This is a genomic window from Microbacterium sp. Ag1, from assembly GCF_001005635.1.
GTDB classification, from domain to species: domain Bacteria; phylum Actinomycetota; class Actinomycetes; order Actinomycetales; family Microbacteriaceae; genus Microbacterium; species Microbacterium oxydans.
Window position 1 is genome coordinate 1 of record NZ_LBCR01000028.1, and the last position, 110,841, is coordinate 110,841.

A 110,841-nucleotide genomic window follows, 5' to 3' on the forward strand; every position below is an offset into this window, starting at 1 on the left:
GACCCGGCCCCTTCGTCTGCGTCGCGGTCAGGCGGTGGGAGCGGGCAGTTCGACGGAATCCAGCCATGTCGCGATGGCGGAGCGGGCCGCCCTCTCGAGTTCCGGCCCGTAGGCTCTCGCGTCCTCGCGGATGATGCGCGGGTCGATACCGTTGTGATGCAGCTCGTGCGCGTGGCCGATCAGCCAGCTCCCGATCGCGCGGTGGTCGGCCTCGAGGTGGAACTGCAGGGCGAGCACGGTGCCCGTGCTGAACGCCTGGTTCGGGAACCCGGGGGTGGACGCCAGTCGGCGAGATCCGGCCGGGATCGTGAATGCGTCTCCGTGCCAGTGCAGCACGGGCATGCCGTCGAGTGCGCGCAGCGGTGAATCGAGGCCGTCCTCGGTCAGGTCGAGCGGTGCGTAGCCGATCTCGACCTGACCGGTCGCGTGCACCTGCGCCCCCAGCGCCTCGGCGATCAGCTGTGCTCCGAGGCATACCCCCAGCAGCGGCCTGCCGGAGCGGAGCCGATGGGCGACGGCCTCCTTCGAGGCGTGCAGGAGCGGGTACGTATCGGCGTCGTGCACCCCGATCGGGCCGCCCAGCACGATCATGAGATCGGCATCGTCCACGCGTTCGATGTCGATGGCCTCGGTGCCGAGGTCGACGTACTCCACGCGAAAGCCGCGTTCGCGCAGGAGCGGTCCGAGGATGCCGAGGTCTTCGAAGTGCACGTGGCGGAACGCGAGCGCCGTGCGCTCGCGCGGCTCGGGAATCGTCATGCGGACAGCCTTTCTGCGACGTACTCGGTCAGCTCGGTGAGACGGTGCGAGTATCCCCACTCGTCGTCGTACCAGGCGGAGATCTTCACCTGCGAGCCGATCACGCGGATCAGACCGGCGTCGAGGATCGAGGAATGCGGATCGATCACGGTGCCGGCGACCGCGATCTCATCGTCGGCGCAGCGCAGGATCCCCTTGAGCGGGCCCTCCGCGGCCGTCTCGTATGCGGTCCTGACCTCGTCGGCGGTGACCGGTCGGGACGCCGTGACCGTGAGATGCGTGATCGAACCGCTGATGGCCGGCACCTGCAGGGTGTAGCTGTCGAGTCGGCCGTCGTCGAGCTCGGGCAGGACGCGACCGATCGCGGACGCGGCTCCTCCACTGCGCGGCGTGATCTTTCCGCCCTTCGCCTCCTTCCCCATCATGGACCGCGGGTCCGCGTGGGGGGCGTCGTGCACCTGGAGGTCGGATGACTCGGCACGGATGGTCGTCATCAGGCCGGAGTCGATGCCGAACGCCTCGTGGAAGACCTTGGCGACCGGGGCCAGGCAATTGGTCGTGCAGGACGCGCTGGAGATGACGTGGTGTCGGGTCGGATCGTAGGTGTCCTCGTTGACCCCGAGCATGATGGTGCCGTCGTCGTCCGGAGTCGGAACCGTCGTGACCACCTTCTTCGCGCCGGCCGTGAGGTGCGTGCGTGCGTCGTCGGCCCCCGCAACCGACGCCGTCGCCTCGATGACGATGTCGACTCCGAGCTCACGCCAGGGCAGCCGCAGCGGATCGCGCTCGGAGAGCATGCGGACCGCGTGTCCGTTGAGGAAGAGGTGGTCGTCGTCGTACCGCACGCCGCGCGTCGACGGCCCGCTGCTGCCGTCGCTGCGCAGGAGATCCGCGATGGCGCGTGGCCCCCGCGGGTCGTTCACGGCGACGAGGTCGAGCTCCGATCGACGCGCGAGCAGAAGTCGGAGCTGATTGCGGCCGATTCGGCCCAGTCCGTTGATGGCGATTCTCTTAGGCATTGGTGTCCCCTCCGCGGCGCGGTCCCCCCGTGCCGGTGCTAGCTTTGACCTATGCCAAAATTATCACACGTGCGCAGCGGGGATTCCTGGGAGTTCGGACCGGCCGGACTGCTGTTCGACTGCGATGGCGTCCTCGTGGACTCGGTCCTGGCCGCAGCGCCCGCCTGGGATGCCTGGGCCCGCCGGCATGCTCCCTCCTTCGACTTCCTGCGCGATGCGCCGCACGGCATGCGGCCGAGCGAGGTCGTGGCCGGCCTGGTGGGGCGGGAGGCCGCGGAAGAGGCCACGGCGGAACTGGTCGCGCTGGAGGTCGAGGCGGCCGTGCACACCCGGGAGGTCGGAGGAGCGTCGCGGCTGGTGGGTGCGCTTCCGCGCGACCGCTGGGCGGTGGTGACGAGCAGCAACCGCGCCGTGGCTCTGGCGCGGCTGCGCAGCGCCGGTATCGCGCTTCCACCGGCGTTGGTCGCGGCGGAAGACGTTCCCCGGGGGAAGCCGGAACCCGACCCCTATCTTCTCGGCGCCTACCTGCTGGCGCGCCGCGCTGAGGACTGCATCGTGTTCGAGGACTCCGTGCCGGGGATCCGCTCGGCGCGCGCGGCGGGTGCCGGGTTCGTCGTCGGGGTCGGAGCGGCGTCGTCGGGAGGCGACCCCGACCTGGTCGTGCCCGACCTCCACCGTGTGCGCTGGCGGGAGGGCGCACTCGTCATCGACGCGACGGGTGCACCCGGCTGAGTCGTCAGGCGAGTGTCGCCAGTGCTCGGTCGATCACATCCACCGCGACCTCGATCTGATCGTCGGTGGTCGTGAGAGTCGGCAGGAATCGGATGACGTTCGCGTCGCTGCCGGCCGTCAGCAGCAGGATGCCGTGCTGGGCCGCGTAGGCCGCGATCGCGGAGGCGGCTCCCGCGGCGGGGTGCGAGGTGGCGGGATCGGCGAGTTCGAAGGCGTACATGGCGCCGATCCCGCGCACATCTCCGATCACGGGGTGGCGCGAGGCGAGCGTGGTGAGGTGCTGCCGGAGGCTGCCTCCGATGCGCAGGGCTTCCGCGAAGAAGGGGCCGTGCTCGAGCTCATCGAACACGGCCAGGGCCGCGGCGATGGAGACGGGGTTGCCGCCGAAGGTTCCGCCGAGGCCGCCGGGGTCGGGGGCGTCCATGATGTCGGCGCGTCCGGTGACGCCAGCGAGCGGGAGTCCTGCCGCGATGCCCTTGGCCGTGAGGACGAGGTCGGGGACGACGTCGAAGTGCTCGCTCGCGAACCACGTCCCCGTGCGTCCGAGCCCGGTCTGGATCTCGTCCGCGATGAACACCACACCGTTGCGCGTGCACCAGTCCTGCAGTGCGGGCAGATAGCCGTCGGCGGGGACAACGAACCCGCCCTCGCCCTGGATCGGCTCTGCGATGACGGCGGCCAGGTCGGAGGTGCCGATGCGCTGCTCGAGGTGGGCGATCGTGCGCTCCGCCGCCTGCTCCCCGGAGAGGCCGTCCCGGTACGGGTAGGAGTTGGGTACGCGGTGGATGTCGGACGAGAAGGGGCCGAATCCGGTGCCGTATGCGGCCTTGTGGTTCATGGCGAGAGTGAGGTTGGTGCGTCCGTGGAAGGCATGGTCGAGGGCGGCGACCGCGCGCCTGCCGGTGTGCCTGCGAGCGATCTTGACCGCGTTCTCGACGGCCTCCGCGCCCGAGTTCACGAACACCGAGCGCTTCTCGTGATCGCCGGGGGTCTTCTCGGAGAGGCGCTCGGCCAGCCTGACGTACCCCTCGTAGGGCGTGACGGTGAAGAGCGTGTGCGTCACCTGCTCGAGCTGCGCGGCGGCGGCCGCGACGGCGGCGGGATTCCCGTGTCCGATCGTGGTGACGCCGATGCCGCTGCCGAGGTCGAGGAGGCGATTGCCGTCCACGTCGGTGACCCAGGGGCCGTCCGCGTGCGCGATGTACACCGGCAGCACGCTGCCGACTCCCCGGGCGACGGTCTGCCTGCGTCGCTCGTGGAGGGCTCGACTGCGCGGTCCCGGCACATCGGTCAGCAGCAACGGGGCGGAGGAGTGATCGGGAAGCACGCGGGGCGCGGACATGGGGGCTCCTTCTGTGAGCAGTGGTGAGCGGCGGACATCGCCGACGAAACGGCCTAAGACTATGTTAGTGTTTGACCTATGTCAAAGTTGGATGCACCGATCGGCGCCGACGAGCGCTACCCCACGGCGGTCACCGTCGACGACTTCCGGCATAACCTCGCGAGCGTCGAATCGCGCATCGCCGAGGCAGCGCGGCGGGCGGGGCGCGATCCGCGTGAGGTGACCCTGCTCCCGGTGAGCAAGACGGTCCCGACCGAGCGCGTCCGCGTCGCGATCCGCTCGGGCATGCGGCTGCTGGGCGAGAACAAGGTGCAGGAGGCGGTGCGCAAGAACAGGGAGACCGCCGACCTCGATGTGTCGTGGTCGATCATCGGGCACCTGCAGACCAACAAGGCCAGAGATGTGGCCGCGTTCGCCACCGAGTTCCAGGCTCTCGATCGGTTGCGGGTGGCCGAGGCGCTCGACCGACGTCTGCAGGCCGCCGGCCGCAGCCTCGACGTCTTCGTGCAGGTGAACACCTCGGCCGAGGATTCCAAGTTCGGGATGCCACCGGAGGAGCTTCCCGCGTTCCTGGAGGCACTGCCCTCCTATGGGACGCTCCGCGTGCGGGGACTGATGACCCTCGCCATCCTCACCCCGGACGACGCCAGGGTGCGCGAGTGCTTCTCGCTGCTGCGCACGCTGCGGGACCAGGCCAGAGAAGACGCGCCCGACCTCATCGGGGCGGGCGAGCTGTCGATGGGAATGTCCGGGGACTACGAGATCGCCGTCGAGGAGGGCGCCACGTGCGTGCGCGTCGGACAGGCGATCTTCGGTGCCCGCGCGCTGCCAGACAGTCACTACTGGCCGGAAGGCTGACGACACGTGCTGCGGACCGTTCGCGCCTACCTCGAACTGACCAAACCCCGCATCCTGGAACTCCTCCTCGTCACCACGATCCCCGTCATGGTGTTCGCCGCCGACGGACGGCCCGACATCGCTCTCCTGGGCGCGGTGCTCGTGGGCGGGGCACTGAGTGCCGGTTCCGCCGGGGCGTTCAACATGTACTTCGAGCGCGAGAGCGATGCGGTCATGGAGCGCACGGCCCGGCGCCCCCTGGTCACGGGCGTCGTGTCCGCGCGCGCCGGTCTGATCTTCGCGACCGTGCTCGGAATCTCCTCCGTGGGGTGGATGCTCACCTTCGTCGGCCCCCTGCCCGCCGCGTTGTCCACCGCCGGCCTCGTGCTGTACGTGGTCTTCTACACCCTGCTGCTGAAGCGTCGCACCGAGCAGAACATCGTCTGGGGCGGGGTCGCTGGGTGCATGCCCGTGCTCGTCGGCTGGACCGCGGTGCGCGGCGCTCTCGAATGGCCGGCGGTGATCCTGTTCCTGGTGGTGTTCTTCTGGACGCCTGCGCACTACTGGCCGCTCTCGATCCGTTACCGAGACGACTACCGCCGGGCCGGCGTCCCCATGCTCGGTGCCACGCGCCCGCCGTCGTTCGTCGCCATCAGGGTGATCGGCTTCGCAGTGGTGACGGTCGTGTGCTCGCTCATCCTGCCCTTCGTCGCGGAGGTGAGCCTGCTGTACTGGACGGTGGCTCTGGGGGCGGGCGCGGGGTTCGTGGTGTCCGCGTCGCTGATGCGGTCACGGGCTCGGCGGGGTGGCGAGCTGCGCCCGATGCTCGTCTTCCGCGCGTCGATCGTCTACCTCGCCGCACTGTTCCTCGCGGTGGGTGTCGATCCCCTGCTGACGCCCTGAGTGCGCGGCCCCTTCAGTCCTCGGTGCGGAAGCCTGCGGGCTTGTGTGTGCCGTCGCAGAAGGGCTTGAGGGTCGACAGTCCGCAGCGGCACAGCGCGACCGTGCGGCGGTGGGAGGGGATCGGCGTGCCGTCGGCGGCGTGCAGCTCGACGTCACCGCGGACGAGCAGCGGACCGTCCGGGTACGGAGTGATCGTCGCCGGTTCGTGGTCCGCGCTCATGATGACGCCCTCGTGCGCAGCGACGAGGAATCCGCCGACCAGGCCTCCAGGATGTGTGCGCCTCCCCATCCGTCCACCGTCAAGCAGGCGGCTGCACCGAACATGATGTCTGGCAGCAGCTCCGGGTGGTCCTCGGCGAGGCTGCCTGCGAGGTCTCGGGCGGCGATCTGCTCATGCACGGCGTCGGCCTCGACGTGCTCGTCGAAGTACGCCGTGACGTCGGTGGGGAAGTCCAGGCGGCGCAGACCGTCGGCATACAGGCGGCAGGGGATGGACGAGGTCATCTCGTAGGCGGCCAGATGACCGACGATCGATCCGACGAGCCGACGGTTGAGTCCGAACATCGACATCATGTTGAGCGACGCGAGGGTGACGGCGGGGAGATCGTCTACGTACGCGCCGTAGGTGTCATCCAGGCCGGCTGCGCGCATGGCGCGCGCGAAGAGGGCGGCGTGCACGCGGTGCGGTCGGCCGCCGCCGTACTCGTCGGACTGGATCTCGACCAGAGCCGCCTTGGCCCGTCCGTCGAGTCGGGGAATCGCCCAGGAGTGCGGGTCCGCCTCGCGGAGCGTGTACGCCGAGCGCTGGATGAGCATCTCCCGCGCCTGGGACTTCGTGGCCTTCTTCACGAAGTAACGAGAGAGGCTCGGGCCGGTGTCCGCTTCGGCGAGTGCGAAGAGCGCCCGCCCGACGGCGTCCACGGTCGGCTCCGGCAGCTCCGGCATCGGGATTCTCGCGCGCAGTTCCCGCTCGAACGCCGCCTCGAGCGTGCGGCGGGTCGCGAGGAGCGCCGGGTCCCACTCGAGCTCGGGATCGAGTGCCGACAGTGATCCGTAGGCGGATGCGTAGAGCACGAAGAGGGCGAGCTGGATGTCGTCGTCACGGGAGACGTCAGCGCAGGCCGCTGCGGCTTCTTCGGCGAGAGCGGCGTGGTCGGCGTGACGATCGACTCCGGTGAGATGCGAGATGACGGCGCGGCTCACCGGGCCGCGGTCGTGGAAGGGGAGTCTCGGTGCGGATGCCGGTGCGGGTGACGGTGCGGTCACCGTGGCGGAAGAGGTCATGTGTCGTGCTCCTGATCGATGCGGACCCTCGTATCCTGCGGGCTCGGATGAGATCGGGCCAGGGACTTGACGAGCGCGCATCGACCGGGCAAGCGGGGCAGGCATGGAAGCCCGCGCGGATGCACGGAGCCGGCTACCGGCAGGACTCGAATGCGTAGCCGTCGTCGTCGGGGGTGACGAGGTCGCGGTCCCGCAGCACCATCGATGCCGGCGAGGCGTCGTCCGCGCACATCTCGGCGAAGGGCCGCGGAAGCGCATCGGTGTACTCGATGTCGATCACGCGCTCGCCGTAGACATCGGTGTACGCCGCGCACTCCTCGTACGCCGCGCACTCCTCGGTCACCGCGAAGTCGAAGCCGGCGTGCTCCTGCAGCGCGGGGGCATCCTCGGCGGCGTTCTTCTGTCCCGCTGCCAGCCCCACATCGTGCGCCGCCTCGACGAGGAGTGCGGCCAGCGCGAGGTTGTCATCGAGCGAGAGGGCTCCCTTCGACCGTGAGTACGAGTCGAGGTTGTCGAACTCGACGGCATCGAACCCGTCATCCGCGCAGTGCTCGATCCAGGGGATCACGGTGTCGGCGATCTGCTCCCGGCGCTGCGCGGTCGACGTGTCGAGCAGAGCCTCGTCGGGCCAGTCCGGGTCGAAGACGACATGTCCGTCGCGCTGCAGCAGCAGATCATCGGGCCAGGTGTCGAGTTCTCCCGGTTGTGTCTGGAATCCGTTGACGTAGCAGACCGAGTACACACCGGCCGCGGGCTCCGCGGTGCGGTCGCGCCCGACCACGTCGACGCCGGAGGACGGATCGTAGGCCCCGCCGAGCTGATAGTCCGGCGTGGCGCCGGAGGGAGGAAGGGCGACGGAGGACGGCGGGTCCGCGGGCGCCGCGCACCCGCCGAGAGCGAGGAGGAGGGCGACGCCGGCCGCTGGCCAGGCACTCCGGAGCAGCCGACTCAGCGTGCCGCTCCGTACAGCTCCGCGATCTCCTTCGACCCCATGCCCTGCGCATAGGTCGGATGCTGGGGCCATCCCTCCGGAACGTCCTGCCATTGCTCCTGTCGACCGTAGGGGAGCAGATCGACAAGACCCTGCAGGTAGCTCAGCCGCTCCGTGCCGCGGCCGTCGGTGTGCCAGGTGCGGTACACGGTGTCGCCGCCGCGCAGGAACACGTTCACGCCGAACCCCGCGTTCGGCGGGGCGTCCACATCGGCCCCGAACGTGCTGTCGGCGCTCGAGTACCACTGCATGCGGTTGCCCACGCGTTCGCGGTAGGCCAGGGCTTCCTCGATCGGACCGTTCGTCACGATCACGAAGCGCGCGTCGTAGTAGCGCTCGAGCACGTCGAGCCGCGTGAACTGCGAGGTGAAGCCGGTGCAGCCGGGACACTGCCATTCGCTGCCGTCCGACCACATGTGGTTGTAGACGATCAGCTGGGATCGTCCGTCGAAGATGTCGGGCAGGCGTACCGGACCCTCGGCGCCGACCAGCGTGTAGTCGGGCAGCTCGACCATGGGCAGGCGTCGTCGTTGCGCGGCGATCGCGTCGAGCTCCCTGGTCGCGGCCTTCTCGCGCACGCGCAACTCGTCGAGCTCACGGCGCCAGGTCTCGGCGTCGACGACAGGGGGAAGGGGCTGTGCTGTGCTCACGGTGACCTCCGGATGCTGAGCGATGCGTCCAGTCTGCGCGCGGCCGGGGACACGGTCAATGCGGGAGCGGTCCCGTCGATGCGGTGTCGGCGGGGAGCGCCTCGCTCGGATTGCGGCGGATGCCGATCCACGACACCACGCCGCCGATCACGAGCAGGGTGGCCGTGACCCAGGCGGCGCTGTGGAACCCGTCGAGGTCGAGAGTGCCGCCGACGATGGTCGACAGCATCGCGACGACGAGCAGCCCGGCCACACGAGATACCGCGTTGTTGACGGCCGAGGCGATGCCCGAATGGTTCTCGTCGATGGCACCGAGGATCGCGGCCGTGAGCGGTGCGACCGTGAGCGAGAGGCCGAGACCCATCACGATCATCGCCGGCAGAACCTGCCACCAGTAGTCGAAGTCTGCGGACACGAGGAGCAGCATCAGAGCGCCGACGGCCATCAGCAACGGGCCGACCGTCATGAAGATGCGGGGTCCCCACCTGCCGGCCCACTGACCGGCACGCGAGCTGATCAGGATCATCAGGATCGTCATCGGCAGACTCGCCAGGCCCGCGGCGGTGGCGCTGAGTCCTGCGCCCTGCTGCAGGTAGACCCCGACCACGAAGCCGTTGAGCGACAGTGCTGCGTAGACGAAGAGCGTCGCGAGGTTGCCCCATCCGAAGTCGCGCACCCGGAACAGCCAGAGCGGCATGAGCGGCGACGCGGAGTGCTGCTGCCGCCACAGGAACAGCCCGAACAACGCGGCGCCGGCGATCGCGGGGATCCAGATCGCGGGCGACTGCCACCCCATGTTGGGCTGCTCGATGAGTGCGAAGACGACGGCCCCGAGCCCGATCGCGCACAGGGCCCCGCTCCACCAGTCGACCCTGACGCCGCGGGGGTGCTCCGGCAGATGCAACCGGGCGAGGAGCAGCAGGGTGATCCCGATCGGGATGACGTTGATGAGGAACACGAAGCGCCACGAGAGGTAGTCGACGAACAGTCCCCCGAGCAGCGGACCGACCAGCTGCGCCCCCGTGGTGAAGGCCGTCCAGACGCCGATGGCGCGCGATTGCACGTCGGCCCGCATGGTGGCCGTGATGAGGGCGAGCGAACTCGGCACGAGCAGGGCACCGGCGGCGCCCTGCGCGGCGCGGGCGACGATCAGCATGAGCGGATCGACGGCCGCCGCCACGGCGATCGAGGCGATCCCGAAGGCGATGAGTCCGATGCGCATGACGAGCACCCGGCCATAGGCGTCGGACACCGATCCGGCCAGCAGGATCAGGGCGCTCAACGTGATCAGGTAGGCGTCGACGACCCACTGCTGGGTGGTGATGCCGCCGCCGAGCTCGCGACTGATCGCCGGGAGTGCGACGTTCACGACCGTGCCGTCGAGGAAGGTCACGAACGACGCGAGCACCGCGATCGAGATGACGAGTCTTTGGAGCGGGGCGAAGGCGGGCACAGGCCGACACTACTCCCGGTGGCCGACCTCGGGGCCGGGCGCCTCATGGTGTGGGCGTGGAGACCGTGAGTCCAGCGGGATCCGCCGGGAGCGGTGACGGCGTCCCTGCGCGCAGGAGCTCGGCGAGCTTCGCCGGCCCGCCATCCGCGACGGCCCGGCGTTGGCGATCAGCGCCCGTGCCGGACGCACGCAGTCGGTCGAACCCGTCGCGGACCCTGTCCTCGTCGTCGAGCTCGCGGAGCGCGGGAGCGATCGCTGCCAGCAGCCGGTCGGCAAGCAGCCACGCGTCCTCCGCCTTCCCGGTCGCCGGATCGAGCAGACGGGCGGCCATGCCGTGCCGCGCGGCCGTCCACATCGAGGCGTCGATGCCGTCCACGCCGATGTCCGCGGGCGGCAGATCGTCGGTGAGCACGATCGCGCGGGAGAGGAGCGCTGCGAACACCGCGTCCTGGGCGGAGAGCTGCGCGTCGAAGACCCTGAGCTCGACCGTCGGATACCGCTCCGACAACCGCGCCGACCACGACAGCGAGGCCGCATCGGCGATGGCACCCACGTCGATGAGTCGCTGCACATCCGCGCGGTAGGCGTCGTAGTCGCGGAAGTGCGGGGGCGTCCACGACGAGGGCAGCCGACGGATCAGGATGCTGCGCCAGCTGGCGAAGCCGGAGTCGCGGCCGTGCACGAACGGGCTGTTGCCGGTGAGGGCCAGCAGCACGGGGAGCCACCCGCGCACGCGGTCGAGCGCACGCACCCTCTCCTCGTCGTCGGTGACCTCGACGTGCACATGGAGACCGTTGACCTCGTGGTCGCGCGTGAGGTGTCCGAGGTGCGCGGCGACCTTGTCGTAGTGCGGTGAGGGCGACACTGCCGAGGAGCGCGTCGTGGCGAACGGTGTGCCGGTGCCGGCGGCGATGGCGTGCCGGTCGCCGGCGTGCCACCCGATGAGTCCGCGCAGGTGCGACAGCTGCTCCGTGGCGGCCTCAGCCGTCGATACCGGTTCGGTGAGGCACTCGATCTGCGAGGTCAGGTACTCCTGCGTGACCTCGCCTCCGGTGCGAAGGCGGGTGATGCGCTCGCGTGTGCCGGCGGCGAGACTCACGGGCGCCAGCGAGTGCTCATCGAGGAAGAGGAACTCCTCCTCGATCCCGAAGCGGGGCATCCCCGTCCTCAGTGATTCCTGAGCGCGGAGATCAGCTCGGACTTCCGCTTGCCGCTGTAACCGGTCAGACCGAGCTCCTTCGCCCGCGCGCGCAGCTCCTTGACCGTCCAGTCCTCGTAGTCGCCGTGCTCCCCGCCGCGTCGGCCGACCGCGCTGCGACCTTCCTTCGCCGCGGCGTTCGAGATGCGCGCCGCCTTCTCCTTCGAGGCGCCGTCGTCCCTGAGCTCCTCATACAGCTCGGGATCCTTCAGCGAGTTGTTGCGTCGTCCTGGCATGAAATCTTCTCCTTCGCGCACTCGGGGGGCCGAAGTCAACCCCCTCTGACAGAAGTCCCTCCGCGGATAGCGTGAAGGCACCACAGTCGGGCGTCCGCGCCTGCCGAAAGAAGGGAAAGACCGATGAACATTCTCCTGATCATCGTCATCGTCGTCGCCGTGATCCTCGCGATCACCGGAGGACTGGTGCAGTCGCTCCAGTTCCTCCTGTGGGTCGGACTCGTCCTCCTCGCGATCGCGGTGATCGCCTGGTTGATCCGAGCGATCAGCGGCAGCCGCAAGGTCTGACAACGCAGTAGGTCTGACCCCATCGAGGTGAGGCCCGCCCATCGGCGGACCTCACCTCTTCGGTGTCCGGGGCCTGTTACTTCTCGAACGCGTCCCGGACGTTCTCGCCCGTCTTCTGGGCGGCGTCCTTCACGTTCTCCCCGGCCTGCTTCGCGGAGGCCTTGACCTGGTCGGCCTTGCCCTCCGCTTCGAGCTTCTCGTTGTCGGTGAGCTTTCCGACGCCTTCCTTGACCTTTCCGGCGGCCTTCTCGGCGGCGTTCTTGATGTCGTCTGCAGCACTCATGCGGTGCTCCTCTCCTCGTCGGATCGATTGACTCCGACGCTCTCATGTCCCGAGGGAAGCGGCCACGGGATTGACAATCCGCCGCGCACATGACAATGTTCCGATGCCATCGACGCACGGGCGTCGAAGGACTAGCCTGGCGCCAGGCGGGTGGTCCTGCCCGCGGACTCGACCAGGAAGCGGTGTGCGATGGACTCGATGATGATGGGCGCCATGTCGAAGAACATGGAGTCGATGCCCGACATGCAGATGATGGACATGGCGGTCATGCAGGCGTGCATGGATGCGTGCGCCGCCTGCGAGCAGGCCTGCACGGTGTGCTCGACGCAACTGATGGACTGCGCACCGGCCTGCATGAACTGCGCCGACATGTGCAACACCATGATGCGGTCGATGATGCGGATGCAGGGGATGACCCCTGCCTCGATGATGGCGATGCTGAACGCCTGCATCGCGATGTGCAAGGCGTGCATGGATGCCTGCGCTCGGCACGCGGACGACAGCGAGGTGTGCCGGATGTGTGCTCAGGCGTGCGAGGCGTGCATGGACGCCTGCTCCGCCATGAAGGACATGCTGATGGCGAGCGCCTGAGACGAGCCGGTCCGGCGGTGACGCCGTCGCAGGTGGGTGCGAGTGATCAGACGGTCGCGACGTTGAACTGCGTGCCGCCGACGGCCAGCACTCCATAGCGCTGGTGCAACGCGACCGGGGTTCCCGCGGCAGCTTCGAGTGCCGCACCTGCGCCGTTCCACAGCGTGTGCGTTTCGCCGTCGAGCGTGCGCACGACGAGGTCGCCGGAGACGGCGTCGGCCTGCTCGACCAGCGCATCGATCCATTCGGACGGCGTCGCCGAGGCGATCCGCGCCTGGATGAGGTGCAGGGCGTGGCCGGGGGCGAAGGACGAGCACCGGCCGCCGTGACTGCACATGCACGCTGCACGCTCGCGCACCGGGAGGGGCGAAAGGCGGTTCAGCGGCGTGGACACGGGGGACTCCTTCTCGTTCGTCGTTCCGGAAAGACTAGGTCGGTCGTCCTGCGACGCCCAGAGGAGCCGACACGGACGGAAACAAACGGGTGTAAGCTCGCCGGGTGCTGTCGTCGATGAGCGCCCTCGCGGCGCAGAGCGGAGCTGCAGGCGCCTTCCGCGCCGCAGACAGAGGCTGAGGACCCACCGGAGGCGGAATCCCCGTCCCCGGTGCCGTGTCGTACCCGGTGGTCACTGCCGGGGTTCCTTCCTCCTGTCGATTCGCCTTCGCGGCGACCTCTCTGAAAGCACTCACCCTCATGCGTCCCATCGACGAGCGCGCAATCCGCGCCTCCTTCCTCAACGCCTCCCGCAAAGAGGTGTCCGACCTGACCCTGCCGCCCGGTTTCGCCGAGATCGACTTCGACCATCTCGACTTCCTCGGCTGGGCAGACCCGAAGATGCCCCGCCGTGCCTACGTCGTCACCTGGATCGACGACGCACCCGTCGGCGTCTTCCTGCAGCGCGCTGAGCAGCGTGTGATCGCCAGGGCGCAGTGCTCCTGGTGCGAAGACGTGACGCTCCGCAATGATGTGCAGCTGTACGTGGCCCGGAAGGCGGGACCCGCCGGGCGCAAGGGCGACACCGTCGGCGTGCTCACCTGTGCCGAGTTCGGCTGCAACCGCAACGTGCGGATCCTGCCGCCGCTGGCCTATCAGGGGTTCGACCGCGAGTTCGCCCGCGACCTGCGCATCCTCCGGCTGCAGGAGCACGTGGCAGGCTTCCTCGCCGCAGTGGCGGGCTGAACGGGCTAGGACGCCCTCGATCGCACGTGCGCCCAGGCGGGTGCCGCCAGCTCCGCCGACCGACGCGCGAACTCGTCGAAGCTGCGACGGCCGGGCCAGCCGGGCGGCAGCATCGACGGGGGAAGCCCCGGGTCGGTGTATGGCAGCACCCGCCAGCGGTCGATCAGCTGCACGTACGCGGCGAACGGCTCGCGGGGCAGCGTCGTGAGGGAGTTCTGGAAGGCGAAGTGCTCCTCGCGCAGCGCCTCCAGATCCCACCACTGCGCTGCTGCGTCGACCAGGGTGCGGGCGGGCAGCGGAGTCGATGCGGGGAACAGCGTCGCCCACCGACGCGCGTCGAGGTCGTCGAGGATCTGCTCCACCTCGGCCTGAAGGTGGCCGGGGCAGATCCACAGGGCGGGGGACACGATGCCCGCTCCGATCCACTGCAGTCTTCGCCGCAGCTGGTGGCGCACGCTCCTGGCGCTCTCCGGGATCGAGAACGACACCAGGCACCAGGGGTCGGCGTCGGTCATCTCCTGCATCTCGAAGATGCGCCTGTCGCCGCGCTCCAGCATCGGGATCGCCGCCGGGTTGAGCCGGTAGCCGATCTGCCCCTCCCGTGCGCCGAGCAGCAGCCCCTTCTGCTTCAGGCGTGCGATACCCGTGCGCGCCGCGGCAGCGTCGATGCCGAGGTCACCGGCGAACGCGACCAGGTCGGCAGCGGAGATCCACCCGCCGAGCGGACGGAGGAAGACGCCGATGAAGGTCCGCAGCAACGAGGCGATGCTGCCGGGGCGTGCGTCGATGTCGTCGAGCACGGGGGCGGGAGCGATGTCAGAGGTCACCGGACTCCAGCGCATCGCGCACGGCGAGCACACCGGTGACGGTCTCGACATGCGAGGTGCTCAGGGGCGAGAGACCCAGGCGGATGCCGTCCGGGAACCGGAAGTCGGGGATGATGCCGTCGGACCACAGCCGCCGCGTGACCTCGCGGAAGTCCGGGTGACCGATCGTCACGTGGCCACCCCGCTGCTCGGCGTCGCGAGGGCTGAGCAGGCGGACGCCGAGAGGAGCGAGCACCTCGTCGTAGGCGCGGACCGCGAGATCGGTCAACGACTGCGACTTGGCCCGGACGCCCGCGATCGTGGACTGCTCGATGAGGTCGAGCATTCCCTGCATGGCCAGCATCGAGATGACGGGAGGGGTGCCGCTGAGCAGCTGGCGGATGTCGCCGGAAGGCACGTACTCCGGTCCCATCGCGAAGATGTCCGCCGCACTCCACCATCCCTGGATCGGCTGACGCAGCACGCCCTGGAGGCCGCGGCGCAGGTAGGCGAAGGCGGGCGAGCCCGGCCCGCCGTTCAGGTACTTGTAGGTGCAGCCCACGGCCATGTCGACACCCCACTCGTCGAGCTGCATCGGGATCACGCCGGCCGAGTGGCACAGGTCCCACATCATCAGGGCGCCGACGCCGTGCGCAGCCGCGGTGATGCCCGGCATGTCGGCCAGAGCCCCGGAGCGGTAGTCGACGTGGCTCAGCGACACCAGGGCGGTGCGCTCGGAGAGGACGGCCTCGACATCGGTGACCGACACCCCGTGCACGGGGTCGGGCTCGATCCAGCGCAGCGTCATCCCGGTCTCCGCCGCGACGCCTTCGGCGAGGAAGCGGTCGGTGGGGAAGTTGCCCGCCTCGATCACGAGCTCGGTGCGCGCGGGGTCGGCGGCAGCGGCGGCACGCATGAGCTTGTAGATCAGAACGCTCGTCGAGTCGGCCACCACGGTCTGGCCGGCCGCGGCGCCCAGCGCGACGTGTCCGATGCGGTCCCCCAGCTCCATCGGCAGCGCCATCCACTGCTCGTCCCAGGACCGGATCAACCGCGTGCCCCAGTCGTCGCGTACGAAGGTCGCGAGCTTCTCCGGCATGTCGCGCAGCGGGCGCCCGAGCGAGTTGCCGTCGAGATACGCGTCGACGCCCGGTGCCTCGGAGAAGGCGTCGAGGTGAGCTCGCAGCGGGTCGTTCGCGTCGAGAGCGCGAGCGTGCTCGAGCAGGGAGGCGTCGGGAGTCGTGGTCATGTCACACCTTCAGGTCGGCGGGGGTGAGGGGGCGGGCGTCGAGGGGGTCGAACGACGAGGAGCTGCTGACGGGGAGGAGCAGGAGCACCGATCCGGAGTCGAGCGGATCCACGGGGGCGAGCGCTCGCAGGAGGGCCGCGTCGTCGACTCCGGCCTCGCGAAGGGCACCGACCTCGTGCGGGTTCAGGTCGACAGGCATCGGTCCGTTGCCCAGGTCGGTGCCGTAGAACACGGTGCCGCCCGCGGCGTGGAACCGGCGCACGTTGTCGATCGCGGTCGCACGCTCGGGGTCGTCGTGGATCGCGAGCGTCGAGATCCATGAGGCGGAGGCCGCCTGACGCACGATCTCGTCATCGTCGAGGCGCTCCGTGAACGGCGCATGGGCGAGCCCGGCTGCGCCGAGAGCGACCACCCGCTGCGCTTCACCCGCACCTTCGGCGTGCGCGACGACGGGGAGGTCGTGGTCGGCCGCGACCCGGACGATCGCGCGGAACAGCTCGTCGGTGAAGACCGGCCCTGCGCCGCTGTTGCTGGTGACCTTGATGCAGGTGGCACCCGCATTCGCCATCCCGGAGACCGTGGCTGCGGCAGAGTCCGCGTCCGTGATCTCGCGGACCGATCCCTCCGGCGCCCAGTCCCGGTCGGAGGGATAGCCACCAGGAGCGGTCAGGAACGCCCCGGCGAAGTCGATCTCGACGTGGCGCCGGGCGGTGGGCGTGAGCTGACGCAGCACCTCGGGGTTTCCGCCGAGGTCGACCACGCGGCCGAGGCGAGACCCTGCCAGCAGAGTGTGGTCCACCAGCTGCAGGTGCACGTGGTGGTCGGTGAATCCGCCCGTGATGACACCTCCGATGCGGGGGAGTCCGGGGGCCGGGCGCTCATCACGCAGGCGCACACGCCCGTCGACGAGCTCGACGACGCCCTCGCGCCACGCGCTCCCGTCGAAGAACGTCGCAGCGTGCATCAGCTGCCGATCTCCGTGCGCACGGTGTAGAGCTCGGGGAAGAACGTCAGATCCAGTGCGCGCTGCAGGAAGCCGACGCCGCTGGAGCCGCCGGTGCCGACCTTCATACCGATCGTGCGAGCGACGGTCTTGAGGTGTCGGAACCGCCAGAACTGGAAGTTGTCCTCGAGGTCGACCAGGTCTTCGCAGGCCTCGTACAGATCCCAGTACCGGCTCGGGTTCTGGTAGATCTCGCGGATCGCCGGCACCAGTGCCGGTGTCTCCCGATAGGGCTCCCGCACGTCACGCTCGAGGATCTCCGTCGGAACCGGCAGCCCGCGGCGGGCGGCGAAGCGCAGGAACTCGTCGTACAGCGTCGGCTTCTCCCACTCGGCGGTGAGCAGCGCGAGGTTGGCCGGGTGGTCGGCGAACACACTCAACATCTTCGCGTTCTTGTTGCCGAGGGCGAACTCCACGGCGCGGTACTGCACGGACTGGAACCCGGAGGAGTTGCCGAGCGCCCCACGGAACTGCGCGTACTCGGTGGGCGTCAGCGTCGCGAGCACCGACCACTGCTGGGTCATCACGTCCTGGATGCGTTTCACTCGGGCGATGCACTTCAGGGCTTCGCGCAGGTCGTCCCTGGCCAGCAGCTGACGCGCGGACGACAGCTCGTGCAGCAGCTGCTTGAGCCACAGCTCCGTGGTCTGGTGCTGGATGATGAACAGCATCTCGTCGTGGTGTTCGGGTTCGCTCACCGGGTGCTGCGCCGTGAGCAGCTGGTCGAGTGCCAGGTACGAGCCGTACGTCATGCGCCCAGACAGATCGGTGACGATGCCGGATTCGAGGGCGCGTTCGTTCTCGGTGTGCATCTGCCGAACATATCACTTTCGTGGCGAGCGTCACAGGAGTGTTATGTCACGCATCCGGGATTCAGAGCGCGGGAGTGCGGGGCGGCGGCGTGCGCCGTGTGCCCGGTCGGCCGAGAGCCTCGAATGCCGCGGCGAAGCGCAGCAGCCTCGTGTCGTCGTAGGCCCGTCCCGCGAACGTCAGCCCGATCGGCATGCCGATATCGCCCATCAGCCCCATCGGCACCGTGACCGTCGGGATGCCGAGGTGCCGTATCGCGAGGTTGCCGTTCGCGATCCACACGCCGTTGCGCCACCCGAGGTCGGCCGATTCCGGGTTCACGTCCATGTCAGCCGGGCCCACATCCGCGACCGCGGGGAACACGACGGCATCGAGCCGCAGCACGTCCATCCAGACTTCGAGGTCGCGGCGACGCGTCTCCTCCAGGCCGCGCAGACCGCTTTCGAGCTCGGGCATGTCCGCGATCCCGACGCCGGGGTTGTCGCGCACCCAGCCGGGGTACTCGGCGATGTCGTCGTCGAAGCCCGTGTAGCGGTCGGGGAGTGCGCCGTCCGGATGCGGGAAGATCGTCGCCCCGTCGATCTCGGTGAGCGAGTGCAGGGCCGGATCGCCGTTCGCCCGGAGGAAGTCCTCCCACGCCCATGCCGAGAGGTCGACGATCTCGCGGTGCAGGTATTCGGGTGACACGAGGCTGCGGGTGGCGATGGTGTGTGCGCCCGGTCGGTCGCCCTCGTAATTCGAGACGACGGGGAAGTCCACCTCGACCACGGTCGCTCCCGCGGCGGTGAGATCGTGGCGCGCCGCCTCCCAGCGTTCGATGATGCTCGCCCGTGTCTCGATGCGCCGGCCCGTCGGGCCGCCGACTCCGGGATTCTCGGCACTGCCGGCATCCGGGTCGGCGTTGATGTACATCCGGGGGATGCCGATGCGGGCGCCGACGAGGGGGAGGGCGGATTCCGTCGCGAGCTCCGGATACGACTCCGGCCGGAGGGAGGATGCGGCGGGCAGCTGCACCCACGGCTGCGCGCGCCAGAAGTCGCCACGGACCTCCGCATCGTCGGCCACGATCACGTCGAGCACCTCGAGGAGGTCCGCCATGGTGCGGGTGTGCGGCACCACGACGTCCATGGTCGGCACGAGAGGCCAATTGCCGCGGGTCGAGATCACCCCGCGGGAGGGTGTGTAGGCGCACAGCGCATTGTTGGTGGCCGGCCCGCGTCCGCTCGACCAGGTCTCCTCGCCGAGTCCGAAGGCCGCGAAGCTCGCCGCCGTCGCCGTGCCTGATCCGTTCGACGACCCCGAGGCGAAGGGGGCCGTGAGGAAGGCGGCGTTGTAGGGGCTCTCGGCTCGGCCGTAGACACCGCGCTGCATGCCGCCGTTCGCCATCGGGGGCATGTTCGTCAGCCCGAGGCAGATCGCTCCCCCCGCGCGCAGTCGTTCGATCGTGAAGGCGTCGCGCTGAGCGACGAGCTGTGCGAATGCCGGGCTCCCTGCGGCGGCCGTGAGCCCGCGCACGAGGTAGCTGTCCTTCGCGGTGTACGGGATGCCGTCGAGGGGACCGCGAGCCTCGCCCCTGGCGCGGCGTGCGTCAGAGGCCGCGGCCTCGTCCCGTGCATCCGCGTTCGCGACGACGACCGCGTTCAGGGCGGTCTCGGTGTCGGGGGCGTCGTACGCGGCGATGCGTGCGAGATACGCGTCGACCAGCGCGACGGCCGTCGTCTCCCCTGTCTCGAGGGCGCGGCGCAGGTCGGCGATGGACGCCTCGACCACGTCGACCATCAGCGGAGTCCGTCGAGCGCCGGCTGCTGCTGGGTGATGCAGTGGATGCCACCGCCGCGGTCGAACAGCGGACGTGCATCCACCGTGACGACCCGGCGGCCGGGGTAGGCGTCGGCGAGGATCTCGCGTGCTGCGGCATCGGCCTTGTCATCGCCGAAGCCGCACGCCACCACGCCGTCGTTCGTGACGAGGTGGTTGACGTAGCTCCAGTCGACGGGACCCTCGTCGTCGCTCAGCATCGACGGAGCGGGCAGCCCGATCACCTCGAAGCGGCGCCCGGCGGCATCCGTCTGCTCCGAGAGCAGGGCACGCAGCTCGCGGGTGACGGCGTGGTCGGGGTGGTCGGGGTTCTGCTGGTCGTGCAGCAGCAGTCGCCCGGGGCAGGCGATGGTGGCGACGATGTCGACATGGCCGTTGGTGCCGAAGTCGTCGTAGTCGCGCGTGAGCCCCCGGGGGAGCCAGATCGCTTTCGTGGCGCCGAGCATGCGGGACATCTCGGCCTCCACCCGCTGCTTGTCGGCGTAGGGATTGCGGCGGGGGTCGAGCTGCACGGTCTCGGTGAGGAGCACAGTGCCCTCTCCGTCGACGTGGATGCCGCCCCCCTCGTTCACCAGGGCGGAGCTCACCAGCTCGGCACCGACGACGCCGGCCACGATGCGTGCGTGCTGTGCGGCCTTCCGCCACTCCGCCCATTCCGGGGCGCCCCACCCGTTGAAGATCCAGTCGACCGCTCCGAGGACGCCAGGACGCTCGTCGTCGACCACGAACGTGGGCCCTGAATCGCGCATCCAGAACTCGTCGACGGGTGCTTCCACGATGTCGATGCCGCTGCTGAGCATGCGCCGCGCCCTGGCGAGCTCGCTCGGGTCGACCAGCATCGAGACGGGCTCGAACTCGGCGACGGCATGAGCGACAGCGGTCCAGGTGGCATAGCCCTCTTCGCGCGCCGCTGCGGTGTCGCCGAGAGTCTCTCCCTCCGCGGGGAACGCCATCCACGTGCGCTCGTGACGTGCGGTCTCGGTGGGCATGCGCCAGCTCATCGTGGTCTCCTCGTGCGGCGGGTCCGACTATTGAACATGCGATCAACAGGTGTTACGGTAACCCCTGATGAAGACGACGTCAACAGGTGCGACCGCTCGGCGGATGTCGCCGCAGGAGCGCGATCACTCGATCCTCGAGGGGGCGCTCGGCCTTGCCCGCGAAAGCGGTCTGGAGAGCCTGACGGTCCGTGCGATCGCCGCCAGAGTGGGTGTCACCCCCGCCCTCGTCGCGCATTACCGACCGGGGATGGACGCCTTCGTCGCCGAGGTCTTCGGATCGATCGTGGCGGCCGAGCGCGAAGAGGTGATCTCCGCCTTCGACGACCGCCCGTCCCGCGACGCCGCTGAGCTGGACGCCGCTGAGTTGCGCGGTGGTCTGCTGCGCCTGATCGAGACCCTTCTCGACGCCGACCGCGACGACGTCACCCTCATCTGGGTGCAGGCGTGGGCGCTCGGTGCCCGCAACGAGGCGCTCGCCGCCCGTGTGCGGCAGGAGATGGACGGATGGCAGAGCGCGCTCGAGGAGATCTTCGCCCGCGCAGCCGCCGACGGGGGGATCGAAGCGGGTCGCGCCGACACGGCCGCATGGCTGCTGCTCGCGATGGTCGACGGCATGAACGCGCACTCGCTGGTCAAGTGGGCGCCGCGCGACCGTGCCGACCTCGCCAGGCGCGCACTGTCCGCCGTGCTGGACAGTGCCGCCCCCGATGCCCTCGTCGGTGCTCGATCCTCTGACTCCCGACCTGCTGACTCCCGACCTGCTGACTCCCGACCTGCTGACTCCTGACCTGATGACACGTAAAGGAACGCCCATGGATGCTGTGCGCATGCACGCGGCCTCGCCCGAATCGACCGCGATCGTCGATGCCGTGCTCGACTACTCGCGTCGCCGCATGCTCGCCGCCGATGTGCCGCTCGACAAGCCGCAGTCCGAGGCCGAGCTGAACCGCCTCGTCGGGCCGACCATCACGGACGCGGGGCTGGGGGCGGCGCGGGCGCTCAGCGTGTTCGAGCATGTGCTCGCCCCGGCCTGCCTGACGACGAGTCATCCGCTGTACCTGTCGTTCATCCCGACGGCGCCGACCATGGCCGCCATCGCCTTCGACCTCGTCGTGTCGGCCTCCGGGCTCTACGGCGGCAGCTGGCTCGAAGGGGCCGGGGCCGTGCACGCCGAGAACGAGGTGCTGTCGTGGTTGGCCGGCGAGTTCGGGCTCCCCGACACGGCCGGTGGCGTCTTCGTGCAGGGCGGCACGATCGGGAACCTCTCGGCGCTGGTGGCCGCCCGTGAGGCGGCGAAAGCCCGTCTAGTCGCGGCGGGGAGGGAACTGCCGAGCCGGTGGAAGATCCTCTGCAGCGTCGAGGCGCACTCCTCGAACAAGTCGGCCGCGCGCGTGATGGATGCCGACGTGCTGCTGGTGCCGGCGGGAGAGGACGGCGTGCTGCGTGCCGAGGGCGTCCGCGAGGCGCTGGCCGAGCACGGGGACGAGATCTGCGCGGTGGTCGCGACCGGGGGATCGACGAACTTCGGCATCGTCGACGACATCGCCGGCATCGCCGCACTCAAGGACGAGTTCGACTTCTGGCTGCACATCGACGGCGCCTACGGCCTCACGGCCATGCTGGCCCCGGAGGCTCGGCACCTGTTCGCGGGTGTGGAGCGCGCCGACTCGGTCATCGTCGACCCGCACAAGTGGCTGTTCGCTCCGTTCGACTGCTGTGCCCTGATCTACCGCGACCCCGACAGCGGACGTCGGGCGCACACGCAGCACGCCGAGTACCTCGACATCCTGACCGACGTCGACGAGTTCAGTCCCTCGGACTATTCGATCCAGCTCACTCGTCGACCGCGCGGTCTGCCGATGTGGTTCTCCGTCGCGACGTACGGCGTGACGGCATACCGCGAGGCCGTGAGCGCCGGTCTCGCTCTGACCCGGCGGATCGCCGACGAGATCGCCCGACGCCCCGAACTGAAACTGGTGCGCGACCCGCAGCTGTCGATCGTGGTGTTCGAGCGCGAAGGATGGGAGCGCGCCGACTATGACCGCTGGTCGGCCGCTCTGCTCGACTCGCAGCGTGCCTTCGTGGTGCCCAGCTCCCACGCCGGTCGTCCGAACACGCGCTTCGCGATCCTGAATCCGCTCACCACGTTCGAAGACCTCGTCGGCATCCTCGACACCATGAGGTAGGCGAGGCGGACTCGACCTGCAGGGTGGATAGGTCAGGCGGTGATTCCGGCCAGCAGACGGTGCAGGCCGTACTCGAAGGCACGATCGACGTCGCCGCCGAGGCGGAACGCCCCGGACAGCTCCATCTGCAGGAAACCCGTGGCCCACGCCGTGAAGAAGCGCGCGGCGTCGAGGGCGTCTTCCTGCCCGACCAGGGCGGAGGCGGTGCGGATCAGGGGCGCGGCTGACCGTTCGAGGGCATCGTGCGGGGCCGCGATCGTGAACATGAGGCGGAAGCCCTCCGGATGCTGGTGCGCGAAGTCGCGATAGGCGTGCGCGAGCGCACCGATGTCGTCGCCCGCGGCTTCGAGACGTGCGGTGAGCGCGTCGATCGAGGCTGCGGCGACGGCGGAATGCAGTGCGTCACGGTCTCGCACGCGCTTGTACAGCGAGGGGGCGCGGACCCCCACCCGTTCTGCGACGGCCTGCATCGTGAGTCCGGAGGGACCGGCGACCTCGAGGATCTCCCGCCCGGCGGCGACGATCTCCTCGGTGGATGTGCGTTCGGGTGTCGGCATCGATCCTCCTGCGACGGCTGTGGACTGTCATGGCTATTGACATTAGCCATGATAGCTACGTATCGTAGCCATCGCAATCATCCCGAGAGGATCAGCCATGAAGCTCGCACCGCACCTGCACCGACTGGGCAACGACATCGTCGCCTCCTACCTCATCGACCTGCCGGAGGGGATCACCCTGATCGACGCCGGTCTCCCCGGACACTGGCACGATCTGCAGCGCGAGCTCTCGACGATCGGGCGCCCTCTGTCCGATATCCGCGGTCTCGTGTTGACGCACGGCGACGGCGACCACATCGGCTTCGCCGAACGGCTGCGGAAGGAGGTCGGGGCACCGGTGTTCATCCACGAGGCCGACAGCCATCGGGTGCGCACCGGCGAGAAACCCAAGACCCCCATGGGGCCGGCCAAGATCGGACCGACGCTCGGGTTCCTCACGTACGGACTCCGCAAGAACGCGCTGCGCACGCCACACGTGTCGGTCGTGACCGAGGTGACAGACGGCGATGTGATCGACCTGCCGGGCGCGCCGGTCGTGCTCGGGATGCCCGGCCATTCGCCTGGGAGCATCGCGGTGCACGTCCCCGCCGTCGACGCGGTGTTCGTCGGCGATGCTCTGACGACCCGTCACGTGCTTACCGGTCGCACCGGCGCCCAACCCGCACCGTTCACCGACGAGCCCGCGGAGGCACTGGCCTCGCTCGACCGTCTCGCCGACGTGTCGGCGGCGTGGGTGCTGCCGGGGCACGGAGCGCCCTGGCACGGTTCCCCCTCCGACATCGCCGCAGCGGTCCGCGCTTCCGCCTGACGCGCCGCGGTCAGGTCAGCGCGGGTCAGTGGGCCGCGAGCACCGTCGCGGTGTCACTCATCGTGATCTGCGGCGGGTAGAGACTCATCACCCGCAGGGCGGCGGCGTGATTCTCCGCGGTCGAACCGGCACAGGCGTCGGCCGCTATCGTCACGTGTGCGCCCGCGTCGGCGGCGGCCAGCGCGGTCGAGATCACGCAGCAGTCGGTCGAGACGCCCGCGAGCACGACGTGCCCGCCGCGTCCGATGATCCGCTCGAGCTCCGGACCCCACTTGCCGAACGTCGGCAGGTCGATGCTCGAATGCGGCGAGAGCGCCTCGGCGTCGGGGACGAGGGCGAACAGGGGATCGCTCGGCGGTTGGTCCGCGAAGGGCCACGCGTCGAAGTACGCACCCCACGACGTCGTCCTGTCGGCGGTCGGCATCCAGCGGGTCACGATCACGCGATCGCCGAACGCATCGGCCAGGGCGCGGATGCGCGGCATCACCTCGGGGAAGAACGGCGATCCCCAGGCGGAATCCGGCGCGGCGAAGATGGTCTGCGGATCGATCACCACGAGCCAGGTGTCGGTGGTCGCGGACGCATTCACGCGGCCTCCTGCTGCCGGATCTTCGCCGCCCTCGCGAAGTACGTCACGAGGAACGAGAGCACCAGCGCGAAGAACACTCCGAGGTTCGCATAGGCCCACTCGCCGTCGCGGCCGCCGATGAGGAACAGCAGGTAGCCCTGCCAGTTGTTCCAGGCTGCGTCCTCGGCGAAGTTGTTCACGACCAGGCCCCAGCCGATCACGCTGGTGACGACCATCGTGCCGATCGAGGTCCAGTCCCACGCGCCGTAGCGTCCGCGCTGGTCGAACAGTGCCTCTTCGTCGTAGTCCTTCCGGCGGCGCAGGATGTCGGCGATGAGGATGCCGGCCCACGAGGCGAGGGGAACGCCGAGCGTGATCAGGAAGCTCTGGAACGGTCCGAGGAAGTCGGTCGCGAAGAACACCACGAAGATCGTGCCGACCGTGAGGATGACCCCGTCGATCGCTGCGGCGGACGGGCGGGGGATCCGGATGCCGAGGCTGAGCAGCGTGAGCCCGGAGGAGTAGATGCCCAGCACCGCGCCCGAGACGAGGGCGAGTACCGCAGTGAGCAGGAACGGTACGAGCACCCACACCGGCAGTATCGAGGCGAGCGCGCCGATGGGGTCGGCGGCGATCGCGTTCATGAGGTCTTCGTCGGAGCCGCCCAGGAGCAGGCCGAACACCACGAGGATCACCGGTGCCACCGATCCGCCGATCGTGTTCCAGGCGACGATCGCCCCGTCCGATGCGGTGCGCTTCTGATAGCGCGACCAGTCGGCGGCGATGTTGATCCAGCCGAGACCGAACCCGGTCATCACCATGACGAGCGCGCCGATCACCTGGCCGACGCCGCCGTCGGGTCGGGCCAGCACGACCGCGAGGTCCACCTGCGGAGCGGCGAGCACGATGTAGAGCACGGTCACGACACCGGTGATCCACGTGAGCACCGACTGCAGCTTCATGATCGTGTGATAGCCGAGCACGGACGCCGTGACGATCAGCGCTGCGACGATCACGGTGGCGACGATCTTGAGCGCGATGCTGTCTCCATCACCTCCGAGCTGGGTGATCACGGTGGCGGTGGCGAGCACGGCCATGATCGCGAGGAACGTCTCCCAGCCGATCGAGGTGAGCCACGAGACGATGCCCGGCACCTTCTGACCCTGCACGCCGAAGGCCGCCCGCGAGAGCACCATCGTCGGCGCGGAGCCGCGCTTGCCGGCGATCGCGATGAGCCCGCAGAGCAGGAACGACACGACGATGCCGATGACCGAGACGATCGTCGCCTGCCAGAACGAGATGCCGAAGCCGAGGATGAACGACCCGTACGACATGCCGAACACCGACACGTTCGCGGCGAACCACGGCCAGAACAGGTCTCGCGGCTTCGCTGTCCGCTCGGATTCGGGGATGATCTCGATGCCCGCACGCTCGATGAGGGCCGGCTTGATGTCCGTCATGCTCACATCCTGGCACTGCCGAGGCGGTCGCAGGCGGTTTCGGCGGCGGCCCCGCCGCGGTGTGCAGCCGGCGGGGGCCTAGCCGGCGAAGAAGGACTGCGCTGTGCGGGTCAGATCGTGCAGGTCCGAGACCCCTGCGAGCTCTCGCGCGGAGTGCATGGACAGGATGGGGATGCCCACGTCGACCGTACGGATGCCGAGCCTGGTCGCCGTGATCGGGCCGATGGTCGAACCGCACGGCACGTTGTTGTTGGATACGAACTCCTGCGTCGTGACCCCGGCGCGCTCGCACCAGGAACGCCACGATGCCGTGCCGACCGCATCCGTGGCGTAGCGCTGGTTGGCGTTGATCTTCAGGATCGGTCCCGATCCGAGCACCGGCTGCACCACGGGGTCGTGCTTGGCGGCGTAGTTCGGGTGCACCGAGTGTCCGACATCGCTCGACAGGCACCACGACGACGCGTAGGCCTGGCGGCGTGCGGATCCGTCGGCGCCGAGGCCGGCGTACACGCGTTCGAGCACGTCTTCGAGGAAGGGGCCCGCCGCGCCGGAGCGCGACTCCGAACCCAGTTCCTCGTGGTCGAAGGCGGCGAGCACCGCGATGGGTGCTCCGGCTGCGGGGGCGTGCGCCTCGAGGGCCACCACGCCGGCGTGCACCGAGGCGAGGTCGTCGAGGCGTCCCGACGCGAAGAACGCGTTGTCCTTGCCGAACACCGCACCGCGGGCGGAGTCGGCGATCACCACGTCGTAGCCGCGGACGTCGGAGGCCGAGGCGCCGGCGGAGGAGGCGAGCTCGGCGAGGATGTCGGCCTCGGTCGGGTCGCCGAGCCCCCACACCGGTTGCGTCTCGGTCTGCTTGTCGAGGGCGAGGCCGTTGTTCACACCGCGGTCGAGGTGGATCGCCAGCTGCGGCAGACGCAGCAGAGCTCCGGTGTCCGCCAGCACGACACGGCCGTCGGCCAGTGCCAGTCGCCCGGCGAGGCGCAGCTCGCGGTCGAGCCACGAGTTCAGCAGCGGTCCGCCGTACACTTCGACGGCGGCCTGCAGCCAGCCCCGCGAGCCGGTCGTCGGCTGCGGCTTGAGCTTGAAGCCCGGGGAGTCGGTGTGCGCGCCGAAGATCTGCACGGGCGTCGTGGCCGCAGCATCCTCGGGGACGACCCAGGCGATCGCCGCCCCGTCGCGCACGACGACGAAGCGTCCACCGGTCGTCGGCCAGGCGTCCTCCTCGTGCAGCCGGTGGAAGCCCGCAGCCTCGAGCCGTCGGGCGACCTCCGCCGCCGCGTGGTAGCTCGACGGGGAGGCGGCGACGAAATCGGCGAGGTCCTCGGCGTGGGCGAGAGCGGCGGGGGTGACGGGCATGTCGTGACCTTCCTGGAGAGCGCGGTCCTTCGAGCGTAGTCGGGGTCTCCGTGCGTCCTCCACGACGGCGTCCCGCGCCCGCGCTGTTTCCCGGCCGTTCATCCCGGCGGGTTAGGGTGGTCCCGATAGCGCCTAGGGTTCCGGGGTTCGCGCCCGTCTGGTCCGAGCGGCGCCACGGCTCTCCTCCGCAGGAGAGCCGTCATCTGACAGGACAAAAGCCCGGAGGACCCTGTTCGTCGCGCCGTGCGCCGGACGGAAGGGTCTGTTGTGTCTCCTCTCGCCTTCGTCCTCGTCTTCGGTGCGGCCATCGCCCACGCGGCGTGGAACATCATCGCGCACGGCATCAGCAGAGCGGGCGCGCCGTTCCTGTGGTGGGGCGCCGTCGCCAGCACCGTGGTCTGGATCGGCGCGGTGCCGTTCACGGGAGGTCTCGGCGCCGACGATCTGTGGTCGTTCGCCCTCGGTGTCGTCGTCTCGTCGGTGCTCCACGTCGGCTACATGGCGGTGCTCCAGCGCGGCTATCGCGAGGGCAACCTCTCCACGGTGTACGCGACGGCCCGCGGCACCGGGCCCTTCCTCTCGGTGATCGTGGCCGTGCTGCTGCTGGGCGAGCGCCCGTCGGTGCGCGCGCTGATCGGGGTGGCGGCCGTGATCGCGGGCGTCGTCGCCATCGGACTCGTCGACCGGGGCAGGGGATCCGGCACCCGGCGGATGGATCCCGGCATCGTCTTCGGCATGCTCACCGGTGTCGCGATCGCCGTCTACACGATCTGGGATGCGCACGCGGTGCGCACGTGGAACCTCTCGCCGGTCGCCTTCATGGTGGGCACGACGCTGTTGCAGGTGCCGTTCTACTCGATCGCGGTGCGTCGGCGCTGGGACGCGGTCTGGGCGCTCTGGCGCACGCAGTGGCGCCGCATCCTCGCGTTCGGTGCCCTGTCACCGCTGTCGTACATCCTGGTGCTGACCGCGATCCAGATCGCCCCGGTGGCGCTGGTGGCGCCCCTCCGCGAGGTCAGCGTGGTGCTGGTGAGTCTGTTCGGGGTGTTCGTGCTGCGGGAGTCGCGCGGGGGCTGGCGGATCGCGGCATCCCTCGTCGTGGTGACCGGGATCGTCCTCCTCGCCGTGTGAGCCGTTGAGCGCGGGATCGACGGGTGGTGTCGAGCGTATTCCGGAATGCCAGGAAAGTACCTCTGAACAGGACTGTTCCGACCCTGCAATGTCGGTGGTGGGGTGTGGGATGGACGTATGAACCCCCTCGCGGAAGCTCTGGATCGGGTCGTCGCCGACCTCGACGCCGTGCTGTCCGCCGCACAGCTCGCCGGACTCGACGATGCCGCGCGACTGGATGTGCTCCGCGGCGCGGGCGAGGCGCTTCGTCGCGTGGAGGCCGTCGTCGTGGAGACGGTCGCCTCCGCCGAGCCCCGCTTCGCCGAGGCGACCGGATGCCGATCGATGAACGAGCTCCTGCAGCGGGTGCTGCGGGTGGATGCACCCGGAGCGTCTCGGGTGGTGAAGGCGACCGAGCCGGTTCGGCGCGAGATGGCGCTGACGACGGGGGAGCGGCTCCCGGCGCGCTTCCCCGCGATCCGCGAGGCGATGCTCGACGGCGTGATCGGGGTGGCCGGTGTACTCGCGGCGTCCGGGCCGATCCTGCAGGCGGGCGATCGGATCGGGGCGGAGGATCGGATCTCGGCCGACGCCGCGCTGGCCGATCTGGCACGCGGACTCCCTGAGGCGGACGGGGGCGCCGAAGGTGGAGGGCCGCCCGCCACCCCTGACGACCTCCGGCAGTACGCGATGCCGCTCGCGCAGCTGCTCGATCCGGATGGTGCCGAGCCGACGGACGCGAAGGCGCGGAATCGGAGATTCCTCCCCATCGGGCGCCTGCGCAACGGGGTGCATCCGCTCCGGGGCAACCTCCTTCCCGACGTGGCCGCGCAGCTGCAGCTCATCATCGACGCTCAGAACAATCCGAAGACACGGGGCAACCCGAAGACACCGGGCAATCCGAAGACCGATGGCCCGCCAGAGCCGGGCGTGATCTTCCGGTCGGAGAGTGAGCGATCGGGCGCTGGAGTCGAGTCCGGCGCAGACGTCGCCGGGGCCGATCCGTCGAACTCCGACCCGCGCAACGTGATCGAACAGCGCACCGCCGCGCAGAAGCGGCACGACGCCGTGGCGGCAGCACTGGCGATCGCCGCGCGTCACGAAGACATGCCTCGACTCGCCGGAGCGTCCCCGACGCTCGTGGTGCACGCCGACGCGGACGACCTCGTCTCGGGCACCGGGTGGGCGACCGTAGCCGGCTCGCAGTCGCCGGTGCCGATCGGAGTCGCGACCCAGGCCGCGTGCACGGGCGCCATTCAGCGGGTGCTGTTCGACCACGGCCGGATCGTCGGCACGACCGTCACTGATCGGGTGTTCACGGTCCACCAGCGGCGCGCGCTCATCGCTCGCGATGGAGAGTGTCTGATCCCCGGGTGCCATGTGCCGGCGTCATGGTGCGAGATCCACCACGTCGTCGAGCACGCCAGGGGAGGACCGACCGATACGGACAACGGCGTGCCCCTGTGCTGGTGGCATCACCGTTCGCTGGACCGATCGGGGTGGGAGATCCGGATGGCGGGAGGTACCCCGCAGGTCCGGGGCCCGGCATGGTGGGATCCCGAGCGTCGCTGGCGTGTTCCGCGGCAGCGCGAGACCGCAGTTGCGTGATAGCGCTGAAACGCGGTGGGTGATCAGCGGAAGCTGACGAGTCCGGCGTGTGCGGCCGTCACGAGGATCTGCACGCGGTCGCGCAGGTGCCACTTCGACATCATGCGCCCGAGGTGTGCCTTCACCGTCCCCTCGGAGACGATGAGCGCCTTCGCGATCTCTGCGTTCGACATCCCCTGCGCGAGGCAGTTCAGCACCTCGACCTCGCGCTCGGTGAGCGGTTCGAGCGCGGCGGCGTCGGCGGCGACCGGGGTCGAATCGCGGACGTGCTTGATCAGCATCGAAGCGATCCGCGGCGACAGCGAGCTGGCCCCGCTGTGCACCTCGCGCACACCGGTGACGATGTCCTCCGCGCTGGAGTCCTTGAGCAGATAGCCGGAAGCGCCGGCGCTCAGCATGGGGAGCACCGTGTCGCTGCCGTCGAGCGTGGTGACAGCGAGCACGCGCACGTGCGGCCATCGCTCGGCGATGACACCCGTCGCCTCGATGCCGTCCATCTCAGGCATCTGCACGTCCATCATCACGACGTCGGGCTGTTCGCGCTCGACAGTGGAGATCGCCTCGAGACCGTCCTCTGCCTGCGCGATCACGCTGATCTCCGGGTCGCGCGAAACGAAGTGCGACAACGCCGAACGGACGAGGGGATCGTCATCGACGATCACGACACGGATTTCCTGCATAGGGGGAAGCCTAACGGCGCGGGCACCTGATGGACGTCATGTAGACCTTTGGCCAAAAAGGTCTGGACCTGAGACAGATGTGCGCCACTCCTGTCGCCGAGAAGATGAATACAGACATCGACGAACGACTACATAATGGAGGTGAAGGTAATGACTTTCTGGCAGCAGGTTGGCAAGTTTTTTGGTCTCGTCCGCTAGCGTACCTGGCGAATAGGAGATAGTGAACCATGGCCTTCGACCAGTCACCCCGGCGATCTACTGATTCGTTCCGGTTGGGTCGAGGCGAGAAGCTCAGCGCGATAGAGCGGATCGTCGTCCTGGTCATCGTCTCCATCACCATCGCCACGGACGTCATAGGTTTCTTCACCACACCGGGGGTCAACCCGGTAGCCCTTCTGGTGAGCGTCGCATGTACGGCAGCGTTCGCTCTCTATCTCTGGAACCCGCTCATCGCGACATGCGCCCTCGGCGTCGTGTTCGCGGCATCATTTCTCGTGGGAACGGAGTCCCAGGTTCTGACCGCCGCCGCTGTCGCGGCTGGACTCGTCATGAGGCTGGGATGGACATCCCTGATCCTGTCGTACACCGGTACGTTCCTCATCGCTGCGGCTCTCGTCGCCAACGGCGTTGCTGACTCGGGTGTGAACGTCGGTCTCTTCCTCATCTTCGCCACGGTGGCCGGAGCTGTCGGGTTCGCCCTTCGGTTGGCCTTCGCCCGTGGCAGTCGCCTCGAGCGCGAACTCGAAGAGCGGGCTGAACAAGAACGACAGGCAGTGCTCGCCGAGCGACGTTGGATCGCCGGGGAGCTGCACGACAGCATCGCGCACCACCTCACGGTGGTGTCGCTGCACGTGCAGATGCTCGAAGACCCCGAGATGAGCACCGACTCTCGAGAGGCGATCCGCGTCGCCGCTCGCAAGGCCATGACCGATCTCCGTTTCGTGATCGAGCTCGCCGACGACGGTCCGCAGTCGTCGAGCGTGCAGACGGGCGACCTCGCGGCGGCTGTCGACGAGGCGCAGAGCGAGTTCGAAGCGGCGGGCCACTCCGTGGCCCGCGTGGGCGATCCCAGCGACGAGCGCATCCCGCGGGCCGTCGAGATCGTCCTCGCGCGCATCGTGCGCGAGTCCGCCACCAACATCCTCAAATACGCAGGCCCCGGCGAGGTGCTGATCGACCTCGCCGTGGACGACGATGTCGCGCACCTCACGCTGCGCAGCCCCCTCCCCACGACGCCGCGCCGTGAACTCTCGTCGAGTCGAACAGGACTCGGCCGGATGGCGGAGCGCGTGATGGGAGCGAGTGGCGAGTTCAGCGCCGGCGAAGTCGACGGGTTCTGGGTCGTGTCGGCCCGACTTCCGGTCGTCTGATGCCCTAGAGTGTGTGAGCACCCTCTCCACGCTCCGCGAGAACCTAGACGAAGGTCTAGCGAGGTCTCGACGTTCGACACTGTGGAACGAGTTGCAGTCCGCCATATTCTGAGGGTTCCCCAGATAAAGCGTCCCCAGCGCTGCGATCGCGAGCGCGGTCTTTCTGGCTTCTGAAACACTTTGCGCGCTCGCGATCGCCTTCTGCGTTAACGGCTGTCTTCCCGGCCTTCCGCGCGACGCTCCGTACCGCGCGACTACCCGCCCACTGCGCGCATGTAGTGGCCATCGGTGGAGATCCCCGATGCGGCGACGGTGAACCGCACGACCTCGCTCAGGTACCGGTCCTCCGAGGCCTCGAAGATCCGCCCCTCCGCGTCACGCGAGGTGCGGGTGAGACGCAGGATGGGCGTCCCGCGCGGCACGCGCAGCAACTCCGCGTCCTGGTCGTCAGCGGCCACGGCGTCGATCACGTGCTGGAGAGTGACGATGGGGTGCCCGACCGACGAGAGGTACTCCGTGATCGACACCTCGTCCAGATCCACCTCGAACAGCCTCCGGCCCGCGACCTCGGTGTAGTTGAGCCGCTCCAGCATGGTGGGGCGCCCGTCGAGCAGACGCAGCCTGACCACGCTCACGATCGTGTCCCCGGCGTCGACGCCGAGTGCCGCTCCGAGCTCTCCGGCGCGTCTCAGGCTCAGCTCCTGCGTCTCGGCCCCCGGCGTGACGCCCAGCTCGCGGGCCCAGCGAGTGAACGGCACCGACATGTCGACCGCCTGGCTCGCCTTCCTGGCGACGACCCGCGCCGGCCGACCGCGACTGGTCTCGATCAGGCCTTCGCCGCGGAGCGCGGCCAGGGCGTTGCGGATCGGCCCACGCGACGTGTGCCATCTCTCCGCGAGCTCCGCTTCGGTGGGTACGTCATCCCCGGGGCGCAGGGCACCCGCGGCGATCTGGGCGCGCAGGTCGTCGGCGATCTGGGTGTACACAGCTTCAGCCACATAGGTACATTACTTGGTCAGTCCGAGCGGCGTTGCCTCGTTCCAGGAGTGTTCACTCAGGCGAATCCCCGGTAAACGCGGCCTGAACTCTTCCGAGTTAGGTACATATCTGCGCTCATCACCTGCCAGAGTCTTCCGTGGATCACCCCTCACACCCTGAAAGGTCCTCATGAAGCTTCGCGCTCTCCCCGCCCTCGCCGGCGTCGCGCTCCTCGCCCTCGGCCTCGCCGCCTGTTCCGGCTCGGCAGATGCCGCCGGCACTCCCGGCGCCGACGAGTCGTCTTCCGCCAGCGGATTCGCGGTCGACGAGAACACCCTGGTCTTCGGTGTCGTGCCCGACTCCGTCGACACCGAGACCAACTACCAGCCGCTCATGGACTACATCGCCGAGATCACCGGCAAGACGGTCGAGTACCACGAGTCGACCGACTACGCCGCGCTCATCGAGGCCGCGGTCGCCGGCAAGGTCGACGTCGCATCGTTCTCCGGCTTCACCTACGTCACCGCCACCAACAACGGCGCCAAGCTCACCCCGATCTCCTCGATCGTGACCGAAGAAGGCCAGGAGCCCGGTTACTTCTCGCAGGCCATCGTCCCGGCCGGCAGCGACATCAAGAGCATCGATGACTTCAAGGGCAAGAAGGTCTGCTTCGTCGACCCGTCCTCCACCTCGGGCTACCTGTTCCCGTCGTACAACCTGCTCAAGGCCGGCATCGACCCCAAGACCGACATCACGCCGGTCTTCGCGGGCAAGCACGATGTGAGCGTCACCAAGGTCGGCGAGGGCGTGGAGTGCGAGGCGGGCTTCGCCGAGGACTCCGAGGTCGAGAAGTCGGACAAGGTGAAGGTCGTCGACGAGACGATGGTTCCCGGCGCGCCGCTGGTCTACTCGTCGACGCTTCCCGACGACGTCTCGAAGAAGCTCATCGACGGCCTCTCCGAGATCACGATCGACGACATCATCGCCGCCGGCATCGACGGTGCGGACACCGACGCCTTCCGCAGCGTCTTCTACGCCACGAAGCCGGTCGACGACGCGTACTACGACCTGATCCGCGACATCTGCAAGGAGACCGAAGCGGAGCAGTGCCAGGGCTGAGCCCGGCCTGACCTTTCGCCTCACCCGGCGCCCTCCGTCTCGTCCGCCTCACCCGGACGAGACGGAGGGCACCACCGCACGACTCACGACAACACAGGAGCTACGACATGACCGCCTCGGCATCCGACGCCCTCATCCGCCTCGACGGCGTGACGAAGACCTTCGGGACGACCACCGCGCTGAAGGATGCCTCGCTCGAGGTGTCCCGCGGAGAGATCGTCGTGCTCCTCGGCCTCTCCGGCTCGGGCAAGTCGACTCTGCTGCGTCACCTCGACGGCCTCGAGATCCCCACCGCGGGCTCCGTTGAGGTGCTGGGCGCCCAGGTCCCGTCGCTGAAGGGAAGGGCACTGCGCGACCTCCGCAGCCGTGTGGGGTTCATCTTCCAGCAGTTCGAGCTGGTTCCCTCTCTCACCGTGCTCGAGAACGTGCTCACCGGATCGCTGTCGGGCGTGCGCGGCCCGCGCCTCGGCCTCTGGGGATACTCGCGGGCCTCGAAGCTCACCGCCCTCGAACACCTCGACCGCGTCGGCCTCCTCGATCGCGCCTACCAGCGCAGCGACACCCTCTCCGGCGGACAGCAGCAGCGCGTGGCCATAGCCAGGGCACTCATGCAGAAGCCGGCGATCCTGTTGGCCGACGAGCCGGTCGCCTCACTCGACCCTGAGTCGAGCGAACAGGTCATGGCCCTGATCCGCGAGATCGCCGCCGACGAGGGACTCACGGTCGTGTGCAGCCTGCATCAGGTCGACCTCGCGATCTCCTGGGCCGACCGCATCGTGGGTCTGCGCCACGGCGAAGTGGTGCTCGACACCCCGACCGGTGACCTCACCAAGTCCGAGGTCATGGAGATCTACGGGCGCGTCGCCACCACGACCGCCGAGATCCGTGCCGTGGCCGAGGAGCTCGTGGAGGCGGCTGCGCAGGTGGCCGCATCATGACGGCCCTCGACTCCGCGACGGATGCAGCCACACGCGGCGGTGGGCCGGTGCCTCGGGGCGGCGGGCAGACGGTCGCCGAGCGCGCTCCGAAGCGCCCGATCTCGCCCGAGCGGATCGCGGCATCGCTCACCCTGGTCGCGCTCGTGGTGCTCGGCATCCTCGCCGTCCGCGACGTCGACATCTCGATCCCGGCGATGGTGCAGAGCCGGGGCAACGCCGAGAACTTCATGGCCCGCGTCGGCGGCCTCACCTTCCCGGCCCCCGCAGACCTCGCCTGGCTGATCGCCCTCACGGTGGGCCTCGTGCTCGTGGGCACGCTGCTCGCCGCCGTGCTCTCGGTGCCGATCGCGTACCTCGCCGCCGCCAACACCACGCCAGGCAACGGGTGGCGCGCGGCCGCGCGCTTCATCGGCGTCCTCACCCGCGCCCTGCCCGACGTCGTCCTCGCGATGGCGTTCGTGCTGATGTTCTCTCTCGGCACGCTTCCCGGCATCCTCGCCATCGGCATCCACTCGATCGGCATGATCTCGAAGATGTTCGCCGATGCGATCGAGCAGATCGACGAAGGACCGCGTCTCGCCATCCGCGCAGCGGGCGGGTCGAAGATGCAGGAGTTCACGTCGGGCATCCTGCCGCAGGTACTGCCCAGCTGGGTGGCCACCGTGCTGCACCGCAACGACATCAACCTGCGCGGCAGTGTCGTGCTCGGCTACGTCGGCGTCGCCGGCCTCGGCCTCGAGATGTCCTACGCGTTCAAGTCGCTCAATTACGGCAAGGGCCTCGGCATCGCACTGGTGATCTTCATCCTGTGCGTCGCGATGGAGATCGTCTCGAGCATGGTCCGCGGAGCGATGCTCGGCGAACAGAAGCACACCCGCTCCTGGATCGACCGGATCCTGCATCCGCGCCTCGGTGCGCACGCATCCACCCAGGTCGAGCGCCCCGCCTGGGCGGCCAGCCCGGAGACCGCCGTGCGTCGCCCCTGGACCGCGCAGCGCATCCGGCACACCATCGCCGGCGTCGTCGCCGTGCTCGTGGTGATCGGAAGCGTGCTGGTCAGCCAGATCAACTGGATGGACCTCATCACATTCTGGGCCAAGCTGCCAGAGGTCGCGGCGAAGTTCTGGCCGCCCTCGTTCGGCAACTACGACGCGAGTGCCATGTTCCAGGCCATGCGCGAGACCGTCGCGATCGCTCTCGCCGCGACCGTGCTCACCCTGCTCCCGTCGCTGCTGCTCGGCTCGCTCGCGGCCCGCAACGTCGCTCCGAGCTCGGGAGCTCGGGGGACCGCACGGCTCCTGCTCGTGGGCATCCGCGGCATCCCGGAGCTGATCCTCGCGATCGTGCTCGTGGTCATCACGGGTCTCGGGGCGCAGGCCGGCGTCATCGCGCTCGCGATCGGCGGCATCGGACTGCTCGGCAAGCTCATCGCCGACTCGTTCGAAGAGGTGGACCGCGGACCGGAGCGCGCGCTGCGGGCGGTCGGCGCGACACGTCTGCAGACCTACACCTCGGCGACCGTGCCGCAGGGCATGCAGGCGCTCATCGGGCACAGCTTCTACATGCTCGACACGAACATCCGTGCGGCGACGATTCTCGGCATCGTCGGCGGTGGCGGGGTCGGCTACTACCTGCTCAACGCCAGCCAGGGGTCCCGCTACGAGACCGTGACGGCCATCGTGCTGATGATCCTCGCCACGGTGCTCGTGGTCGAAGGTCTCGCCATGTGGATGCGGAAGGTGTTCCGATGAATCGCGCTCTCGACACGGCGGATGTGGTCGTCGTCGGCTCCGGCATCGTCGGCCTCGGTGCGGCGTACGCGGCGGTCCGGCGTGGGCTGCGGGCGATCGTCGTCGACCGCACGGATGGGCCGGTCGGTGCGACGATCCGCAACTTCGGACACCTCTGCATCGGCGCGCAGGGTGGCGAGGCGCGGCGCTACGCCGATCTCTCGCGCGACCTGTGGCTGCGCCTCTCGCGGGATGCGGGATTCTGGCTGCGAGAGTCGGGCACGCTGGTCGCCGCCAGACACGACGACGAGCTCGCCGTGCTGGAGGCGGCATCCCGTGAGGGAGGCATCCGCATGCTCGAAGCCTCGGAACTCCTGCGGTCGGCCCCGCTCCGCGCCGAGGGACTCGTCGGCGGCGCGCACATCGAGACCGACCTGCAGACGGATCCGCGCACCGCGGCGGACGCGATCGTGCGCCACCTGGTCGCCCTCGGTGTCGAATTCCGCTTCCGCACCGCGGTCACCGCTGTGGGGGCCGGGCGGGTGGACACGACTCGGGGGCCGATCGCCTGCGGGAGCGTCGTCGTCGCCGTGAATCACGACATCGACCAGCTGCTCCCGGAGGTCGCCGAAAGGCACGGGGTCGTGCGGTGCGCGCTCGACATGATGCGGGCGGCCGTGTCGTTCCCGCGTCCACTCGCGGCCCCCCTGCTCACCGGCTGGTCGCTCGTGCGCTACGGCCGCTTCGCGGACGGACCGGAGGCCCGTGCGGTGCGCGACCGTCTGCACACCGAGCGGCCCGATCTCGCAGCGATCGACCTCAACCAGATGTACACGCAGCTCCCCGACGGCACGCTCATCATCGGGGACTCGCACGCCACGGCGCTCTCCCCGGCGCCGTTCCAGCCCGAGGCCGCATTCACCGCGTTCCTCGACGAGGCCGAGGCGCTGTTCGACGCACCCGCACCGCGGGTGATCGAGCGCTGGCAGGGCGTGTACGCGAAGGGCCCGCAGGAGTTCCTGATCGACCGGGGCGACGACGGTGTGCTGGTGCTCGCCGCGACGACCGGCATCGGGATGACCACGGGCCTCGGACTCGCCGAAGAGAACCTCGCCGCCGCCTTCGGGTGGACGGCAGCAATGGAAGGAACATCATGACCACTCCTCTCGAACTCGCCGTCCTCGACATGGCGGGGACCACGGTGCTCGACGACGGCGTCGTGGAGCAGGCCTTCCAGCGCGCCGCCGAGCGCACCGGCGTCGCCGACCGGATGCCGTGGGACGAGGCGCTCGACTACGTGCGCGTGACCATGGGGCAGTCGAAGATCGACGTCTTCACGCACCTCTCCGGCGGCGACGCAGAGGCCGCGGCACGTGCCACTGCCGCGTTCGAGGGCGCGTACGCCGAGATCGTCGCCGAGCAGGGCGTCTCCGAGATCCCCGGTGCCGCCGATGCGATCCAGGGATTGAAGGACGCCGGGCTGAAGGTCGTGCTCACCACCGGCTTCGCCCCGGTGACCCGAGACGCCCTGATCGACGGACTCGGCTGGCGAGACCTCGTCGACCTCGCGCTGTCGCCGATCGACGCCGGACGCGGACGCCCGGCGCCCGACCTCGTGCTGGCGGCCCTGCTGCGCACGCAGGCGTCATCCGTCCAGTCGATCGCGGTCGTCGGCGACACCGTCAGCGATGTCGAGTCGGGTCGTCGAGCCGGCGCCGGATTCGTCGCGGGCGTGCTCACCGGCGCCCACGATCGTCCGGCGCTGAGCGCCGCCGGAGCCGATGCCGTGCTGAGCGATGTGAGCGCGTTGCGGGATGTGCTCGTCCAGCGCGAGCTGCTGCCGCTCGTCGCCACCTCCTGAGGGATCGCGCCATGGGAACGCTGCTGATCCGTCCGCCCGGCCACCGCCGAGACGTCGCGCTGCGCCCGGCGGCCACCGCGATGGTCTGGGTCGGCGAAGGCCACCCGCACGAGACGATCGCGGTACCGGGAGTGGCTCTCGCGGACGGGGACGCGCTCGTGGCGGTCGAGATGTCGACGATCTGCGGATCCGACGTGCACACGGTGCGGGGACGACGATCCGCTCCGACGCCCCTGGTGCTCGGACACGAGAGCGTCGGACGGGTGATCGCCATCGGCGACGCCGGCGCGCGCACCGTGGACGGCACTCCGCTGCGGATCGGCGATCGGGTGGTGTGGTCGGTGACCGTATCCTGCGCGAGCTGCGATCGCTGCCTGCGGGGGCTGCCGCAGAAATGCCGTGATCTGGGGAAGTACGGGCACGATCGCGTCGGCGCGCACGGCGACCTCACCGGAGCGTTCGCGAGTCACGTGCAGCTGAGGGAGGGGACGGCCATCGTCAGGGTGCCCGAGGCGCTCCCCGCCGCGGTGCTCGCGCCCGCCTCGTGCGCCACGGCCACCGCGTGGGCGGCGGTCGCTCGAGCGGCGAAGGACCACGACCTCGACGGGGCCTCCGTGCGGATCCACGGCGCGGGTCTCGTGGGGCTGTCCGCCGCAGCCATCGCCGCCGAACAGGGGGCGACCGTGGAGGTGCGGGACCCGAACGTCGACAGGCAGGGTCTGGCCGCACGGTTCGGAGCGACGCGTCTCGACCGGGATCCTGATGTCGTGATCGAGGCGTCGGGGCATGCCGTGCAGGAAGCACTCGCCGGCGTGGCGGTCGGGGGGACGGTCGTGCTGGTCGGGAGCGTGTTCCCCGCTGACCCGGTTCCGTTCGACGCCGAGAGCATCGTGCGCCGGCTCGTCACCGTCGCGGGCATCCACAACTACACGGGCGCAGAGCTGGCTGAAGCGGTGGCGTTCCTCGCGGGCCGGGGGAGGGCCTATCCCTTCGCCGATGCCGTTGGCGCGGTGCGGCCGCTCTCCGAGATCGATGCGGCGCTGCGCGAGGCGACCACCCCACAGGCGCCGCTGCGGATCGGGCTCCTACCCGGCCAGTGAAGCTGCGGCCAACGCGCCGGCGGGGGTGCTGCGGCCTGTGACGATGCGCGACTCGTGGCGATGCCGTGGTCAGCGCGGACGACGGTCTTCGCCGTCGTTCTCCTGACCGCGCCGCGGACCCAGCGGTCGCAGCCCCTCGGCGTGGAACGCCAGCAGGCCGACGGCCGCACCGACGGTCGACGCGAGCACCTCTTCCGGGTCGCCGACCAGTGCCAGTCGACGGTGGCCCACGTCGCCATCGGCCGTGGCCCAGCCCAGATAGACGGTTCCCGCCGCGTGCCCGCCCTGGGGTTCCGGGCCGCCCACACCGGTGGTCGAGACCGCAAGGTCGACATCGAACAGGGTCCGTGCACCGGCGGCGAGCTGCTCCGCGCAGGCGGCAGAGCACGGATCCGTTCCCGGCGTCAGTCCCAGCACGCGCTCCTTGACGTCGGTGGAGTAGGCCACGATGCCCCCGGCGAACCAGCCGGAGGCACCGTCGCCGGCACCGATCGTCTCCGCGAGCATGCCCGAGGTCAGCGACTCGGCCACTCCGATGCGGAGCTCCCGCTCCGCGGCGAGTTCGCTCAACCGTGCGATGTGGCTCTGCGTGTCCGAGTCGAGAGCGTCGAGAGCGGTCACCGTGCGGAGCGTCCCTTCTCGAGCGTCATCGCTCTTCGCTCTCGTCGTAGTCCGGACGAGGGGGCTGCAGCGGCTGGTCCGAGTACTCTCCGCCCGCGCGGCCGCCGTAGGGGCGTCCGTGATCGGCGAACTCGTCGCGGGCGAACACCAGGGTCCACGGACCCGCCGTGAAGTGCGCGCCCGTGCGCAGGGTCTCGGAGTTCTCATCCACGTGCGTCGCGTCCACGCCGAGGCTCGCGTTCGTCTCGCCCTCGCCGTGCAGGGTCAGCACGTACTCGTCGCGGTCGTCGTGCGTGATCGTGGCGTGCACCGGGTCGGTGTCGGCGAGGCGCAGTTCGTTGCCCTCGGCCGAGCCGACGCGGACGACATCGTCTTCGAGCGCGAACTCGGTGCGCTCGTCGTCCCTGGTGATGCGCAGACGGGGGTTTCCCGCGCCCCACGACGCGTGCGTCGTGCCCGGGGTGTTGCCCTCGTCCGGGCGGTCATCGATGTGTCGGTCGTTCATGGCAGTGCCCTCCTCGGGGTCGAGTGGAATGAGGCTATGCGCCCCTCCAGATCTCGCCGAGGGGGTTGACTTCGCTGTGGCGACCCGGCATCGGATCCACCCGCCGAGGGACTGTGTGGCCGTCGGCTGTTTGGGGAACAATGGGTCGCAACCGTCGTCCCCACCACCACGACCGAGGAGCACTGCATGGGAAAGTTCGTCTATGAAGGCAGCGTGAAGACCGAGATCGAGGACCGGGCGCTCACGCATCTGCAGCTCGTCATCACCGCCAAGCTGCGTCGCGGTGAGCCCTTCCCGTTCAGCTGGCGAGAAGACACCAGCGTGGGCGGTGGGCGCACCACCGTCTGGATCCAGCCCGGCAGCGCGCTGGTCTTCAAGTACTTCGGCAGCAGGCAGCCCTCCGTCAACCGCGCGTGGATCGAGGCACTCGCCTTCACGGCGAACGCTCCGAGCGGGCTCTACCTCGTTCCCGAGCCCGCGGAATCGGGAACCGAGCCGGGCACCGAGGAAGTCCCGGTGACCCCGCCCGTCTGATCCTCTCGACCCCTCGCACAGGGCGGACCTGTCAACCCCCCTGACGGAAGCACGGCCGTCGGGGAGAGTCGCTCGTACGACGACACGTTCCACGAGACGACACGTTCCACGAGATGAGGAGGATCGCCATGACAGACGACACCACCGACCCCCGGCACGCGCATCGCGAGGAGGGCTTCCCCGCGCAGCACCAGGATCAGCCGGGGCTGACGGAGCGGACCCGGCCGGAGCCCGACCACGGGGAGCAGACCTACGCAGGCCACGGTCGCCTGGGAGGACGCCGTGCTCTGATCACGGGCGGGGACTCGGGCATCGGCCGCGCCGTCGCGATCGCCTTCGCCCGAGAGGGCGCGGACGTCGCCATCGCGCACATGCCCGAGGAACAGGACGACGCGGAGGACACCCTCGCCCTGGTCCGCGAGGCCGGCCGGATCGGAGTGGGATTCGCGGGCGATCTGCGCGACGAGGGGTTCGCGACCGACATCGTCGCGAAGACCCGGAGCGAGCTGGGTGGACTCGACGTGCTCGTGCTCAACGCCGGCTACCAGCACGACATCGACGGTTTCGCGTCGCTGGAGACGGAGCGGATGCGCCGGGTCTTCGACACGAACCTGGCCGGAATGCTGTTCTCGGCACGTGCGGCCTATCCCGACCTCGAACCCGGTGCGAGCATCATCGTGACCGCGTCGGTGCAGGCCTACAACCCCTCGCCGGGTCTGATCGACTACGCCATGACCAAGGCGGCACAGGTGGCGTTCGTGAAGGCGCTCGCCGAGGAGGCGGGGCCCAAGGGCATCCGAGTGAACGCCGTGGCCCCCGGCCCGATCTGGACACCGCTGATCCCCGCCACGGGCTGGGACGCCGAGCGCCTGGCGACCTTCGGTGCCGACACCCCGCTCGGGCGGGCAGGGCAACCCGCGGAACTCGCCGGGGCATATGTGTACCTGGCATCGGACGAGTCCTCCTACACCTCGGGATCGGTCATCGCGGTCACGGGCGGCAAACACCTCTGACCCCTACGAGCACCCGTCGAGACCCATCGTCTTCGTCGACACCCACGCGCCGTCGCGCATTCGACGGTGGGTCTCGACAGGGACGGTGGGTCTCGACAGCACGGTGGGTCTCGACGCCGGGCTGAAGCAGGGGCAGCCGCCTAAGCTTGTCTGGTGCAGAAGCCCACCGCGTCCGGTCCCCTCGTGGGGGTCGTGCTCGTCATCGGCTCCTGCCTCTCGCTTCCCTTCGGCGCTGCTGTCGCGGCCCAGCTCTTCCCGGTGCTCGGACCGTGGGGGGTGACCTCGCTGCGCGTGGCGATCGCCGCGGTGCTGCTCGTCGTCATCGTGCGGCCGCGACCGGGGAAGTGGACCCGCGCGCAGTGGCTTGCCGCCGTGCTCTTCGGTGTCTCGCTGGCGGCGATGAACGGCTTCTTCTACGCCGCGATCGATCGCATCCCGCTGGGGCCCGCCGTCGCGATCGAGTTCCTCGGACCGCTCGTCCTCGCCGCCGTGCTCACCCGGAAGCTCAGAGATTTCGCCTGGGTCGGCATCGCCCTGCTGGGCATGGTCGTCCTCGGCATCGACGGGCTGATCGGGGCAGAGCCGCTCGATCCGCTCGGGGTCGTGTTCATCCTCATCGCCGCCGGGTTCTGGGCCATGTACATCCGGATGAGCGCCCGCGTCGGCGCCCTCATCCCCGGCAGCAGCGGCCTGGCGATGGGACTCGTGGTCGCGGCCGTGCTGCTGGTCCCGGTCGGCGTTCCCGCTGTGTCGACCGTGGCGATGGACCCGCAGCTCCTGCTGCTCGCGGCGATCACCGCGGTGCTGTCGTCGGTCATCCCGTACAGCTTCGAGCTCGCGGCGCTGCGGCGGCTTCCGCAGCGCGTCTTCGGGGTGCTGCTGAGCCTGGAGCCGGCGTTCGCCACCCTCGCCGGCTGGCTCATCCTCGGTCAGGATGCGACGCCGTTGCGCATGCTCGCCATCGCTCTCGTGATCGCCGCGAGCGTCGGCACCACGCTCGGCGTGCGGAGGGACCGTCGCGACGGCGGCCCCTCCGGTCCCTTCACCGCGCCGATACCGCTGCCCGATTGACCGTCGGAGTCGGCAGCGGGAAGCGCCGACGCAGGATGACGCGCTGGACGAGCGTCCACACCACCGTGACGGTGAGGTAGAGCGCAGCGGCGAGGGGCACGAATGCGGCGAAGACCGCTGTGAGGTAGTGCGTCGCCGAGACGACGCGCAGCATCGTGGGCGAGTTCAACGGGGAGTCGTCACCCTCGACCGGAGTGGGACGGAACACGCGGCGGGTGACCTCGGCGACCGCGACCATGACCGCCAGCAGCACTCCGAACACCAGGAACGTGGCGGGCGTCGCCGTGCCGCCGAAGAGCGCGGAGACCAGGCTCGTCCCCAGCGGGGCGCCGAACAGGTCGTGCGCGAGCAGTTCGTTCGGATGACCGGCGATCTCGGGACGGAGGAACAGCGTGTACAGGATGCCGACGACGGGGGCCTGCGCCAGCACCGGGAGCATCCCCGCGAACGGCGACGTGTTCTCGGCCTTGTAGAGCGCCAACGTCTCCTTCTGCAGGCGCTCGGGGTTCTTCTTGTGGCGGCGCTGCAGCTCACGCAGCTTCGGGGCGAGACGCGCCCTGGTCTGTTCGGCCTTGGCCTGGGATATGCCCACCGGGATGAGCAGCGCCCGCACCAGCAGGGTGACGAGCACCACGGCGAGTGCTGCGGCCGCGGCGCCGGCGAGAGGGGTGAGGAGGTCGGAGAGCCCGGTCATGGCGCCGTAGGCGGCGTCGAGGAGGGCGGCGAGAGGAGGGAAAGCGAAGATGTCCAAGAGAGTGTCCGTTCGTGGCGTCGGGAAGGGTCGGCGAAGGCCGCGCTGTCCCGTCGTGCGAACGGACTACGCGGCGGTCGCGACTCCCGGCGCCCGAGGGCGCGGGTGCCCGGCGGCATCGGGGTCACTCTGCGTGAGGAGGGTGCCGACGTCGATGGCCCGCAGCGGATGCGGGGCGTCGGCTGTGGCCTCGGGGTGCACGCTCAGCACGATGGCGAGCGTGAGGGCGGTCACGGCAAGCAGCGCGATCGCGAGGCCGAGGGCCGTTGCGTCGGGCATCGACACGAGGCCGATCGCGGTCGCGACGAAGCTCAGCATCTGCCCGAACCACTCGCTCATGTGCGCACCCCTTCCTGCGACGAGGGTATCACCGGGGTCCGGGTGACGTTCGAATCGCGCGACTGGTTCCCTCCGGGCGTCGGATACGACCAGTTGCGCGATTCGAACGCGGCCTCGGGGTCGCCAGCGGGCGTAACGTCGAAGCATGAGTGACCTTCGCACCCTGCTCGGGATCGAGCATCCGATCGTTCTCGGCCCGTTCGGCGGGCTCTCCTCGACCGCGCTCACCGCCGCGGTCAGCAACGCGGGTGGACTGGGGTCGTTCGGACTCTACGGTTACGACGGCGATCGCATCCGTGCGACCGGGGCCGAGCTGCGTGCCCTGACCGACCGGCCCTATGCGGTGAACGTCTGGCTTCCGATGGGAGACGAGGTCGAGCCGAACCCGCAGCACACCGTGTTCGCGCAGGCCCTGCAGCCGTTCTACGAAGCCGTGGGCGTGGACGTCCCCGCGCGGCCGGAGCGGTACGCCCCGACCCTGGACGAACAGCTCGAGGCCGTCTGGGAGATCGAGGCCGCCGTGCTCAGCGTGGTGTTCGGCGTGCCGTCGGACGACCTGATCGAGGAGGCGCATCGCCGCGGCATCCTCGTCGTCGGCACGGCGACCTCGGTGGCTGAGGCCGTCGCGCTCGACGCAGCGGGCGTGGACGCCGTGGTCGCGAGCGGCGCCGAGGCCGCGGGTCATCGGGTCGCATTCCTGCGTTCAGCGGAGGAGTCGCTGGTCGGGACGTTCGCGCTGGTGCCGCAGATGGTCGACGCGGTCGGGGTGCCCGTGATCGCGGCAGGAGGTGTCGCCGATCGTCGCGGGGTGGCGGCGGCGTTCGCCCTGGGCGCGGCGGGAGTGCAGGTGGGGACGGCGTTCCTCGCCACCGCGGAGTCGGCCGCGAACGAAGCGCACCGCGACGCGATCCGATCCACCGCCGCCGACGAGACCGTGCTCACACGTGCGATGAGCGGACGCCTGGCTCGCGGCGCCCGCAACCGTGTGGTGCGGGCGATCGAGGCGAGCGGCACGATCGCGCCGTTCCCGATGCAGAACTGGCTGACAGGGCGCTTCCGCACCGCGGCGGGGGAGCAGAACCTGGGCGCGCTGCAGTCGCTGTGGATGGGGCAGGGCGCGCCGCTGGTGCGTCATGGCTCGGCTGCCGAGGTCTTCGCCGAGCTGATGGCAGGGCTCCCGGCGAGACCGTGACCCTCGCTGCGGCCCGGATCGCGGGCTGCTCCGCGCTGTGGACGAATGACCGACGCCTGTCAGCGGCCTCCCACGGGCTCGCGGTCGATATCCTGAGCGACCGCGACTGACCCGCGTCCACCCGGGAACGACCGGGCTAGAGGATCACGGTGGATTTGCCGTGCACGATCACGCGATCCTCGGCGTGCCACTGCACGGCGCGGGCGAGCACGAGGCGCTCGACGTCGGCACCGCGACTCTGCAGCTCGGCGGCCGACTCGGAGTGGGTGACGCGCGTGACGTCCTGTTCGATGATCGGTCCCTCGTCAAGATCGGCCGTCGCGTAGTGCGCGGTCGCGCCGATCAGCTTGACGCCACGGTCCTTGGCGCGAGCGTACGGGTTCGCTCCGATGAACGCGGGCAGGAACGAGTGGTGGATGTTGATGACCGGAGCTTCGAGGCGCGTGATGAAGTCGTCGGAGAGGATCTGCATGTAGCGGGCGAGCACGACGAGGTCGACGTTCCCGCGCAGCAGTTCGAGCTGACGATCCTCCATGGCGGCCTTGTCGCCGGAGGGGATGTGCACGAACGGCACACCGAATGAGCGGACGGCCTCGGCCAGGTCGGGGTGGTTGGACACGACCATGGTGATGTCGATGTCGAGCTGTCCGCGCTGCGTACGCCACAGCAGCTCCATGAGGCAGTGATCGTACTTCGAGACGAAGATCGCGACGCGCTTGCGGCGGGCCACGTCGTGCAGCGACCACTCCATGCCGAAGCGCTCGGCGACGGCCGCGATGTCGGCTTCGAGTGCCGGGCGCGCCGCTGCCAGACCGTCGAGGTGGATGACCGTGCGCTGGAAGAAGCGTCCGCCCTCGGAGTCGGTCGAGTGCTGATCGAGCGAGATGATGTTCGCGCCGTGATGAGCGAGCACGCCGGCGACGGCGGCGACGATGCCGGGCTGGTCGTCGCAGGCGATGAGCAGGCGGGCGGTATCGGGCTGAGACATGGGGGCTCCTCGAGGGTGTGCATCGATTCTGCCGTGGATGCGCCGAGCGGGCGAATCGCGAAAGATCACCCGCTGCACTGCCTGCGCACTGCACCGCTCTCACCTACCCTGAGAGCATGAATGCGAGTGACCTCGGCCTCGTGCTGATCCCGCTGCTCGCCGTGGCGGCGCCGCTTCTCGCACGCGGCGTGCGACCGGTGGTCCGGGTGCCCATCGTGGTGTTCGAGCTCGTGCTCGGCATCCTCGTCGGTCCCGCTGTCTTCGGCTGGGTCGAACCGGGACCGCTGCTGGAGAAGCTCAGCGATTTCGGCCTCGCGCTGCTGTTCTTCGTCGCCGGAACCGAGATCGACTTCAAGATGGTGGCGGGCAAGCCGCTCGCACGCGCCTCTCTGGGCTGGCTGCTCAGCGTGCTCCTGGGCATAGGTCTGGGCTTCTTCTTCGCGCCGGGAGAGGGGATGGTGGTGGTCGGCATCGCGCTCAGCTCCACGGCGCTGGGCACCCTGATGCCGATCCTGCGCGATGCCCGCGAGCTCGACACCCCCTTCGGTCGTGCCATCAGCGCGATCGGCGCGGTGGGCGAGTTCCTCCCGTTGATCGCGATCTCGATCTTCCTCAGCACGCGGACCACGCCGATCGCCACGGCCGTGCTGCTGACCTTCGTGGTGCTCGCCGGGCTCGCGGTGCTGCTGGCGCACCGCGTCCCGCACGGGCGGCTGCACGGCATCGTGCGGGCGACACTGCACACCTCGGATCAGTTCGGCGTGCGCTTCGTGATCCTGCTCATCGCCGCTCTCGTCGGGCTGAGCGTCATGCTCGATCTCGACATGCTGCTCGGGGCTTTCGTGGCCGGGGCGGTCTGGCGCATCATCATGGCGCGTGCACCGAAGAAGGACGCGGAAGAGGTCGAGAGCAAGATCGAGGCGATCGCCTTCGGTTTCCTCGTGCCGATCTTCTTCCTCTACACCGGGGTCACGTTCGATCTGCAGGCATTGCTGTCTTCGCCGACGGCGTTGGGGCTGGTGCCCATCTTCCTGATCGCTCTGCTCGTGATCCGCGGATCCGCGGCGCAGCTCTCGGCGCCGGCGGGGATGAGCGTGCGCGACCGCGCGGCCCTCGGACTGCTCGCCGCGACGGGCCTGCCGATCATCGTGGCTGTCACCGCCATCGGTGTGGATCAGAAGATGCTCGACACCGGCACGGCTGCGGCGCTCGTCGGAGCCGGAATGCTGTCCGTGCTGCTGTATCCCCTGATCGGGATGACGCTCCGCGGCGACCGCGCGGAGGTCGTGGGCCCGCGACTGGCCGACAAGACACGACAGGGAGAGCTGTGACCACCGCATCCGCGCTGCTGACACAGGCCGTGCACGACCTGAAGGGCGCTCCGAAGGAAGGGCTCGGTGAACAGCGCGATTCCCGCTGGCGCGGGCGTCGCATCGTCAGGGTCGGTGAGGCGTGGCACCTGGGTGTGCTGCTGCTGACCGAGACACATGCGCTGGCGACGGCCGAGGTCCTGCGCGCGGCGGACCCGGGGCGTCGCGGCTACACGGCCGAGTCGGCCAGGGAGCGGGCGGAGCGCAGGGCCGAGGCGCTGCGCGGCGGCTTCGACGAGGGCGATGTCGTGCACGTGGGATGGAGCGTCGTCGACGTCGACGCCGTGGACGCCGGAGGTTCATCCGGTCCGCTCGCTCAGGTCGACGGCGTGCCCTCCGTGCGCTGGAGCACCGCGGGAGGATTCATGCCGTTGGAGGCATACCTGCGCGAGCGCGTACCGCTGCTCCGCGACTCGGCGTCGAGCTGATTCAGGCGAAGGTCTCGGCGAAGCGTCGCAGCAGGGCCGCCCCCTCGGTGACCGAGGCTGCGAGAACCTGCTGCTGCACGGCGTCGAACTCGTCGGGGTCGAAGTAGCCGGTGGTGCGGTAGAACGTCATCCGGTCGGCGAAGTCGCGAGGCGTGGGCTCTGGGTGGAACTGAGCGGCGTAGAGATGCGTGCCCACGCGGTACGCCTGCACGGGGCAGGCCTCGTTCGTGGCCAGCAGCACGGCGCCGGGCGGGGTCGCCGCCGCGCTCTCCTTATGGGCCGTGAAGACCGTCAGAGCGGAGCCGCTGGGTCCGAACACCGGATCGGACGCGCCCGCCTGCGTGGTCTCGATGACCGTGGCGCTCGCGGGCTCCGGAGTGTCGGTCACCACCTCGCCGCCGAGCATGCGGGTGACGACACCGATGCTGAAGCAGGTGAAGAACACCGCGACCTCGGCGGCCATCGCCGCGTCGGCCAGCGTGCGGAGGTCGGCCTCGACACGAAGCTGCTCGGCGGACTTCACCGCATCGGAGACGTTGAACGGCGAGCCCCCGACGACGATGCCGCGATATCCCCTCAGGCGTTCCATCGGCAACGCCCCGTGCAGCAGATCGAGCCGGTCGACCACGTCGACGCCCAGCGCCCGACGGAAGGACGCATGCTCGGCATCCGCCGCCCCGGTCTCGGGTCGCACGCAGACGTAGAGAAGCGAGGCCATCAGGAGATTCTAACGAGCGCGCGTGGCCGAGCAGACGCGGTCACCGCGAGGAGTTCGCCGTGCGACCGCGGACGATGCCCACGAACGTCTCGACGTCGGCCGTGGTGCGCTCCCGCGGCCACACCAGCGCGACGGTCGAGGTCGGTCCGTGCGCGAGGACGCGGTGATCGGCGTCCTTGCGATGGTGCAGACGCGCGAGAGACATCGGGACGACGACGATGCCGACGCCGGATGCCGCCGTCGCGATCGCCTCGTCGGTGGGAAGGGGATCGAAGGTCGCCTGGACAGTCCCCGGGAACACGGGAGAACCCAGGACATCGTCGGTCAGCGCGATCACGACCTCGCCTTCGAGGTCGGCCGCGGTGAGCTGCTCCGCGGCCATCAGATGCGAATCGACCGCTGCGACGACGACCGGGACTTCGTCGTACAGGGGGATGATGTGCAGCGACTCGTCGGTGAGGGGCAGACGAAGGAGCGCCGCATCGACGCGGTCGAGTGCATCGCGCTGGGCGGCCGGGTCGATCGTCACGAGCTCGAGCGGCACACGCGGCATCCGCTGCTTCCAGGCGTCGATCCACTTGCCGGGGGTCGCGCCAGGCACAGCGCCGAGGCGGAAGGTGCGCGGCGCTTCCGGTTCGGGCTGCGGGGCATCGAAGACGACCTTGGAGGTGGGCTTCTTCGGCTTCTGCGGGGGATACCGCTCCGCGGGTGCTGCCTTGTTTCGGCGTACCGGTGTTCCGCGGCCTGTGCCCTTCGCGGGGCGTCTTCCCTGGTTCGCCATGCGGTCAAGGCTACTCGGCGGGAGTGCCCGGCACCTCCGTCGGCGCAGCAGGGCTCGTGGTGGAGAGCTTCCGCTGCGCGCGACGGACGAGTCCGGCGGCTCCGCCGACCAGGAGCAGCACGCCGACGGTCAGGAGCGCGACCGCGACGGCGGCCGTCGGGGTGAGGGCCAGCAGGGCGTCGGCGGCTGCATCGCGGCGGTCGGCGTCTGCCAGCATCCAGAGGGCTGTCGTCGAGATCGCGGCGAACAGGAGCCCCCAGATGATGGCCGCCCAGCGGGTGCGGGGCACGGCGGTGGTCTCGGTGATCGACGGAACGCTCATCACTGGTCTTCCTTCGCGGGCTCGGCGACGGTGATGGAGATGTCACCGCTGTTCTGATCGAGGGTGATCGGTTGGATGGTCGTCGGGGAGGCGGTGTCGGCCGAGATGCTCTGCACGATCACCGCCTCCTCTCCCGCGCGCTCGTCTCCGTCACGCGTGCCGAGCCACGTGCCGGAGTCGACGATCGTTCCCGAGTCGCCCTCCACGCGGGTCCAGGTCACGGATGCCGTGTCCACCGTCGCTCGGAGCTGCAGCTCGACGCCGGGATCGACATAGATGTACGTCCCCCCGGAGGACTTCTCGATCACGATCGGTCGCGGCGCGCCGTCGTGCTGATAGAGGGTGACGGAGAGGTCGCCGAACGGCTGACGGATGTGCTGCTCGCGGCTGTTGGTGATCGAGGCCCATCCGAAGGTCAGGCCCTGCAGCGTGGAGAACGCCCCGGCCACGAGTCCGCCGACGAGGGTGATGACCGTCACGAAGGCCAGGAAACCGCTGCGCCGACGGAACGCCCCGGCGACGATCATCCCGAGCGCGAGGATCAGGGCTGCGGCGAGGAGGCCGAGAGCTCCGCCGAGCTGGGCTGCGCCGGTCGCCAGTCCCACGGCAGCACCGGTGATGATCGCGAGCCCCACCATCGTCGCCACGAACGCGAATCCGGCGCGCGGGTTCGACTCCCGGCGGATGCGACGGCGTTCGGCGGCTTCGGCGGCGAACACGGCGGCCTCGGCCTGGCGCTCACGGCGCAGCTGGTCGCGGGCGGCGCGCTCGACGTCCTGCTGCTGGCGCCGCCACGCCTGATCCTGTTCCTTCCACGCGGCATGCTGGGCGCGCCAGGCTTCGAGGGCTGCGGGATCCTGCGAACCGGGCGGCAGAGGGGCCGGCGGTGCCGGCGGGATCGCGCCGAGTGCGGGATCCGGTGACATCGGCCCGGCTGCGACGCCGGTGTCGGATTCCGCGGCGGCGGAGAGAGTGGCGTCCGCCCCCTCGGCGGTACCCGAATCGGCGAGGGGGGCGGACGCGGCCGGGGCCGTCTGATCTGCGGAAGCCGTCGGCAGATCAGACGCGGAAGCGCCCGGGGTGCGGCTGGCAGCACGCACGATCAGGAAGAGCAGGCCGGCGACGAGCACGAGCCCGACGATCCAGCTGAGGAGGGAGAGGGCCGACCAGTCGCCGTAACCGAGCCCGAACAGGCGGCCAGCGAGCGGAGCGGTCGGGAACAGCCCGATGACGGCCATCGCCAGGATGCCCCACTGCACGGGCTGGTAGTCGCGACGCAGCAGGTCGCGCAGGTGCACCCGTCCATCGATGTCGGGCAGCAGCGCCCACGCGGCGGCGTACAGGAAGATCACCGGCAGTCCGAAGAGCGCGGCCACCACCAGCACCCCTCGCACGATGAGCGGGTCGATCCGCAGGCGTGCGGCGATACCGGCGGCGACGCCACCCAGCCAGCCCTCGGAGCGGGCGACGCCGAGACCGGCGACCCAGAGCAGGAAGCGGTCGGCGCCGCGCAGGGTGCCCGTGCCGGGACCGCCGACGGCCGGAGCGTCTGGATCGGCAGGGGGCGGAGGCGCAGTCGGAATCGTCATGCTTCGATCCTGGCGGTGGCGCGGGGCGCTGTGCCATGGGGGGAACCCCTGAGCGACCCCTGATTCTCGCCGGGGGAGCCCCCGGAGCATCGGCGCGGATGATTGGATGGCGACATGTCCTCTTCGGCGCACGCTCCCGCGCGACCTCCGCGCGTCGCCGCTCCACCGCGCCCGTCGCTGACCCGCGATCGCGACTGCCTGGTCGCCGGCGTCAGTGCCGGACTCGCACGCCACCTGGGCGCACGGCCGTGGATGGTGCGCGCTCTGTTCATCGCCCTCGCGCTGTGCGGCGGTGCAGGGGTGCTGCTCTACGCCTGGTGCTGGATGTTCACGCCGTGGGCGGAGGGTGAGGACGCACCGACCAGACGGATGCCCGTGGCGTGGCTGCTGCTGGCTCCCGCGGCCGTGGGGGTCCTCGTCGTGCTGGTGTGGCGTGGCGGCAGCGACTGGCTGACCGGGTCGATCCCTCCCGATGTCGCGGCGGTCGTCGTCGGCGGAACGGTGGTCTTCGCGACCGGCGCCGGGCTCTGGGCGACGCTGATCGACAGCACCGACACCGCACGGGGGCCACGGCACACGCTGAGCATCCGGATCCTCTCGATCGTCCTGCTGGCCCTGCTGTTCACGATCCTGCTGTCCTGGCCGGTGGCCCGTTCGGGCGTGGCGCTGGTGCTGCTCCCGCTGGTCGGGCTCGCGGCCGTGGTGTCCTCGTCGTTGATACCCCGATGGCGCGAGCTGTCCGGTGAGCGGGTGCGCCGCATCCGCGAGGAGCAGCGCAGCCAGATGGCCGCCCACCTGCACGATTCGGTGCTGCAGACACTGGCGCTGATCCAGAACAGGGCGGGAGCTTCCAGCGAAGCTGCGCGCCTCGCCAGGGCGCAGGAGCGCGAGCTGCGTGCCTGGTTGTACGACGGCGATGCTCCGGCCGATAGTGATCTTCCGACCGACCTGCGCGACTATGCCGGAGCGTTGGAGCTCGACTACCCGGTGCGCATCGACGTGGTCTCCGCCGGCCTGTCGACAGAGCGGGCGAGCGGAGAGCTCGCCGCCGCCGCCAGGGAGGCGATCCTGAACGCGGCCCGCCACGCAGGAGGCGAGATCTCGGTGTACATCGAGGGAAGCGTGTCAGGCGTCGATGTGTTCATCCGCGATCGGGGCCCGGGATTCCAGCTCGATGAGGTGCCCAGCGATCGGTTGGGCGTGCGCGAGTCGATCATCGGACGGATGCGCCGTGCGGGTGGCAGTGGAGGGGTTCGCAGCGATGAGAGCGGCACAGAGGTGCATCTGCGCATCATGACACCGTCCAACCAGGAGCGGCCGGTACCGCGTGCGACGGCTCGGGAGGAGCACCATGGCTGAGATCATCCGTGTCGTGATCGTCGACGATCACTCGATCTTCCGCTCCGGCCTGCGCGCAGACCTCGATGCGAGCGTCGATGTGGTGGGCGAAGCGGCAGATGTGCCGTCGGCGATCGCGGTGATCGGCGAGACGCGACCGGATGTCGTTCTCCTCGACGTGCATCTCCCGGGCGGCGCCGGCGAGGACGCGGCCGGAGGTGAGGCGGTGATCCGCGGGTCGTCTCCGACCGATGCCCGCTTCCTCGCGTTGAGCGTGTCCGACGCCGCGGCCGACGTGGTGCGGGTGATCCGCGCCGGCGCGCGGGGCTACATCACGAAGGGCTCATCCGGCGTCGAGGTCAGCAGCGCGGTGCGGGCCGTGGCCGAGGGCGATGCGGTCTTCTCGCCGAGGCTTGCCGGCTTCGTGCTCGACGCCTTCGGGGCGGTCGCCGGCGAGACCGCGACAGCGACCGACGAACTCGACCGGCTCTCGGCACGCGAGCAGGAGGTCATGCGCCTGATCGCTCGGGGCTACGCGTACAAAGAGGTCGCGTCGGAGCTGTTCATCTCGATCAAGACGGTCGAGACGCATGTGTCGTCGGTGCTGCGCAAGCTTCAGCTCTCCTCACGACACGAACTCACGGCATGGGCCTCCGAGCGGCGGCTGTTGTGAGCGCACCGCTCGGGTGAGGTCGCTCAGGCCGCGAGCCACAGACCTTTCTGATCCGTCGCGATGGTGAGTCCGGCCGCGACCGTCTCGTCGTCGCCGATCCTGGCACCGCGGACGATGCGCGCTCCGGCACCGATGTCGGTGCGGACGCCCACGTAGGCGTGGTCGCCGATCGCCGCGCCATGGCCGACGTGCGCGTGCGCGTCCACGAACGCGCCCTCGCCGATCACGGCGTCTTCGTCGATCCAGGCACCGCGGGCGATGGTCGCGCCGGCACCGACGCGCGCCCCCGGTTCGATATAGGCACCCGCCTCGATGTGTGCCTTCGGGTGCACCTTCGCGCCATGCGCGACGAGACCCCGGCCGTTCGCGTGCTTGCGATACCGCAGCGTCGCGCCCTGGTCGTTCTCGATGTCGACGTAGTTCTTGCCCACGATTCCTCCCGTGCTCCGGAGTTCTCCGGATATATCAACAACCACGACAGGGGCGGATTCATTCCCGCGGATGGATGTGGTCAGTGCTGACAGGAGGGGCACCAGAAGGTGATGCGTTCGCGGGTCGGATCGGCGCCCTGCTCGCCCCGCCGGATCAAGGTGCCGCAGCGTCGGCACGGACGTCCGGCGCGGCCGTACACCCAGGTGCCCTGGCCGGGCCGATCGACGCCGGTGAAGGTGCGGTGACGGCGGTCCCGGTTGGCGCGGATCGTGCGCACACCGAGGTCGAGGAGGGCGGCGACATCGACCTCCGGCGTCGGTCTGGTCGGCAGGATTCCTCGGAGGAACAGGAGTTCTGCGGCGTACTCGTTGCCGAATCCCGCGACGTTGCGCTGATCGAGGAGGGCGACGTGGATGCTGCGGGCGTCGGCCTCGAGACGTCGGACTGCCTCTGCCGCATCCCAGTCGTCGGCGAGCGGATCAGGTCCGAGGTAACCGACGAGCTGATCCTCGTCACGGGTGGGGACGACCTCGATCTCGGCGATGTCGACGCCCACGGCTTCGCCCCGCGGCGTACCGACGACCGCACGCACCTTGAACGCCGGATGCCGCCACTTCTCGCCGGGGCGATAGGTGAACCACGCGCCGTCCATGCGCAGATGCGAATGCAGTGTGCTGTCGCCGATGCGCATGAGCAGATGCTTGCCGCGGGGGATCACGGCATGCACCGGCTGGCCGGTCAGGTCGAGCGTGGCGAATCGGGGCACGCGCAGGTCGAATCGGGTGACCTCCGCGCCGGCCAGAGCTTCGTCGAGTCGTCGTGCCGTGCGGAAGACGGTGTCGCCCTCGGGCATCAGGGGGCGCCGATGGGAGTGGGCGGCGGCGGGGTGCGCGGCGACGCGGTGGGCGGCGCGACGGGCGGTGTGGTGGGCAGCGTGGTGGGGGACGTGGCGAATCCGGCTCGCGCGAGCATGTCTCGCGCGAGCATCGTGCTTCCGGCCACGGCGGCCGGCATGATCGCGACGGCTCCGCCAGGGATCAGGAAGCAGAGCTGTGTCGCCACTCCGAAGCCGAGAACCCGCGCCCGGCTGCCCGAGAACAGGGTAGCGCGCTGGGCGGGGCTGAGATCGCGGGCATCGAAGGCTCGACCCGTGAGCTCTCGGGCCAGCAGTCGACCGGTCAGGACGACTCCGGCGATGGGGCCGAAGAACCCGCCGACGGCAGGGATCAGACCGATGAGGAGCACGACGATCGCGATCAGGATTCCGAGCAGAACCAGGCGGAGTCCCTCGCCGAGAGTGGTCCAGAAGCTGCCGCCGTCGGCCGGGGGCGCGTCGCCGAGGTCGGCCTCGACCGCATGCCAGATGCGCTGGTAGAACGGATCGCCGATGGTCAGGGTGAGGGCGCTGAAGACCACGCTGGCCAGGGCGAGCGCGGCCGCGACGATCACAAAGCTCACCGCAGACCGCAGCAGGCCGCGCCACGGTTCGAGCCACCCCTCGGCGAACGGCGTCAGCCACGTGGAGACCGACGGCAGACCGATGATCAGCGGTACGAGCGCGGCAGCGAGCAGGAGCAATGCGATGACCGCGGGGACCAGTCCGAGCAGCATGAGTCCCGGCCGGGTGCGCCACAGCCCGAAGCCGCGCAGCAGTGTGCGGATACCGGTGGCGAACTCGCGGATCATGGCTTCCAGCGTAGGCGTAGTGCTCAGACGACCTTGCGGAGCGTGTATCCGCGAGGGGTCGCCACGAAGCCGGACTCCTGCAGTGCGAGGGCGAGTTCAGTGCCGTAGACGCCCTCGCCGTTGATCTTCTCGACGGTGAGCGTGTCGAGGCGACGGGCGCGCGCGGTGGCCGCGAGGTCGGAGGCCGCGGCGCGCAGCACCTCGGCGTCGTCGCTGAACGACAGCACGGTGCGTCCGCCGCGTTCGAGGGACAGCACCAGTGCACCGTCGACGAGCACGACCAGACCGCCCGCTTTGCGCCCTGGACGATGCGAGACCCCGTCGAGCTTGGGCCAGCCGAGGGCGGCGCCGTACGGGTTCGCCGGATCGGTCGACGCGAGAGTCACGCTCTTGCGCGGCGGCGGATCCGCGAGGCCCGCATAGGTGCGCAACCGGTCGACGGTGCCGGACGCGGCGAACTGCGCAGCTCCGAGCTTCTCGATCACGTAGCCCCGGCGGCAATGCCCCGCCTCTTCGAAGCCCGCGAGCACCCGATAGGCCTGGGCGAAGCCGCCGGGAACACCCTCAGCCTGCACGGCGCCGCGCGTGACGACGCCGTAGCGGTCGAGCAGGAGCCCTGCGGTGACGGTCGCCCGGCGGGCAGGATCGGTCTCGAGCGCCGGCAGCAGCGACCAGCGGCCGCCGATCGAGGGCGGGCGGGGTGCCGCGGTCCCGGTGAAGGACACCCCGCGGTAGGTGCGGGCGCGGGGCGCACGGCGTTTGACCTTGTGCGCCTGCGAGCCGCCGGTGAGGAGCGAGCGGATGGGGGCGAAGGTGTCGTTGGTGACGTAGCCCGCCCAGGTCAGAGACCACAGCGCCTCGAGCACCGACTGCTCGTTCTCGGCCGCCGCCATGTCTTTCAGCTGTCCGGCGAAGTAGGCACCCCCGACGTCGAGCGCGATGAGGATGCGCGACTCCAGGGAGTCGGACGCGATCTCGGTGTCGCGCTCCGGGAGGGTGAAGGGCGCGATGTCGGCCGGATGCAGCGACACCCAGCCGTCCCGTCCCGGGAGGGTGCCGTGTCCGGACCAGATGACCTCCCCCGATGCCGTCAGTTCGTCGAGCATCGCCGGGGAGTAGTCGCGCACGCGGGAGGGCAGGATCAGCGACTCCCACGCACTCGCGGGGATCGGTACACCGGCGAACTGCTCGATCACGTTCAGCACGCCGTCGACGCCTTCGAGCGGACGACCGATGTGCTGCCAATCCGGGAGGAACCGTGCGTATGCCTCGGGAGAGACCGGCTCGACCGAACCGCGGATGGCCGCCAGCGAGCGCATCCGGAGCCGACGCAGCACCTCGGAGTCGCACCACTCGACCGCGTCGCCGCTGCCTGCCGCCTCGGGCAGGAAGTACCCGCTCGTGAGCCGTCCTGCCGTCTCGAGCCGCTGCAGCGTATGCCGCGCGACGGCGGCACCGAGCCCGAATCGGGAGGCGACGGCATCTGTCGTGAACGGCCCGTGCGTGCGGGCATGGCGAGCCACGAGGTCGCCGAGCGGATCCGCGACCGGTTCGAGGAACGCCACCGGGATTCCCGTGGGCAGCGCTGCGCCGAGCGCATCACGCAGCCGACCGGCATCCTCGATCGCTGCCACCCTGGTCGCTCCGGCGATCGTGACGGGGATCGCCCGTCGCGCGGTGACGAGGTCGTCCAGCAGAGCGGCTGCCGAGGCACCTGCTGTCGATTCGGGGTCGAGGCGCGCAGTGACCTCTTCGGCGTCGAGCGGGCCGAGCATCCGGAGCAGGTCCGCGACGCCCTCGAGGCCTCGTGCGCGGCGGTCGGGATCGAGACGCTGGGCCTCGCGTTCGAACTGCGCGATCACGTCGGGGTCGAGCAGTTCCCGCAGTTCGACCGTGCCCAGCAGCTCCCCGAGCAGAGCGGGGTCGACCGAGAGCGCGGCCGCCCTCCGTTCGGCGAGCGGAGAGTCTCCTTCGTACATGAACGCGCCCACGTAGCCGAACAGCAGGTCGCGCGCGTATGGCGACGGCTGGCCCGGCTCGGTCTCGACCAGGCGGATGCGTCGGTCGGCGATCGATGTCGCGAGCTTGCGCAGCGACGGCAGATCGTAGACATCCTGCAGCACCTCGCGCAGGGTCTCCAGGATCACCGGGAACGTCGGATGGCGCCTGGCGACCTCGAGCAGTTGGGCCGACCGCTGCCGCTGCTGCCACAGCGGTGTGCGCTTGTTCGGGTTCATGCGGGGCATGAGCAGCGCCCTGGCCGCGCATTCGCGGAAGCGGGAGGCGAACAGCGCGGAGCCGCCGACCTCCTGGGTGACCAGGAGTTCCAACTCCTCGGGGTCGAACACGAACAGCTCGGCACCGGGCGGTTCCGCCTCGGCATCGGGAATGCGCACGATGATGCCGTCGTCGCTCGCGACCGCCGATCCTTCCACGCCGAGACGCTCGCGCACTCGGGCGTTGATCGCCAGAGCCCAGGGCGCGTGCACCTTCATCCCGTAGGGCGAGTGCAGGATCACCCGCCAATCGCCGACCTCGTCGCGGCCGCGCTCGACGGTGAGGGTGCGGTCGGTGGGGAGCGTGCCCGTCGCCTCGCGCTGTTCGGTCAGATGGGCCATGAGGTTCGTCCGTGCCTGCTCGTCGAGCCCCGCATCGATGAGCCGCTGTGCCGCCTTCTCGGGCGTCGCCGCCGAGACCTCGCGCGAGAAAGCCCCCAGCGCCTCGCCCAGTTCGAACGGCCGACCGATGCCGTCGCCGTGCCAGAACGGCACCTTGCCCGGCTGCCCGTAAGCGGGGATCACGTTCACGCGGTCGTGCGTGATCTCGGCGATCCGCCAGCTCGTCGTGCCGAGCGTGAACACATCGCCCACCCGCGACTCGTAAACCATCTCCTCGTCGAGCTCGCCGACCCTGGCGCCGGTCGTCTCGCCCGCGACGAACACGCCGAACAGGCCGCGGTCGGGGATCGTGCCGCCGCTGGTCACCGCGATGCGTTGTGCCCCCGGCCTTCCCGTCAGCGTGCCGGCGTCACGATCCCACACGAGGCGTGGCCGCAGTTCGGCGAACTCGTCCGAGGGGAAGCGGCCCGCCAGCAGATCGAGCGTCGCCTCGTACGCCGAACGCGGGAGCGCCTGGAACGGCGCCGATCGGCGAACGGTCTCGAACCACTCCTCGACGCCGATGGCTCCCAGCGCGCTCGCCGCGACGGTCTGCTGGGCGAGGATGTCGAGCGGGTTGCGCGGCACCTGGATCGCCTCGATCTTGCCCGCCAGCATGCGCTCGGTCACGATCGCGGTGTGCAGCACGTCGCCGCGGTGCTTCGGGAAGAGGGCGGCCCGGCTGATCTCGCCCACCTGGTGCCCGGCGCGGCCGACCCGCTGCAGACCCGAGGCCGCAGACGGCGGAGCCTCGACCTGGATCACGAGGTCGACGGCACCCATGTCGATGCCGAGCTCGAGACTGCTCGTCGCCACGACGCAGCGCAGCACTCCGGACTTGAGCTCCTCTTCGACCTGTGCCCGTTGCTCTTTCGACACCGATCCGTGGTGCGCCTTCGCGAGCACGGGATCGGCCCCCGCGGTGGCTCCGGCCTGGGCCATCATCGCGGCGGGCACGGTCGTATCGGGGAGGGGTACGCCGATCCGCTCGGAGTAGATCTCGTTCAGTCGCCCGGTGAGGCGCTCGGCCAGCCGACGGGAATTGGCGAACACGATCGTCGAGTTGTTCTGCAGGATGCGGTCGACGATCGCTTCCTCGACGTGCGGCCATACCGAACCGGTGACCTCGGAGTATTCGGCTTCGTCGGTGTCTCCCGGAACTCCGGGCGGTGGAGGCGGATTCGTCATGTCGTCCATCGGGACGACCACACCGAGCTCGAAGGTCTTGGAGGCGGGAGGTGCCACGATCTCGACCGGGGCAGAGCCGCCGAGGAACCGGGCCACCTCGTCGATCGGCCGCACCGTGGCGGAGAGGCCGATACGCTGAGCCGGTGTCTCGACGCCGTTCGCGCGGCGCAGGGCGTCGAGCCGTTCGAGGCTGACGGCGAGGTGCGCTCCGCGCTTGGTGGCGGCGACGGCATGCACCTCGTCGATGATCACGGTGTGCACGCCACGCAGCGTCTCGCCCGCGCGGCTCGTGAGCATGAGATACAGCGACTCGGGGGTCGTGATGAGGATGTCGGGCGGATCGGACACCAGCTTTCGCCGGTCGCGCGATGTCGTGTCGCCGGAGCGCACCCCGACGGTGACCGCAGGGGCCGTCACCCCGAGCCGTCTGGCCGACTGGCCGATGCCGATCAGCGGGGAGCGGAGATTGCGCTCGACGTCGACGCCGAGCGCCTTCAGGGGGGAGATGTAGAGGATGCGCGTTCGGGGCTCGCCCTTCGCCGACGGCGTGGTCTCGCCCATGCGCTCGCGGAACACGCTGTCGATCGCCCACAGGAACGCGGACAGCGTCTTGCCCGATCCGGTCGGGGCGACCACGAGGGCGTGCTTGCCGGCGGAGATCGCGTTCCAGGCACCCGCCTGCGCGGGAGTGGGCGCGGGGAACGCCCCCCGGAACCAGTCCTGCGTGGCGGGAGTGAAGCGGTCGAGCACGTCGCTCATCCCTCCATCATCGTCGAGGCCGCAGACATCGGGGCGTGACGATGTCGGCGGGAGGGAGGATGCTGGGGGAATGGCGCACACCACGAACTACGTCGACACGTTCATCGAGGTCGCCGACGACTGCCCGATCGCGCACGCGACCGAGCCGCCGGTCGCCGAGAAGCCCTCGATCGCGGCGATGCATTACCGTCTGATCGCCGAGCAGCCCTACGCGCGCACCTCCGACGACGTGATCTTCGAGACGTATGCGCTGCGCAACGGCATCGCCGTGGACGACACTGCCGCACGGGCGTCGTTCTTCGCGAAGGGACAGCCCTGCCTGCGCTCCTCGCCGCTGGGAAAGCGCTACGGATGGGGCGTCCATCACGACGCGGAGGGTCGGGTCGCCCTGGTTCCGCGGGACTCGGCGGAGTACACGGCGCTCGCCGCAGACCCCGCGCTCGCGCACACTCGGGCGATGCGGAGTCGGCGGGCGTGACACCTGCTCACGCTCGCCGAGGAGGCGGCAGAGGCCCACGCCGGCGAAGCTGACGAGCAGGGTGCCTCGTACTGAGGTACGACGGCCCCTGACAGTGGGCACTTCGGGCCGACGCGACGGGGTGGCCTCCGCTTTTACCGTCGCCCTATGCCCGTCGAGAACACCCTTCCCCACCCCGCCGCCAGCGCTCTCCGTGTCATCGCCTCGATCGTCGGAAGCGTGCTCGTCGCCGCTGCTCTGAGCATCATCTGGGTCGCCCGTCTGAGCATCGACCGGGTCCTGTACGTGAGCGGCCTCGGAGCCGACGGAGAGCCGACGGCCGGATGGTTCGAGCTCGCCCTGCTGCTCCTCGTCGTGGGTGGTCTCTCGGTCGCGTGGGCGGCACGCGGACTGCGGTCGACGGTGCCCTGGCTGAGCATCTGGACGCCGTCCTTCTCGGTGGCGATGGCGTCCGCGCTGTTCCTGGTGGCCTCCCAGGTCACATGCACGACGGGATGCCCGCTTCCCGTCGGGCCGGCCTTCACCTGGCAGGACCTCGTGCACACGACCGTCGCCGTCCTCGCCTTCGCGCTGGCCGCGTTCGCGATGCTCCAGGTGTCGTTCGTCGAGGGGAGGCGCACGCTGCGGATCCTCTCCTTGGTGGCGGGTATCTCGACCGCGGTGATCGCGGCGGCCGGTGGCCTCCTCTCGCTGCTGCAGTTCCGCACCGATATCGGCAGCATCCTCGAGCTCGTCGCGACCACGATCGGCATGGGCTGGCTCGCGATCCTCGGGATGGACACCGCGTTCGCCCAGCGTGCAGGTGCGGCGCGCAGGCAGACGTGGGTCCGGGTCTCGAAGGAGAAGACCGGCGCTCTGGTGGGGGAGCGTCGCACCGCGACCGGATCGCTCCTCGTCGTCTCTCGCTGACGGAGTCCAGGATGCGGTGCGTAGAGTCGACCCATGCGAGAGCCAGCACCCGTCGCCGCCGGAGAGGCCAGAGCGATGGGTCTGCCTCGGCCTCCCGGCGCGCTGGGGCGGTTCTGGAAGACGCACCCCTGGCTCTTCGACGGACTCCTCGCCGCCGGCTACCTGGTCGTGAGTGCGTTCTGGTCCCTGGTCACTCCGCTGTCCTCCGGCGTATGGTCGCCCGCGTGGCCGTACATGATCCCGCTGTTCGTGAGCGTGGTGACCTCCGCCTCCCTGATGTTCCGCTCCCATCGACCCTCGCTCACGTACCTGGTGTTCGGGGCGGGTGCGGTCGTCGCGTTCGTCACCGACACCGTCGTCGAGACGTTCGGGGTCAGCCTCGCGGTCTACGCGCTGTTCGTCTACCGGTCGAATCGCAGCGGCTGGATCGCGTTCGGCATCACCGTGGTGGGAGGGGTCCTCGTCCTCCCTGCCCTGGACTGGCTGCGCGAACCCGATCCGGAACGTCTCTTCGTCTCGGTACCCACGAGCGTGCTGTTCCTCGCCGTGATGCTGATCGCTGCCCTCCTCGGAGTCAACGTGGGTGACCGGCGGCGGTATATCGGAGCGATCCTCGATCGCGCCAATCAGCTCGCCCGCGAACGCGACCAGCAGGCACGGATCGCGACTCTGGCCGAGCGCGCCAGGATCACGCGCGAGATCCACGATGTCGTGGCGCACAGCGTGTCGGTGATGGTGTCGCTCGCAGACGGTGCGGATGCCCTGGCCGAGAAGGACCCGCAGCGGTCGAGGGACGCCGTGCAGGAGATCGGCGAGATCGGGCGGCAGTCGCTCGTCGAGATGCGGCAGCTGCTCGGTGCTCTGGGCGACGACACGGCGGAGAGCGAAGAAGACGGTTCGTTGCGACCGAATCCGGGACTTGCCGAGCTCGTGCCGCTCGTCGAGACCTTCCGCACGGCGGGGCTCCCCGTGTCGGTGCGCACGGAGGGGAGTGCGCCTTCGTCGCCCGCTCTGCAGAACACGATCCACCGCATCGTGCAGGAGGCGCTCACGAACGCGCTGCGCTACGCGAAGGATCCGCGTGAGGTGCGGGTGCTGCTCGACTTCCGCGACGACGTCCTCGTGATCGAGGTCACCGACGACGGGCAGCCGGGACCACCCGCCGCCTCGGTGGGGTCGGGTCGCGGGCTCGTCGGCGTGCGTGAGCGGGCGCGGCTGGCCGGCGGAACAGTGCAGACCGGACCTCTGCCCGACGGCGGATGGCGCGTGCGGGTGGAGATCCCCGAACAGGAGGACCAGCGATGACCGAGGAACCGATCCCGATCCGGGTGCTCATCGTCGACGATCACGAGTTGATCCGGCGAGGGATGAGGATGGTGCTCGACGCCGAAGACGACATGAAGGTCGTCGGCGAGGCAGCATCGGGAGCCGAGGCTGTGCACATGGCCGCGGATCTGCGCCCCGACGTGATCCTGATGGACATCCGGATGCCGGAGATGGACGGCATCGAGGCGACCAGGCGCATCGTCAGGGGCACTCCGTCGAGCAGGGTGCTGGTGCTCACGACCTTCGACCTCGACGAGTACGCGTTCGGGAGCCTTCGTGCGGGAGCGAGTGGTTTCCTGTTGAAGAACACTCCGCCCGCGCAGCTGACGGCGGCGATCAGGGCGATCGCCGCCGGTGATGCTCTGGTCTCGCCGCGTGTCACCCGGTCGATGCTCGATCTGTTCGCCACACGCCTGCCCCGACAGGCGGAGCGTGGGGATGCGCGCCTGGACGTGCTGACCGAGCGGGAGCGCGACGTGTTCCTCGCCATCGCCAAGGGGTACAACAACACCGAGATCGGTGAGAGCCTCTTCGTGTCCGAGTCGACCGTGAAGACCCATGTCGGCAGGGTGCTGCTGAAACTCGATCTGCGTGACCGCGTGCAGGCCGTCATCCTCGCGTACGAGATCGGTCTGGTCTGACGGGGTGCGACGTCAGGGAGCTCTCTCCCCGACGTCGCACGTCCGCGTCAGGGCTCGAGCGTCACCTCCTGCAGTGCGCCTTCGCCGTCGATCTCGAGCGTCAGATCGAGGTCGAGGCGACGCAGGAATGCGTCGTCGTGGCTCACGACGAGCACGGCGCCTCGGTAGGCGCGGAGGGCTTCGACGAGCTGGTCAACCGTGTCGAGGTCGAGGTTGTTCGTCGGCTCGTCGAGCACCACGAGGTGCGGTGCGGGGTCGGCGAGCAGCAGCGTCGCCAGCGCGACGCGGAACCGCTCACCGCCGGAGAGGGACGCCACAGGGCGCTCGGCCGTGGCTCCTCGGATGAGGAACCGGGCGAGCCGGTTGCGCAGCTCCTTCTCCGGCACGTGGGGTGCTGCGGCGGCGATGTTCTCGAACACCGAGCGCTGCTCGTCGAGTCCGTCGACCCGCTGCGGCAGGTAGCCGATCAGGTCGGTGTGGGCCTCGGCGTGCAGCGGATGCTCGTCCGGAGCCGAGCCGGCGACCAACCGCTCCAGCAGCGTGGTCTTGCCCGCCCCGTTCCGGCCGATCAGTGCGACCCGTTCCGGACCCTGGATCACCCAGGCTCGTTCGTGATCGCCGACCGTCGCGATGCGGCGGCTGCGGGACACCTGCGGGTCGGGCAGTTCGATCTTCATCGATGCATCAGAGCGCACACGGCGCCCCGTTTCATCGAGGAGCGACCGCGCCGCATCCTCCTTCGCTCCGACCTCGGTGCGCAGTCGGCCCGCCGAGACCTCAGCGGCCATCTTGCGCCCGTGGGCCACGATCTTCGGGACGCGCTTCTCGATCTCCGCCTTCTTCGCGGTGCGTGCGCGGTGGGCGAGCTTCACCTCGGCTTCGATCCGCTGACGCTTCTCCTTGCGGAGCACCTGGGCGGCGGTGACCTCGGCTTGCTTCGCCGCATCCTGCTCGGCGTCCAGCCACGCCCGCCACTCGGAGTACGGGCCGCCGAACACGCTCAGCGTCTGGGCGTAGAGCTCGGCGGTGTCGTCCATCAGCTCGAGCAGAGACAGGTCGTGGCTCACGACGATGAGCGTGCCCTTCCAGGCGCGCACCATCGCCGCGAGCTTCGCTCTGGCGTCGCGGTCGAGGTTGTTGGTCGGCTCGTCGAGGACCGTGATGGGCGCGCGGCGCAGACGGATGCCGGCGATCGCGACGAGCACCGCCTCCCCTCCCGAGAGCTCGCCGACCGTGCGGTCGAGGAAGTCCGGGGCCAGTCCGGCCTCGGCCAGCGACGCCTCCGCGCGCGCTTCGATGTCCCAGTCGTCCCCGACCGCATCGAAGTGGGCCGGGTCGACGTCGCCCGTGCCGATCGCCCGCACGGCATCGAGGGCTTCGGACACCCCGAGGAGGTCGCTGACGCGGCGGTCGACATCGAGTGTCAGCTGCTGCGGAAGGTACGCGACCTCGCCGGATGCGGTGACGACGCCCGAGGTGGAGTCGAGCTCGCCGGCGATCAGTCGCAGCAGCGTGGACTTGCCGGCGCCGTTGCGTCCGACGAGCCCGGTGCGTCCCGAGCCGAAGGACCCGGAGATGCCGTCGAGCGCGATCGAGCCGTCGGGCCAGGTGAAGGTGAGCCGGTCGAGGACGACCGAGGCGTGAAGAGTTGTGGGGGTTGACATGAGTGTCTCCTGTCGAGTGCGAGGGTGCACTGACACCGAGCCCCTGCCGGGCCGTGACACGCGTCACGGGATGGGGAGGAGTGGGTCTGCCGTGGAGTCGGCGATCGTCGGGTCAGCGCGCGGAAAGATGAGCGCGGAGGCGACGGATCAGATCAAAGGACTTCCAGACACGGCGGACAGGACTCCCCGACGATACCCGGGCGTGTCGCGATCGCGCAACCCCGGGCGTGTCGGATTGTCCGTCGCGCGGGGGATGCCGTCGCCTCCACCGGTGCGTAGCGTGGAGGCATGGCAGATCACGATCCGAGTCCGCAGGAGTCGCGTTCGCGTATGGGCCTGGGTGTCGGGCTCGCGCTCGGAGTGGCGATCGGGGCGTCGCTGGGCGCCGCCCTGCAGAACTGGGCCCTCGGAATCGGAATCGGAGTGGCGATCGGCGTCGCCCTCTCCGTCGCCATCACCTCGGGCGGCGGATCCGGTTCCCGCACACGGAGCGAGCGCGAGGGCGAGCGCGACGGGGGCGACGAGACCGACGGGCGCCCTGGTGACGACTCCGGTGCGTCCGAGGAGGAGCCGGAGCGCTGATCAGCTCGCGGCGATCCCCTCGACCCACTTGGTGAGGAAGCGATGCACGTCGGTCAGTTCCTCCTCCGAGATGCTGTGCGTGAGTCCGGTGTACACCCGACCGGACAGCTCGGAGTGCGTCGGCAGCCATTGGGCCGTGTGGTCGACCAGCGCCGGCGGGATGACGTCGTCGTGCGTGCCCCGACCCCAGAACACCGGTGGGCGCAGCTCGGTCAGTGCCTCGTCGTTCGGAAGGTCTCCCGGTGCGGCGTATCCGCTCAGCGCCGCCACCGCGCCGAAGCGTTCCGGGGCCAGACGGAGGGCCTGCAGCGCCACCGCCGCGCCCTGAGAGAAGCCGAGCAGCGCCACCGACGGGGCCTCGGCGGCTGCGGAGTCGAGCCAGCGCAGGAAGGCGTCTGCCGCGGCGGTGACCGCCTCCGAGCTGCGTCCGTCGAGTCCTTCGATCGGGTACCAGGAGCGCCCCGGCATGGGCCACGGAGGGGCGAGCGGAGCGGCGACGGAGGCCACGGCGATGCCCTCGGGGAGGTAGGGGATGAGTCCGACGAGGTCGTGTTCGTCCGCCCCGTAACCGTGCAGGAGGACCAGCAGAGGCGCCCCTGCACGGTCGGTGGACGACCATCGGGTCGCGGAGTCGTCGATCGTCAGGTTCTCGCTCACACCGTCATCCTGCCAGGGGCCACCCTCATCGTCTGCTCAGCCGTCGCGCGTCGGCCGTCCACTCGAGGCGCATGGCCGGGCGCGGTGTCGGTTCTGAGGGACGGCTGGTAGAAAGGACACATGGCGGTCCGCACACCTGATCCTGATCCGGAACCCGACGACGACGGTCTCGGCGAGTTCCCGGATTCGAATCGCCCTGCGCCCGATGCGAACCCCGGATGGTTGAGCGAGTTCGAGCTCGAAGAGGCTCGGCGTCGGCTGCCGATGCTCTATGTGGAGGCGATCCCGGTGCGCACCGACGGCTCCGGCCAGGTGATCGAGATCGGCATCCTGCTGCGCTCCACCCCGATGGGGGAGATGACCCGCACGATCGTTTCCGGGCGCGTCCGCTTCGGCGAGACGATCCGCGACGCCCTCTTCCGCCACGTCGAGAACGATCTGGGCCCGATGGCCTTCCCGCTGCTTCCGCCGCAGCCGCTGCCGTTCACCGTGGCCGAGTACTTCCCGATCCCCGGCGTGAGTGCCTTCCACGACGACAGGCAGCATGCGGTGTCGCTGGCCTTCGTCGTGCCGGTGACCGGCACGTGCGAGCCACGGCAGGATGCGCTCGAGGTCACCTGGTTCTCGCCGGAGGCCGCCGGTTCCGACGCGGTCGCCGCCGAGATGGAGAACGGTCGAGGCACTCTCATCCGTCAGGCTCTCGCGAGCCTCGGTCTGCTGCGCTGATACCTCCGGTGCTCAGGCTCCGGCTGTGGTGAGGCGCGAGAGCTCGGCGACGAAGGCGTCGACGTCGGCTTCTTCGGTGTCGAAACCGCACATCCAGCGCACCTCCTTGCGCGCCGCGTCCCAGTCGTAGAAGCGGAACGAGTCGCGCAGCCGGTCGGCGACGCCGTCCGGGAGCGTGGCGAAGACGCCGTTGGACTGCGTCGGCTGGGTGAAGTCGACGCCACGGATGGAGCCGTCGGCGATGCCCGCCTCGATCTCCGAACGCAGACGCGCCGCCATGGCGTTCGCGTGCTTCGCGTTGCGCAGCCACAGGTCGGTCTCGAGCAGAGCGATCAGCTGCGCCGACACGAACCGCATCTTCGACGACAGCTGCATGTTGAACTTGCGCGAGTACTTCAGGCCGTCGGCGGCGTCGGGGTTCAGCACGACGATGGCCTCGCCGAGCATGGCGCCGTTCTTGGTGCCGCCGAAGGTCAGCACATCGACGCCGGCGTCGCGGGTGAACGCACGCAGCGGCAGGTCGAGGGCCGCTGCCGCGTTCGAGAGGCGCGCACCGTCGAGGTGCAGCTTCATGCCGCGCTCGTGCGCGTGGTCGGCGATCGTGCGGATCTCCTCGGCTGCGTACAGCGTGCCGAGCTCGGTGGTCTGGGTGATCGAGACGACCAGCGGCTGTGCGCGGTGCTCGTCGCCCCAGCCCCAGGCTTCGCGGTCGATCAGCTCGGGCGTGAGCTTGCCGTCGTCGGTGGGGACGGTCAGCAGCTTGAAGCCGCCGATCTTCTCCGGGGCCGCGGCCTCGTCGACGTTGATGTGGGCGGTCGAAGCGGCGATCACCGCCCCCCAACGCGGCAGCATCGACTGCAGGCCGGTGACGTTCGCGCCGGTGCCGTTGAACACCGGGAACGCCTCCACGCCCTCGCCGAAGTGCTCCTGGAAGACCTCCTGCAGGCGCGCGGTGTACGCGTCCTCGCCGTAGGCGCTCTGGTGGCCTCCGTTCGCCGCGGCGATGGCCGCGAGGACGTCGGGGTGGATACCGGAGTAGTTGTCACTGGCGAAGCCCCGGATCGCGGGGTCATGCTGGATGCTCACCGCTCAAGCCTAATCGCCCTACCGGATGTCCCCGCCCCGCTCTACCCTCGAATCCATGGAGCGCACCGTAGCGAAGAGAGCCTTCGCCAACGTCCTCGTCAACACGCTCATCGCGAACGTGACGACGAGCTTCCTGTGGTTCGCGCTGACGTTCTGGGTCTACATCGAGACGCAGTCGGTGCTGGCCACCGGAATCATCGGCGGTGCCTACATGCTGTTCGTCGCGTTCTTCGCGATGGCGTTCGGCACGATCGTCGATCGCAACCGCAAGCACACCGTCATGGTGATCTCGAGCATCATCTCCGCGGTCTCCTTCCTCGTCGCCGGGGTGCTCTACCTCTGGCAGCCGGAGGCGGCGCTGCTCGATCTGGGAGGGCCGTGGTTCTGGCTGTTCTCCGGCATCATCCTGTTCGGCGGCGTGATCGAGCAGCTGCGCAACATCGCGCTGTCCACGACCGTGACCCTGCTCATCCCCGAGGAGAGGCGCGCGAACGCGAACGGTCTGGTCGGCACGGTGCAGGGCATCGCCTTCCTGGTCACCAGTGTGTTCTCGGGATTGTCGATCGGCTTCCTCGGCATGGGATGGACCCTGGCGATCGCCATCGCCGCCATGGCGCTCACCTTCGCGCACCTGCTGTTCATCCGCATCCCTGAGGGCGCTCCGGAGCCCGACCCGAACGCCTCCAGCGCCCTCGACTTCCGGGGAAGCGTGCAGGCCATCCGGCTGGCGCCCGGGCTGTTCGCCCTGATCATCTTCTCCACGTTCAACAACCTCATCGGGGGCGTCTACATGGCGCTCATGGACCCCTACGGGCTCACGCTCTTCGATGCCCAGACCTGGGGGTTCGCTTTGGCCTTCGCCTCGACCGGCTTCCTCGTCGGCGGCGGGCTGGTGGCCAAGTTCGGCCTCGGTCCCAAGCCCATGCGCACGATGCTGCTCGTGGTCATCGCGATGGGACTGCTCGGGTCGGTGTTCATGCTGCGAGAGTGGTGGCCGCTCTACGTGGTCGGCATGTGGGTGTACATGGCACTGGTGCCTCCGGTCGAGGCCGCGGAGCAGACCGTGATCCAGAAGGTCGTGCCGTTCCAGCGTCAGGGGCGTGTGTTCGGGGTGGCCGCAGCGATGGAAGCGGCGGCGGCTCCGCTCACGGCCTTCCTGATCGCCCCGATCGCCGAATTCCTGATCATCCCCTACATGAGGACCGCCCAGGGGCAGCAGCAGTGGGGGTGGCTGCTCGGAGAAGGCGAGGCGCGAGGCATCGCGCTGATCTGCCTCTTCGCCGGACTGATCATGGTCGTCGCCGCCACGCTGGCCTTCTTCACGCGCTCCTATCGCAAACTCACCGAGCTCTACGCCGAGGCTCCCGAGCAGGAGATCGACGCGCCGGAACCGGAGGGGGCGGATGCTCCACCCGTGGTTCCGGGGATGCCTCCGGATTCCCGCTGACGCTGACCGCCGCGCAGGAGCGGACAGGGGGCATCGAGACGGCATCGAGGGAGCCTCGGTGCCGTGCCGTGCCGGGCCGGGGATCAGCCCAGGTCCAGCACCCGGTCGTTGAGCGCGGTCGCGTCCTCGTCCCACAGCGCGACGATCCGGGCGGCCAGCGCATCGGGATCGAGTGCCTTGGCGCGGAACACCACGGACGCGGTGCGCAGGGGCTCGTCGGCTTCGCGTGCGGCCTTGGCGTATCCCTGGGCCACCGCTCGCGCCCAGGCCTCGCTCGCAGCCTTGACCGCGGCGTAGTTCGCCCCGCCGGCGAGGGGGCGCGCGACGGCGGTGGATGAGACGATCGCGAAGCGTCCGGCGTCTGAGGCGCGCACCACATCGTCGAACGCCCGGCTCGTGGCTCGCACGGCGTCGAGCGCGGGGAGCAGCGCGGCGAAGTCCTCATCGGACTGTCCGGCCAGGCCCCCGCCTCCTCTCCACCCTCCGATCAGCGGAACCACTGCATCCACGGGGCCGAGCCGCGAGGCCAGGGCGGTCATCTCGTCGAGAGAGGTCGCATCGGCGACCTCGACCTGAGCCCCGGCACGCGCCAACTCCTGCAGGCGCTCCTCCGAGCGGCCGGTCGCGAAGACCCGTGCGTTCGCGGCGACCAGCGCCCGCGTCACCGCGAGGCCGGCCGCACTGGTGGCCCCGGCGAGCAGGACGATGCGTCCGGAAGCCGTCGATTCGGTGCGCTCGGCCTCGTGTGCCACGTGCTCAGCCATGTCGTCCACTCTCCCGGATCGGAGGGGCTTCCGCGGCCGGAACCTGCGGGAGATCCCGCACGAGAGGTTCCGGCCGCAGCGCGGTGCGCCCCAGCGTCACACTCGGAACGCGCGCGGTGCGCGCGTGGTCATCAGTCGTCCGTGCCGCGGATTCCGACGGTCGACTCGATGACCGGCTTCATCTTCTTGTCGAGGGTCTCGAAGAACATCGACAGCGGGAACTCGTCGTCCATCACGGCGTCGGTGTAGCCCTTCGGTGCCCCGGCGAGGATCTCGTCGGACAAGCCGCGGGCCCACTGAGACGCCGGGTGCGGGGTGAGCGTGCCGCGGACGAGCTCGTATGCGGCGAGCCAGTGCGCGACCTTCGGACGGTCGATCGAGTGCCAGTACAGGTCGTCGATCGCATCTCCCAGAGCCACCACGGCATCCGGCACGGCGTCCCAATCGAACGCGAGAGCGGTGTCGGTCCAGTGCAGCACGCCACGCTGGTGCAGCCACGCGAACAGGAGCTGTCCGCCGACCGCGTCGTAGTTGCGCGTGCGAGTGCCCGTGATCGAGAAGCGGAAGATGCGATCGAAGATCACCGCGTACTGCACGAGGTGCGCGTAGTCGTGCGTCTCCTGCTCGATCTCGGTGAGCTCCTCGCCGGCTTCGATGCGGGCAGCGAGAGCACGCTCGATCTTCACCGACTCGCGGAACGCCGTCATGTCGCAGCGCATCTCCTCCAGCGAGTAGAGGAAGAACGGCATCCGCTGCTTGATCATGAACGGGTCGAAGGGCAGATCGCCGCGCATGTGGGTGCGGTCGTGGATGATGTCCCACATGACGAAGGTCTTCTCGGTCATCTGCTGGTCGTCGAGCATCGCGGCCGCGCGCTCCGGCAGGTCGAGGTTGGTGATCTCGGCAGCGGCACGGGTGACACGACGGTAGCGGGCCGCCTCGCGGTCCTGGAAGATCGCGCCCCACGTGAAGGTCGGGATCTCGCGCATCGCGACGGTCTCGGGGAACAGCACGGCCGAGTTCGTGTCGTAGCCGGGGGTGAAATCGACCAGACGCAGCGAGACGAACAGCTTGTTGCCGTAGTCGCCGGCTTCGAGTGCCGCGATGAACTCCGGCCAGATCGTCTCGACGATCAGCGCCTCGACCAGGCGGTCGCTCGAGCCGTTCTGCGTGTACATCGGGAAGACGACGAGGTGGCGGATGCCGTCGACGCGGTGCTGCTGCGGCTGGAAGGCCACGAGCGAGTCGAGGAAGTCCGGCACACCGAAGTCTTCCGAGACCCAGCGCTCGAAGTCGACCACGGAGGCGGCGAGGTATTCGGCGTCGTGCGGGAAGGCGGGGGCGAGTGCGCGGATCGCGGCGGTGATCGCACCGACGAGTTCCCGGGCGGCGGCGTGGTGCGCGGCATCCGGGATCGAGCCGTCTTTGATCTGCATCTCGCGGATCGCGATCGCGGCGTCCTTGAGCTGAGCCCACGCGGCGGACTGCTCGGCGATCGATGCGTCCTCGACGACCTCGGGTTCGCCGACGATGGCCTGGACAGCGGAACTGTTGGCGGAAAGAAGGGACATCGGGACCTCCGATCGGAGAGTTTGGCGGAAAGATTCCGGCATAAACGGAATCCTGACGATAATCTTACAGCTATGGATGACTCTGTCGACCGCGCGATCCTGACCGCCATCTCCCGCGACGGCCGTGCCACGCTCTCGCAGCTCTCCGACGCCGTGGGGCTGTCGGTGTCGGCCGTGCAGTCGCGCCTGCGCAGGCTGGAGACGCGGGGTGTCATCTCCGGCTACCGCGCGATCCTCGACCCCGAACAGGTGGGCACACCGCTCTCGGCGTTCATCGAGATCACGCCGCTCGACCCCGCCCAGCCGGACAACGCCCCGGAACTGCTCGAGCACCTCGATGCCATCGAGGCCTGTCACTCCATCGCCGGTGACGCGAGCTACATGCTGTTCGTGCGGGTGCCGTCGCCGCGCGCACTCGAAGAGCTCGTGCGCGACGTGCGCCTGGCGGCGAACGTCAGCACCCGCACGACGGTGGTGCTGCAGACGTACTACGAGCACCGGCCGATCATCCCGGTGGGCTCCGCGGAGTAGCCCGTACGGCGGGTGTCAGAGCGCGGCACCCACCAGGGCCTCGCCCAGCGGGGTGCGCAGGTGGTGCATCCTGGCGCCGTCGCGTTCGCTGGTGACCAGGCCGGCATCTCGAAGAACCGAGAGGTGATGTGACGCCGTCGATATCGCGAGGCCCGCATCGTGCGCGACCTGTGTCGTCGTGCGGGCGGCGCCGGCCTGGAGCAGGATCGCCGCCCGCGCCGGTCCCAGCAGGGCGCCGAGAGCATCCTCGATGTCGGCGGCGTCTCGGGCCCAGCCTGCGGTGACGCCGCGGGCCGGATAGAACAGCGTGGGTTGCGCCGGAGGTTCGGTGAGCACCATGCAGCCCCACGACGACATGACCGAGGGCACCAGCACCAGTCCGCTTCCGCGGCAGTCGACCTGCTCGCTGTGGCGACGCAGGGAGACGCGCACGGCGCCCGCGCTCCAGGTCACCTGGCGGTGCAGGTCTCCGGCCATGCCGGCGATACCTGCTGTCGTGATGGTGCGGGCGCGCACAGCGATGTCGGCACGGAGCAAGCGCTCGAGCTGCGGCCACACCGGGGCGAGTGCCGCCTCCCATACGGCGGCCCACCCGTCGGCGATCATGTCACGGGCGCGCTCGGGATGGTCCTGCATCTCGCGTAGGGCCTGTCGGCGGGCGCCGGTCGAACGCTGCACCATCTTCCCGAAGTCGACGCGCATCGGATCGAGAGGTGCCGCGCGCAGTTCGTCGAGCTCGGCCTCGGGGGTCAGATCCCATCGGGGCGTGGTCGTGAGGAAGTCGGGCAGGTAGCCGTCGTCGCCGATCACGGTGGAGAGCAGTGCGAAGTCGCGGCGCGGGAGCTGTTCGCGAACGGCGCGCAGCCACCCCCATTGCAGCGGATGGGCGGCCGGACGCCGCAACACCCTCACCGCGTGCGCGAGCTCGTGCCCGGGGGAGATGCCGAACCGCACCGCCTCGACGTCGCCGGGGCTCAGATGGAACTCGACACGATGATCCGGGTGCTCGACGCCCTCGATCGGGCTAGAGTTTCGATCCACATCGAAACTCTAGGAGCAGGCGAAGGGTCTGTCGAGACTGGAGCCATGAACAGCACACCGTCTCTCTCCGGCGTCGTCGCGGCCGACGACATCCGCATCGGCACGGGGCGCAGCCGGAGGTTCGTCGGGGTCGAACACGGCGCCGCCGTGTCCTACTTCTTCGTCGAGAACCAGCCGGGGGAGGGGCCGGGTCTGCACTGGCATCCCTATCCTGAGACCTGGGTCGTGATCGAGGGCATCGCCTCGATCACGGTGGGCGAGGAGACCTTCGTCGCCGGAGCAGGCGATACCGCGACCGGACCCGCCCATGTGCCGCACCGCTTCACCAACGTCGGTGACGGGGTGCTCAAGATCATCGGCATCCACGCCTCCGCCACCATCATCCAGACATTCCTCGACGAGGACTGACCACAGGAGCACCATGTCCTTCCAGGCATACCTCGACAACATCGAGACCAAGACCGGCCTCACCCCGCGGCAGTTCATCGAACTCGCCGCCGAGAAGGGGTTCGACCAGACGACCAAGGCGACGCCGATCGTCGCGTGGCTCAAAGAGGACTACCAACTGGGACAGGGTCACGCGATGGCCCTCGTGCACGTGATCACCAAGGGGCCGCAGATCAGCGACAAGCACGTGGGCAAGGGCGGCGCCCACGGCGACCGGTCCGACACCCTGTGGCTCGACGGCAAGGACACCAACCCGAACCCCTGATGCGCCGTCCCGCTGAGGTCCGGCATCGGGTCGGCCAGTAGGATTCCCTGCGTGGCAGCATCCTCCCAGCGCAAGAAGAAGAACCCGTCCGCGAAGCGCACGCCGGTGCACACGAGTGGCAACCCGGCGAAGCGTCCGGTGGTCGAAGCCGGACCGGTGACGGCGGGGGACTGGATCGGCGCTGCGCGCCTGCGCACCCTGCCGCTCGCGATCGCACCCGTCGTCATCGGCACGGGCGCCGCGCGCAGCACCGGGCCCGAGTTCCACTGGGTCATCGCGCTCGCCTGCCTCGCGGTCGCGGTGCTGCTGCAGATCGGCGTGAACTTCACGAACGACTACAGCGATGGCGTCCGCGGCACCGATGCGCACAGGGTCGGACCTGCGCGCCTGACGGCCTCGGGGCGGGTGAAGCCGCGCACCGTGCTGATCATCGGCCTGGTGTTCTTCGCCCTGGCCGCTCTCGTGGGTCTGGGGATCGTGATCCGCACCGGGCAGTGGTGGATGCTGGCCGTCGGCGCCGCCTGCATCGTCGCGGCGTGGTTCTACACCGGCGGCAAGCGGCCGTACGGGTACTACGGCTTCGGCGAGGTGTTCGTCTTCGTCTTCTTCGGACTCGTCGCCACGCTCGGCACCACCTGGGTGCAGATCTTCGCCCTGCCGCAGCAGGCCTGGCTCGGCGCGATCGCGACAGGTCTGTTCGCCTGCGCCGTGCTGCTCGCCAACAATCTGCGCGACGTCGACCAGGACCGCGAGGTGGGCAAGCGCACCCTCACGGTGCTGATCGGGCGCAGGGCCACCCAGGTGCTCTTCACGCTCTTCGTGCTCGCGCCGTTCGGCATCGCCGCATTCCTGGCACTGGGGTTCCCGATCGCGTGGATCTCCCTGCTGGCGCTGCTCGCCGGTCTGCCGGCCATCGCCATCGTCTGGTCGTACCGGCAGCCGAAAGAGCTGGTGACCGCTCTCGCGCTCACCTCATTGACGTCGCTGCTGTACGCCGGGGCCCTGTTCTGGGCCTTCGTGGGCTGATCCGGCCGTGGGCTGATCCGGCCGTGGGCTGATCCGGCTCGCGGGAGCCTCAGAGCTTGGCGTCGCCGTCGACGGGATCGTTCGACTCGTCGATCGCCTGGTCCTCGGCGTCCGCGTCGTACTGACCGCCGGATGAACGGCTCTCGCGGCGCTCCTGCAGGCGGGCAGACGCGTCGGTGAGCGGCGCGCGGAGGAACAGCATCGAGATGCTCATGCCGATGAGCGCGGCGAAGATCGCTGCGAGCCACCAGAACTCCCGGAAGATCGGGAAGAAGAACCAGAGGATGGCGAGCGGCACGAGGAACGCCAGCAGCCGCAGCACGGTGTAGACGAGGAAAGGCGCGGGCTTCTTCACCCCTCCAGTCTACGTTCGCCGTCGGGAGCCCTCGTCGCCGATCCCGAGCCTGGCGAAGGGGATGCCGCGCACCACCCGTCGCCAGGGGTGCTCTCCGAGCGACCAGAGCAGTCCGGCCTCGAGGTCGAGAGCCAGGTCCTCGCACCCGACGGGGAGAGGGACGGCGTCCGGAGCGAGAGCCCCGCGTCGGCCGCTCCAGAGTGTGCCGGGGTGCATGCGGTCGGACTGCGACACGAAGTGATGCCGGCCCCAGCGGACGGCGCCCTGCATCCGTGCGATGCCGGGGGTGAAGCGGTCCGCCTCGGTGAACTCGCCGGCGAGGTCGACGGGGATCGCGAACTCGCCGATCCTTCCGCTCTCGTCCGGGCGATGCTCACCGATGAGCACCCGTGCGAGCGGGGAGCCGTCGTCGTCGAACACCCGCCCGAGGTACGAGCAGCGCAGGGCGATGGGATGCACCCTGGTTCGCACGGCGACGAGAGCGGTGCTGCGTCCGCCGCGGCGGTTCGACCCGGCGAGCCGCTGGGCGAGAGCGCCGCGCACGGTACGGATGTCCGACAGATCGAACTCCCAGATGCCCTGGCCCGTCGCGGCGGCGAACAGCCGATCCCCGAACCACGCGAGTCCCCCGGCGTGGATCCGCGCCGGGTGCAGTTCGCCGTCGTCGTCGGCGGTCGCGAGCAGGACGTCGAGGTGACGCGAGCGCTCGAGATCGACGAGCGTCACGCGGGAGGCGAGATGCTCTCCTGACAGCTCCTGGCGGAACCAGCTCACGGCAAGGGTGCGTCGGCCGCGCCATTCGCCGACGTCGACGCCCTGCGGATACCAGCGCCTGGTCCAGGTCCTCGCGCTGAGCCAGCGCAGGTCGACGGTGTCACGCCGTCGCTGTCGCACGGGGCGCCAGGTCGATCCGAAGGGCCACAGCATCTCCCCATCGTCGTCGATACGGCCGGTGGGGGCGAACCGGACCACGGTTGTCGCGCGACGGAGTGCAGCCGTGGTTCTGACATGTATTATGTTACTGTCCGGTCGCGCTCTCCTTTCATCCAGGGTGGCGCGACGACCATGAGCGTCTCGCGGCCATCTGATGGGGGTCAGCCGGCCGCGTGGCACGCGGTGTCGCATCTGCAATACCGCTTCCCGAACGTGTCTCGTTCGGCAGTGCGATGCACTGGGAGGTGTGGTTCCGTTCGGGTACGGGACCACACCTCAGTGCCTTTCTCCCGAGTGCCTTTCTCCCGAGTGCCTTTCTCCCGAGTGTCTCCTGAGTGCACGGACACCCGTCGTTCACCTCCGCGTCGCCGTCCGGCAAGGACCGCCTGCGACCATTCCCGCACACCGTCCCCGTTCTGGAGTCCTGTGCGCACACCCCTCGTCACCGTCATCCTGCCCGCGAAGGACGCCGGCGCGTACATCGGGACGACGCTCGAGACGCTCACTCGGCAGTTCGATGATCTCGGAGCCGTGAAGCTGGTCGCGATCGACGACGGCTCGAGCGACGACACGGGTGCTCTCATGCGGCGGTACGCGGAGCGGTTCCCCCGCGCCGAGGTGCTGCGCAACGAGTCCGCGCGCGGGTTGGCGACGGCCCGCAACCAGGGACTGCCGCACGTCGAGGGGGAGGCCTTCTGCTTCCTCGACGGCGATGACTGGATGCAGCCGCGTCGGCTCGAGGTGCTCGCGTCGCGGCTGCGAGAGCTCGATTGCGACTTCGTACGCACCGACCACGTCACGGTGAGGGGTGGGACGCGCGCCCTCGTCCGGGCGCCGTATCCGTGGCGCGACCGGGTCGTTCCTCCGCGAGACGCCATCCTGCCGGAGCACGAATCGACGATGGTCGACTACCCGTACGCCTGGGCGGGGCTCTTCCACCGCCGGCTCATCGACCGTGGCCTGGCGCCGTTCCCCGAAGGGCTGTTCACCGCAGAGGACCGACCGTGGATCTGGCGACTGCATCTGCAGGCCGAGTCGTTCGCGGTGGTCGATGCGCCTGCGCTGCTCTACCGGCGGGGCGTGGCCACATCGCTCACCCAGACCCGAGATCGGAGACAGCTCGACTTCGCCAGGGCGATGGATGAGGTCATCTCGCTCGTCGAACGGGATCGCGAGGCGGAGCGGTTTCTCCCCAAGGCCGTCTGGACGGTGCTCGCCCTCAGCTCCCACCACCTCGTGCGCGCCCGCCGCATGAGCCCTCAGCTGCGCCGCGAGGTGCGCGCGGGGATCCTCCGCACGCTCCGTCGGCTCCCGGCCGATGAGGTGGCCGTCGTGCTGGGCCACCTCGATGGACCGCGCCGCCGGGTCCTCGCACGCGTCCTCCGTCGGGCGGGACGTGCCGGATGACGCAGGTCTTCGCGCTGCACAGCGCCTATGGACTCGCGACCGCGGCGGCCGCGATGGATGCCGGACTGATCGACGACGAGGCCCGTGGCGAGCGCATCCTTGTGCCCTTCATCTCCTCGACGGTGCCCGAGACCGTCACCGGGATCGCGGATGATGCGGCGCTCGGGTCGCTGCGCGCGCGGTTCGACCGCACGGAGCCGCTGGATGAGATGCTCATGCCGCGGCATCCGCGATCCTGGGAGCCGAAGGCCGCTGATCTCCCGATGCTCGAGCGCCTGTTCGCGCGCGCGTGGGGCGTGGACCCTCGCGATCTGGAACTGTTCGTGCAGAGCCCGCAGGTGGCGCCCGCCAGGACGTTGATGGCATTGTTCCCCCGCGCGCGGATCACGATCATCGGGGACGGGCTGATGACCTATGCGCCCATGCGGGTGCGGGTGCCCTATCCCGTCGCCGCACGCATCGAGCGAGTCGTCCATGCCGACGTCGTGCCGGGCGTCGAGCCTCTCGTGGGATCGCCGGGTGCGCGGATCGTGCCGGTGCCGCCGGCGTCGTTCGCCGCGGTCCTGCGGGAGACGGACACAGGGGGGTCTTCCCTCCCTGAGGCTTCCCCGTCGACGGTGCTCGTGCTCGGCCAGTACCTGTCGGCGCTCGGTCTGGTCTCGGTGGCCGAGGAGATCGACCTGCAGCAGCGTCTGATCGACCGTGCGGCGCAGTGGCGACCACGGCGCATCGTGTTCAAGCCGCATCCGGGCGCGACGCCTCTCGTGACGGCGGCCGTCGGGGCGCGAGCGAGCGAGCAGGGCATCGACTTCGTCGAGTATCGCGGTCCGCTCGCGGCGGAGCTGCTCGCCGAACGGATCGATGCCCTGGCCGTCGTCGCCGGGTTCTCCACTGCGCTGCCGACCGTGCACACGCTCTTCGGACGCGCGATCGGGTCGGCCGGCAATGACGCGGTGCTCGCGGCACTGAAGCCGTTCGAGAACAGCAACCGGATTCCCGTGACTCTGGTGGACGCCATGACGCGCGAGGGCTCGCCCTACGCCGACCCCGCCCGACTCCAGCTGCTGATCGACGCGGTCGGTTATGCCATGCAGCCGAAGATCGCCGGACATCTGCGGGGGCGGGCCGAGGAGCTGCTGCACGATCTCGACCCGGCCGAGCGGAATCGGTACTTCTCGCCACGAAGGCTGGCCGAGCTGCGGCTACCCGGCGCGCCGGTCGAGAACGCCGTGCGTCGTGCACTGCGACCCGCCGGAGGGGTGGGCAGGATCGAGGAGTGGCGACTGCACGCCCTCGGTGCGCGGCGGCGTGCGGGGCGCGTCTGGCGGGCGGCGCGCGGACGATGACGGCGATGGCGATGGCGATGGCGATGGCGATGGCGATGGCGACGACGAGGAGGACAGGGACGATGGACGAGCAGAGGCCCCTCACAGTGGCGATCATCCCGGCACGCGGCGGATCGAAGCAGGTGCCGCGCAAGAATCTGCAGCGCGTCGGCGGCGTGCCGCTGGTCGAGCGCGCCGTGCGCGCGGCCGTCCGTGCCGCGGGCATCGACCTGGTCGTGGTCTCGACCGACGATGACGAGATCGCCGCGCTGGCAACTGCCGCGGGTGCCAGAGTGGTCCGCCGCCCGGCGGAGCTCGCGGGAGACACCGCGACCTCGGAGAGCGCGATTCTGCATGCCCTCGACGCGCTCGAAGCGAGCGGCGACAGCGTCGATGTCGTGGCGTTCCTGCAGGCGACGTCGCCGTTCATCCCCAGTGATGCGCTCGCCGCCGCCGTGGAGGAGGTCCGCGCCGACCGTGCCGACAGTGTCTTCGCGGCACATGAGACGTACGGGTTCCTGTGGCGGGAGGACGAACACGGTGAGGCTGCGGCGATCAACCACGAGGCCGCACACCGCCCGCGAAGGCAGGATCGCGAGCCCCACCACCTCGAGACCGGGGCGTTCTACGTGTTCCGGGCTTCCGGCTTCCGGGCGAGCAGACATCGCTTCTTCGGCAGGATCCGCATCGCCCCCGTGCCGGAGTGGACCGCGATCGAGATCGACGATGCAGAGCAGCTCCGTGTCGCCCGTGCGCTCGCCGCTCTGCACGACGTGCCTGAGCCCATCCCGGTGCGCGCGGTGGTCACCGACTTCGACGGCGTGCACACGGACGACACCGCCATCATCGATGCCGACGGCGGGGAGCGCGTGCGGGTCAGTCGGGAAGACGGCATGGGTGTCGCGCTCCTGCGCCGTGCCGGTGTGCCGCTGCTGATCCTGTCGACCGAGGTCAACCCGGTGGTGCGTGCTCGTGCAGACAAGCTCAGGGTGCCCGTGCTGCACGGCATCGATGACAAGGAGAGCGCGCTGCGCACCTGGTCGCGCGAGAACGGGGTGCCGCTCGCCGACATCGCGTATCTCGGCAACGACGTCAACGACCTGCCGGCCATGCGGATCGTGGGGTGGCCGGTCGCGGTCGCGAACGCGCACCCGCTGGTGATCGAAGAGGCTCGTGTCGTCCTGCGCCGCCGGGGTGGAGAGGGCGCGGTGCGCGAGCTGATCGAACGGGTGTTGTCGAGCTGACCGATGACGGTAACCCGGCGGTCTCCCGGTGTTCATCCTCGGCCCGTAGTCAGGAGGGAGGGGTTGCACCAACGCTCGAACACCGGAGGAATCATGACTGTCAGCATCGGCTCGCGAGTGATCGGCGGCGGTCGTCCGGCCTACGTCATCGCGGAGATCGGCCTCAATCACAACGGCGACGTCGACATCGCGAAGAAGCTCATCGACGTCGCGGCTCGGGCCGGCGCCGACGCGGTGAAGTTCCAGAAGCGGACTCCGGAGATCTCGACTCCTGAGCACATGCGCGACGTCCCCCGCGAGACGCCCTGGGGTGTGATGAGCTACCTCGACTACCGCCGGCGGGTCGAGTTCGGTCGTGAGGAGTACATCGAGATCGGCGACTACGCGACCATGCGCGGTCTGGACTGGTTCGCCTCTCCCTGGGACGTGCCCAGCGTCGAGTTCCTGGAGGATCTCAACGTCGTGGCGCACAAGGTCGCGTCGGCCAGTCTCACCGACGCCGAGCTGCTGATCGCGCTGCGGGAGACCGGCAAGCCCGTGATCCTCTCCACCGGCATGTCGACCATCGAGCAGATCGACCGTGCGCTGGAGACCCTCGGCACCGACCGCGTGGTGCTCATGCACGCGACCTCGACCTACCCGCTGGAGCCCGAGGAGGCGAACCTGCGGGTGATCGCCACCCTGCGCGACCGCTACCCCGGCGTGCCCGTCGGCTACTCGGGCCACGAGCGCGGGCTGCAGATCTCGCTCGCTGCAGTGGCCATAGGAGCCGTCGCGGTCGAGCGGCACATCACGCTGGACCGCACGATGTGGGGGTCCGACCACGCGGCATCGCTCGAGCCGACAGGCCTTGAGCACCTCGTGCGCGATATCCGGGTGATCGAGCGCGCGACCGGCGACGGGGTCAAGCGGGTGTTCGACAGCGAGCGTGCGCCGATGGCGAAGCTGCGCCGCGTTCCGGCATGACGGTAACCAGCGGCATCCGCGTCGTCGCCATCGCGGACGCCGACTCGTTCGTGAAGTGGGCCGCCTCCCTTCTCGGTTCCGTGCCCGGTGTGCGCCCTCACCTGCTGCTCGTGCGCACACCGCTCACGGCCAGCGCCGAGCAGCAGCGCACGGCTCTCGTCGGCACGACGCTCGGGCCGGATGACGTCACCCGCATCGGGTTCGCGCAGACGGAGGGCTGGCTGGCCGAACAGCGCCCGGACGTGGTCCTGCTCGCGGGGCGTGGACCGTTCGTGCGGCTGATGGGGCGCGTGATCGACACGTTGGAGCATCGGCCGGTCACGGTCTCGGGGCTGCCCGGTATGGCGATCCCCGCCCAGCGCGGGGCGCTCGACTATCGCCGCCACACCGACCTGCTGGTGGTGCACTCCCACCGCGAGGTGCGTGCCTTCGAAGAGCTCGGGCGCCGGATCGGGGTGCGGACGCCGGTGGCGCTCGCGACCCTTCCGTTCGCCCGGCGGAGGCAGCGGATGCTGCGCTCGGAACGACTCGCCGTCGATGCGGTGGCGGCGTGGGGCAGCGGTTTCGGGGCGCTGAGCGGCGGTGTCGCGGTCGCCGAACGCCCCCCGCGGACCGCTCCGGTCAAGCCGCCGGCCACGGACATCGTCTTCGCCGCGCAGGCCCTCGTCCCCCTCGCGAAAGACCAGCGCGCCGAGATCGCGGCCATGCTCGTGCGCGCGGCCGAGGCCGAGCCGGGCCGCCGGGTGGTGGTGAAGCTGCGGTCGCGGCCGGGGGAATCCGAGACGCACCTCGAGCGCGAGCCGTACGCGGGGTTGCTGCCGTCGCGCCTTCCGGAGAACCTCGTCTTCTCCTACGACTCGATGAGCACGGCGCTCGACACGGCCGCGGGCCTCGTCACGGTGAGCTCCACCGCCGCGATCGAGGCCACGGCTCTCGGTGTGCCCGTGATCGCCCTGGATGCGTTCGGTGTGAGCAAGAGTCTGCTGAACACGGTGTTCGTGGGAAGTGGGCTGCTCGGCGGTCGCAGCGAGGTCGTGGCGGGGCGCTTCCGGCATCCGCACCCCGACTGGCTGCGCGACAACTACTTCCATCCCGAAGGCGAGTCGACGTGGTGGGAGCGGGTCGAGCAGCTCGTGGCGTTGCGACGCTCCGGGGCCCTGCCCGCACGGCGAGTGCCTGCGGCCCGAGGCGGTTCCCTGCACGAGGCCTGGCACCGGGCGAGCGTGCTCGGGGTCGAAGACCGCACGGTGCGGGGCTCGGTGGCGCTCGCGGTGGGCGCCCCGGCGACGCGAGCGCTCGGTGTGCTTCGACGGCGCAGGACACCTGCGGATGGCGGGACCTGGTCGGACGCCTCGACCGACTACACGCTCGAGCCGAACCCGTTCGACGACTCCCTCCGGCGCTGAGTCGTCGAGCGCGGCAAAGTCCGGGCAGGACAGAAAGTGCTCATCCACGCGGGTGCCGGCGGTGTCGGATCCATCGCCGTCCAGCTCGCCGCCCACCTCGGAGCCACGGTCGCCACGACGGCCAGTGCGGCGAACGCCGACTTCGTCCGTGAGCTCGGCGCCGACATCGTGGTCGACTACCGTCGGCAGGACTTCGCCGAGAAGCTGTCCGGCTACGACTTCGTGTTGGACAGCCTCGGCGGCGAGAATCTCGAGAAGTCGCTGCGGGTGCTGAAGCCGGGCGGACTGGTCGTCGGCATCTCGGGACCGCCCGACCCCGCATTCGCCCGCGCGCGGGGGCTGAACGCCTTCGTGCGACTGGCCGTGGCAGGGCTGAGCCGGAAGATCCGTCGCCAGGCGAAGAAGCTCGGGGTCCGCTACGAGTTCCTCTTCATGCGGGCGGATGGCGATCAGCTCCGCGAGATCTCGGCTCTCGTCGACAGTGGGGCGATCCGGCCCGTCGTCGCGAAGACGTACCCGTTCGAGCGTGTGCCGGAAGCACTCGCCGATCTCGCCGCCGGGGGGAGCCGCGGCAAGCTCGTGATGACGAACAGCTGAGTCACGGGGCGGGTGCCGGAAGCCAGACGCATCGCGCCGTGCGCTGCGCGTCGAGGGCGGACACGCCGACGGTGCGCTGCCGCGTCTGGGTTTTCGCACGCAGCGACGCACCGCCGGGCCCCGCTCAGCTGCTGCGACGGATCGCGCGCACTCCGACGATCAGCCCGACCACGGCGACCGCGAGCGCCGATACCCAGCCCCACAGCACGGTCGCGTCTCCCAGGTCTCCGGCGAACAGTGCCCGCTCGGCCTGCACCACCCAGTTCACCGGGTTGACCGAGGCGACGACCCGCATCCAGTCGGGGGCAGCGTCCAACGGCAGCAGCATGCCGGAGAGGATCAGCAGGGGGAAGATCAGCGACTGCTGCACGCCCCAGAACAGCCACTCCCGGTCCTTCGTCGCCAGGGCGAGTGAATAGGACAGCGAGCCCAGGCCCACCCCGAACACGGCAAGCAGCGCGAGCCCGATGAGGAGGCCCGGGATGTCGGCCGCGAAGCCGAACGGCCAGGCGATCAGCACGATGACCAGGGCCTGCACCACGATCGGCGCGATCTCCTTGAGGGCGCGTCCGACCAGCAGGGAAGAACGGGCGAGCGGGGCGACGAGGGTGCGCTCGTGCGAGCCGGTCATCATCTCGTACTGCAGGTTCGACCCGGTAGACCCGGTGCCGAACAGCACGATCATCACGAGCACACCCGGCACGAACCAGGCCAGCGTCTCTCCGGCAGGCTGTCCCGAGTCGCCGATCAGCAGAGGCGCGAACAACCCCAGGAAGATGAGCGGTTGCAGCAGGCTGAAGATCAGCGTGAACGGATCGCGGAGCACGGGCTTGAGCTCACGCGTGAGCACATTCCGGGTGTCGCGCGCGAGGTTCGGGCGCACGAGCGTGTCGTTGGTGATCATGAGAGGACTCCTGTCGTGCTGTTCTCTGAAGCTGTGCGGGTGTCGGCGGGGGCGGAGGATTCGGGTGCTTCGCCCGCGGCATCGGCTCCTTCGCCGGCTTCGCGTAGCGTGCGCCCGGTGAGGGCGAGGAACACGTCGTCGAGCGTGGGTGGCACGCCGGTGGCCCGACGCGCGACGACCCCGGCGGCGTCGAGTTCGCGCACGATCACCGGCAGCAACCGGTCGCCGTCCTGCACCGCGACCGAGATCGAGGCATCGTCGACGGCGACCTCGGCGGAGGTGAGACGGGCGACCACGGCGCGGGCGCTCACCGCTTCGGCAGCATCCGCGAAGCCGAAGGTCAGCACGTCGCCGGCGAGGGTCGCCTTGAGGGAGGCGGCGTCGTCATCGGCGATGATGCGTCCCTTGTCCATGACCATCACCCGCTCGGCGTAACGATCGGCTTCTTCCAGGTAGTGCGTGGTGAGGAAGACCGTGGTGCCGTGCTGGGTGCGGAGGTCGAGGATGTGCTCCCAGAGGTTCGCTCTGCTCTGCGGGTCGAGTCCGGTCGAAGGCTCATCGAGGAAGATGAGTGGCGGCGCGTGCATGAGCCCGAGCGCGATGTCGAGTCGGCGCTTCTGTCCGCCGCTCAACTGCTGCACGCTGCGGGTCGCGAAGGACGCGAGATCGAGCGACTCGATCAGCTCGTCTGCCCGTCGCACGCTGTCTCTCCGCGACAACCCGTAGAACGCGCCCTGGCTCAGCAGTTCGTCGCGTACCCGCTGCGAGAAGCTTCCGCTGGTGAGCTGTCCGACGTAGCCGATGCGGGCACGGACCCCTGCCGCGTCGGTGCGAATGTCGTGCCCGACGACCTTCGCTCGCCCCGAGGTGGGCGGGATCAGAGTCGTGAGCATCCGTAGCGTCGTCGACTTGCCCGCGCCGTTCGGCCCGAGGAAGGCGACGAGCTCTCCGCGCGCGGCGGTGAAGGAGACATCGGTCACGGCATGCACCGGCGTCTTCTTGACGGTGAAGACCTTGGTCAGGGCTTCGGTCTCGATAAGGGATTCGTTCATGGGGAGAGAGTAGAAACCGATGCGGACAGATCCTGTCCGCATCATCTGGCAATCTGAGGCGCATGACCGACACCACCTCCCGTGCCCTCGCCCTGCTGAACCTGCTGCAGACGCACCGGCACTGGCCGGGAACCGAGCTCGCCACCCGGCTCGGAGTGACCGAACGCACCGTGCGCCGCGACGTCGACCGGCTGCGCGAGCTCGGCTATCGAGTGGAGTCGACCCCCGGTGTGGCCGGTGGCTATCGACTGGAGGCCGGAAATGCCGTGCCACCGTTGCTGCTCAACGACGACGAGGCCGTGACGATGGCGATCGGGCTGCGCGTGGCCGCGACCCAGCAGCTCGTCGGCGGACCGGAGGTCACACTCACAGCGCTGGCGAAACTCGAGCAGGTGCTGCCCTCGGCGCTGCGCCAGCGGGTGAACGCGCTCGCCGCGTCGGTGCAGGCGCCCCGCATCGGAGACGGCCCTGTGGTCTCACCGGAGGTGCTGGGCGAGATCGCCCTCGCCACCCGCGACACCGAGCGATTGCGCTTGAGGTACGTCGACGGCGAGGGGCAGGAGAGCGTGCGCCGGGTCGAGCCACACGCCCTGGCCCCGGCCGGTCGCAAGTGGTTCCTGCTGTGCTGGGACCTCGACCGCGACGACTGGCGCACCTTCCGCGTCGACCGCATCGTCGCGGTCGAGCACACGCGGGTGCTCTTCACCCGGCGGCAGATCACCGAGGAGGAGATCGAAGAGCGTGTGCTGATCGCCTCGTCGTGGTCGCCGCAGAAGGTCGAGGCGGCTGCGGTGATGGAGCTTCCGCTCGCCGAGATGCAGGAGCACTTCGGGCCGTGGTGGCAGGGCGCGACGGCTGTGGGCGAGGACCGCACACGCTGGCCCGTCGGCGGCTCGGACTGGCGCGAGGCCATGTACGGACTGCTCTGGATCCCCGAGGGCGTCGAGTACGCCGTAGCGTTGTCTGATCCGCATCGGAGTGAGCTGCGCGAGGCCGTCGGGCGCCTGCTGCGTGCCCTCGACGCCCCCGAGCCGGATGACGCCGAGTGACGCAGCGACGTCATCCACAGACTCATAGGGTTATCCCAGGCAACGGTCCTGGCGGGTCAGATAACGGCCGGGTAACGTCATTCCCATCGCGGCGATCCGGGCGGTCCCGGGCCTCAGCTCATACCTGATGGCGTTGCGGGTTCGACTCCCGCCGTCGCGTCCACTCCAGAAGGTTCGGCGCAGCCTCCCGCCCGCTGAGATGCCGTCGTCACAACCCGAGCTGGTCCAGGCGCTCCTCGAAACGCACCTGCACGTCCTCGGGCTCGTCGTCCTCGGCATCGGCCCAGATCGCGTCCAACTCCTTCTGCACCGACTCGGGCAACGCGGCGAACTTCTCCTCCCAGGCGGCGACCGGCGTCCAGTAGCCGACGACCTTGAACCGGGTCGCGGGCAGGCCGAGCTCTTTGCGCAGGTACTTGCGTACGTCTCGCAGCGCCACGGTCTCGCCGGCGACCCACACGTAGCCCTCATCGAGGGGGAGCCGGTCGTCGACGATGCCGCGCACGAGCGGGCCGAGTGCGCTGGGGCCGTGACCGTTGCCGCCGACCACCCAGGTGACCTCGACATCCGCCCCCGCCTCCAGACCTATGCGGTCCGACTCGCTCGGCACTTCGAGCACGACCCGCGTGCGCACGCCCCGAGGTGCTTCGGCGATGATGCGCGCGACCGCCGGAAGCCCGGTGAGGTCGGCGACGAGCACCTGCCACGTGATGCCCTCCGGCGGCGAGTACAGGCCGGTGGGGGAGTTCAGCCCGAGCACGTGACCCGGCTGCGCGCGGGCGGCCCAGGGACCGGCGACACCCGCCTCGTGGATCACGAAGTCGATGTCGAGCTCACCGGCGTCCGGGCGCACTCCGCTGATCGTGTAGGTGCGCATCGGTGCCTCTGGCGCTCCCTCCGGTGTCTCCCACCAGTCGCCCGCGGGCACCGGCAGCGAGACATCCATCGGGTCGTCGCCGTGTGGGAAGAAGACCCGCACGTACTCGTCGCCGATGCCGGTGCTGAGGAACTCGGCGACGCCCTCGCCGCCGAGCGTGACGCGGACCAGGGTCGGAGTGAGGGTGGTGGTGCTGCTGACGATGCCGCGGTGGATGCTCACGGAGTCTCCGTCTCTGTGGTGGGGGTGGTCTCTTCGGCGGGGGTGGTGTCTGTGGTGGGGGAGGGATCGGTCGGGTTCGCTGTCGCGACTGAGGCGCGAGTCTGCGCCAGCCAGGAGTCGCGATAGAGCCCGTCGGTGGCGAGGAGCTCCTCATGCGTGCCGCGCTGCGTAGCCCTGCCATCGGCGAACACGACGATCTGCTCGGCGGTGACGGCCTGCTGCAGCCGGTGCGCGATGAGCAGAGCGGTGCGTCCTTCGCGCAGCACGGCGATCGCCTCTTCCACGGCTTCTCGATGGTGGAGCCCGACGTCGGCGGTGGCCTCGTCGAGGATCACGATGTCCGGGTCGGCGAGGAAGGCCCGTGCGACGGCGAGCTGCTGGATGCGTCCCTCGTCCAAGGGCACGACAGCCTCCTCGGAAGGCTCCACGTTCTCGCGGACCATGGCATCGACGGCCCACTGCGCTCCGACAGCCTGCAGCGCCGCGGTCATCTCGTCGTCGCTCGCCTCCGGAGCGATGAGCCTCAGATTGTCGGCGATCGTGCCCCGGAAGTGATGCAGCTCCTGCGACAGGTAGTACGGGGCCGACGTGCGGGAGGCGAGGTGCACGCTGCCAGAGGTCGGTGGGTGGTGGCCGGCGACCACGCGCGCGAGTGTGCTCTTGCCCGACCCCGAAGTGCCCACCAGCGCCGCCGTGGTGCCCCGCTCGACCCGCAGGTTCACGTCGTGGATCCCCCGGCCGGTGGTCGGATAGCGGAACGTCACGTCGCGCACCTCGATCCCCGCTGATGACGATGATTCCTCCGATGCCCGTGCTGCCGCGTCCGCTCGCCGATCCGAGGCGACAGTCGACGGCGCGAGGTCGATCACGCCGACGAGTCGCGCCAGGCCGATGGTCGCGCGTTGGATGTCGTCGAGTCCGAAGATCAACTGCCCCACGGGACCGAACAGACGGTGGAAAAGCAGCGCTGCGGTGGTGACGGCGCCCACCGTGACCGCGCCGGCCGACTGCAGCAGGAACCCGGTGCCGAGGATCGCGGCGAGGCCGACGAGCTCGCCACCGTTGATCCAGCGGAACAGCCGGTTGGTCACTCGCACGCCCTCGATCTGCTTCCGGATCGAGGCCTCTGCGCGCTCTCGCACCCGCTCCAGCGCCGGCTCCTGCTCGTTGAAAGCGGTGAGCGTCTCGATACCCGCGACCGCATCGAGTACGGCCTGAGTGCGCGCGGCTTCGCGCACCCGCACTTCGCGGAACACGACGCGCGACCTGCGGAGGAACGCCCGGGTGCCGAGCACGTAGAACGGTGCGGAGGCGAGTCCGGCGAGGGCAAGCCGGGGATCGAGCGCGGTCAGTGCGACCACCGACACGGCGATCGCGAATGCGGCGGACAGCAGGGTCGGGGCCACGTTCCCTCCGGCCTCGGCCACCGCATCGACATCGCCGGTCACGCGGGAGAGCAGGTCGGCGCTCTCGCCGTCGTCGACCGTGCTCACCGGAAGACTCATCGCCGAGGCGAACACGTCCTCGCGCAGTGCCGCGAGCATGTCCTGCACCAGACCGGTGAGCACCCGCACGGCCCACAGCATCACCACGGCCGCACCGATGGCGCCCAGTCCCGCTCCGACGACCCAGCCGGCGATGCTCGCGAAGCCTGCGTCTGACGAGACGGCATCGACGATGCGGCCCAGGCAGGCGGGCAACACGATTCCGAGGGCGGAGGCCGCGAGGAAGAGCGCGGCGACGGCTGCCATGCGGCCGGGATGCCGGCGCAGAAGCGCACCGATGACGGCCCGTACCCGAGCGCTGGAGGCGATCGGCAGCAGAGGGGAGGTCGAGACCGGGTCACCCATGCTGCACCTCCGATCCGCCGGAGGGAACGTCGACGACTCGGTCGCAGGCGCCGAGCAGAATCGGCGAGGTGGTGATCACGATCACGGTCCCGGTGTGTTCTGCCAGGGCGCGGGCGATGTGCGCCTCGGTGAGGGCGTCGACGGCGGAGGTCGGTTCGTCGAGCACGAGCACGTCGGCCTGTGCGTGCAGGGCGCGGGCGATGCCGATGCGCTGCCGTTGTCCGCCCGAGAGACGTCTCCCGGCTTCCCCGACCTGCGCTTCCCAGCCGCCGACCTGCACCACCGTGTCGTGGAGGGCTGCCATCTCGATGAAGGGCGGGTGCGTGGGCTCGTCCCGCCCGTGCCCGCGCACGGCCTCGCGGAGAGAGCCGCTCACGATCGTCTGCCCATGCGGAGGGGCGACGACCCGATCCCGGTATTCCACCGGGTCGAGGTCGGCCAGATCTCGGAGTTCTCCGTCGACCGCGAGGTGGACACGGCCTCGGTCGACACGGGTCCGCAGGCCGAGCATCCGGGAGAGGGCCCTGGCCGTGTCGCTGTCGGCAGGGCGGACACCGAGGAGCTCCCGCTCGCGCACCTCGACGCGCGGCGAACCCGAGTCCGTGTGGAAAGCCAGCACCACCTGTCCCGCCGGACCTGCCGATGCGGCCGATGCGGGCGGCGGATCCAGCAGATCGTCGGCGTCGATCATCTCGGCGAGGCGCTTGGCGGAGGCGAGTTTGTGGATCCAGTTCGAGGGGAACGACCCCGCATACGCGAGGTAGCCGCTGATGAACTGGGCGAGGCCGAGCACGGTCACCAGTTCACCGATGCTGATGCGGCCCTCGGCGGCGAACCAGGCCGATATGCCCGCCAACGCGGTCGTCGCGATCGCGGCCAATGTGCCGCTCACCGCTTCGTAGGAGGCGAGGGATCGGCCGGCTGCCGTCGCCGCGCGTCGGGAGGTGTCGCTCGCGGCGACGTAACGCCGCACGGCCTCATCCCGGGCACCGATACCCACGAGCACGCGGAATCCGCTCATGAAGTCGGCGGCCACGGCGCCGGCCTCGGTCGCCGCGTGCTGCTCAGCGAACCCGCGACGCTCGAGCGGACGGGAGACGACCTGCATCACGAACATCATCGCGATGGTCGAGCCGAACACGACGAGTGTCGCGACGGGCGAGATCACCAGCATCGCGAGTCCGGCTCCGATGATCGCGGCGATCGTGGAGCATTGCTGCGCCACTGACCAGGCGACGCCGGCGACGCGATAGGTGTCGGATGTGACGAAGGTGAGCGCCTCGCCGGGGGTCACCGTGCGACGGGAGAGCCGGGGTCGCAGCATCCGCGACAGCGCGAGGTGACGGAGCGCCTGCTCGCCGTACCCGTAGACCGAGACCATGAGCCGGGAGGCCGACTGATAGCTCACGGTCAGCACGAGGAACGTTCCGACGAGCACGCCGAGCCAGAGGGCGAGCGCGGCGGGGTCTGCGGGAAGTACGGCGCGGTCTATCGTCGCTCCGATGATGACGGGGATCGTCGCCTCGGCGAGCGCGTGCACGATGAGCAGCGCCGTCGCTCCGGTGAGGGCGATCCCGCGACCCCCCGATCTCAGCGCGATCCCGAACAGCTTCCGCGGAGTGGATGTCGTGGGGGATGTCTTGGGGGACGTCACGGTGTCCGCCGTCCGAGCGGCAGCACGAGCGGCGTGCCTGAGACGGGGTCGGTGATCACCTTGCAGGGCAGGTCGTACACGGCGTGCACGAGCTCGGCGGTGATGATCTCGCGCGGGTCTCCCTGCGCCACGATGGCCCCGTCGCGCATCGCCACGAGGTGCGTGGCGTAGCGAGCGGCGTGGTTGAGGTCGTGCAGCACGGCGACGAGCGTCGTGCCCTCGCGGTGCAGGTCGGCGAACAGCTCCATCAGGTCGATCTGGTGAGCGATGTCGAGGAAGGTCGTCGGCTCGTCGAGCAGCAGGTGCTTGGTCTGCTGGGCGAGGGCCATCGCCACCCAGACGCGCTGTCGCTGCCCGCCGGAGAGCTCGTCCACCAGGCGCCGTGAGAGATCCGTGACCCCGGTGGCGGCCATGGCCTCGGACACCGCACGCTCGTCGGCGCTGCTCCACGTGCGCATGGCGCTCTGATGCGGGAAGCGTCCGCGACCGACGAGATCGGCGACCGTGATGCCGTCTGGCGCGATGGACGACTGGGGGAGAAGGCCCAGCTTGCGAGCGGCTTCCTTCGGCTTGAGCGAGCGCAGCTCGTCGCCGTCGAGCAGGACGGCCCCGGTGCTCGGGCGCAGCAGCCGGGCGAATCCGCGCAGCAGGGTGGACTTGCCGCACGCGTTCGGTCCGATGATGATCGTGAACGAGTCGTCCGGTACCTCGAGGGTCAGCTCGGAGATGATGGGGGTGTCTCCGTAGCCCAGCGTGATGTCGCGAGCCAGCAGCGAAGCGGTCATGGGTGTTCCTTTCAGGTGCGGCGCGCGTACTGGGCGGCCAGCAGCCAGGCGAGGTAGATGCCGCCGACCGAGACCGTCACGACGCCGACGGGCACAGCGACGAGCTGGGCGACGGCGTCCGACACGACGACGAGCGCGGCCCCGGTCAGCATCACGGGCACGGTGCCCATCGGGGTGTTCGAGCGGGTGAGGCGCTGCGAGATCTGCGGGGCGGCGAGCGCGATGAACGAGATGGGTCCGGCGGCGGCGGTGACGAGCGCGACCAGGGCAACGCCGAACACCATCGCCGCGAGGCGGGTGCGTCCGGGACTGATGCCGAGGGCGGTCGCTGCGTCGTCGCCCATCTCGAGCACCGGGAGCGTGCGGGCGAGCGGGAGGGACAGGAGCATGACGATCGCGAACACGAGAGTCGCCGGGATCAGCTGGTCGAACCCGAGCGAGGCGATCGAACCTGCCCCCCAGGTCGCCGCCATCATCGCCTTCTCGACACTGACCGAGATCAGGATCCACGAGGTGAGGGAGCCGAGTCCTGCCGAGACGCCGATGCCGACGATGATGAGCCGGAACGACGACATCGTGTTCTTGTTCGCCAGCACGTAGACGAGAAGTGCAGTCAACAGGCCGCCGACGAGTGCGCCGGCCGCCTTGAACATGTAGGTGTTCAGTTCGAGCACGACCATCACGAGCGTCACACCGAACTGGGCCCCGATGCCGAAGCCGATGATGTCCGGGGAGCCGAGCGGGTTGCGCGTGAGGGACTGGAAGATGCCACCGGCGAGGGCCAGGGCAGCGCCGCACAGCACGGCGAACAGCACCCGGGGCAGGCGCCATTCGACGACCACCTGGCGGATGTCGGGGTCGGAGGAGGGATCGAAGATCGCCCGGATGACGGCCGCGAAGTCGACCTCGTAGGCGCCGAGCGTCATGGAGAAGAGGCCGGCTCCGACGATCACGACGAGGAGGATGAGACACACGACCACGGAGCGCACCGGGATGAGGGTCGCGACGCGCGCGGTCTCGATCCGGAACAGGCGTCGGCCGTGGTCCACGGGCGCGACGTCGGTCGGCCGCGCTGGCGTGCCCGACGCGGTGACCGGCTTCTGATCGATGCTCACAGCCCGCTCACCCGCTTGCGGCGCACGAGCACGATCAGGATCGGGGCTCCGAGGAGGGCGGTGACGATCCCGACGCGCATCTCCCCGTTCGGGAGCACGATGCGGCCCAGGATGTCGGCGAGGAGCAGGAGGGCGGGGCCGATGATCATCGAGTACGCGAGCACCCAGCGTTGATCGGGTCCGGTGAACCAGCGCACGATGTGGGGGATCATGAGTCCGACGAAAGCGATGGGTCCGGCGGCGGCGACGCTGGTTCCCGCCAGCAGGGTCACCGCGATGATGACGAGGATGCGGGTCACCCGCACGCGAGCGCCGAGGGCCTGCGCCAGGTCGTCCCCGAGTGCCAGGGCGTTCAGGGAACGCGCGCACAACAGGCCGATCAGCAGCCCGGCGACGATCAGCAGCACGGCCCAGGTGAGCTGGTCGATCGTGCGTCCACCGATAGAGCCGACACCCCAGAACCGCATGACCTGAAGCGTGCTGGTGTCGCGCAGCACGATGGCGGTGGTGAACCCGGTGAAGGCGGCGCCCAGGGCCACCCCGGCGAGGGTGAGCTTCATCGGGGTCGCGCCCGAGGCGCCGAAGGAACCGAGGATGTACACGAGTAGGGTGAGCACGTAGGCGCCGCCGAGGGCGAAGGGCACGTAGGCGCCGGGGGTGGTGAACCCGAGCACGCCGACGGCGAACGTGACGGCGAACGACGCACCGGCGTTGACCCCGAGGATGCCGGGGTCGGCGAGCGGGTTGCGGGTGAAGGCCTGGATCAGTCCGCCGCACACGGCGAGAGCCGCGCCCACGACGATGCCGAGCAGGGTGCGGGGCACGCGCAGCTCCATGACCATCAGGTGCAGCGGGTTCTCGTCGTCGTAGGTGAAGAGCGACTGCAGGACGGTGACGGGGTCGATCGCGCGGGCGCCGACGGCGAGCGAGGCGATGGCGGCGATCGCCAGCACGCCCGCGGCGATGACGAGTCCCAGAACGAGCGTCCCGTTGCGGTGCGGGGAGCCGCCTTCGCGACTCCCCGCACCCGTGTTCGAGACGTCCGTGACGTCGTCCGTCGTCAGGGACATCCCGTGCGTCACTTGCCGGTGATGGTCGGCTCGCCCTGCAGCGCGCCGGCGAGGTCGTCGACGTACTTCGGCAGGATGTACTTCAGCGAGAGCACGGTGGGAGCGCTGATGGCGGAGGCCTCGGCGGCGTCGGCGTAGATCACGTACGAACCGTTCGCGATCGGGTTCCAGCGGGAGACGACCTTGTTCTCGACGGTGTACTTCCCCTCGTCGGCGCTGCTGCCCCACGCGGCGAACAGGTCGGCCTGGACGTCGTAGAGCTTCTCGAGGCTGACGCCGGTGTACCAGTTGTCGCCCTCGGCGGTCTTGAGGAAGCTGTCCATCGCCGAGGTGGACGTGAATCCGAGGGCCTCGGTGATGCGCACGCGCGGGTCGTACTCGAGGTAGACGCCGAGGTCGGTGCCGCCCTCGTTCAGGGTCAGACCCCAGACGAAGGTCTTGTCCTGGAACTCGGGGTGCTCGCCGGCGAGAGTGGTGATCTGCTCCTCGGTCTCGGCGATCAGCTCGTCGGCCTTGTCCTCTTCCGACAGGGCCTTGCCGACCGTGCGGGTCATGTCCTCCCACGTGCCGGGGTTCCACGGACCTTCGATGTAGGGGACGGTCGGGGCGATCTCGGTCAGGCGCTCGTACTCGATGTCGGAGATGCCCGAGTACAGGCTCAGGATCAGGTCGGGCTTGAGCTCCTTGATGGCCTCGTAGTTGGGGCCGTCTTCGAGGAAGGGGATGATCTCGGGCGTCTCGCCGTACTCTTCGGTGACGTAGTCCTCGAACCAGGGCTGGTAGCCGCTCTCGCCCGCGCCCCACACCTCTTCCATGCCCACGGGGTTGGTGCCGAGGGCGGCGACGATGTCGGCCGTCATCCAGCCGAGGGTGACGATGCGCTGCGGCTTCTCGGGGATCACGGTCTTCCCGTGGCCGTGCTCGATCACCACGCCGTCGGTTGCGGTGGGCGCCGAATCGGCAGCTTCACCGGGCGCGGTCGAGCACCCGGCCAGCGTGAGGGCGGCGGCGACGGCCGCGGCGACGAGGGCGGAGCCTCGGCGGATCTTCGGGCGCGCAGAAGCGTGCGACATGGTTCTCCTTCGGGAAGGGGGGAGGGTGTTGCCGCATCGACGCGGCGAGAAGTTAGGTAAGCATGCCCTAACAGAACGATGCTAGAACGCGGATGGCGCGCTCAGTGTTGCGGGAGCGACGACTTGTATCGCGGAACCGACAAACGCCGGTCGGATCGACCGTCGGGCGACCGGGAATGCCGTGCCGTCAGCGCCAGTACAGCTGGTGGGCGGCGTCGGAATGCACCCGTGCCACGTGCTGTCGCGGGGTCAGGCCGAAGCGGTCCTTGAATGCGGCGGAGAAGGCGCTCGTCGTGGCGTAGCCGCAGCGGTGCGCGGCGGCGCCGATGGGGGTGCCGTCCACGACCAGTCGGGCTCCGAGAGTCATCCGCACTCCGGTGCGCCAGCGCCCGAAGCTCATGCCGACGTCGTTCTGGAAGATGCGCAGCACCGTGCGCTCGTGGAGGCCGTGGGCGAGGAACAGCTCGATCGCACTGCGGGGGTCGCCGGGGTCGGCGAGCACGGTCTGCACGAGAGCTGCCACGCGTTCGTCGGCGGGCATCGGCACCTCGCCCCACTCGCTCGCGGCCTCCGGCAGCGGCTGTTGGAGCATCTCGATCAGGACGGACTGGATGCGCACGCGCAGGTCGGTGGGCATGTCGTTGATGCCGAGGTGCAGCAGCATCTCCTGCACGGCGCGCGGCACGAGCACCCGGGTGATGCCGTCGATCGGGGTGATCAGCGCGGAGTCGGGGATGTAGGTGTAGCAGCCCGTCGAGTCCGCCTCGTGATGAGCGGTGTGTGGGGTGTGGGCCGGGATCCATACGCCCTGACCGGGAGCGAGTCGCCACCGCGCATCCTGCAGGTGCACCCACACCGTGCCGCGATAGCACCAGGCGAGCATCGGGTCGGCGTGGCTGTGCGGGGGAGAGAGCGGACGGGTTCCCGTGTCTTCGGCGGTGACCACACCAGTGCCCATCAGGTACGGCTCGTTCACGGTCGACGGATACGAGGGGCTCGCCGCCCAATCATCCTGCCGGTATGAGTTCATTCGTGCTCCGCGTGACGGGCTGCGCCGCGGGCTCGAAATCCGGCCTGCCGTCCTCGCCATGCTAACGGGGCGCGGCGCGGCGCGGTGCGGTGCGGTGCGGTGCGAGTGCGACGCGAGGCCCGATGATGGAGGCATGCCCTCCGCCCATCGCCCCGGTCTGCGGGTCTCGTCGGGTCTCACCATCCCCGAGGCCGAGCTGTCGTGGCGCTTCTCGCGGTCGTCCGGTCCGGGCGGTCAGGGCGTGAACACGGCCGATTCCCGCGTGGAGCTGGTCTGGGATGCGGCGCGCTCGCCGGTGCTCTCACCGCATCAACGCGAGCGACTGCTCGAACGGTTGAGTGGTCGCCTGGTCGACGGCGTGCTGACGATCGCCGCCTCGGAGCACCGCGCACAGCTGCGGAACAGGGATGCGGCGCGCGATCGACTCGTCGCTCTCGTGGAGGAGGCGCTGCGTCCGCCCGCTCCGCCGCGTCGAGCGACGAAGCCGACTCGGGGATCGAAGGAGCGCCGGCTGAAGGCGAAGCAGCGGCGCACGGATGTCAAGAGCCTGCGTCGGCGCCCCCGCGACGACTGACACCGCGCGATATCCAGGTCTCGATGCCGTCGAGCAGGCGCTGCAGGCCGAACTCGAAAAGGGCGTCGAGGTCGAGATCGAAGTCGTCGGACTGCACGAGAGACGCGAGCAGAGGCAGGTCCACCGGCGAGATCATGGCCGTGACCTCGGTCGACCGCGTGGTCATGTACTCGTCCGCTGTGAGCCCCGTGTCCTGTCGCTGTTCGGCTTCGAAGGCGATGTCGGTCGCCAACGACTTCACGTGACTGAACACGATGACGCTGATGTGCATCATCGTCTCCATGCTGAGGCCGAGCGGCTCGAGCGCTCGCAGGCACCACTCTGTGTAGCGGAATCCATTCGGCACGAGTTGCGGTCGCGAGATCGACATCACCCCGGCGAGCCACGGGTGCCGCTGGAAGACCGACCATTGCAGGCGCGCCGAGACCTCGAGGTCGGTGCGCCAGTCCGCAGAGGGCTCGGGGAGCGGATCCTCCCCGAGGACTGCATCGATCATCAGCAGGATGAGGCCGTCCTTACTGTCGACGTGCCGGTACAACGACATGGTCGGGGTGCCGAGCTCGGCGGCGATCCGCCTCATGGAGATCGCTTCCATGCCTTCGGCGTCCGCCATCGCGATCGCGGTGGTGACGACCGTCGATGTCGACAGGCGAGCGGACGGGGGAGGGGAGACGGAGGCGACGATGCTCCCGATGCCTGGCGTCGAGACGATGAGTCCCTGCTGCTGCAGGAGCGCGAGCGCCTTGGTCGCCGTGGCGATCGCGACGCCCCACTCCCGCATGATGCGGCGCGCTGAGGGCACTCGTTCGCCAGGGCCCAGCTCGCCGGAAGCGATTCGATCGGCGATCTCCGCCGCAATGCTCTGTGAAATCGTCCGCACTGTACTAGTACACCACCCTTGCGATTAGAACACTTGTACGGCGTATCGGGCTGTATTACCGTGCCTTTCATGAACGAATACAGTGTACTCATCTCCGGTGCCGGAATCGCAGGACCCGCCCTCGCGCATTGGCTCCACCGGCAGGGCATCCGCTCCACGATCGTCGAGCAGGCGCCGGAACTCCGCCTCGGCGGCCAAGCCGTGGACCTGCGCGGCCTCGGTGAGGTCGTCGCTCAGCGGATGGGCATCATGTCGCAGGTTCGCGACCGCCTCGTCCATGAGAAAGGGCTGCGCTACATCGACAGCGCAGGGCAGGAGCTCGCCACGATGCCTGCAGACCTCTTCGTCGGAGACGGCAGCCCCGTCACCGAGCTCGAAATCATGAAAGGTGACCTCACGGAGATCCTCCACGACCTGGTCTTCGGTCACACCGAGATGATCTTCGGCGACCGCATCGAGGAGATGGTCGACGGGCTGGAGGGTGTCGAGGTCACGTTCCGCAGCGGGCTCATCCGCACCTTCGACATCGTGGTGGGCGCCGACGGCATCCACTCCGGCGTGCGGGCGCTCGCCTTCGGCCCGGAGCCTGACTATGTCGTGCACCTCGGCGCGTACCTCGGATACTGCACGGTGCTCGATCCGGGACCCCTCGACTCCTGGTTCGACATGTACAGCGAACCGGGGCGGATGCTCGCTCTTCGACCCGAGCGCGGCGGATCGGCGAAGGCGATGCTGGCGTTCGCCGACGCCGGGCGGGATATCGACAGGCGTGATGTCGCCAGCCAGAAGCGTCTCCTCCGTGAGGTCTTCGCGGGCATGGGATGGCGCTCGGAGGAACTGCTCGCCGCGGCAGAAGCGGACGAGGAGTTCCACCTGGACACCATCAGTCAGGTGCACATGGAGCACTGGACCACAGGGCGGGTGGGGCTCGTCGGCGATGCCGGCTACTGCGGCTCGCCTCTCACCGGAATGGGAACGAGTCTTGCCTTGGTGGGTGCATACGTGCTGGCGGGTGAGCTCGGACGCGCACGCGGCGACCATGCGTCGGCATTCGCCTCGTATGAGCGGATCATGCGCCCCTACGTCACTGCCGCGCACGCGCTCCCGCCGGGAGGGGTCGACGGCTTCCTGCCCAGAGGGCGCTTCATGCTCCGGATGCGGGTGCTGTCCGCCCGCCTCATGCACCATTGGCCGATGCGCCAGCTCGTCGCGCGCATGCTCAACAAGTCCGAAGCGATCGAGCTCCCCGATTACGCCTGGGCGGAACTGGCGAGCGCATGAGGGCTCTCTAGCTGGCGGATCCGCTGAGGCCGGCTTCGACCGGCGCCCAGCCGTTCTCGAGGATCACGAATCCCGCTTCGAGCGTCCCGAAGGGGTCGTCGTTCTCGTTCACGAGCAGCTGCATCTGCAGGATGAACCGCGAGTAGACCCGGATCTCCGGGGTGGGTGTATCGAGTCCCAGTTCGTCGGCGATCGCGTCGGAGAGGGCGTCTTCGTGTCGGAGCCACATCTTCGCCGCGTAGTCGCGCAGCGCCGGTGTCTCGTTCAGGAAGCGCATGAAGGTGCGAGTGATCTCGTCTCCGTGCTCGTCGACGTTCGCGCGGAGCTCTGAGGCATAGAAGTCATGGATCGCGCGGTTGATGGTGCTCCCTGACGGGCGCTCGCGGACGGCGGCGACCAGGCGATCGCGCTGCTCGTCGTCTTCGTCGAACACCAGCGCCTCCTTCTGAGGGAAGTGCGCGAACACGGTCGTGGGGGAGACGTCTGCGGCATCGGCGACCTCGCGGATGCTCACCTCATCGAAGCCGCGTTCCAGGAACATGGCCGTCGCGACGTCGGAGATCGCCTTGCGGGTCGCGGCCTTCTTCCGTTCGCGGCGACCGAGAGGTGCGGGATTGGTCATGTTCGAGAGTCTATCGTGAACCCACTATAGAACTGGCTTGACACCAAAACTGGTATGACTACACTTTCGGTATGACTTCACCCACCTCTCTCATGCGACGGGATCAGAACCGCGCGTGGATCATGCTCATCGTGCTCACGATGCTGACCGTCATCGGCATGACCGTCGTTCTCCCGGTGCTGCCCTTCGTGGTGCTCCAGTACGTCTCGCACGAAAGCGATCTGGCCATCTGGGTCGGCGTGCTCGAAGCGATCAACGGGCTGTGCGCCTTCCTGGTCGCGCCCTTCCTCGGACGTCTCTCAGACCGCTTCGGACGTCGACCCGTGATCATCGTCGCGGCATTCGGTGCGGCCTTCTCGATGGCGCTGTTCGGATTCGGCGGCGCCCTCTGGGTGCTCGTGCTCGCTCGCGTCATCCAGGGCCTCACCGCGGGCGACCTGCCTGCCCTCTTCGCCTACCTGGCCGACATCACCCCGCCGGAGCAGCGGGCCAAGCGCTTCGGCCTCCTCGGTGCGCTCTCGGGGATCGGCACCATGATCGGTCCGGCCATCGGAGGACTGCTCGCCGCGATCAGCATCCAGCTCCCGGTGTTCCTCACCGCCGCCGTCGCCGTCACGATCGCGATCCTCAGCATCTTCCTCCTCCCGGAGAGCCTGAAGCCGGGCAACCGGATCGCCACGATCAAGCTGCGCGATGTGCAGCCCTTCGCCGTCTTCAAGGAGGCCTTCGGACGCAAGGAGCTGCGCGGGCTGATGATCGGCTTCGGTCTGCTCGCGCTGCCGTTCGGCTTCTTCGTGAACAACTTCAGCGTCCTCGCCCTGGACTCCATCCAGTGGGGACCGACCCAGATCGGACTCCTGACCGCGGCCGTCGGCATCATCGACATCCTCATCCAGGGCGTGCTGCTGGGCATCCTGCTTCCGCGCATCGGCGAGCGCGGAGTGATCGTGAGCGGCATCGTCGCGCAGATGATCGGTCTCGCGGCCCTCGCCGTCGTGGCTTCCGTCTTCGCGCAGCCGTGGGTGTTCATCGTCGGCGCCCTGATGCTGGCCGCCGGCCAGGGGGCGTCCCAGGCCGCGATGGACGGGGCGATGTCCAACGCCGTCGGCGACGACGAGCAGGGCTGGCTCGGCGGAGCCACCCAGTCGTTGAATGCGGCGATGGGCACGGCGGCCCCGCTCATCGCCGGTGCGCTCTACGCACTGGTCAGCCACGCGGCCCCGTACTGGCTCGGGGTCGCGCTCATGATCGTGGCGGTGATCGTCGTCAGCCGCGCGCACATCGCGAACACCGCGAAGCGCCCGGCCGGCGAGACGACGGGCGACGCTCCCGCGGCACTCGTGGAGACGGCCGGCTGAGGTTCAGTCCGAGGGGGTTGCCGGGCGCGGCAGCCCCCTCAGCCGTGCGATCGACGCCAGCAACTCTTCCGGCGCGGATCCGATGCTTCCGAGCACCGCGGCGGCTGCCGCGCTGAACCCCGCCGTGTCGATCGGGAGCCGTGCCACGTTCGGCACCAGTCCCTTCTCGTTCGTCACCCACTGGCCGGCGGCCGCGTGCCAGGCATGGGCGATCAGCATGGCCGCTGTGGTTCCGCACAGCGCCACGTAGGCGGCATCGCCCGTCTTCGCGCCCTTCGTGGCTGCGTTCAGCAGGAAGTCGACCTGCCAGAGATTCTCGATGAACGCCGCGCGGAGGGCGTCGGGGTACGGAGTCACGCTTTGAGCCAGCGCGACGAGGATCCCGTCCGGGTCGCAGAGCGGCACGCCGGTCGCCACCTCACCCGCATAGGCGACGTCGAGGAAGCCGAGCGGATGTCCCGGCTGGGAGTGGAAGGCGAACTCGCCACGGACGGCGCGGGCGCACTGGTCCTCGACGCGGGTCACGTCGCGGAGGATGAGGTCGACCGGTGCGCCGTCGACGATCAGCCAGGCCCCGCTGTCGACCCAGAGTCCCCATCCGCCGCGGCCGGCGATCTCGACGTCTTCACCGGTCCATCCGCGCGCCGCCTCCGCGAGGGCGGTCAGGTCGACGTCCGCCTCCACATACAGCCCCAGATCGATGTCGGAGTCGGGACGGTGCGTCCCGCGCGCGCGGCTGCCGCCCAACGCGACGGCTCGCACCCCTGGCACCTTTCCCAGGCCGTCGGCCATAGAGCGGAGGCGGTCTTCATCGAGCACGACACCGATCGTACTCATGCGGATTCCCCGGTGCGGATCCCGCCGGCGTCAGTCCTTGCCGCCGCGCACGAGCTCGAGCCCTGCGCCGGCGAACTGCCGCAGGGTCGCGTCCGGGAGGAAGGCCCGGGTGAGCGCTCCGCCGATGCGGGTGAGGTCGCTCTCGTCACGGAACAGCAGGTACATGGTCTCGTACCGCGGGTGGAACTTCTGCTTGAAACGGTGCAGCGACCCGAAGCCGTACACCGGTTCCAGGGCCTCGGCGAGCCGGTCGCTGAGCGCTGCGATCATCCCGGCATCCGGTGGATAGTCGTGGGCGAGCGGTGCCCCTGAGAGCGACATGATCTGTGCGCCCTCGTCGGCGAACTGGCGGGCGGAGGATCCGATGAGGTACTCCATCACCGGCCCGAAGCCGCCCTCGCGACGCCGCATGAGGTCGAGGGTCCAGCCGCGCACGACGCCGCCTTCGCCGTAGACCGGCAGCCACGACAGGAACCCGTCGACGTCGCCGTTCGGAGCGAGGGCCAGCGCGAGTCGCACCTCCGGGTCTTCCGCCTCGTCGAGCGTGCCGAGCGTGAAACGCATCTCCGGCAGATCCTTGTCTCCCACCCAGGCCTCCGAGATCGCGCGCAGCTGCTGCTGCACACCCCACGGTTCGGCCTTCAGGTGCGTCATCCGGAACGTCATCTCCTCGCGGCCCGCCTTGTTGAGCGAGGTGCGGACGGAGTTCCAGCGCTTGCCGGTGAACTCCAGGCCGGGGAGGTCGACGATCGTGTCGTCCGCCACCACGATGCTCCGCCACGTCGAGGGCACGGCGGCGCGCGTGGCTTCGTCGGCGCTGAAGAAGCACGGCACGAGACCGGCCAGCTCGGCGGCGTGGATGAAGTCGGTCACGGCCTCGGCGCGCGTCTGTGCCGGTCCGATCGGGTCGGCGAGGGCGAGGGCGACGCCGTTGCGCCGCTGGTAGGCCACGATGCCGCCGATGACCCTGGCGTAGCTGTTGCCGTCCCAGGTCGTCATCCACGAGAGCGTGCCGCCTCCGTGCGTGCGCAGCTGCTGCTTCATGTCCTCGACGGTGGGGGCGGGTTGCGTGCCGAGCTTGGCTCGCCGCTTGGCGCGGAAAGCGCGGCGTACCCAGATCAGGTACACGAGCATGATCAGCCAGAGGAACCCGTTCGCCAGAGCGAGCTCGGTGTCTCCATCCCAACGGAAATCGACCTGAGCCTGGCTGTACACCGTGATCAGGATCAGCACGAGAGTGGCAGTGAGGACGTTGAAGATCCCCAGCAACAGCGCGAGCACCCAGGTCCAGCGGCGCCCGCGTCGGAGGCCGTTCACCAACACGAGGATCACGACGAGATCGATCGCCAGGTCGATGAATCCGCCGGACGCGGGATCGGTCTGGCCGAAGGGGCCGTCGGTCGCCACGAACGTCGTGATGATCTCCACGGCGCCGAGGACGAGCATCGCGACCACGGCGATCAGCCGCTGCTCGCGGACCGTGGTGTGCCGCACCCGCAGCGACCGGTCGACCACGAGGATCAGCAGCACCGCGAGGAGGTGTTCGAGGTCGGCGACCTTGCCCCAGAACAGCATCGCGATGAAGACGAAGCCGAGCAGGATGAGCCAGCCGCGCACTCGCCACGGCGGACGGAACAGCCCGACCGCGGCGGCGATGCAGGCCATGGTGCCGCCGGATGCCCCCACGTCGAGTGCCTGGGCCTGCTCCGTCGCCCAGGCCCAGGGGAACTGCGACAGCAGGAACAGCAGCAGCGCGGTGGCGAAGATCGCGAACAGCTGCCCGATCCAGTAGTAGGCGAGCGCGATGCGCGACCCGCGACGGAACTCCAGGTAGGCCATGCCCCAGAAGCCCGCGATGGTGAACAGATACACCCACGGCTCGTTGACGAAGAACGTGCCGGTGAGCGGAGTCCACCACTTGCCGTCGGCCAGGTTGGGAAGACCGTAGGCGACGCTCTGGAAGAGCGCGGTGTCCTCGAACGGTGTCCAGAGTCCGCGCGAGACCACCCCGACGACGAGGATCAGCAGCACCATCGTCAGCGTCGCGGGGATGCGCCGGACGACGGCGATCACGGGATGCGGAGAGGGGGAGTGCTCCTCGGTCATGCGCTCAGCGTAGCGAGGGAGGTGGCTCCGCCGCGGAGGCCGCTCCTACTCGCCGCGGAGAACCCGTCGGAGGTCGGCGATCTCCTCGGCCGTCATCCCACCGCTGCGCAGGTAGCCCGACACGTCTCCGTGATTCGCGGTGATCCACTCCATCGCCGTCTCGATCGCCGACGCCGGCGATTCGGTGGCGAGGGTCTTCAGCGCCGGGGTGAGGGGGACTCCGAGAGAGGTGATCAGCGCGGTGAGGGCCTCGGCGAATCCGCGCGCGAGGTTCTTCTCCGTGAGGGTGTAGTCGGCGACGATCTCCTCACGGGGAACCTCCGCGACGAGCAGCAGGATCGCGGCAGCGAGGCCGGTGCGGTCCTTACCCGCAGTGCAGTGGAACAGCACTCCCGGCCGCTCGGTGCGCGCGGCGGCGAGCACCGTCCTGGCGATGGTGGCGAACTGCGGGGCACTGGACTCCAGGATCGAGGTGTAGAGCTCCTCCAGCGTCGGCACCTGCTTCAGCACCTCGGTGACCTGGGTCACGGAGAGACCAGCGCTCCCGGCCGCGGGGAGGAACTTCTTGACCATCTCGTCCATCGCCCCGCCCTGCATGGGAAGTTCGATCAGTGTCACGCTGCCGTCGTCGGGCAGTCGGTCGGCGGCACGGGAGCGCTCGCCGTCCGTGCGCAGGTCGATGACCGTGCCGATACGCAGATCGGTCAGGGCCTGCATCCCCTCATCCGTCAATGCAGCCAGCGCGTCCGACCGGAAGAGGAGGCCGGAGGTGAGCGTCCCGCCGTCGGAGGTCGGGAGTCCCGTGAGTTCGCGGGCGTTGTGGGTCGTCTGCAAAGCGGTTGAGATGTCGATGGTCATTCTGGCCTCTCCTGGGTGTGCGGCCAGAATATCGGTGTGGCGGGAACGCGCGGCTTCGACACGGAAACCGCGTGTTCCCGCCCGTCGTCTCAGCCGTTCACGGCCTTCTCGATGGCCTGCTCGAGGTCGTCCCACTCCTGCAGCACGACTTTCTCCCCGGCGACGAAGAAGGTCGGCGTGCTGTTGACCCCGAGCTTCTCACCGTCCGTCTTGTCGGACTGCACCCGCTCCGCGGTGGCCGGATCGGCGATCGCGGCGTCGTAGGCGGCCATGTCGAGGCCGAGCTCCTCGGCGAAGCCTCGGAACACCTCAGGGGTCTCCTCTGGCTGCTCGCCCCACTGTGCCTGGGTCTCGAACAGGCGGTGGTACATGTCCTCGAAGCGGTCCTGCCGAGCGGCCGCCTCGGCGGCCAACGCGGCCTGCGTGGAGTTGATGTGACCGGGAAGCGGGAAGTAGCGCACGACGTAGGTGATCTCTCCGTCGTACTTCTCGCGGAGATCTTCCACCACGGGGTAGAACGCACCGCACGCCTCGCATTCGAAGTCGAGGAACTCGACGACGGTCACGGCGCCGTCGCCCCCGTCATCGAGCACATGCGAGTCGGTGCGGACGGTCTGCTGCGGTTCTCCTTCTGCCGAGGGTGCGGCGGGTTGCTGCTGGCTGATCGCGAACACGATCCCGGCGATCAGCAGGACGATGGCGACGGCGATGGCGACCAGGGTCGCTTTGACAGAGTTCTTCATGGGGTCTCCAGACACACGGGTACGACGAGGGAAGGTGCCGCCGGCGGGCGGCGCGGACGCTCGTCGTGGATCAGGTGCGGGAGATGGAGAGCTGCGTGAGGGTGAGAGCGGAGACGAGGATGCCGGAGCCCGCCCGGCTCGGAGTCGCCGCGTGCGGAGAGTGGACGTCGAGCGTCCGTGTCGAATGGCCCGTGAGCCGGCGGAACAGCAGGATCAAGGCGACGGACCCCAGCACCGCGAGCAGGCAGATGCCCACGCCGGAGGACAGCACATCGACCGTCGCTGCGCTCTCGGCATCGGCTGAGGTCGGGGCAGCCGCGGCCGACTCCGAGACACCGGAGGCGAGACACAGTGTCGCGTGCACGTCGGCGGAACCCCGAGACGTCGACCAGGCGCCGACGACGAGCAGGAGCGCGAGGCCGACGGCGATGATCACACGGGCGATCAGCAGCCGTTCGGCCCCCGCTCGCGGCGACGGATCAGGCGATGGGGGCAGCATTTCCCGCGCAGTCTAGCAACGCCGCCTCTGTCCTCCCCGGGGCCGGAGCGGTCGCGACACGCCTAGACTGGAGGGGTGGCGAGACTACTGATCGTCGGCGGCTTCCTCGCCGCCGTGTTCTGGGTGTTCAGCATCGTCGACTGTGCAGTGCAGCCGGCGACGCGGCACCGGGGTGTGTCCAAACCGCTCTGGATCGCGATCGTCGTGCTCCTTCCCGTGATCGGCGGCATCCTCTGGTTCGTGATCGGCCGCCGTCGGGCGAACGATCCCGGTGTCCGTCCTGTCGTCGCACCGGATGACGACCCTGCTTTCCTCCGCAGCATCAGCAAGTCCGAGCAGGATGCGCGTATCCGCCGCCTCGAGGAGGAGCTGGCACGCCTGGACGACGAGACCGACGAGCCTCCTGCCACGGACCAGCGCCCGTGACGTCGTCGCCGGCGATGGACGCCGCGGCGACCCTGATCGCCGAGCTCGTCGGCCACGGTGTGCGCGACATCGTGGTGTCGCCGGGCTCGCGGTCGCAGGCACTCGCGCTCGCCGCTGTGCGTGCCGCCGATGACGGACACCTCCGCGTGCACGTCCGCATCGACGAGCGGGTCGCGGGGTTCACCGCCCTCGGCATCGCCAAGGAGACACGCATGCCCGCAGCGGTGGTGTGCACCTCGGGGACGGCCGTCGGCAACCTGCTTCCCGCGGTCATGGAGGCGTTCCACTCCGGGGTCCCGATGCTCCTGCTCACCGCCGACCGCCCCCCGGAGCTGCGCGGCGTCGGCGCCAACCAGGCGACGCTCCAGGAAGGCCTCTTCCGTCCGTGGGTGCGTGACGCGCTCGATGCTCCGGTGCCGGGCGAGGGCGACTGGGCCGGACTCGCCGAACGGGCGGTCGCCGCGTCGATGGGGGCACGCGAGGTCGAGAGCGGCCTCCGTGGCGTCGCCGGGCCCGTGCACCTGAACCTTCCCACGAGAGAGCCCCTCTCGGGGGACCTTCCCTCCATCGAACCCGTCCGGGGCGAAGTTCCCTCGGGGCTGAAGGAGGAGCCGTTCGAGCTCGACCGCAGTCGGCGCACCGTCGTGATCGCCGGGGCCGATGCCGGCCCCGATGCCGAAGAGATCGCGCATGCCGGTGGGTGGCCGCTGATCGCCGAGATCGTGAGCGGTGCGCGGTTCGGACGTCAGGTCGTGCACGGCTACCGTCGCCTGCTGGCTCGCGAAGACCTCGGCGGACGCATCGAGCGGGTCGTGGTGCTGGGCCATCCCACTCTCAGCCGCGAGGTCGCCGCGCTGCTCGCGCGACAGGACGTCGAGATCGTCGCCGTGCGCCACGGCGGCGAGGAGTTGAACCTCAACCACCGCACGCGCGGAGTCGACGCGGTCGCGGTCACCCCGGGGGCCGCCGATCGCGACTGGCTCGGCGAGTGGATGCGCGCGTCCGCCGCTGAGGTCGTGGACCTGAGCGAGCACGCCCCCGACCCGGAGGCGCTGGCATCCGCCGACTTCGCTGCGCGCAGAGAAGCGGTGAAAGCCGAGCTCGACGCGGTCCGCCGCCCGCTCGATCGCGAGCTCCTCGTCGATGCCGTGTGGCGCGCCACCTGGCCGCACGATCGCCTGGTGTTCGGATCCTCGCGCCTGGTGCGCGTCGCCGATCAGGTGCTCGGCGGCAAGAAGGTCCCCGTCCACGCCAACCGCGGTCTCGCCGGCATCGACGGCACGATAGCCACCGCGACAGGTGTCGCGATCTCCAGTCAGGCGGCCGGAGCACCAGGGATCACCCGTGTGCTGCTGGGCGATCTGGCCTTCCTGCACGATGTCGGCGCCCTGCTGCTGCCGCCGGACGAGACGGAGCCTCGGCTGCAGGTCATCGTCGGGAACGACGGCGGCGGCACGATCTTCGATGCCCTCGAGGTCGCATCCTCCGCCCGGCCGGGCGACCTCGACCGGGCCTTCTACACGCCGCACACCGTCCGCCTCGAACACCTCGCCCTCGCCTACGGCTGGGAGTACCAGCGCGTCACCACCCGCACGGCACTCGATCAGGCGCTGACCTCGCCGCGCGGCGGCCGTCAGATCATCGAGGTGCCGCTGGCGCGTTGACTGGCAGGATGTGCGTATGAACGCGCACACCTGGACGCAGAAGCTGCGAGTCGGCGAGGGATTCCGTCTCGCCGATGTCGACCCCGATGCCAAGCCCGGCTACGACCACGGCAAGTCGCACGGGGTCTCCGACCTCGCGGCAGGCCTGGCGGACCTCAACGTGCTGCAGGAACGGCTGTTCGCCGAGAGCCGCGTCGGCGTGGCGAAGGACGCCGTTCTCCTGGTGCTGCAGGCGATGGACTCCGCGGGCAAGGGCGGCATCGTGCGGCACGTTGTCGGCGGTGTCGATCCGCAGGGCGTCGCGCTCGCCGCATTCAAGGCGCCGACGGCCGAGGAGCGCGCGCACGACTTCCTCTGGCGTGTCGAGAAGCGTCTGCCGGAGCCGGGGTTCATCGGGGTGTTCGATCGCTCGCACTACGAGGATGTGCTGATCGGGCGCGTGCGCGAACTCGCCCCGCCCGCGGAGATCGAGCGCCGCTACGACGCCATCAACGAGTTCGAGGCGCGCGTCGCGGCATCGGGCACCCGGATCGTGAAGGTCATGCTGCACATCTCGCCCGAAGAGCAGAAGGCGCGGCTGATGGAGCGCCTCGAACGTCCGGACAAGTACTGGAAGTACAACCCGGGTGATGTGGACGAGCGGATGCTCTGGCCGCAGTACATGGACGCGTATCAGACCGTCTTCGACCGCACGTCGACCGACGCGGCCCCGTGGTTCGTGATCCCGGCGAATGCGAAATGGTACGCGCGACTCGCGGTGCAGGAGCTGCTACTCGCGGCACTGGAGGACATCGATCCGCAGTGGCCGAGTGCCGACTTCGACGTCGAGGCCGAGAAGAAGCGCCTCGCCGCCAGTTGAGCGTGCGCCGCGGTCAGGCCAGCGCGTCGACCAGCGGACGGAACTTCACGCGCGTCTCGAGCAGTTCGCTCTCGGGATCGGAGCCGGCGACGATACCGGCGCCCGCGTATGCGGTCACGCCGATCTCTCCCGCCCGTTCGGTGAACTGGGCGCAGCGGAGCGCGATCGCCCACTCGCCGTTGCCTGCGGCGTCCACCCAGCCGACGGGGCCCGCGTAGCGCCCGCGATCGAAGGGCTCGAGCTCGCGGATCGCCGCGATCGCCGCGGGGGTCGGGGTGCCGGCCACAGCCGCAGTCGGGTGCAGCGCGCGGACGAGGTCGAGTGCCGTCTCTCCGGACGCGAGCTCGCCTTCGACATCGGTGGCCAGATGGAACAGGTTGGGGAGCTTCAGCAGGAAGGGCTGCTCGCTCGCCGCCAGAGCCCTGGTGTGGGCGCGCAGCGAGGCGAGCACGCTCTGCACGGCGTACTGGTGCTCGTCGAGATCCTTCACGCTCGACGCGAGATGAGCGGACGCGGCGGTATCGGCATCCGCATCGGCTCCGCGGCCGATCGTGCCCGCCAGCACCCGCGCGGTCACCGTGCCCCCGTGCACGGTCACGAGCGTCTCCGGGCTCGCGCCGATCAAGCCGTCGACGGCGAAGGCCCAGGTGTCGGGGTAGCCGGTCGACAGGGCGCGCACCAGACGCCGCAGGTCCGATCCGGCGGGGATGCTGCCGGTGAGGTCGCGTGCGAGCACGACCTTGCTCACCTCGCCGTCGGCGATGCGGGTGAGGGCGCGGCGCACCGAGTCCTGGTAGCCCCGAGGCGTCTGGGCCCCCGGACCCACCGTGCCGGCCCAGTGCGGTCCATAGGGCTGCGTGACCAGGTCGACCTGATGTTCCGGCGCACCTGCCTGCGCGGCGCCGGCGAAGCGGATCGTGGTGCGCCAGAAGCGGTCGCCGTGCCGTCCGATCACCTGCGTCGGGATCACCAGCACGCTGTCGGCTGTCGAATCCTCATCGAATGCGATGGTCCCGAAGGCGACGAGCCCGGTGCCGGGAAGCTCCATCGGGTCGGACACCTCGGCATGCGCGGCCATGTCCCGCCAGGCGCTCGCGAGCGACGTGACGCGTGACGCTTCCGCATGTGCGGGAGGCCGGATCTCGCTGAGGGTCTGGCCGACGGCGACGATCCCGTCTCCGCGCCGCAACCAGGCCAGAGGACGGGCGGGGTCGGCGTACGCCAGGAGGTCTTCGACCGC

At 69.6% G+C, this 110,841-nt stretch carries 112 protein-coding genes, 1 tRNA gene and 1 pseudogene (1 of these 114 only partly in view); 50 read left to right on the forward strand and 64 right to left on the reverse strand.

Annotated features, from left to right (window positions below):
* Positions 1 to 27 precede the first annotated feature (27 nt).
* Entirely contained in the window at positions 28 to 759 is a 732-nt protein-coding gene (locus AAY78_RS07400; RefSeq protein ID WP_046747703.1) for a glutamine amidotransferase, read from the reverse strand.
* Positions 756 to 1,778: a type I glyceraldehyde-3-phosphate dehydrogenase gene (locus AAY78_RS07405; RefSeq protein WP_046747704.1), complete on the reverse strand. Its 1,023-nt coding sequence runs from the start codon at positions 1,776 to 1,778 to the stop codon at positions 756 to 758. Before AAY78_RS07405 ends, AAY78_RS07400 begins: the two co-directional genes overlap by 4 nt.
* Before the next feature lie 51 nt (positions 1,779 to 1,829).
* On the opposite strand from AAY78_RS07405, the gene AAY78_RS07410 reads away from it, so the two are divergent.
* The gene (locus tag AAY78_RS07410) at positions 1,830 to 2,510 is read left to right on the forward strand and encodes an HAD-IA family hydrolase (RefSeq protein WP_046747705.1); all 681 of its coding nucleotides are present in this window, start codon (positions 1,830 to 1,832) and stop codon (positions 2,508 to 2,510) included.
* Between the two features lie 4 nt (positions 2,511 to 2,514).
* Here the strand turns inward: AAY78_RS07410 and gabT are convergent, their stop codons facing one another.
* Positions 2,515 to 3,852, reverse strand: a complete 1,338-nt coding sequence (gabT, locus tag AAY78_RS07415; RefSeq protein ID WP_046747706.1) for a 4-aminobutyrate--2-oxoglutarate transaminase — start codon at positions 3,850 to 3,852, stop codon at positions 2,515 to 2,517.
* Between the two features lie 78 nt (positions 3,853 to 3,930).
* Between gabT and AAY78_RS07420 the strand changes: the two genes are divergently transcribed.
* Both AAY78_RS07420 and AAY78_RS07425 read left to right on the forward strand, forming a co-directional pair.
* Positions 3,931 to 4,710 (forward strand): YggS family pyridoxal phosphate-dependent enzyme, encoded by a 780-nt coding sequence (locus tag AAY78_RS07420; RefSeq protein ID WP_046747707.1) that lies wholly within the window; start codon positions 3,931 to 3,933, stop codon positions 4,708 to 4,710.
* Between the two features lie 6 nt (positions 4,711 to 4,716).
* Positions 4,717 to 5,592: a heme o synthase gene (locus tag AAY78_RS07425; RefSeq protein ID WP_046747708.1), complete on the forward strand. Its 876-nt coding sequence runs from the start codon at positions 4,717 to 4,719 to the stop codon at positions 5,590 to 5,592.
* A gap of 13 nt (positions 5,593 to 5,605) precedes the next feature.
* On the opposite strand, the gene AAY78_RS07430 is transcribed toward AAY78_RS07425, so the two are convergent.
* From AAY78_RS07430 to AAY78_RS07460, 7 genes are all read right to left on the reverse strand, one after another.
* Complete coding sequence (locus AAY78_RS07430; RefSeq protein ID WP_046747709.1) at positions 5,606 to 5,812, reverse strand: CDGSH iron-sulfur domain-containing protein; 207 nt, start codon at positions 5,810 to 5,812, stop codon at positions 5,606 to 5,608.
* Positions 5,809 to 6,876: an iron-containing redox enzyme family protein gene (locus AAY78_RS07435; RefSeq protein WP_052748690.1), complete on the reverse strand. Its 1,068-nt coding sequence runs from the start codon at positions 6,874 to 6,876 to the stop codon at positions 5,809 to 5,811. The genes AAY78_RS07430 and AAY78_RS07435 overlap by 4 nt, the downstream gene beginning before the upstream one ends.
* A gap of 133 nt (positions 6,877 to 7,009) precedes the next feature.
* Positions 7,010 to 7,900: an endo alpha-1,4 polygalactosaminidase gene (locus tag AAY78_RS07440; protein WP_082108610.1), complete on the reverse strand. Its 891-nt coding sequence runs from the start codon at positions 7,898 to 7,900 to the stop codon at positions 7,010 to 7,012.
* The gene (locus tag AAY78_RS07445; RefSeq protein ID WP_046747710.1) at positions 7,825 to 8,517 is read right to left on the reverse strand and encodes a DUF899 domain-containing protein; all 693 of its coding nucleotides are present in this window, start codon (positions 8,515 to 8,517) and stop codon (positions 7,825 to 7,827) included. Before AAY78_RS07445 ends, AAY78_RS07440 begins: the two co-directional genes overlap by 76 nt.
* Positions 8,518 to 8,572: 55 nt before the next feature.
* The gene (locus AAY78_RS07450; protein ID WP_046747711.1) at positions 8,573 to 9,970 is read right to left on the reverse strand and encodes an MFS transporter; all 1,398 of its coding nucleotides are present in this window, start codon (positions 9,968 to 9,970) and stop codon (positions 8,573 to 8,575) included.
* A gap of 43 nt (positions 9,971 to 10,013) precedes the next feature.
* Entirely contained in the window at positions 10,014 to 11,129 is a 1,116-nt protein-coding gene (locus tag AAY78_RS07455) for a carboxylate-amine ligase (RefSeq protein ID WP_046747712.1), read from the reverse strand.
* A gap of 8 nt (positions 11,130 to 11,137) precedes the next feature.
* Complete coding sequence (locus AAY78_RS07460) at positions 11,138 to 11,404, reverse strand: DUF7218 family protein (protein ID WP_046747713.1); 267 nt, start codon at positions 11,402 to 11,404, stop codon at positions 11,138 to 11,140.
* A 123-nt stretch (positions 11,405 to 11,527) separates the two neighbouring features.
* On the opposite strand from AAY78_RS07460, the gene AAY78_RS19890 reads away from it, so the two are divergent.
* Positions 11,528 to 11,692, forward strand: coding sequence for a hypothetical protein (locus AAY78_RS19890; RefSeq protein ID WP_017201713.1), 165 nt, complete (start codon positions 11,528 to 11,530; stop codon positions 11,690 to 11,692).
* Between the two features lie 76 nt (positions 11,693 to 11,768).
* Here the strand turns inward: AAY78_RS19890 and AAY78_RS07465 are convergent, their stop codons facing one another.
* The 3 genes from AAY78_RS07465 to AAY78_RS07475 all read right to left on the reverse strand — a co-directional run bounded on the left by AAY78_RS07465 (position 11,769) and on the right by AAY78_RS07475 (position 12,960).
* A complete protein-coding gene (locus tag AAY78_RS07465; RefSeq protein ID WP_046747714.1) occupies positions 11,769 to 11,975 on the reverse strand; it encodes a CsbD family protein in 207 nt (68 codons plus the stop codon).
* 131 nt (positions 11,976 to 12,106) lie between these two features.
* Positions 12,107 to 12,448: a hypothetical protein gene (locus tag AAY78_RS19895; RefSeq protein WP_174799750.1), complete on the reverse strand. Its 342-nt coding sequence runs from the start codon at positions 12,446 to 12,448 to the stop codon at positions 12,107 to 12,109.
* Positions 12,449 to 12,612: 164 nt separating this feature from the next.
* On the reverse strand, positions 12,613 to 12,960 hold the full coding sequence (locus AAY78_RS07475; RefSeq protein WP_046747716.1) for a hypothetical protein: 348 nt from the start codon (positions 12,958 to 12,960) through the stop codon (positions 12,613 to 12,615).
* A 299-nt stretch (positions 12,961 to 13,259) separates the two neighbouring features.
* On the opposite strand from AAY78_RS07475, the gene AAY78_RS07480 reads away from it, so the two are divergent.
* Complete coding sequence (locus tag AAY78_RS07480; RefSeq protein WP_046747921.1) at positions 13,260 to 13,745, forward strand: FBP domain-containing protein; 486 nt, start codon at positions 13,260 to 13,262, stop codon at positions 13,743 to 13,745.
* Between the two features lie 5 nt (positions 13,746 to 13,750).
* Here the strand turns inward: AAY78_RS07480 and AAY78_RS07485 are convergent, their stop codons facing one another.
* The 6 genes from AAY78_RS07485 to AAY78_RS07510 form a co-directional block, all read right to left on the reverse strand.
* Positions 13,751 to 14,572 carry a PaaX family transcriptional regulator gene (locus AAY78_RS07485; RefSeq protein WP_052748707.1) on the reverse strand — a complete coding sequence of 274 codons (822 nt, stop codon included), beginning with the start codon at positions 14,570 to 14,572 and terminating at the stop codon, positions 13,751 to 13,753.
* Positions 14,562 to 15,800 carry a kynureninase gene (locus tag AAY78_RS07490; RefSeq protein WP_046747718.1) on the reverse strand — a complete coding sequence of 413 codons (1,239 nt, stop codon included), beginning with the start codon at positions 15,798 to 15,800 and terminating at the stop codon, positions 14,562 to 14,564. Before AAY78_RS07490 ends, AAY78_RS07485 begins: the two co-directional genes overlap by 11 nt.
* A gap of 1 nt (position 15,801) precedes the next feature.
* Positions 15,802 to 16,764, reverse strand: a complete 963-nt coding sequence (locus tag AAY78_RS07495) for a hypothetical protein (protein WP_052748691.1) — start codon at positions 16,762 to 16,764, stop codon at positions 15,802 to 15,804.
* Positions 16,764 to 17,615 (reverse strand): tryptophan 2,3-dioxygenase, encoded by an 852-nt coding sequence (locus AAY78_RS07500; RefSeq protein ID WP_046747719.1) that lies wholly within the window; start codon positions 17,613 to 17,615, stop codon positions 16,764 to 16,766. Before AAY78_RS07500 ends, AAY78_RS07495 begins: the two co-directional genes overlap by 1 nt.
* A gap of 61 nt (positions 17,616 to 17,676) precedes the next feature.
* On the reverse strand, positions 17,677 to 19,392 hold the full coding sequence (locus tag AAY78_RS07505; RefSeq protein WP_046747720.1) for an amidase: 1,716 nt from the start codon (positions 19,390 to 19,392) through the stop codon (positions 17,677 to 17,679).
* Positions 19,392 to 20,432, reverse strand: coding sequence for an agmatine deiminase family protein (locus AAY78_RS07510; protein ID WP_046747721.1), 1,041 nt, complete (start codon positions 20,430 to 20,432; stop codon positions 19,392 to 19,394). The genes AAY78_RS07505 and AAY78_RS07510 overlap by 1 nt, the downstream gene beginning before the upstream one ends.
* 67 nt (positions 20,433 to 20,499) lie before the next feature.
* Here AAY78_RS07510 and AAY78_RS07515 point away from each other — a divergent pair, with 67 nt between their 5' ends.
* A complete protein-coding gene (locus AAY78_RS07515; RefSeq protein WP_082108611.1) occupies positions 20,500 to 21,219 on the forward strand; it encodes a TetR/AcrR family transcriptional regulator in 720 nt (239 codons plus the stop codon).
* Between the two features lie 25 nt (positions 21,220 to 21,244).
* Positions 21,245 to 22,618: a pyridoxal phosphate-dependent decarboxylase family protein gene (locus tag AAY78_RS07520; protein ID WP_171011043.1), complete on the forward strand. Its 1,374-nt coding sequence runs from the start codon at positions 21,245 to 21,247 to the stop codon at positions 22,616 to 22,618.
* Between the two features lie 32 nt (positions 22,619 to 22,650).
* On the opposite strand, the gene AAY78_RS07525 is transcribed toward AAY78_RS07520, so the two are convergent.
* Positions 22,651 to 23,175: a TetR/AcrR family transcriptional regulator gene (locus tag AAY78_RS07525; protein WP_046747724.1), complete on the reverse strand. Its 525-nt coding sequence runs from the start codon at positions 23,173 to 23,175 to the stop codon at positions 22,651 to 22,653.
* Positions 23,176 to 23,272: 97 nt separating this feature from the next.
* Between AAY78_RS07525 and AAY78_RS07530 the strand changes: the two genes are divergently transcribed.
* Entirely contained in the window at positions 23,273 to 23,983 is a 711-nt protein-coding gene (locus tag AAY78_RS07530; protein WP_046747725.1) for an MBL fold metallo-hydrolase, read from the forward strand.
* Positions 23,984 to 24,008: 25 nt separating this feature from the next.
* Here the strand turns inward: AAY78_RS07530 and AAY78_RS07535 are convergent, their stop codons facing one another.
* From AAY78_RS07535 to AAY78_RS07545, 3 genes are all read right to left on the reverse strand, one after another.
* Positions 24,009 to 24,572: a cysteine hydrolase family protein gene (locus AAY78_RS07535; RefSeq protein ID WP_046747726.1), complete on the reverse strand. Its 564-nt coding sequence runs from the start codon at positions 24,570 to 24,572 to the stop codon at positions 24,009 to 24,011.
* Positions 24,569 to 26,011, reverse strand: a complete 1,443-nt coding sequence (locus tag AAY78_RS07540) for a purine-cytosine permease family protein (RefSeq protein WP_046747727.1) — start codon at positions 26,009 to 26,011, stop codon at positions 24,569 to 24,571. Before AAY78_RS07540 ends, AAY78_RS07535 begins: the two co-directional genes overlap by 4 nt.
* A 78-nt stretch (positions 26,012 to 26,089) precedes the next feature.
* Complete coding sequence (locus tag AAY78_RS07545) at positions 26,090 to 27,370, reverse strand: M18 family aminopeptidase (protein WP_046747728.1); 1,281 nt, start codon at positions 27,368 to 27,370, stop codon at positions 26,090 to 26,092.
* Positions 27,371 to 27,637: 267 nt separating this feature from the next.
* Here AAY78_RS07545 and AAY78_RS07550 point away from each other — a divergent pair, with 267 nt between their 5' ends.
* Entirely contained in the window at positions 27,638 to 28,501 is an 864-nt protein-coding gene (locus AAY78_RS07550) for an EamA family transporter (protein WP_046747729.1), read from the forward strand.
* Positions 28,502 to 28,618: 117 nt separating this feature from the next.
* Complete coding sequence (locus AAY78_RS07555) at positions 28,619 to 30,088, forward strand: HNH endonuclease signature motif containing protein (RefSeq protein ID WP_046747730.1); 1,470 nt, start codon at positions 28,619 to 28,621, stop codon at positions 30,086 to 30,088.
* A 23-nt stretch (positions 30,089 to 30,111) separates the two neighbouring features.
* Here the strand turns inward: AAY78_RS07555 and AAY78_RS07560 are convergent, their stop codons facing one another.
* Entirely contained in the window at positions 30,112 to 30,768 is a 657-nt protein-coding gene (locus tag AAY78_RS07560; protein WP_218867291.1) for a response regulator, read from the reverse strand.
* 227 nt (positions 30,769 to 30,995) lie between these two features.
* Between AAY78_RS07560 and AAY78_RS07565 the strand changes: the two genes are divergently transcribed.
* Positions 30,996 to 32,138: a sensor histidine kinase gene (locus tag AAY78_RS07565; RefSeq protein WP_046747732.1), complete on the forward strand. Its 1,143-nt coding sequence runs from the start codon at positions 30,996 to 30,998 to the stop codon at positions 32,136 to 32,138.
* A gap of 254 nt (positions 32,139 to 32,392) precedes the next feature.
* On the opposite strand, the gene AAY78_RS07570 is transcribed toward AAY78_RS07565, so the two are convergent.
* On the reverse strand, positions 32,393 to 33,136 hold the full coding sequence (locus AAY78_RS07570) for a GntR family transcriptional regulator (protein WP_046747733.1): 744 nt from the start codon (positions 33,134 to 33,136) through the stop codon (positions 32,393 to 32,395).
* Positions 33,137 to 33,305: 169 nt separating this feature from the next.
* On the opposite strand from AAY78_RS07570, the gene AAY78_RS07575 reads away from it, so the two are divergent.
* From AAY78_RS07575 to AAY78_RS07600, 6 genes are all read left to right on the forward strand, one after another.
* On the forward strand, positions 33,306 to 34,235 hold the full coding sequence (locus AAY78_RS07575) for a phosphate/phosphite/phosphonate ABC transporter substrate-binding protein (protein WP_046747734.1): 930 nt from the start codon (positions 33,306 to 33,308) through the stop codon (positions 34,233 to 34,235).
* A 107-nt stretch (positions 34,236 to 34,342) separates the two neighbouring features.
* The gene (gene phnC / locus AAY78_RS07580; RefSeq protein ID WP_046747735.1) at positions 34,343 to 35,173 is read left to right on the forward strand and encodes a phosphonate ABC transporter ATP-binding protein; all 831 of its coding nucleotides are present in this window, start codon (positions 34,343 to 34,345) and stop codon (positions 35,171 to 35,173) included.
* Complete coding sequence (gene phnE, locus AAY78_RS07585; protein WP_082108612.1) at positions 35,170 to 36,924, forward strand: phosphonate ABC transporter, permease protein PhnE; 1,755 nt, start codon at positions 35,170 to 35,172, stop codon at positions 36,922 to 36,924. The genes phnC and phnE overlap by 4 nt, the downstream gene beginning before the upstream one ends.
* Positions 36,921 to 38,060 carry a TIGR03364 family FAD-dependent oxidoreductase gene (locus AAY78_RS07590; protein WP_046747736.1) on the forward strand — a complete coding sequence of 380 codons (1,140 nt, stop codon included), beginning with the start codon at positions 36,921 to 36,923 and terminating at the stop codon, positions 38,058 to 38,060. The genes phnE and AAY78_RS07590 overlap by 4 nt, the downstream gene beginning before the upstream one ends.
* A complete protein-coding gene (locus tag AAY78_RS07595) occupies positions 38,057 to 38,764 on the forward strand; it encodes a phosphonatase-like hydrolase (protein ID WP_046747737.1) in 708 nt (235 codons plus the stop codon). Before AAY78_RS07590 ends, AAY78_RS07595 begins: the two co-directional genes overlap by 4 nt.
* An 11-nt stretch (positions 38,765 to 38,775) precedes the next feature.
* Positions 38,776 to 39,864 carry an alcohol dehydrogenase catalytic domain-containing protein gene (locus tag AAY78_RS07600; protein ID WP_052748693.1) on the forward strand — a complete coding sequence of 363 codons (1,089 nt, stop codon included), beginning with the start codon at positions 38,776 to 38,778 and terminating at the stop codon, positions 39,862 to 39,864.
* Between the two features lie 69 nt (positions 39,865 to 39,933).
* Here AAY78_RS07600 and AAY78_RS07605 read toward each other — a convergent pair whose 3' ends face one another.
* Both AAY78_RS07605 and AAY78_RS07610 read right to left on the reverse strand, forming a co-directional pair.
* Positions 39,934 to 40,485 carry a CinA family protein gene (locus AAY78_RS07605; protein ID WP_046747738.1) on the reverse strand — a complete coding sequence of 184 codons (552 nt, stop codon included), beginning with the start codon at positions 40,483 to 40,485 and terminating at the stop codon, positions 39,934 to 39,936.
* 25 nt (positions 40,486 to 40,510) lie between these two features.
* Positions 40,511 to 40,990, reverse strand: coding sequence for a hypothetical protein (locus AAY78_RS07610; protein ID WP_046747739.1), 480 nt, complete (start codon positions 40,988 to 40,990; stop codon positions 40,511 to 40,513).
* A 186-nt stretch (positions 40,991 to 41,176) separates the two neighbouring features.
* Here AAY78_RS07610 and AAY78_RS07615 point away from each other — a divergent pair, with 186 nt between their 5' ends.
* From AAY78_RS07615 to AAY78_RS07625, 3 genes are all read left to right on the forward strand, one after another.
* Positions 41,177 to 41,524, forward strand: a complete 348-nt coding sequence (locus AAY78_RS07615; RefSeq protein WP_046747740.1) for a DUF7882 family protein — start codon at positions 41,177 to 41,179, stop codon at positions 41,522 to 41,524.
* Between the two features lie 128 nt (positions 41,525 to 41,652).
* Complete coding sequence (locus tag AAY78_RS07620; RefSeq protein WP_046747741.1) at positions 41,653 to 42,537, forward strand: SDR family oxidoreductase; 885 nt, start codon at positions 41,653 to 41,655, stop codon at positions 42,535 to 42,537.
* Positions 42,538 to 42,690: 153 nt separating this feature from the next.
* Positions 42,691 to 43,608 carry an EamA family transporter gene (locus AAY78_RS07625; RefSeq protein ID WP_046747742.1) on the forward strand — a complete coding sequence of 306 codons (918 nt, stop codon included), beginning with the start codon at positions 42,691 to 42,693 and terminating at the stop codon, positions 43,606 to 43,608.
* Here AAY78_RS07625 and AAY78_RS07630 read toward each other — a convergent pair.
* A complete protein-coding gene (locus AAY78_RS07630) occupies positions 43,580 to 44,359 on the reverse strand; it encodes a YidC/Oxa1 family membrane protein insertase (protein WP_046747743.1) in 780 nt (259 codons plus the stop codon). The genes AAY78_RS07625 and AAY78_RS07630 overlap by 29 nt on opposite strands.
* Before the next feature lie 66 nt (positions 44,360 to 44,425).
* Positions 44,426 to 44,698 (reverse strand): DUF6412 domain-containing protein, encoded by a 273-nt coding sequence (locus tag AAY78_RS07635; RefSeq protein WP_046747744.1) that lies wholly within the window; start codon positions 44,696 to 44,698, stop codon positions 44,426 to 44,428.
* A 145-nt stretch (positions 44,699 to 44,843) separates the two neighbouring features.
* On the opposite strand from AAY78_RS07635, the gene AAY78_RS07640 reads away from it, so the two are divergent.
* Positions 44,844 to 45,890, forward strand: coding sequence for an NAD(P)H-dependent flavin oxidoreductase (locus AAY78_RS07640; protein ID WP_046747745.1), 1,047 nt, complete (start codon positions 44,844 to 44,846; stop codon positions 45,888 to 45,890).
* A 136-nt stretch (positions 45,891 to 46,026) separates the two neighbouring features.
* Here the strand turns inward: AAY78_RS07640 and purU are convergent, their stop codons facing one another.
* Positions 46,027 to 46,878 (reverse strand): formyltetrahydrofolate deformylase, encoded by an 852-nt coding sequence (gene purU / locus AAY78_RS07645; protein WP_046747746.1) that lies wholly within the window; start codon positions 46,876 to 46,878, stop codon positions 46,027 to 46,029.
* Between the two features lie 116 nt (positions 46,879 to 46,994).
* Here purU and AAY78_RS07650 point away from each other — a divergent pair, with 116 nt between their 5' ends.
* Positions 46,995 to 48,209 (forward strand): cation:proton antiporter, encoded by a 1,215-nt coding sequence (locus AAY78_RS07650; RefSeq protein ID WP_046747747.1) that lies wholly within the window; start codon positions 46,995 to 46,997, stop codon positions 48,207 to 48,209.
* Positions 48,206 to 48,676 carry a hypothetical protein gene (locus AAY78_RS07655; RefSeq protein ID WP_046747748.1) on the forward strand — a complete coding sequence of 157 codons (471 nt, stop codon included), beginning with the start codon at positions 48,206 to 48,208 and terminating at the stop codon, positions 48,674 to 48,676. The genes AAY78_RS07650 and AAY78_RS07655 overlap by 4 nt, the downstream gene beginning before the upstream one ends.
* A 1-nt stretch (position 48,677) precedes the next feature.
* Here AAY78_RS07655 and AAY78_RS07660 read toward each other — a convergent pair whose 3' ends face one another.
* Genes AAY78_RS07660 through AAY78_RS07675 form a run of 4 tightly spaced genes read right to left on the reverse strand, consistent with a single transcriptional unit; the run spans position 48,678 to position 52,086 of the window.
* Entirely contained in the window at positions 48,678 to 49,394 is a 717-nt protein-coding gene (locus AAY78_RS07660) for a glutamine amidotransferase-related protein (RefSeq protein WP_046747749.1), read from the reverse strand.
* A 40-nt stretch (positions 49,395 to 49,434) separates the two neighbouring features.
* A complete protein-coding gene (locus tag AAY78_RS07665) occupies positions 49,435 to 50,175 on the reverse strand; it encodes a substrate-binding domain-containing protein (protein WP_046747750.1) in 741 nt (246 codons plus the stop codon).
* A 10-nt stretch (positions 50,176 to 50,185) separates the two neighbouring features.
* Entirely contained in the window at positions 50,186 to 50,497 is a 312-nt protein-coding gene (locus AAY78_RS07670) for a hypothetical protein (protein ID WP_046747751.1), read from the reverse strand.
* Entirely contained in the window at positions 50,497 to 52,086 is a 1,590-nt protein-coding gene (locus tag AAY78_RS07675; RefSeq protein WP_046747752.1) for a PspC domain-containing protein, read from the reverse strand. The genes AAY78_RS07670 and AAY78_RS07675 overlap by 1 nt, the downstream gene beginning before the upstream one ends.
* Before the next feature lie 114 nt (positions 52,087 to 52,200).
* Here AAY78_RS07675 and AAY78_RS07680 point away from each other — a divergent pair, with 114 nt between their 5' ends.
* Positions 52,201 to 53,445 carry an ATP-binding protein gene (locus AAY78_RS07680; protein ID WP_046747753.1) on the forward strand — a complete coding sequence of 415 codons (1,245 nt, stop codon included), beginning with the start codon at positions 52,201 to 52,203 and terminating at the stop codon, positions 53,443 to 53,445.
* Complete coding sequence (locus AAY78_RS07685) at positions 53,438 to 54,097, forward strand: LuxR C-terminal-related transcriptional regulator (protein ID WP_046747754.1); 660 nt, start codon at positions 53,438 to 53,440, stop codon at positions 54,095 to 54,097. The genes AAY78_RS07680 and AAY78_RS07685 overlap by 8 nt, the downstream gene beginning before the upstream one ends.
* Positions 54,098 to 54,120: 23 nt before the next feature.
* On the opposite strand, the gene AAY78_RS07690 is transcribed toward AAY78_RS07685, so the two are convergent.
* The 4 genes from AAY78_RS07690 to AAY78_RS07705 all read right to left on the reverse strand — a co-directional run bounded on the left by AAY78_RS07690 (position 54,121) and on the right by AAY78_RS07705 (position 60,819).
* Positions 54,121 to 54,528, reverse strand: a complete 408-nt coding sequence (locus AAY78_RS07690; RefSeq protein ID WP_017829277.1) for a DapH/DapD/GlmU-related protein — start codon at positions 54,526 to 54,528, stop codon at positions 54,121 to 54,123.
* A gap of 80 nt (positions 54,529 to 54,608) precedes the next feature.
* Entirely contained in the window at positions 54,609 to 55,382 is a 774-nt protein-coding gene (locus AAY78_RS07695; RefSeq protein WP_046747755.1) for a DNA-formamidopyrimidine glycosylase family protein, read from the reverse strand.
* Entirely contained in the window at positions 55,382 to 56,215 is an 834-nt protein-coding gene (locus tag AAY78_RS07700; RefSeq protein WP_046747756.1) for an EI24 domain-containing protein, read from the reverse strand. The genes AAY78_RS07695 and AAY78_RS07700 overlap by 1 nt, the downstream gene beginning before the upstream one ends.
* A 23-nt stretch (positions 56,216 to 56,238) precedes the next feature.
* Positions 56,239 to 60,819: an ATP-dependent helicase gene (locus AAY78_RS07705; RefSeq protein ID WP_046747757.1), complete on the reverse strand. Its 4,581-nt coding sequence runs from the start codon at positions 60,817 to 60,819 to the stop codon at positions 56,239 to 56,241.
* A gap of 70 nt (positions 60,820 to 60,889) precedes the next feature.
* Here AAY78_RS07705 and AAY78_RS07710 point away from each other — a divergent pair, with 70 nt between their 5' ends.
* The 4 genes from AAY78_RS07710 to AAY78_RS07725 all read left to right on the forward strand — a co-directional run bounded on the left by AAY78_RS07710 (position 60,890) and on the right by AAY78_RS07725 (position 64,173).
* Positions 60,890 to 61,297: a DUF6157 family protein gene (locus AAY78_RS07710; RefSeq protein ID WP_046747758.1), complete on the forward strand. Its 408-nt coding sequence runs from the start codon at positions 60,890 to 60,892 to the stop codon at positions 61,295 to 61,297.
* A gap of 147 nt (positions 61,298 to 61,444) precedes the next feature.
* Complete coding sequence (locus tag AAY78_RS07715) at positions 61,445 to 62,206, forward strand: DUF998 domain-containing protein (RefSeq protein ID WP_156172627.1); 762 nt, start codon at positions 61,445 to 61,447, stop codon at positions 62,204 to 62,206.
* Between the two features lie 33 nt (positions 62,207 to 62,239).
* Entirely contained in the window at positions 62,240 to 63,511 is a 1,272-nt protein-coding gene (locus tag AAY78_RS07720; protein ID WP_082108614.1) for a sensor histidine kinase, read from the forward strand.
* A complete protein-coding gene (locus tag AAY78_RS07725; RefSeq protein WP_046747760.1) occupies positions 63,508 to 64,173 on the forward strand; it encodes a response regulator in 666 nt (221 codons plus the stop codon). Before AAY78_RS07720 ends, AAY78_RS07725 begins: the two co-directional genes overlap by 4 nt.
* 47 nt (positions 64,174 to 64,220) lie before the next feature.
* Here the strand turns inward: AAY78_RS07725 and AAY78_RS07730 are convergent, their stop codons facing one another.
* Positions 64,221 to 65,837, reverse strand: a complete 1,617-nt coding sequence (locus AAY78_RS07730) for an ABC-F family ATP-binding cassette domain-containing protein (RefSeq protein ID WP_046747761.1) — start codon at positions 65,835 to 65,837, stop codon at positions 64,221 to 64,223.
* A 288-nt stretch (positions 65,838 to 66,125) separates the two neighbouring features.
* On the opposite strand from AAY78_RS07730, the gene AAY78_RS07735 reads away from it, so the two are divergent.
* Positions 66,126 to 66,419: a hypothetical protein gene (locus AAY78_RS07735; protein WP_046747762.1), complete on the forward strand. Its 294-nt coding sequence runs from the start codon at positions 66,126 to 66,128 to the stop codon at positions 66,417 to 66,419.
* On the opposite strand, the gene AAY78_RS07740 is transcribed toward AAY78_RS07735, so the two are convergent.
* Positions 66,420 to 67,076, reverse strand: a complete 657-nt coding sequence (locus tag AAY78_RS07740; RefSeq protein ID WP_046747763.1) for an alpha/beta hydrolase — start codon at positions 67,074 to 67,076, stop codon at positions 66,420 to 66,422.
* A gap of 120 nt (positions 67,077 to 67,196) precedes the next feature.
* On the opposite strand from AAY78_RS07740, the gene AAY78_RS07745 reads away from it, so the two are divergent.
* Positions 67,197 to 67,802, forward strand: coding sequence for an NUDIX hydrolase family protein (locus AAY78_RS07745; protein WP_046747764.1), 606 nt, complete (start codon positions 67,197 to 67,199; stop codon positions 67,800 to 67,802).
* 12 nt (positions 67,803 to 67,814) lie between these two features.
* Here the strand turns inward: AAY78_RS07745 and AAY78_RS07750 are convergent, their stop codons facing one another.
* On the reverse strand, positions 67,815 to 68,888 hold the full coding sequence (locus AAY78_RS07750; RefSeq protein ID WP_046747765.1) for a threonine aldolase family protein: 1,074 nt from the start codon (positions 68,886 to 68,888) through the stop codon (positions 67,815 to 67,817).
* A 55-nt stretch (positions 68,889 to 68,943) separates the two neighbouring features.
* Here AAY78_RS07750 and AAY78_RS07755 point away from each other — a divergent pair, with 55 nt between their 5' ends.
* A complete protein-coding gene (locus AAY78_RS07755; protein ID WP_082108615.1) occupies positions 68,944 to 70,335 on the forward strand; it encodes an MFS transporter in 1,392 nt (463 codons plus the stop codon).
* Between the two features lie 83 nt (positions 70,336 to 70,418).
* On the opposite strand, the gene AAY78_RS07760 is transcribed toward AAY78_RS07755, so the two are convergent.
* Together AAY78_RS07760 and AAY78_RS07765 are read right to left on the reverse strand one after the other, a co-directional pair.
* Entirely contained in the window at positions 70,419 to 71,099 is a 681-nt protein-coding gene (locus AAY78_RS07760; RefSeq protein ID WP_046747926.1) for an SDR family oxidoreductase, read from the reverse strand.
* A 131-nt stretch (positions 71,100 to 71,230) separates the two neighbouring features.
* Positions 71,231 to 72,670: a DUF6421 family protein gene (locus AAY78_RS07765; protein WP_046747767.1), complete on the reverse strand. Its 1,440-nt coding sequence runs from the start codon at positions 72,668 to 72,670 to the stop codon at positions 71,231 to 71,233.
* 72 nt (positions 72,671 to 72,742) lie between these two features.
* Between AAY78_RS07765 and AAY78_RS07770 the strand changes: the two genes are divergently transcribed.
* Positions 72,743 to 73,201: an Lrp/AsnC family transcriptional regulator gene (locus AAY78_RS07770; RefSeq protein ID WP_046747768.1), complete on the forward strand. Its 459-nt coding sequence runs from the start codon at positions 72,743 to 72,745 to the stop codon at positions 73,199 to 73,201.
* Positions 73,202 to 73,216: 15 nt separating this feature from the next.
* On the opposite strand, the gene AAY78_RS07775 is transcribed toward AAY78_RS07770, so the two are convergent.
* On the reverse strand, positions 73,217 to 74,242 hold the full coding sequence (locus AAY78_RS07775; protein WP_082108616.1) for an ArsR/SmtB family transcription factor: 1,026 nt from the start codon (positions 74,240 to 74,242) through the stop codon (positions 73,217 to 73,219).
* Positions 74,243 to 74,287: 45 nt separating this feature from the next.
* Between AAY78_RS07775 and AAY78_RS07780 the strand changes: the two genes are divergently transcribed.
* The 3 genes from AAY78_RS07780 to AAY78_RS07790 are packed head-to-tail and all read left to right on the forward strand — an operon-like array spanning position 74,288 to position 75,980.
* Complete coding sequence (locus AAY78_RS07780; RefSeq protein WP_046747769.1) at positions 74,288 to 74,650, forward strand: cupin domain-containing protein; 363 nt, start codon at positions 74,288 to 74,290, stop codon at positions 74,648 to 74,650.
* A 13-nt stretch (positions 74,651 to 74,663) separates the two neighbouring features.
* Positions 74,664 to 74,954: a DUF4287 domain-containing protein gene (locus AAY78_RS07785; protein WP_046747770.1), complete on the forward strand. Its 291-nt coding sequence runs from the start codon at positions 74,664 to 74,666 to the stop codon at positions 74,952 to 74,954.
* A 51-nt stretch (positions 74,955 to 75,005) separates the two neighbouring features.
* A complete protein-coding gene (locus tag AAY78_RS07790; protein WP_052748694.1) occupies positions 75,006 to 75,980 on the forward strand; it encodes a 1,4-dihydroxy-2-naphthoate polyprenyltransferase in 975 nt (324 codons plus the stop codon).
* Between the two features lie 49 nt (positions 75,981 to 76,029).
* Here the strand turns inward: AAY78_RS07790 and AAY78_RS07795 are convergent, their stop codons facing one another.
* Together AAY78_RS07795 and AAY78_RS07800 are read right to left on the reverse strand one after the other, a co-directional pair.
* Positions 76,030 to 76,335: a DUF4229 domain-containing protein gene (locus tag AAY78_RS07795; RefSeq protein ID WP_046747771.1), complete on the reverse strand. Its 306-nt coding sequence runs from the start codon at positions 76,333 to 76,335 to the stop codon at positions 76,030 to 76,032.
* Between the two features lie 9 nt (positions 76,336 to 76,344).
* On the reverse strand, positions 76,345 to 77,262 hold the full coding sequence (locus AAY78_RS07800; RefSeq protein ID WP_046747772.1) for a hypothetical protein: 918 nt from the start codon (positions 77,260 to 77,262) through the stop codon (positions 76,345 to 76,347).
* Between the two features lie 432 nt (positions 77,263 to 77,694).
* Here AAY78_RS07800 and AAY78_RS07805 point away from each other — a divergent pair, with 432 nt between their 5' ends.
* The 6 genes and pseudogenes from AAY78_RS07805 to AAY78_RS19720 all read left to right on the forward strand — a co-directional run.
* Positions 77,695 to 78,675 (forward strand): glycosyltransferase family 2 protein, encoded by a 981-nt coding sequence (locus tag AAY78_RS07805; RefSeq protein WP_046747773.1) that lies wholly within the window; start codon positions 77,695 to 77,697, stop codon positions 78,673 to 78,675.
* Positions 78,672 to 80,021: a polysialyltransferase family glycosyltransferase gene (locus AAY78_RS07810; protein WP_046747774.1), complete on the forward strand. Its 1,350-nt coding sequence runs from the start codon at positions 78,672 to 78,674 to the stop codon at positions 80,019 to 80,021. Before AAY78_RS07805 ends, AAY78_RS07810 begins: the two co-directional genes overlap by 4 nt.
* Positions 79,952 to 81,244, forward strand: coding sequence for an acylneuraminate cytidylyltransferase (locus AAY78_RS07815; protein ID WP_231589681.1), 1,293 nt, complete (start codon positions 79,952 to 79,954; stop codon positions 81,242 to 81,244). Before AAY78_RS07810 ends, AAY78_RS07815 begins: the two co-directional genes overlap by 70 nt.
* 93 nt (positions 81,245 to 81,337) lie before the next feature.
* Positions 81,338 to 82,210 (forward strand): N-acetylneuraminate synthase family protein, encoded by an 873-nt coding sequence (locus AAY78_RS07820; protein WP_046747775.1) that lies wholly within the window; start codon positions 81,338 to 81,340, stop codon positions 82,208 to 82,210.
* A complete protein-coding gene (locus tag AAY78_RS19715; protein WP_156172628.1) occupies positions 82,207 to 83,616 on the forward strand; it encodes a DUF6716 putative glycosyltransferase in 1,410 nt (469 codons plus the stop codon). The genes AAY78_RS07820 and AAY78_RS19715 overlap by 4 nt, the downstream gene beginning before the upstream one ends.
* Positions 83,617 to 84,213: pseudogene (locus tag AAY78_RS19720) on the forward strand (NADP-dependent oxidoreductase); the annotation flags it as partial.
* Between the two features lie 124 nt (positions 84,214 to 84,337).
* Here AAY78_RS19720 and AAY78_RS07835 read toward each other — a convergent pair.
* Together AAY78_RS07835 and AAY78_RS07840 are read right to left on the reverse strand one after the other, a co-directional pair.
* Positions 84,338 to 85,117 carry an ABC transporter permease gene (locus tag AAY78_RS07835; protein ID WP_046747776.1) on the reverse strand — a complete coding sequence of 260 codons (780 nt, stop codon included), beginning with the start codon at positions 85,115 to 85,117 and terminating at the stop codon, positions 84,338 to 84,340.
* Positions 85,114 to 86,169: an ABC transporter ATP-binding protein gene (locus AAY78_RS07840; protein ID WP_046747777.1), complete on the reverse strand. Its 1,056-nt coding sequence runs from the start codon at positions 86,167 to 86,169 to the stop codon at positions 85,114 to 85,116. The genes AAY78_RS07835 and AAY78_RS07840 overlap by 4 nt, the downstream gene beginning before the upstream one ends.
* A gap of 62 nt (positions 86,170 to 86,231) precedes the next feature.
* On the opposite strand from AAY78_RS07840, the gene AAY78_RS07845 reads away from it, so the two are divergent.
* On the forward strand, positions 86,232 to 87,218 hold the full coding sequence (locus AAY78_RS07845) for a helix-turn-helix transcriptional regulator (protein WP_046747778.1): 987 nt from the start codon (positions 86,232 to 86,234) through the stop codon (positions 87,216 to 87,218).
* Between the two features lie 87 nt (positions 87,219 to 87,305).
* Positions 87,306 to 87,381, forward strand: a tRNA-Met gene (locus AAY78_RS19725).
* Between the two features lie 45 nt (positions 87,382 to 87,426).
* On the opposite strand, the gene AAY78_RS07850 is transcribed toward AAY78_RS19725, so the two are convergent.
* From AAY78_RS07850 to AAY78_RS07885, 8 genes are all read right to left on the reverse strand, one after another.
* The gene (locus AAY78_RS07850) at positions 87,427 to 88,317 is read right to left on the reverse strand and encodes a siderophore-interacting protein (protein WP_046747779.1); all 891 of its coding nucleotides are present in this window, start codon (positions 88,315 to 88,317) and stop codon (positions 87,427 to 87,429) included.
* Entirely contained in the window at positions 88,314 to 90,167 is a 1,854-nt protein-coding gene (locus tag AAY78_RS07855; protein WP_052748695.1) for an ABC transporter ATP-binding protein, read from the reverse strand. Before AAY78_RS07855 ends, AAY78_RS07850 begins: the two co-directional genes overlap by 4 nt.
* A complete protein-coding gene (locus tag AAY78_RS07860) occupies positions 90,160 to 91,821 on the reverse strand; it encodes an ABC transporter transmembrane domain-containing protein (protein WP_046747780.1) in 1,662 nt (553 codons plus the stop codon). Before AAY78_RS07860 ends, AAY78_RS07855 begins: the two co-directional genes overlap by 8 nt.
* Positions 91,818 to 92,606 carry an ABC transporter ATP-binding protein gene (locus tag AAY78_RS07865; protein WP_052748696.1) on the reverse strand — a complete coding sequence of 263 codons (789 nt, stop codon included), beginning with the start codon at positions 92,604 to 92,606 and terminating at the stop codon, positions 91,818 to 91,820. The genes AAY78_RS07860 and AAY78_RS07865 overlap by 4 nt, the downstream gene beginning before the upstream one ends.
* Positions 92,607 to 92,617: 11 nt before the next feature.
* Positions 92,618 to 93,721: a FecCD family ABC transporter permease gene (locus AAY78_RS07870; protein ID WP_156172630.1), complete on the reverse strand. Its 1,104-nt coding sequence runs from the start codon at positions 93,719 to 93,721 to the stop codon at positions 92,618 to 92,620.
* Positions 93,718 to 94,791 carry a FecCD family ABC transporter permease gene (locus AAY78_RS07875; RefSeq protein WP_231589682.1) on the reverse strand — a complete coding sequence of 358 codons (1,074 nt, stop codon included), beginning with the start codon at positions 94,789 to 94,791 and terminating at the stop codon, positions 93,718 to 93,720. The genes AAY78_RS07870 and AAY78_RS07875 overlap by 4 nt, the downstream gene beginning before the upstream one ends.
* Before the next feature lie 8 nt (positions 94,792 to 94,799).
* Positions 94,800 to 95,864 carry an ABC transporter substrate-binding protein gene (locus tag AAY78_RS07880; RefSeq protein WP_046747782.1) on the reverse strand — a complete coding sequence of 355 codons (1,065 nt, stop codon included), beginning with the start codon at positions 95,862 to 95,864 and terminating at the stop codon, positions 94,800 to 94,802.
* Between the two features lie 187 nt (positions 95,865 to 96,051).
* On the reverse strand, positions 96,052 to 96,894 hold the full coding sequence (locus AAY78_RS07885; RefSeq protein ID WP_046747783.1) for a helix-turn-helix transcriptional regulator: 843 nt from the start codon (positions 96,892 to 96,894) through the stop codon (positions 96,052 to 96,054).
* Positions 96,895 to 97,027: 133 nt separating this feature from the next.
* On the opposite strand from AAY78_RS07885, the gene arfB reads away from it, so the two are divergent.
* Positions 97,028 to 97,468 carry an alternative ribosome rescue aminoacyl-tRNA hydrolase ArfB gene (gene arfB, locus AAY78_RS07890; RefSeq protein WP_046747784.1) on the forward strand — a complete coding sequence of 147 codons (441 nt, stop codon included), beginning with the start codon at positions 97,028 to 97,030 and terminating at the stop codon, positions 97,466 to 97,468.
* Here arfB and AAY78_RS07895 read toward each other — a convergent pair.
* Complete coding sequence (locus tag AAY78_RS07895) at positions 97,434 to 98,348, reverse strand: TetR/AcrR family transcriptional regulator C-terminal domain-containing protein (protein ID WP_046747785.1); 915 nt, start codon at positions 98,346 to 98,348, stop codon at positions 97,434 to 97,436. The two genes, arfB and AAY78_RS07895, sit on opposite strands and share 35 nt — an antisense overlap.
* Before the next feature lie 69 nt (positions 98,349 to 98,417).
* On the opposite strand from AAY78_RS07895, the gene AAY78_RS07900 reads away from it, so the two are divergent.
* On the forward strand, positions 98,418 to 99,629 hold the full coding sequence (locus tag AAY78_RS07900) for an FAD-dependent monooxygenase (protein ID WP_046747786.1): 1,212 nt from the start codon (positions 98,418 to 98,420) through the stop codon (positions 99,627 to 99,629).
* A 7-nt stretch (positions 99,630 to 99,636) separates the two neighbouring features.
* Here AAY78_RS07900 and AAY78_RS07905 read toward each other — a convergent pair whose 3' ends face one another.
* Positions 99,637 to 100,251, reverse strand: coding sequence for a TetR/AcrR family transcriptional regulator (locus AAY78_RS07905; RefSeq protein WP_046747787.1), 615 nt, complete (start codon positions 100,249 to 100,251; stop codon positions 99,637 to 99,639).
* 71 nt (positions 100,252 to 100,322) lie between these two features.
* On the opposite strand from AAY78_RS07905, the gene tet(42) reads away from it, so the two are divergent.
* Positions 100,323 to 101,609, forward strand: coding sequence for a tetracycline efflux MFS transporter Tet(42) (gene tet(42) / locus AAY78_RS07910; protein ID WP_231589683.1), 1,287 nt, complete (start codon positions 100,323 to 100,325; stop codon positions 101,607 to 101,609).
* A gap of 3 nt (positions 101,610 to 101,612) precedes the next feature.
* On the opposite strand, the gene AAY78_RS07915 is transcribed toward tet(42), so the two are convergent.
* From AAY78_RS07915 to AAY78_RS07935, 5 genes are all read right to left on the reverse strand, one after another.
* Entirely contained in the window at positions 101,613 to 102,446 is an 834-nt protein-coding gene (locus AAY78_RS07915) for a nucleotidyltransferase domain-containing protein (RefSeq protein ID WP_052748697.1), read from the reverse strand.
* A gap of 30 nt (positions 102,447 to 102,476) precedes the next feature.
* A complete protein-coding gene (locus AAY78_RS07920) occupies positions 102,477 to 104,552 on the reverse strand; it encodes a bifunctional lysylphosphatidylglycerol flippase/synthetase MprF (protein WP_046747788.1) in 2,076 nt (691 codons plus the stop codon).
* A 45-nt stretch (positions 104,553 to 104,597) separates the two neighbouring features.
* Positions 104,598 to 105,410 carry a tyrosine-protein phosphatase gene (locus AAY78_RS07925; RefSeq protein WP_046747789.1) on the reverse strand — a complete coding sequence of 271 codons (813 nt, stop codon included), beginning with the start codon at positions 105,408 to 105,410 and terminating at the stop codon, positions 104,598 to 104,600.
* A gap of 89 nt (positions 105,411 to 105,499) precedes the next feature.
* On the reverse strand, positions 105,500 to 106,153 hold the full coding sequence (locus AAY78_RS07930; protein WP_046747790.1) for a DsbA family protein: 654 nt from the start codon (positions 106,151 to 106,153) through the stop codon (positions 105,500 to 105,502).
* Positions 106,154 to 106,223: 70 nt separating this feature from the next.
* Positions 106,224 to 106,652 carry a hypothetical protein gene (locus tag AAY78_RS07935; RefSeq protein WP_046747791.1) on the reverse strand — a complete coding sequence of 143 codons (429 nt, stop codon included), beginning with the start codon at positions 106,650 to 106,652 and terminating at the stop codon, positions 106,224 to 106,226.
* Positions 106,653 to 106,727: 75 nt separating this feature from the next.
* On the opposite strand from AAY78_RS07935, the gene AAY78_RS07940 reads away from it, so the two are divergent.
* From AAY78_RS07940 to AAY78_RS07950, 3 genes are read left to right on the forward strand one after another with little or no spacing between them, the layout of a single operon-like run.
* Entirely contained in the window at positions 106,728 to 107,078 is a 351-nt protein-coding gene (locus tag AAY78_RS07940) for a PLD nuclease N-terminal domain-containing protein (protein WP_046747792.1), read from the forward strand.
* Positions 107,079 to 107,092: 14 nt separating this feature from the next.
* Positions 107,093 to 108,742 carry a 2-succinyl-5-enolpyruvyl-6-hydroxy-3-cyclohexene-1-carboxylic-acid synthase gene (menD, locus tag AAY78_RS07945; protein WP_046747936.1) on the forward strand — a complete coding sequence of 550 codons (1,650 nt, stop codon included), beginning with the start codon at positions 107,093 to 107,095 and terminating at the stop codon, positions 108,740 to 108,742.
* 16 nt (positions 108,743 to 108,758) lie between these two features.
* Entirely contained in the window at positions 108,759 to 109,601 is an 843-nt protein-coding gene (locus AAY78_RS07950) for a polyphosphate kinase 2 family protein (RefSeq protein ID WP_046747793.1), read from the forward strand.
* A 13-nt stretch (positions 109,602 to 109,614) separates the two neighbouring features.
* Here AAY78_RS07950 and AAY78_RS07955 read toward each other — a convergent pair whose 3' ends face one another.
* Positions 109,615 to 110,841, reverse strand: the 3' portion of a protein-coding gene (locus AAY78_RS07955) for an isochorismate synthase (RefSeq protein WP_046747794.1). The gene runs 42 nt beyond the window's last position; the window shows 1,227 of its 1,269 coding nt (coding positions 43-1,269); the start codon falls outside the window, past its right edge; its stop codon occupies positions 109,615 to 109,617.

Coding starts and splice junctions, on each gene's coding strand:
- AAY78_RS07420 (WP_046747707.1), top strand. CDS start 3,931: ATGTCAAAGTTGGATGCACCGATCGGCGCCGACGAGCGCTACCCCACG.
- AAY78_RS07575 (WP_046747734.1), top strand. CDS start 33,306: ATGAAGCTTCGCGCTCTCCCCGCCCTCGCCGGCGTCGCGCTCCTCGCC.
- AAY78_RS07410 (WP_046747705.1), top strand. CDS start 1,830: ATGCCAAAATTATCACACGTGCGCAGCGGGGATTCCTGGGAGTTCGGA.
- AAY78_RS07455 (WP_046747712.1), bottom strand. CDS start 11,129: ATGCCCCGCTTCGGGATCGAGGAGGAGTTCCTCTTCCTCGATGAGCAC.
- AAY78_RS07780 (WP_046747769.1), top strand. CDS start 74,288: ATGAACAGCACACCGTCTCTCTCCGGCGTCGTCGCGGCCGACGACATC.
- AAY78_RS07495 (WP_052748691.1), bottom strand. CDS start 16,764: ATGCACGCTGCGACGTTCTTCGACGGGAGCGCGTGGCGCGAGGGCGTC.
- AAY78_RS07930 (WP_046747790.1), bottom strand. CDS start 106,153: ATGAAGAACTCTGTCAAAGCGACCCTGGTCGCCATCGCCGTCGCCATC.
- AAY78_RS07865 (WP_052748696.1), bottom strand. CDS start 92,606: ATGACCGCTTCGCTGCTGGCTCGCGACATCACGCTGGGCTACGGAGAC.
- AAY78_RS07680 (WP_046747753.1), top strand. CDS start 52,201: ATGTCCTCTTCGGCGCACGCTCCCGCGCGACCTCCGCGCGTCGCCGCT.
- AAY78_RS07430 (WP_046747709.1), bottom strand. CDS start 5,812: ATGAGCGCGGACCACGAACCGGCGACGATCACTCCGTACCCGGACGGT.
- AAY78_RS07615 (WP_046747740.1), top strand. CDS start 41,177: ATGGGAAAGTTCGTCTATGAAGGCAGCGTGAAGACCGAGATCGAGGAC.
- AAY78_RS07595 (WP_046747737.1), top strand. CDS start 38,057: ATGACCACTCCTCTCGAACTCGCCGTCCTCGACATGGCGGGGACCACG.
- AAY78_RS07540 (WP_046747727.1), bottom strand. CDS start 26,011: ATGACGGACATCAAGCCGGCCCTCATCGAGCGTGCGGGCATCGAGATC.
- AAY78_RS07730 (WP_046747761.1), bottom strand. CDS start 65,837: ATGTCAACCCCCACAACTCTTCACGCCTCGGTCGTCCTCGACCGGCTC.
- AAY78_RS19715 (WP_156172628.1), top strand. CDS start 82,207: ATGACGGTAACCAGCGGCATCCGCGTCGTCGCCATCGCGGACGCCGAC.
- AAY78_RS19895 (WP_174799750.1), bottom strand. CDS start 12,448: ATGCACGCCTTGCACATCGCGATGCAGGCGTTCAGCATCGCCATCATC.
- AAY78_RS07810 (WP_046747774.1), top strand. CDS start 78,672: ATGACGCAGGTCTTCGCGCTGCACAGCGCCTATGGACTCGCGACCGCG.
- AAY78_RS07610 (WP_046747739.1), bottom strand. CDS start 40,990: ATGAACGACCGACACATCGATGACCGCCCGGACGAGGGCAACACCCCG.
- AAY78_RS07725 (WP_046747760.1), top strand. CDS start 63,508: ATGACCGAGGAACCGATCCCGATCCGGGTGCTCATCGTCGACGATCAC.
- AAY78_RS07710 (WP_046747758.1), top strand. CDS start 60,890: ATGGCGCACACCACGAACTACGTCGACACGTTCATCGAGGTCGCCGAC.
- AAY78_RS07755 (WP_082108615.1), top strand. CDS start 68,944: ATGGAGCGCACCGTAGCGAAGAGAGCCTTCGCCAACGTCCTCGTCAAC.
- phnC (WP_046747735.1), top strand. CDS start 34,343: ATGACCGCCTCGGCATCCGACGCCCTCATCCGCCTCGACGGCGTGACG.
- AAY78_RS07525 (WP_046747724.1), bottom strand. CDS start 23,175: ATGCCGACACCCGAACGCACATCCACCGAGGAGATCGTCGCCGCCGGG.
- purU (WP_046747746.1), bottom strand. CDS start 46,878: ATGTCTCAGCCCGATACCGCCCGCCTGCTCATCGCCTGCGACGACCAG.
- AAY78_RS07800 (WP_046747772.1), bottom strand. CDS start 77,262: ATGCTGTGGCCCTTCGGATCGACCTGGCGCCCCGTGCGACAGCGACGG.
- AAY78_RS07505 (WP_046747720.1), bottom strand. CDS start 19,392: ATGGTCGACGTGGTCGAGGCGTCCATCGCCGACCTGCGCCGCGCCCTC.
- AAY78_RS07950 (WP_046747793.1), top strand. CDS start 108,759: ATGAACGCGCACACCTGGACGCAGAAGCTGCGAGTCGGCGAGGGATTC.
- AAY78_RS07510 (WP_046747721.1), bottom strand. CDS start 20,432: ATGAGCTGGCGCATGCCCACCGAGACCGCACGTCACGAGCGCACGTGG.
- AAY78_RS07925 (WP_046747789.1), bottom strand. CDS start 105,410: ATGACCATCGACATCTCAACCGCTTTGCAGACGACCCACAACGCCCGC.
- AAY78_RS07405 (WP_046747704.1), bottom strand. CDS start 1,778: ATGCCTAAGAGAATCGCCATCAACGGACTGGGCCGAATCGGCCGCAAT.
- AAY78_RS07660 (WP_046747749.1), bottom strand. CDS start 49,394: ATGGCCTCGCTTCTCTACGTCTGCGTGCGACCCGAGACCGGGGCGGCG.
- AAY78_RS07600 (WP_052748693.1), top strand. CDS start 38,776: ATGGGAACGCTGCTGATCCGTCCGCCCGGCCACCGCCGAGACGTCGCG.
- AAY78_RS07460 (WP_046747713.1), bottom strand. CDS start 11,404: ATGCCAGGACGACGCAACAACTCGCTGAAGGATCCCGAGCTGTATGAG.
- AAY78_RS07685 (WP_046747754.1), top strand. CDS start 53,438: ATGGCTGAGATCATCCGTGTCGTGATCGTCGACGATCACTCGATCTTC.
- AAY78_RS07915 (WP_052748697.1), bottom strand. CDS start 102,446: ATGAGTACGATCGGTGTCGTGCTCGATGAAGACCGCCTCCGCTCTATG.
- AAY78_RS07935 (WP_046747791.1), bottom strand. CDS start 106,652: ATGCTGCCCCCATCGCCTGATCCGTCGCCGCGAGCGGGGGCCGAACGG.
- AAY78_RS07620 (WP_046747741.1), top strand. CDS start 41,653: ATGACAGACGACACCACCGACCCCCGGCACGCGCATCGCGAGGAGGGC.
- AAY78_RS07705 (WP_046747757.1), bottom strand. CDS start 60,819: ATGAGCGACGTGCTCGACCGCTTCACTCCCGCCACGCAGGACTGGTTC.
- AAY78_RS07565 (WP_046747732.1), top strand. CDS start 30,996: ATGGCCTTCGACCAGTCACCCCGGCGATCTACTGATTCGTTCCGGTTG.
- arfB (WP_046747784.1), top strand. CDS start 97,028: ATGCCCTCCGCCCATCGCCCCGGTCTGCGGGTCTCGTCGGGTCTCACC.
- AAY78_RS07735 (WP_046747762.1), top strand. CDS start 66,126: ATGGCAGATCACGATCCGAGTCCGCAGGAGTCGCGTTCGCGTATGGGC.
- AAY78_RS07720 (WP_082108614.1), top strand. CDS start 62,240: ATGCGAGAGCCAGCACCCGTCGCCGCCGGAGAGGCCAGAGCGATGGGT.
- AAY78_RS07640 (WP_046747745.1), top strand. CDS start 44,844: ATGAGTGACCTTCGCACCCTGCTCGGGATCGAGCATCCGATCGTTCTC.
- AAY78_RS07545 (WP_046747728.1), bottom strand. CDS start 27,370: ATGCCCGTCACCCCCGCCGCTCTCGCCCACGCCGAGGACCTCGCCGAT.
- phnE (WP_082108612.1), top strand. CDS start 35,170: ATGACGGCCCTCGACTCCGCGACGGATGCAGCCACACGCGGCGGTGGG.
- AAY78_RS07440 (WP_082108610.1), bottom strand. CDS start 7,900: ATGGCCCCAGCATCCGACCTATGCGCAGGGCATGGGGTCGAAGGAGAT.
- gabT (WP_046747706.1), bottom strand. CDS start 3,852: ATGTCCGCGCCCCGCGTGCTTCCCGATCACTCCTCCGCCCCGTTGCTG.
- AAY78_RS07765 (WP_046747767.1), bottom strand. CDS start 72,670: ATGTCCCTTCTTTCCGCCAACAGTTCCGCTGTCCAGGCCATCGTCGGC.
- AAY78_RS07670 (WP_046747751.1), bottom strand. CDS start 50,497: ATGAGCGTTCCGTCGATCACCGAGACCACCGCCGTGCCCCGCACCCGC.
- AAY78_RS07885 (WP_046747783.1), bottom strand. CDS start 96,894: ATGAACTCATACCGGCAGGATGATTGGGCGGCGAGCCCCTCGTATCCG.
- AAY78_RS07635 (WP_046747744.1), bottom strand. CDS start 44,698: ATGAGCGAGTGGTTCGGGCAGATGCTGAGCTTCGTCGCGACCGCGATC.
- AAY78_RS07905 (WP_046747787.1), bottom strand. CDS start 100,251: ATGACCAATCCCGCACCTCTCGGTCGCCGCGAACGGAAGAAGGCCGCG.
- AAY78_RS07840 (WP_046747777.1), bottom strand. CDS start 86,169: ATGAACGAATCCCTTATCGAGACCGAAGCCCTGACCAAGGTCTTCACC.
- AAY78_RS07920 (WP_046747788.1), bottom strand. CDS start 104,552: ATGACCGAGGAGCACTCCCCCTCTCCGCATCCCGTGATCGCCGTCGTC.
- AAY78_RS07520 (WP_171011043.1), top strand. CDS start 21,245: ATGGATGCTGTGCGCATGCACGCGGCCTCGCCCGAATCGACCGCGATC.
- AAY78_RS07650 (WP_046747747.1), top strand. CDS start 46,995: ATGAATGCGAGTGACCTCGGCCTCGTGCTGATCCCGCTGCTCGCCGTG.
- AAY78_RS07715 (WP_156172627.1), top strand. CDS start 61,445: ATGCCCGTCGAGAACACCCTTCCCCACCCCGCCGCCAGCGCTCTCCGT.
- AAY78_RS07835 (WP_046747776.1), bottom strand. CDS start 85,117: ATGATCACCAACGACACGCTCGTGCGCCCGAACCTCGCGCGCGACACC.
- AAY78_RS07400 (WP_046747703.1), bottom strand. CDS start 759: ATGACGATTCCCGAGCCGCGCGAGCGCACGGCGCTCGCGTTCCGCCAC.
- AAY78_RS07465 (WP_046747714.1), bottom strand. CDS start 11,975: ATGAGTGCTGCAGACGACATCAAGAACGCCGCCGAGAAGGCCGCCGGA.
- AAY78_RS07515 (WP_082108611.1), top strand. CDS start 20,500: ATGAAGACGACGTCAACAGGTGCGACCGCTCGGCGGATGTCGCCGCAG.
- AAY78_RS07700 (WP_046747756.1), bottom strand. CDS start 56,215: ATGATCCGCGAGTTCGCCACCGGTATCCGCACACTGCTGCGCGGCTTC.
- menD (WP_046747936.1), top strand. CDS start 107,093: ATGGACGCCGCGGCGACCCTGATCGCCGAGCTCGTCGGCCACGGTGTG.
- AAY78_RS07760 (WP_046747926.1), bottom strand. CDS start 71,099: ATGGCTGAGCACGTGGCACACGAGGCCGAGCGCACCGAATCGACGGCT.
- AAY78_RS07480 (WP_046747921.1), top strand. CDS start 13,260: ATGCGTCCCATCGACGAGCGCGCAATCCGCGCCTCCTTCCTCAACGCC.
- AAY78_RS07900 (WP_046747786.1), top strand. CDS start 98,418: ATGAACGAATACAGTGTACTCATCTCCGGTGCCGGAATCGCAGGACCC.
- AAY78_RS07435 (WP_052748690.1), bottom strand. CDS start 6,876: ATGACCTCTTCCGCCACGGTGACCGCACCGTCACCCGCACCGGCATCC.
- AAY78_RS07785 (WP_046747770.1), top strand. CDS start 74,664: ATGTCCTTCCAGGCATACCTCGACAACATCGAGACCAAGACCGGCCTC.
- AAY78_RS07695 (WP_046747755.1), bottom strand. CDS start 55,382: ATGCCCGAGGGCGACACCGTCTTCCGCACGGCACGACGACTCGACGAA.
- AAY78_RS07530 (WP_046747725.1), top strand. CDS start 23,273: ATGAAGCTCGCACCGCACCTGCACCGACTGGGCAACGACATCGTCGCC.
- AAY78_RS07845 (WP_046747778.1), top strand. CDS start 86,232: ATGACCGACACCACCTCCCGTGCCCTCGCCCTGCTGAACCTGCTGCAG.
- AAY78_RS07490 (WP_046747718.1), bottom strand. CDS start 15,800: ATGACCACGACTCCCGACGCCTCCCTGCTCGAGCACGCTCGCGCTCTC.
- AAY78_RS07770 (WP_046747768.1), top strand. CDS start 72,743: ATGGATGACTCTGTCGACCGCGCGATCCTGACCGCCATCTCCCGCGAC.
- AAY78_RS19890 (WP_017201713.1), top strand. CDS start 11,528: ATGAACATTCTCCTGATCATCGTCATCGTCGTCGCCGTGATCCTCGCG.
- AAY78_RS07675 (WP_046747752.1), bottom strand. CDS start 52,086: ATGACGATTCCGACTGCGCCTCCGCCCCCTGCCGATCCAGACGCTCCG.
- AAY78_RS07875 (WP_231589682.1), bottom strand. CDS start 94,791: ATGTCCCTGACGACGGACGACGTCACGGACGTCTCGAACACGGGTGCG.
- AAY78_RS07555 (WP_046747730.1), top strand. CDS start 28,619: ATGAACCCCCTCGCGGAAGCTCTGGATCGGGTCGTCGCCGACCTCGAC.
- AAY78_RS07855 (WP_052748695.1), bottom strand. CDS start 90,167: ATGGGTGACCCGGTCTCGACCTCCCCTCTGCTGCCGATCGCCTCCAGC.
- AAY78_RS07820 (WP_046747775.1), top strand. CDS start 81,338: ATGACTGTCAGCATCGGCTCGCGAGTGATCGGCGGCGGTCGTCCGGCC.
- AAY78_RS07745 (WP_046747764.1), top strand. CDS start 67,197: ATGGCGGTCCGCACACCTGATCCTGATCCGGAACCCGACGACGACGGT.
- AAY78_RS07560 (WP_218867291.1), bottom strand. CDS start 30,768: ATGCAGGAAATCCGTGTCGTGATCGTCGATGACGATCCCCTCGTCCGT.
- AAY78_RS07665 (WP_046747750.1), bottom strand. CDS start 50,175: ATGGCGAACCAGGGAAGACGCCCCGCGAAGGGCACAGGCCGCGGAACA.
- AAY78_RS07500 (WP_046747719.1), bottom strand. CDS start 17,615: ATGCACACCGAGAACGAACGCGCCCTCGAATCCGGCATCGTCACCGAT.
- AAY78_RS07590 (WP_046747736.1), top strand. CDS start 36,921: ATGAATCGCGCTCTCGACACGGCGGATGTGGTCGTCGTCGGCTCCGGC.
- AAY78_RS07880 (WP_046747782.1), bottom strand. CDS start 95,864: ATGTCGCACGCTTCTGCGCGCCCGAAGATCCGCCGAGGCTCCGCCCTC.